The following is a 109962-nucleotide window of genomic DNA, read 5'->3' as shown; positions in this document are numbered from 1 at the left end:
GTAGTCCAGGACCTTCAGGTTGCGGTGGTTGATCGTGTGGTTGTTGATCTCCACGCCCTGGGCGTGCAGGTCGCGGAAGTAGCCGTAGTTCTCGCGGGCGAGGTAGTCGGACACGTAGGTGCTGAGCGGGATCCCCAGCTCCTCGGCCATCCGGGAGAACGCGGGGTCCTTCTCCGCGCCGTCGTCGACGGTCAGGAAGACCACCTTGTCGTCGGTCGGCACCCGGTAGACCACCGGCGGGCGGCCCTCCGCGAGCTTGACGCCCTGGACGGGGGTGAGCTGGACCCTGGTCGCCGGGCGCGGCGGCGCCTTCAACGGCGGGCTCTCCAGACCCCAGCGCTGCGCGGTCTCCAGCGCGGTCCGGACCGCCGCCTCCTGGCGCGCGACCGCCTCGCTGCTGGTCTCCTCCTCCTGGCGGGCCAGGCCGGGCAGAAACGGCGGCGCCGCAGGCGGGCGGGCCGCGCCGCGGCCGGCCACCTCGGGGGCTGCGGCGGCAGCGGCTTCGGCGGGTGCCGCAGCCTCGACGGCGGGTACCGCGTCTTTCGTCGCCGGGGCCGCCTTCGGCCCGGCGGGGCCCGCCGGACCGGCGCAGCCGGTGATGACGGCGGAGAGGCAGACGGTGGCCAGCAGGCCGGTCCGCGCACCGCTCCGGCTCTTCTGACTCCCCCTCAAACCCCCATTAATCTGACAATCTGATGGTCTGTGCATAGCTGCACTGCTCCCCCGCCGCGCACCCCTGCCAATCCCCTCATCACCCGTGCGGGGCAACGGCGCGCCGGAGGCCTTGCCGTTCCTTTGCCGTCCGCCCGCCCCGCCCGGGCCCGCGCCGCCCCCGAAAACCGATTGCGACGACGGCGACAGGGAGTGGATCATGCGCGCATGACGAGCACCGCGCCCCGCCGCCCCGACCTCTGGGCCGTCGCCACGGCCGACGTGACCACCCCCGAGGCCCTGGAACTGCTGCGCGAGTACTACTACGACGTGGCCAACCGCTACTACCGCCTGCACCTCGGGCGGGAAGGCACCCCGGAGCAGCTGGAGTCCGGTCTGGCCGACTCCCCCAGCGACGACCTCGTCGCCCCGGACGGCCTGTTCCTGCTCGGCCGGTACGACGGCGTCGCCCACGCGTGCGCCGGCCTGCGGCGACTCGACGCCACCACCGTCGAGCTGACCCGCGTCTACGTCCGCCCCGACCTGCGCGGCACCCGCGGTGGCGCCCGCCTGCTCGCCGCCGTCGACGAGGCGGCACGCTCCCTCGGCGCCGACCGGATCGTCCTCGACACCCGCCTCGACCTGGTCGAGGCCCGCGCGCTCTACGCCCGGCACGGCTACCAGGAGATCCCCGCCTACAGCAACGGCCCGTACGCCCAGATCTGGTACGGCAAGGAGCTCACCGTGCCGGAGCCGCAAGGGCGTTGAACAGCAGCGGCGACGACCCGGCGGGCCGGGACCTCGCCCGGTCCCCGCGTGGAGGCCCGCCGGCTACACCACGCCGGGGTCGGAGCAGCACCCCAGGCCGTCCGCCAGGGCGGCCTCCAGCTCGGCTGCCGAGGGCGGGTCGGCGCCCGGGCGGGAGACGGTCAGGGCGGCGGCCGTCACCGCGTGGGTGAGGCAGGTCGGGAGGTCGGCGCCGCTCGCGCGGGAGTGCAGGAAGGCCGCCATGAAGGAGTCCCCGGCGCCGACGGTGTCCGCGACCGGGACCGGGACGGCCGCCGCCTCGACCCGGGTGCCCCCGGCGGTGCGGGCGAAAGCGCCCTCGGCGCCGAGGGTCACCGCGACCACGGACGGGCCGAGGGCCAGCCAGCGCTCGGCGACCGTCTCGGGCCGCTCGCCCGGGTAGAGCCAGGCCACGTCCTCGTCGCTCGCCTTGACCAGGTCGCTCAGCGCCACACAGCGCTCGACGCGCCGGACGGCCTCGGCCCGCTCCCCCATCAGCGCGGGGCGCACGTTGGGGTCGTAGCTGATCGGTGTCCGCCCGCGCCACCGCTCCACCAGCGCCAGCACCGCCGCCGCGCCCGGCTCGGTGACCGCGCCGATCGAGCCGACGTGGATCGCGGCGGGCGCCTGCGCCAGGTCGGTCGGCGCCGCCCCGGCCGACGGCAGCGACCAGCCGATGTCGAAGGTGTAGCGGGCCCGCCCCTGCCCGTCCAGCCGCACCACGGCCGAGGGAGTCCGCGCGACTTCGGCGGCCCGCACCCGCACGCCCGCCGACTCCAGGTGTGCCCGGATCAGCCGGCCGTTGGCGTCCGGCCCGAGCTCGGTGAGCAGCGTGGCCGGGCGGCCCAGCCGCGCCAGACCGTACGCGACGTTCGCGGGGCTGCCGCCGGGGTGCACCCGGTCCGGGGCGCCGTCCGTACGGACGATGTCAGCGACGCACTCGCCGATCACCAGAACGTGCGAAGCGGGGCTGGTCACGGCGGCTCCTGGCATCCGGGGCGGGGCTCGTCTCGGCCGCCAGCCTACGGGGTGCGTGCACGGGGAGTGCGTCCGCGGGGAGTGCCAGGGCATGAAAGTACGGCCGCCGGACCTGGCCAGGTTTTCCGACGGCCGTGGCCTCGTCCGTCAGGGGACGAAGCACTCCCGACGTTAGACCGCGCCCGGGGGCCGCGCCATCACCGTGGGCCGTCCGGGGGATGGCGGTGTGTCGCCGGCCCCCGGATCCCGCGGATCGTGCCTGCCACGGGCCGGCGGTCCACTAGCATCCGTGCGCGGTCTACCTGTCCCGGCGGCTTCCGCGCCCGCTCCCACTCGTGAAGTGCGGTGATCATTCCTGTCCAGGCCCCGTGCCGGTCTCGCCCTGTCGCTCGTGCTCAGTGCGGTGCTGCTGTCCGCGAGCGTTCCGTCGGCCGGTGCCGTCGACGGGTTGGGCGATCCGGTCTTCCCTTCGCTCGGGAACACCGGGTACCGGGCGCTCGCCTACGACCTGGCCTTCGACTACCGGGCCGACACCCGCACCGTGGACGGCACCGCCGTGATCACCGCCCGGCCCGACCGCACACTCGCCCACCTGGAGTTGGACGCGCTCGGGCTGGCCGTGCGCGCCGTCCGGGTCGACGGGCGCCCGGCGGCCTTCGCGACGCACGACGAGAAGCTGACCGTCACCCCGGCCGAGCCGTTCCGTCCGGGCGCCACCACCGAGTTGACGGTCGAGTACACGGCCGATCCGCGGGCCGCGCAGCCGCACACGGGCTGGGTCCCGACGCCGGACGGCTTCGCGGTGGCCGGCCAGCCGGAGAGCGCGCACACCGTGTTCCCGTGCAACGACCATCCGAGCGACAAGGCCCGGTTCACCATCGCGGTGACCGCACCGGACGGCCTCCTGGGCGTCGCCAACGGCCGGCTGGCGCAGACCGAGCGGCACGGCGACGGCCGCACCACCCGCCGGTACGTCTCCCGCGAGCCTATGGCCACCGAGCTGGTCCAGGTCTCGGTCGGCGACTACACCGTCCGCGAGCGCACCGGCCCGCACGGCCTGCCGCTGCGCGACGTCGTCCCGACCGCCCGGGCCGCCGAGCTGGAGCCCGCGCTGGCCCTCACCGCCGACCAACTCGCCTGGGCGGAGCAGCACCTGGGGCCGTTCCCGTTCGAGACCTACGGCCTCCTGCCGGCCAACACCGACGACCCGGAGGCGTTCGCCTTCACCGGCCTGGAGACCCAGACCCTGACCCTCTACAAGCCTAACTTCCTGCGCCGACCGGAGTCGGAGATCGGCTCGCACATGATGCACGAGCTGGTGCACTCCTGGTTCGGCGACAGCGTCTCCCCGGCCAAGTGGTCCGACCTCTGGCTCAACGAGGGCCACGCCGACTTCTACGGTCTGCTGTACCGCTACGAGCGCGGCTGGCCCGACGCCTGGGACCACCTCACCCTGGTCGACCGGATGCGGGACGTCTACGGGCTCGGCGACCAGTGGCGCCACGACTCCGGGCCGGTCGCCCTCCCGAACGCCGCCGACCTCTTCGACAGCCAGCGCTACGCGGGCGGCGCGCTGGTGCTGTTCGCGCTGCGCGAGAAGGTCGGCGCGGACACCTTCGACCGGATCGAACACGCCTTCCTGCGTGAACACCGCTACGGGAACGCGACCACCGAGGACTACGTGCGCACCGCCTCCGAGGCGTCCGGGGAGGACCTGAGCGGGTTCCTCCACGACTGGCTGTACGGACTGCGCACGCCGCCGATGCCGGGGCATCCGGACTGGACGGTGCGGCCGGTGGGGGCGGCGGCACCGCAGGACGGGGCCCGGGCGGTGGGCGGGACGGGGGTGGCCCGGGGCTCCGGGACGCTCTGACGGCGCCGCTGGGGCTCCTGTTGCACGCCCCGGCGCGCCGGTGTGCGTCCGGTCGCCGCGTGCGCGCCCTGACCGGCAGGGGCTGGTGAGGCCATGGTGGTTCCCACGGCCCGCCCGCCGCCCGGCCTGAGTCCCGGTCGGCGCGCGGGCCGTCCAATGTCTCCGCGCGGGCCCTCGCCGCGCTCCCCGGCCGGATTGTCAGTGGCCGGTGCTAGCGTCCCCAGCACGATCGACGAACGGTCGGGGAACGAACGGGGGGCCTTCTCATGGGTGTTGAGCTGCGGGAGTTCGGGGTCGAGGTCTACGACCGCTGGACGGCGCTGTGGAACGGCGAGTTCGGGCTGGCCGAGAAGATCATGGAGCCCGACTTCACCCTGCGGTACACGCAGGCGGGCTCGGAGGTGTTCGACGAGGTGCGGACGCCGGCGGCGCTGGCCGAGGTGATCCGGCAGTGGCACGCCAAGCGGTCGGAGCTGCGGTTCCAGGCCGAGGGCGTCGCCGTGGTGGACTTGGAGTCGGTCGACGGGGTGGTGTCCGGCCTGGTGGCCCGGCCGTACCTGGCAAGCTTCTCGGACGGCGAGGGCGGCATCGTGGCGCGCAGCGGGACGGACGTCCTGCGACTCAGCGGCGGGCTGATAACCGAGGTGTGGTCGGTCTCCTCCGGTTCCGCCGGGCGGACGTTCTACCGGGTCTGACGCGCTGTCGGCACGGCGGCGACGGAGAGCACGGGGTGGTTCGTGCGGGCCGCCCCCGTAACCCTTCCGGCGCAGTGTCGTTGGACGGGCCATGAAGAAGCGCAGCATGCTCGCCGTCGCCTCGCTCGCCGTGGGTGTCGTGGCCTCTCTCACCGCGCCGAGTGCGCACGCCAGCGCCGTGGGCGGCCAGGAGGGACTGCCCGGGCCGCTGAGCAGCGCGCCCGACGTGGTGCCCGGCCACGTCGGCGACGCGGGCGGTGTCGTCGGGCACGCCACGGGCTTCGTGACCGGATCGGCGGACGGGCTGGTCGGGGTCACCCCCGCCTAGTCCGGGCCACGGTGTCGGGGCCGGGCCGCCGCGTCAGGGGCGACCCGGGCTCCCGTCTGCTCAGGACATCGGTGCCCCGAGGTCCTGGGTCCAGTAGGGCGTGCCGGCCTGGTTGGTGGCGACGCCGACGCCGATGTCCTTGAAGCCGCAGTCGAGCATGTTCGACTGGTGGATGCCGCCGTCCATCCAGCGGGCGAAGACCGCGGCCGGGGTGGTCGGGCCCCGGTCGATGTTCTCGCCCCACTGGGACCAGCGGTAGCCGGCGGCGGTGATCCGGGCGTCGGTGCGGACGCCGTCCGGGTTGACGTGGTCGAAGAAACCGCGGGTGGCCATGTCGTCCGTGTGCTTCTGCGCGGCGGAGTGCAGCCGGGGGTCGATCCGCAGCGGGGCGCAACCCACCTTGGCGCGTTCGGCGTTGACCAGGTCCACCAGCTGGCGTTCCGGGTTGGGCACCGGTGCGGCGGTGACCATACGGGTCGGTGTGGGCGTGGTTGTGGGTGTGGGGGTTTCCGTGGGCGTCTCCGTGGGCGTCGGCATCGACACAGGTGTCGGGACGACCGCCACGGGTGCGGCGGCGACGCTCGGGGTGTCCTGGGCGGCGGCCGGGGCGGTCGGCTCCGGCGCGGCCGCCAGCGGAGACTCGCTGTGCTGCGGCCAGACCAGAGCGAGGGTCGTCACGGCCACCGCGGCGGCCGCGCCGCTCACCAGGACGGCCTTGCGCGCGGCGGTGCCGGCCCAGCCGCCGTGTCCTCCGGCAGCGGCGTGCGCGCCGCCTCCCGTACCGGACCCGGCGCCCGAGCCCGCCCCCAGGCCGGCGCCCGAGCCCGCTCCGGTGGCGGCGGACTGGGCGGCGACGGCGGCCGCGGTGTGCTGGAAGTGGAGCAGGACGGGTGAACCGAGCGGGATCGGCACCAGGGCGAGACCGGCCAGCAGTCCCTCGGCGGGGAAGAGGTCGCGGCCGAGGCCGTCGCAGTCGGCGCAGCCGCGGATGTGACGGGCGATGCGCTTGCGCCAGACCGAGTTCGGGGTGCCGTCGAAGCCGGCGGTGAGCTCGGTCAGTTCGGGGCAGCGGGGGTAGGCGCTGAGGGCGCGGACGACCACGCGGCCTGCCTCGAGCTGCTTCTTCATCCGCTGGACGCGGACCGCGGTGTGCTGCGGGCTCAGGTCGAGGGCCTCGGCGAGCTCGCCGCGGGTCAGGTCGCCCGCGGCCTCCAGCCACCACAGGGCGAGCAGTTCGCGGTCGTCGGGGTCGAGCCAGCGGGTCGCTTCGGCGACCTCGCGGCGCTGGCCGGAGAGGCCGAGCCGCAGGATGGTGAGGTCGGTGAAGTCGGCCGTGGGGTCGGCGACCTCCCAGGTCTCGTCCAGTCCGCCGACGGCCTGCTGCTGACCGGCGGCGTAGCGGCGGCGCACCTGGTTCATGGTGATGGCGACCAGCCAGGAGCGGAACGAGTCCGGGTCGCGGAGCCCGTCCAGGCCGTCCAGCGCACGGATCATGGTTTCCTGCGCGACGTCGTCCACGTCGGCGTGGCCGCCGAGGGCGCGGCCGGCCACGTTGTAGACGAGCGGCAGCCAGGTGGCGACCAGCGCCTCCTGGGCCTGCCGGTCGCCGGCCTGCGCCGCGAGCACCAGGGTGCTCCCGGTCCTGTTCTGCACATCAGCGTTCATGGTCCGCACTCCGCATTGCCGTGTTTCCGTCCGCCGCTGCCTCCTCGGAGACCTGTGGGGAGTGATCAGATAACAACAATGTGCGCGGAATCGGAAAATCGGCCCGGATCGGCGGCCGTATCAGGCCGGGGCGGAGGCTGGATCGGCGACCGGATCGAGTCGGGAAGGGCGTGCCCGAACGGCTCGGGCCGAGGGCCGGTCAGGCCGGGGCGGCGAACACCTGGGTCCACCACGGGCCGCCGGAGCCGGTCCGCACACCCACGCCGAGCTGCTTGAACGCGCAGTTCAGGATGTTGGCGCGGTGGCCGGGGCTGTTCATCCAGGCGTCCATCACGGCGGCCGGGTCCTTCTGGCCCCGGGCGATGTTCTCGCCCCAGGTGCTCCAGCGGTAGCCGGTGGCCTCGATCCGGTGGTCGGCGTGGTAACCCTCGGGGCTCGCGTGGTCGAAGTAGTTGCGGTCGGCCATGTCGTCGCTGTGCGACTGGGCCGCGGTGGCCAGCCGGGGGTCGGAGGTGACCGGCCCACAGCCGGCCTTGGCGCGCTCGGCGTTGACCAGGTCCACGACCGCTTGGGCATCCGAGGGGGCCGCGCCGCCGCCGACCGGGGCTGCCGGCGCGGTGGCGGTCCGCTTGGCGGCGGTCGGCGCGGCGGTGGTCCGGGTCGCGCTCGCGGTCGCCTTGGCGGCGGAGGCGGAGGCGGTGGGGGTCGGGGTGGCGGTGGCCGAAGCCGTCGGGGTGGCCGGGGCGGTGGCGGGCGGCGTGTCCGGGGCGCTCGGGGTGGCCGCCGGGTCGGTCGCGGCCGGGCCGGCCGGCGGCACCGGGGCGGCCGGGTCCGCTCCCCCGGCGCCGGGGACCTGGATGCCCTCGTGCGTGCCGATCTCGGCGGCGATCAGCGCGTCGGCGGCCATCGCCTGGCCGACGGCGTCCCGATCGGTCTGCTTGCCGCCGTACGCGGCATACCCCGCACCGGCCAGCGCGGCGATCAGCCCGGTACCGGCCACGGCCGCGACCACAGCGGTGACCGGCACGAACCCGCCGCGCCGCCGGCGACGGCCCTGACCGGCCTGCCGTTCGGCGGCCCGCCGCGCGGCCCGGCCACCGGACCGGCCGTGGGCGCCGCCCGCGCCGCCGTCGCCACCGGTCGCCGGGCGAATGGTCGTCCTGTCGTCGCTGTTCACGTGGTCACGCTTTCTGTTCCGGGTCGGCCGGTCGGGTGCCGACACCTGGGAGACCTCCCGGCAGCGCGCCGATAACAGAAAGTCCGAACGAATGTCCGGCGGCCCGGTCGCGGCCTCAGCGCATCAGAGCTCGGCGCATCAGAGCTCGGCGAATCAGGCCTCAGCGGGGCGGGCCCCAGCGCAGCGGGGCTCAGCGCATCCTCAGCGCAGTGCGGCGTCCGGGGCCATGTCGTAGGTGAGGAACGGGGTCCGGGTGGCGACCTGGTCGTACTTGCTGCGGGCCCGGTAGTTGGTCTCGGCGGTGATCCAGCGGACGGTGTTCCAGCCGCGCTCGGCGGCGATCTCCCGCAACCGGGCCAGCAGCAGGTCCGCCGCCCCGCCGCCCCGCACGTCCGGAGCGACGAAGAGGTCGTCCAGGAAGCAGCCGACAGCCCCGTGCAGCGGCCGCGCGAACGGCCGGTAGTGGGCGAGCCCGACCGGCGTCCCGTCCCCGTCCCGCACCAGCAGCCCCTCCACCTCGTGGTCCTTGTCGGTGAGCCAGGACCACACCAGCTCGGCCTTCTCCTCCGGGCACGGCACGCGGTAGAACTCGCAGTACCCGCGGAAGAGCTCACGCCAGGCGGCGAACTCGCCGGGCTCGGGTGCGCCCACGCTCCAGCGGGCGGTGGGGGTGTCGCTCATCTCGGTCTCCTCGGGGTCACGGCGCGGTGCGGGCCCCCAGCATGACGCCCCGTCGCCCCGCCACCGATCTCCATCCCGGCCAAGATCGGCAACCTCACACTCCACTCCGTCACTTGGGAAACCGGACAGCGCCGATCCGGCCCCGGGGGGGTGCCGCCACCCGCCGGGGGCCGCGATGGCGGGTGCACCGAGGAGGGTGCTCAGTGAATGGTCAGTGCCTGGCCGACCTGCCGGAACCCCGCGCCGATGCGGTCGGCGAATCCGGGCGAGGCGGCGCTGACGCTGCCGTTCGCCTCCCCCGAGGAGAGGTTGTGCGTTCCCTGGAGGGTCAGGTTCTCCGTCGGCGCCCCGGCCAGGTCGACGAAGAAGAGGGACAGCGTCAGCATGGCGACGTGCAGCGTGTCGGTCCCACCGGTCACGACCCGCTTGCTGCTCGCGTAGTCCGCGACCCGGCTCCCCGCCCGGAGGACCTCACCCCCTTCGAACTGCCACTGCCCGGCGGCGTCGTCCACGGTCACCAGGCTGCGCTGGTCCAGTGTCAGGTCGAGGGCCGGTGCCGGCTGCGAGGTGCTGCCGTCAGACGTGCTGCCCTCAGAGGTGCTGCCGACGGCGGCGGGGTCCGCCACCCAGCCGGTCACCGTGCGGACGTACCGCTTCGGCGGGTCAGCGGCCAGGTCCCAGGCGAAGTCGTGCGGAGGGGTGGGCGGCTGGGTGTCCTCGAGCGCTCCCTGGCTGGCGTTGGGCACGCCGCTGCACAGGAGGATCCGGCGGCCACGGGGGGCCTGGATCCAGAGGCCGTCGTAGGCCACCACCTGGTCGGCGCCGAGCGAGTCCTGGGGCATGGTGAACCCGAGCGAGATCAGGCTCGGGAGGGACGCACGGGTGAACGCCCAGCGCCGCACGCCCTTTCCGACGTCCCGGAGGATGCCGAATTCGTGGGCGTCACCGGTGTCGCCCCTGGCCTGCCAGAACATCGGCCGGATGCCGTCGTACGCCATGACGACTTCGAGCTGCTCCTCGAAGCCGGGCTCGTTGATTCCCGGGGTCCCGTCCGATTTCAGGCCCGAATGGGCGCGGAAGGTGACGTGCGCGGTCTCCGGTGCCGACAGCAGCTGACCGTAGTTCAGGCCGTTCGTGGGGCTCGGGGCCGGGAAGCCGATCTTCGCGAGGGTCGCGGGATCTCCCGTGACGGTGACCGTCCCCGTCACGTGCCCCCGCCAGCCCTCGACGGTCAGGGAGTTGTCGAACCCGTACCCGGTGGCGACCCGGGGCAGCGCGAGGTCCGCGAACGCGGCGTTGATCCGCTCGGCCACCTGGCGGGGCGTGAACGCACCGGCGGCGAAGGCGACGGTCCGTGCGACCCCGTCGACCGTCACCACGATCTGCTCCCCGGCCGCGAAGTTCGCCGTCCCGCCGGGGAACGGGGCTCCCTCATGCCGGGCGGGGACGCCGTTGATCTGCCGGAAGGGGGCACCGGTGACGCCCAGCGCCTTCGCCACCTGCGCCGGGAGCCCGGCGACGTTGAACCCGCCGCCCACCACCGTGACGCCCGGTCCGAGCTGGGGCGGGAGGTGGGATTCGCACCGGCAGTTCAGCAGGACGGACTGGTTGGTGTCCATGTAGTAGGGCGGCTCGGAGAACCCGCCGTCGACGTAGCAGTCGACGTAGCCGTTGCCGGCCAGACTGGAGTCGTAGATGCCCGCTTCGCAGCTCAGCGTCACGATGTGTTCGAAGTGGCTCGCCTGCGCGTCCTGGCCGTGGGCGTACGTCGCCCAGAAGCAGTCCTCGGCGAAGATCCGGGAGACGTAGGAGTCGTTCGTGGCGAAGGCGGTGATGTGGTCCGGCTCCGCGGGGTGGTTCGTGCGCCCGTCGAGGTCGATGCCGCGTTCCCAGTTCAGCAGGTACAGGCTCTCGGCCCAGATCCGGTTCTCCGCGTGGATGCCGCGCCGCGCGAAGCGCTCCGAAGCCGGGCCGCTCGCGCGGGTACGGATCAGGGCCAGGCCCTCGAAGTGGGCGTTGGCCGAGGAGGGCGCCACCACGACGAATCCGTCCTGGTCGGGCGGGAACAGCAGGGTCGTGACGCTGCCCGGCACATTGACGCCGCCCTCGTCGACGGCGGTGCGCACCATCCCGCCGTCCCCCCGGAAGTGGACCGGGGTGGTGACCTCGATGGGAGCCTGGTCGATCCGGTACCGGCCGACCGGGATCTCGACGATTCCGCCGCGTTTGCCGAGTGCGTCGATCGCCTTCCGGAAGGCGGTCGTGGAGTCCGTCGTGCCGGTCGCGTCGGCTCCGTGGGCAAGGACGTTCTCACTCATGTCGATCCGACCAATCCGACCGCTCTTCGGGAAGTCGTCCTCTCTTCATCGTCACACCGGAGTACCGCACCTGCAGCTCTGCTGAGGCGCGGGCCCCCGGGGGCGCGGATGCTGGGGTGGAGGAGGTGGTGTGGTGGCGGGGTTGCGGCGGTTGGCGTCGGTGTCGCGGGCGGTGGCGGCGGAGCCGGGGCGGCGGGCGAAGACGGGGCTGTTGGCCGGGTGCCTGCGGGAGTTGGGGCCGGTGGAGGCGCCGGCGGCGGTGGCCTTGCTGTCCGGGGAGTCGCAGCGGCTGCGCACGGGGGTCGGGCCGGCGGCTCTCCGGGGGCTGCCGGAGCCGGCCGGGGAGGCCTCGCTCGGGGTGCGGGAGGTGGAGCGGGAGCTGGAGCGGATCGCCGGGGTGCACGGGGCCGGGGCGCAGGCGGAGCGGCGGCGGTTGTTGCACGGGCTGTTCGCGCGGGCGACCGAGGTGGAGCAGGGGTTCCTGCGGGCGGTGCTGGTCGGGGACCTGCGGCAGGGGGCGCTGGACGCGGTGGTCGGGGACGCCGTGGCGCAGGCGGCGGGGGTCCCGGCGGCGGCGGTGCGGCGGGCGCTGATGTTCCGGGGTTCGGCCCGCGCGGTGGCGGAGGCGGCGCTGACCGGCGGGGAAGCCGCGCTGGCGGCGTTCCGGCTGGAGGTGGGACGGGCGGTGCGGCCGATGCTGGCCGCCTCCGCGCCGGACGTGGCATCGGCGCTGGAGCGCACCGGTGCGGCCGCGCTGGAGTGGAAGCTGGACGGGATCCGGGTGCAGGTGCACCGGGACGGCGACGAGGTCGCGGTGTTCACCCGGAGCCTGGACGACATCACCGCGCGCGTCCCCGAGGTGGCGGAGGCCGCGCTCGCGCTGCCGCTGCGCTCGGCGGTGCTGGACGGCGAGGCGATCGCGCTCGGTCCGGACGGGCGGCCGCGTCCGTTCCAGGAGACCGCCGCGCGTACCGCAGCTCGGCGGGATCCGGAGCGGCTGCGCGCCGAGGTCCCGCTCAGCGTCTACTTCTTCGACCTGCTGCACCGGGACGGTGAGGACCTGGTGGACCGGCCGGGCCGGGAGCGCTGGGCGGCGCTGGCCGGAGCGGCGCCGCCGGACCTGCGGGTGGCGCGTACCGAGACCGGGGACCGCGACCGGGCGCTGGCCTTCTTCCGGGACACGTTGGCCCTCGGCCACGAGGGCGTGCTGGTCAAGGATCCGGCGGCCCCGTACGCGGCCGGGCGGCGCGGAATCGGCTGGATCAAGGTGAAGCCTCGACACACCCTCGATCTGGTCGTGCTGGCCGCCGAGTGGGGCAGCGGGCGGCGGCGCGGGTTCCTCAGCAACCTGCACCTGGGCGCCCGGGCGGCGGGCGAGCCGGGGCTCGGCCCGTGGGTGATGCTCGGCAAGACCTTCAAGGGCCTCACCGACGAGACGCTCGCCTGGCAGACCGAGGAACTGCTCGCCCGGGAGACCGAGCGGGACGCCTGGACGGTGCGGGTCCGTCCGGAGCTGGTGGTCGAGATCGCCTTCGACGGCCTGCAGCGCAGCCCCCGCTACCCGGCCGGCCTCGCCCTGCGGTTCGCCCGGGTGGTGCGCTACCGGCCGGACAAGGGCGCCGCCGAGGCCGACACCGTCGCGACCGTGCGGGAGATCGCCGCAGCCGAGGGCCTGTCGTCCTGAGCTCGCCGTCGGGGCGGCGGGACCCGCCGCCTGTCGGGGTCGCGTCCATTCAAACCTGCCGCACCGCGCCGGCCCTCCGGCGGAAGCCGAATCGGCCATTCTCGACGATCCCGCACCGCACCCTCCGTGGACGGAGCAGCGGCGGTTAGGTTGGCAATGACAACGAGAGGCGGCCGTCGGCAGCCGGCGGCGTACTGGCGAAAGGTGCCCGACCATGCAGGTGAACGTCGACCGGGACCGCTGCTGCAGCTCCGGGATGTGCGTCACGACCGTGCCCGCGGTGTTCGACCAGGACGACCAGGACAGCCTGGTGAGACTCCGTCAGACCACCTTCCGGCCCGATCAGTTCGCCGATCTGCGACTGGCCGCCCAGCTCTGCCCGGGCGGGGCGATCACCGTCACCGAGGACGAGCCCGCCGAGCTCGACGGCTGACAACTTCCTTGGCAACAACGGCTCCTGACGCAACGCCAGTCATCACCATCCCCCACCGGAGAACACCGCGACGCAAGGAGACCCCACCTTGACGAGCACACCACCCACCACCGCCGTCCCGATGCCGGCACCGCACTCCGCCGGCTGCCCGTTCGGCCCGCCGCCCGCGTACACCGAGGCCGCCGCCACCGCCGCCGTCACCCGCGCCGACCTGCCCGAGGGCGAGTCCTGCTGGCTGGCCACCGGCTACGCGGAAGTCCGCACCATCCTGTCCGACCGCCGGTTCAGCGCGGACGTGCGTCACCCGAACTTCCCGCTGCTGCTGCCCGGCCGCCGGGAGATCATCGCCGAGAACCCGAACTTCCTGCGGCTGGACGACCCCGAGCACGCCCGGCTGCGCCGGATGGTCACCGGGGACTTCCTGGTCAAGCGGGTCGAGGCGATGCGCCCCGCCGTCCAGCAGATCGTCGACGAGGCGCTGGACCGGATGACCCAGGGGCGCACCGAGGCCGACCTGGTCACCGGCTTCGCCCTGCCGGTCCCCTCGCTGGTGATCTGCCTGCTGCTCGGAGTCCCGTACGAGGACCGCGAGTTCTTCCAGAGCGTCAGCCGGACACTGCTCAGCAACACCAGCACGCTGGAAAAGCTCTCCGAGGCCCGGGACGAGCTGCTGGACTACCTGAGCGGGCTGGCGGCCCGCAAGCGGGAGCAGCCGGAGGACGACATCCTCAGCCGGCTCGCCGTCCGGGACGACCTGACCCCGCGCGACGTCGCCGGCACCGGCATCCTGCTGCTGATCGCCGGGCACGAGACCACCGCGAACATGATCTCGCTCTCCACCGCCCTGCTCCTGGACCGGCCCGACCACGTCGCCAGGCTGGCCGACCCGGCGGCGGTGCCCGGCGCGGTGGAGGAACTGCTGCGCCACCTCACCATCGTGCACACCGGTTGCCCCGGGTGGCCCTGGAGGACGTGGAGCTCGGCGGTGCGACGATCAAGGCCGGGGACGGCGTGATCGCGATGCTCTCCACTGCCAACCGGGACGAGACGGTGTTCGGCGGCGCCGACGGCACGCCCGCCGACGAGCTGGACCTGGACCGGGACGCCCGACGGCACCTGGCCTTCGGCTTCGGCGTGCACCAGTGCCTCGGCCAGCCGCTGGCCCGCGCCGAGCTGCAGATCGCCCTGGCCACCCTGTTCCGGCGGCTGCCCGGGCTGCGGCTGGCCATCCCCCGCGACGAGCTGGCCTTCCGTACCGACTCGTTCATCTACGGCATGCGGTCACTGCCCGTGACCTGGTGACCTCACGGTGACGCCGCCCGGTCGGGGCCCGGAGGCCGGAAACGTCGGGTCCGGGATCGGAAACGTCGGGCCGGGCCGGAAATGTCGGGATCCGGGCGCGGAATCACGGATCGCCGGTCACCCGGCTGGCCCCTGCGCCGGGGCGGAGGCAGGCTGGAAGGGCGAAAGAGACACCCGGCCCAGCCGCGCCTCCGGCCCGGCGCCCCCGGACCGGCCGAGGAGACGGAGCCCGCGATGACCGACATGAGCGAACGGTCCGAGGTGAGCACCGACCGCGACGAGGACGTCCGCGCCGCCGACCCCGAGGAGGGCATCACCTCGATGCAGAACCTGCACGCGCAGGACACCTCGCAGGCGGAAGGCGACGCCATGCTGGACGAATCCGGCCGGCTCGACTGACCGTCCGCCGTACCGACTCGACCGCCCGGTGGAACCGGGCGGTCGCCACGACCGCAGGTGTCGCTGCCCGGGCGGCGACCCACCGGCAGGGGAGGATAGGCGCATGACCGAACACGACCAAGGCAATCGGCAGGCCCGGCCGCCCGCGGACCCGCGCGCGTCGTGGGCGACCTGGACCACCCAATCGATCATCAGCGGCCCCGGCGGGGTCACCACCACCGAGGTCGGACCGATCTCCGGCGACCTCACCGTGCACACCACCTGGGTGGACGGCGAGGCGCGGCTGACCGTCCAGTACACCGGCGCGCTGGACTGGTACACGGTGTCCGGCAGTCCGGTGCCGGCGGCCGACGAGATCACCGCGCGGGCGATCCACCAGGCGATGGTGAACGGCGTCAAGGCGGGCCGGGGCGCGGGTGCCCCGCCGCCGCCGACCCCGTAGCGGAGCCCCGAGGTGCCGGGGCGCCGGAGCCCTACGGGGCCTCCTCGCCCTCCGGCACCGTCGTACCCCGCACCGCCGGCGCGGCCGCGGCCCAGTAGGCGCGGCCCGCCGACGGGCGGGCGCGCAGGTCCGCCCGCACCTCGTCGGCCAGCCGGCGGGTGTCGCTCCGGTTCATCGTCGCGCCGATGCCCGCGCCGACCAGCAGCGGGATCAGCGAGGGCAGGTGGCGCAGCGAACTGCGGGTGAGCCGGCGGCGCACCTGCTGGCGCACCTCCGCGCCGATCGCCAGCGCGGCGAAGCCGGCCGGCCGGACCAGCAGCGTCGCGTCGATCCCGCGGCGGTTGGCCCAGGCGCCGAGGTACGCCCCGGCCCGCTGGCCGGCACTGCCCTGCGCCGGGGCGCCGTAGACCTCGTGCAGTTCGGCGATCAGCTTGATCTCCACGGCCGCGACCGCGAGCGTCTCGGCCGCGATCTCCACCGGCATCGCGGGCGGCACCGGCATCATCGCCGCCGCGCCGACCCCCGCGCCGAGCGCGCCGGAGGCCCGGACGGCGCCGGTGACCAGCAGATCGGCCAACTGCTCGGGGAAGGCCGCGCCCGGGTGCTGCGCCCGCAGGGTGGCGAGGTCGCGCACCGGGATCCGGGGGGCGGCCCGCAGCAGCTGCTCGGTGAGCGCCTTGCCGCCGTACACCGCCCCCCGCGCCACTCCCTGAGCGGCCCGCCCACCGCTGCCGAGCAGCCGGGAGGCGTGCACCACCACGGCCCGGCCGCGGCTGCGCTGCTTCGCCGCGTACGCGGCCTCCGGACCTTTGCCGACGGGCTGCTCGGCCTCCTCGACCAGTTCGGCGAGCTGCTCGGCCAGGTCCGGCTCGGGGGTGGACCGGGAGCGGCCCGGTCTGCGGAAGACTGCCATGCGGATCCACTACCCCCACGGGTCGGGGGCTACGCGGTGACCGCCGCCGACTCGGTGACCTCCACCCCGCGCCAGAACGCCACCCGGCCGCGCACGTGCTCGGCCTCGGGCTTCGGGTCGGCGTAGAACCAGGCGGCGTCGGGGTTGGTCCGCCCCTCCACCTCCAGGGTGTAGTAGCCGGCGGTGCCCTTCCAGCCGCACACCGTGGTGGTCCCGGAGGGCCGCAGGTACTCGGTGCGGACCGACTCGGCCGGGAAGTAGTGGTTGCCCTCGACGAGGACGGTGTCCTCGCTCTCGGCGATGACGATGCCCTGCCAACTCGCTGTGGTCATGCGGTGATTGTGCCCGAGCGGCGATCGCCTCCGCCAGCGGTCCGGCGGGACCGGGCGGACCGCCGGCCGAGGCGGACGGCCAAGGCGGCTGTCAGGGCGGCGGTCAAGGCGGACCGGGTGGTCAGGGCAGCGGGTGCGCGTGGACCGGCAGGTGCGGGGACTGGTGGCCGCCGCTGGCGAGCATCCGGACCTCGCCGGAGTCGCTGATCTCGGCCCGCACGATGCCGCTCTCGTCCTCGTACACCGGATGGCCGCCCGGGCCGGTCGCGCTGGTGCGGGTGACCACGACGACGTCCTGCGGGGCCTGGGTACCGGGGGTGCCGGGGAAGGTGAGGGCGTAACGCTTGGCGGGGTTCATCACCGGTTCCTGCTCCTACTCCCTGTACGCGGATACTCCCTGTACGCGGATACTCCCTGCCCGAGGGCGCCGGAACTACCCGACGACCTCGGCGGCCGGGGCGTGCGAGCCACGGACCTCCAGCTCGCCGAGGAGCCGGGCGGTGGCCTCCGCGACCGCGTCCACGGCCCGGTCGAAGGCCTCCCGGTTGTGCGCCGCCGGGGCGCGGAAACCGGAGACCTTCCGGACGTACTGCAGTGCGGCGGCGCGGAAGTCGTCCTCGTCGGCGTCGGGCGTCACTGGCGGTCGCAGCGTCTTGATGTTGCGGCACATGCCCCCAGTCTCGCGCGCGCACGCCCTACTGGCGACCCCCATTCGTCATATACGCCTCACGAGGGCGTCATCCGACCGGATTAGGATGCCGGACGAACGAATTCATCCGCCGCGTGCTCCCCCGGTCCTCGGCATCACCCCGGAGTCACCCCCTTGCCTCTCGCGCTGCTCGCGCTGGCCGTCACCGCGTTCGCCATCGGCACCACCGAATTCGCCGCCATGGGGCTGCTCCCCCAGGTCGCCGACAGCCTCCACGTCTCCATCCCGCAGGCGGGCTGGCTGATCTCGGCGTACGCACTGGGGGTGGTGATCGGCGCACCACTGCTCACCGCGCTGGCCGCCGGACGGCCGCGCAAGGCGGTGCTGGTGGCACTGGCCGGGCTCTTCGCCACCGGCAACCTGCTGTGCGCGCTCGCACCGGACTTCTGGACCCTGGCCGCCGCACGGCTGGTCACCGGACTGCCGCACGGGGCCTTCTTCGGGGCGGGCGCGGTGGCCGCGGCCGAGCTGGTGGCGCCCGACCGGCGGGCCCGAGCGGTGGCCGTGATGTTCTCCGGGCTGACCGTCGCCAACATCGTGGGCGTGCCCGCCGCGACCCTCCTCGGGCAGCACCTGGGCTGGCGGGCGACCATGATCGTGGTCGTGCTGATCGCCGCAGCCGGGACGCTCGCCATCGCCAAGCTGGTGCCCGCGCTGCCCTCCCCCGGCCAGTCCGGGCTCCGGCACGAGCTGCGGGCCTTCCGCAGCGGGCAGCTGTGGCTGGCGCTGGCCACCGTCGTGTTCGGCTGCGGCGGCTTCTTCGCGTGCTACAGCTACATCGCGCCGCTGCTCACCGAGGTCTCCGGGTACGCCACCGGCTCGGTGACCCTGGTGCTGGCGCTGTTCGGCGTCGGGATGACGATCGGCAACGTGCTCGGCGGGTTCGCCGCCGACCGGGCCCTGCGGCCGACCGTCTGCGCGGCCTTCGTCCTGCTCTCCGCGACCCTGGCCCTGTTCGCGGTGACCGCGCACGCCCGGTGGTCGGCGGCCGTGACGGTGGTGCTGATCGGGCTGTTCGGCTTCGCGATCGTGCCGGCGGTGCAGACCCTGGTGCTGCAGAAGGCGCGCACCGCGCCGACGCTCGCCTCGGCGACCGTGCAGGGCGCCTTCAACCTGGCCAACGCGCAAGGCGCCTGGCTCGGCGGGCTGGCGCTGGACGCCGGGCTCGGCTGGACCTCGCCGACCCTGGTCGGCGCGGGCCTGGCCGCCTCGGGCGCGCTGGTCGCGGTACTCGCCTGGGCGGCCGACCGGCCTCGGCCGGCGCCCGTCGTCGCGGAACCGGCCGCCGCCGCCACCGCCCCTGCCGCTGGTGCCGGTGCCGGTGCTGCTACCGCGATGACCGGCGCCTGACGGACCTCTACAGGACCTCGATCTCCCGGTGGGCCCCGGCGAGCAGCCGGTAGCCCTCGCCGTTGGCCTTGATGCCCGTCCGCTCCTCCTCGCTCAGCTCCCGGCGGACCTTCGCCGGGACGCCCGCGACCAGCGAGCCCGGCGGGACGACCATGCCCTGCGGCACGACCGCGCCGGCCGCGACCAGCGAACCGGCCCCGATCCGGGCGCCGTTCAGCACGGTGGCGTTCATGCCCACCAGGACGTCGTCCTCGACCGTGCAGCCGTGCAGCACCGCGTTGTGGCCGACCGAGATCCGCTCGCCGACCACCAGCGGGAAGCCGGGGTCGGCGTGCAGCGTGCAGTTGTCCTGGATGTTGCTGCCCGCGCCGACACGGATCGACTCGGCGTCGCCGCGCAGCACCGCGCCGTACCAGACGCTCGCGCCGGCGGCGACGGTCACGTCCCCGACCACGACGGCGTTCGGCGCGACGAAGGCGCCCGGGTCGACGGCGGGCACCTTGCCCCCGACTGCGGCGATCAGCGGCTCTGCCATGTCTCGTCCTCCTGGTGGCGGTGGGCCGTGGTGTCGCCGGTCAGCCTAGGAGGTCGGTCACGGTGCCATGCGGGCGAGCCCGGGTGCGGGAACGGCCGTGCCGGGCCGGGGGCCGCACAGGGCGGTCGTGATCACCCTGTTCCAGGCGGCGTTGGCGGTGTCCTGGTCCGGGATGTCGTAGATGGTGGTGCTCCCGGCGAACTGGCGCTTCCCGTCCGCAGAGCCGAGCATCATCGTGACGTAGCTGGGGAAGCCGCCGGCGTGGCCCCAGAAGGTGCCACAGGGGGTGTCCAGCCTCTGCAGGCCGAGACCGTAGGACCGGCCCTCGCCGTGGGCGGTGGTCTGCTGCATGGCGGCGAGTTCGGCCGGGTGCAGCAGGCGGCCGCCGAGCAGGGCCGCGAGGAAGGTGGTCAGGTCGGCGGTGGTGGAGATGCCGGCGCCGGACGATCCCGCCATCGTCGGGTTGAGCAGGGTGACGTCGACCGGGCCGGTGTCCGCCTTGTGGTAGCCGTGGGCGTGGGGAGCGGGGATGACGGGCGAGTCGCCTGGCATCAGGGTGCCGGTGAGGCCGAGCGGGCGGATGATCCTGCGGGTCACCTCCTCGTTCCAGCTGCGGCCGGTGAGCTTCTCGATGATCATGCCGATCAGGACGTAGTTAGTGTTGGAGTACTGCCAGTCCGCGCCGGGCGGGAAGGCGGGCGGGTACCGGCCGGCGATGTCGACGAGGTCCCGGAGGGCGTAGTGCGTGAAGCGTCCGCCGTCGAGCCACTCCGGCCGCCGGTAGTCGAAGGCCGGGTCCTGGGTGTAGTCGGCGACGCCGCTGGTGTGGTTGAGCAGCTGCCGGACGGTGATCGCGGTGCTGTTCGGGACGATGCCCAGCAGGAGGCACTCCAGCCGGTCGTCGAGGTCCAGCCGGTGCTCGCCGACGAGTTGCAGCAGCGTGGTGGCGACGAAGGTCTTGGTGGCGCTGCCGATCCGGAAGGCGCCGCGGGGGTCGGCGGGTTCGCCGGTGGCGAGTTCGGCGACGCCGGTGGCGTTGCGCCAGACCAGCCGGCCGTCCTCGCGGACGGCGGCGAGGGCGGAGGTCGAGTAGCCGGTGTCGGTCATCCCGGCGAGGGCGGCGTCGGCGGCCGCCCAGTCGGCGTGTCGCCCGGGGGTGTCCACGGCGCCGGGGCGGGTGGCGGCGGTGTGCCGGCCGCCGCACCCGGCGGCGACCGGACCGGTGGCGGGCCGGGCGACGGCGGCCGGGGCGAGCGCGGCGAGCAGGCCCGCGCCGACGGCCGCGACGACGGCGGTGCGCAGGGCCGGACGGTGGCGGCCCGTCGTCGGAGCGGTCTGGGCGACTGTCGGGGCGGCGGTCATGCCGGCCTCCCTGGCCTGGGTCGTTGAGGTGGTCAACCGGGCTTCTGCCCAGGGCTCCTGACACCCTGCCAGGCATCCGGTCGGCCGTCGTCGCGCCGCAGGACGGAGTCCGACCCGGAACGAACCCGGAACGGACCCGGAGCCGTACCCCGAGACGGCTCGGGGTACGGCTCCGGGGTTGAGTCAGGTAGGGCCGGTCAGGCGGGGCCGCTCAGGTAGGGCCGCTCAGGTAGGGCCGCTCAGGCGACCGGGGCGTGCTTGCGCAGGACCTCGATGAAGGCCCGCAGCCAGGCCGGGTGGTCGGGCCAGGCGCGGGCCGAGACGACCAGGCCGTCCACCACGGCCTCGCCCTCGACGAACTCGGCGCCCGCGGCCTTGATGTCCGGGGCCAGCGCCGGGTAGGCCGAGGTGCGGCGGCCCTCCAGGACCCCGGCGGCGGCACTGATCAGCGGGCCGTGGCAGATCTGCGCGACGGGCTTGTCCCCGGTGAAGAAGTGCCGGGCGATCCGCTGCACGTCGGGGTCGTTGCGCAGGTATTCGGGGGCGCGGCCGCCCGGGATGACCAGAGCCACGTAGTCGGCCGGGTCGACGTCGGCGAGGGCGATGTCGGCGGGCCAGCTGTAGCCGGGCTTCTCGGTGTAGGTGTCGTAGCCCTCGACGAAGTCGTGCACCACGAACTGCAGGCGCTTCTTGGTCGGGGCCGCGATGTCGACCTGGTAGCCCTCCTCGCGCAGCCGCTGGTACGGGTAGAACACCTCCAGCGATTCGGCGGCGTCCCCGGTGACGAGCAGGATCTTCGATGTCATCGCCGACATCCCTTCACGTGATCGGTCGTCAGGTCTCGTGCGGGCTCCGATCGGTGGCGGCCGGCCGGGCCCGCTCCAACGTGCCGCACCCGTCACGTCGTTGGCAACAGGACGCACCGGGCGTACGACGGCGCATCCGGAGGTGCGCGCGCCGATTGCGGAGACTGCGCGCCGGGCGACCGCCCGGCTGCGGCGCCCGGCGATGCGCGGCCTAGAATCCTGCTGCCCACGACCGACCTTCGCCGGAGGAACCCATGCCGGACCGCACCACCTACCTCGTCCTCGCCGGCTACCAGAATTCGGGCCCCGAGCACTGGCAGACCCACTGGGAGGCCGCCGAGCCGGAGTCCTTCCGCCGGGTCGAGCAGGCGGACTGGGAACAGCCGGAGCGGGCGGACTGGGTGGCCCGGGTGGACGCGGCGGTGGCGGCGGCAGCCGCCGAGGGCCCGGTGGTGCTGGTCGCCCACAGCCTGGGCTGCGTCACCGCGGCCCGCTGGGTGGCCACCGCGCCCGCCGAGCGGACCGCGGCCGTCCGGGGCGCGCTGCTGGTCGCCCCGGCCGACGTCGACACCGCGGAGGTGCCGGAGCTGGTGGGCTTCCGGCCGGTGGCGCTGGAGCCGTTCCCGTTCCCGACCGTGGTGGTCTCCTCGACCGACGACCCGTGGGTCTCCCCCGAGCGGGCCCGTGCCTTCGCCGCGGCCTGGGGCGCCCGGTACGTCGAGCCGGGCGCGTACGGGCACCTCAACTCCGCCTCCGGACTGGGCGATTGGCCGGAGGGCCGCACACTGCTCGCCGAGCTGTGACACCGTGAACGGGGGGACGATGGACAAGCGGACGTCCCGGACCAGGCGCGTCCTGGTCCGGGTGCTGGCGGCCGGCGGGCTGGCCGCCGTACTGCTGTACACCGAGGGGCAGTGGGAGAGCCGCTCGGGCGGCCGGATGCTGGTCGCCGACCTGCTCAACCGGCCCGAACTGCTGCTCGGCGCGGCGCTGGCCACGCTGATCGCGGCCGCCTGGCTGGGCGACCTGCGCGGCGCCGCCCTGCGGACGGCCACCCGGGCGGTCACGGTGACCGCCGGCGTGGTGTTCCTGCTCGGCGTGCTGGCCGCGCACAAGGTGTCGGCGGCCGAGACCCGCAGCCGGGAGGCCGCCCCGGCGGGGGCGGAGCAGGCGCTGGTGGTGGTGCACCGCTCGTACGCCACCGGGCCGACGCCGGGCGAGCACTGGCAGGTGTTCCTGGAGTCCGGCGAGGGCTGGACGGCGCGGCGCTGGTCACTGGCCGACATCGGCGGGGGCCCGGACGACGCCCGGCTGGTGGAGGCGAGCTGGACCGGGCGGGAGCAGATCACCGTGGTGACGGACTCCTACCGGCGGGTGTTCAACCTCGACGAGGACAGCGGCGAGCCGGTCGAGGCCCGGTAGGCCCGAGGCATGCCAGAACGGCTCACCCGAGCCCCAGGGCGTGGGCGGCGAGCGCCAGCAGCGCGGCGTTGCCGGCCGCGCCCAGGGCGGTGGCGGAGAGGAAGCGGGCCGCGGTGCCGTCCGGGAACGGGTTGACGGTCATCGCGAGCAGGAAGCCCGGCATCGTCCAGACCACCGCCGTCCACTGCCGCACCGCCTTGGCGGCGCCGGGGCCGGTCGCGGCGCGCCGTTCGTGCGCGGCCGCGAGGCCGATCACCAGGGAGCCGGCCAGGTAGCCGATCGAGGGGCAGAAGACGGCGGGGACGCCGAGGATGCTGTGCGGCATGGCGCCATCGTCCGCCGACGCGGCGCGGCCCCGCATGAGTACGGGTACTCAGGCGGGGCCGGCCGGTGCGGACCGGGCTTCGGCTACTGGTCCTCGGGGTCCGGCGGGGTGGACGGCGCGGAGCGGCCGGTCGGGTTGGCGCCGCGCGGCTTGGCCTGGCCGCCGTTGTTCCCGTTGTTGCCGTTGTTCCCGTTGTTGCCGTTGTTCCCGTTGTTGCCGTTGTTCCCGTTGTTGCCGTTGTTCCCGTTGGCCCCCGGGCTGCCGGTGGCCGGGGCGCCGGTGCAGGTGACCGGGTTCGGCGAGCCGCTGGGGGTGCTGCAGCCGGTGTCGCGCTTGGGCGGGTCCGGGATGTAGACGGTGGTGAACCGCTGCTCCGGCATGTTCCGGACCGCGTCGCTCATCGCCTGCTGCCAGATCGGCCCCGGGCCGGTCGCGCCGAACACCTCGGCCTGGTACTTGCCGCCGATCCGGATGTTGCGCATCGGCACCTTGGTGCCCGGGCTGCCCAGCCAGACCGAGCCGGCCAGGTTGCCCGTGTAGCCGGTGAACCAGGCCGACTTCTTCTCGTCCGTGGTACCGGTCTTGCCGGCGATCTGGCGGCCGTCGTCCAGGCCCAGGTCCCGGGCGGTGCCGCCCTTCTCGGTGACCCCGAGCAGCACGCTGTTGACCACGTCGGCGGTGTCCTCCGACATCACCTGGGTGCACTGGGCCGACGGCACCGGCACGTCCTTGCCGTCGACCGTGGTGATCCGGTTGATCGCCATCGGCGCGCAGTGGCTGCCCCGGGCGGCGAAGGTCGCGTACACGTTGGCCATGGTCAGCGGGCTGACCTCCTGGGTGCCGAGGCCGAGCGCGGGCACCTCCTGCAGCGGCGAGCCGTCCGCCTTGCCCGCCACGCCCAGCTTGTTGGCCATCTGCTTGACCGCGCAGAGGCCGATCTCCTGCTCCATCTGCACGAAGTAGGTGTTGACCGAGAGCGCCATGGCCTGCTTGAGCTCGTACGGGCCCTGCTCGGAGGCGCTCTCGTTGGGGATCGTCCCCTCCTTCTTGCCCTTGCTGAGGTTCTTCCAGGTGCCGTCGCAGGTCTTCATCGTCGGCCAGTCCATCCGGTTCGGCGCGTCGTACCGCTGGGTCGACGACAGTCCGGCCTCCAGGGCGGCGGCGGCCACGATCGGCTTGAAGTTGGAGCCGGGCTGGAAGCCGATGCCACCGCCCATCGCCGCGTCCACGTTGTAGTTGACGACGGTCTCGTTCTTCTCCTTGGCCAGGCCGTACGGGCGGGTCTGCGCCATCGCCAGGATCTTGCCGGTGCCGGGCTCGACCATCGTCATCGCGGCCGAGACCGGGTCGGTGACGTACACCTTGGTGGAGACGGCGTTCTGGGCGGCGGCCTGCTTCTCCGGGTCCAGGGTGGTGTAGATGTTGAGGCCGCCGGTGTCCCACAGCTTCGTGCGCTCGGCCGCGCTCTTGCCGAACGCCGGGTCCTGCTTGACGACGTGGCGCACGTAGTCGCAGAAGAAGCCCATGCCGGCCTTGGCGGTGATGCAACCGTTCTGCGGGTCCTTGTAGGTGAGGCCCAGCGGGGCGGCCTTCGCCTCCTTGGCCTGGTCCGCGGTGATGTGCTTGTTCTCCACCATCTTGTCGATGACGGTGTCGCGGCGCTTCTGGGCGGCCACCGGGTGCAGCTTCGGGTCGTACTGGGTGGGGTTCTGCACGAGCCCGGCGAGCATCGCCGCCTCGGGGAGGCTCAGGTCCTTGGCGTCCTTGCTGAAGTAGCGCTGCGCGGCGGCCTGGATGCCGTACGCCTGGTGGCCGTAGAAGGTGATGTTCAGGTAGTTGGTGAGGATCTGTTCCTTGCTCAGGTCCTCCTCCAGCTTGATGGCGTACCGGAGTTCCTGGATCTTGCGGCCGAGCGTCTTGCGCTGCGCCTCGCGCACCGCCTCCGGATCGTCCCCGGCCTTCTCCACGTTGACGTTCTTCACGTACTGCTGGGTCAGCGTGGAGGCGCCCTGGACGGTGGCGCCGCTCTCGGCGTTCTTGGTGACGGCCCGCAGGACGCCCTTGAGGTCCACCGCGCCGTGCTCGTAGAACCGGGCGTCCTCGATGTCCACCTGGGCCTGGCGGATCAGCGGGGACATCTGGTCGGCGGTGAGGACGGTGCGGTCGCGTTCGTAGACCTTGGCGATCAGACCGCCGTTGGCGTCGAAGATCTGGGTGGCCTGGGTGAGCGGCGGCGTCTTGAAGTCGTCGGGGATGCTCTCGAAGCCCTCGGCGCCGCTCTTCGCCCCGAGCCCGACCGCGCCGGCCGCCGGGAGGATCAGGCCTGCCAGCAGCACCCCGCCGAGGACGCTGGCGCCGAGGAACTTGGCCGCGTGGCGCAGGATCCCGATCGGGGTCTCACGGCGCCTCGGGCGCGGCACCCAGGTGTCGCCCGGGTCCGGGGAAGATATGCGGCGGCTCTTCGGTGACATAGATCGAACATTAAGGCCGTGAACACCCCGCGTGGGCGGGGTGTCGGCGAGGGATTGTCACAAAATCGCGACAGATTCGACTCATTCACGAGAGTCGAACGGACGTGCACGCAGGGACAAGGGCCGTTCGTCCACGGCCTGTTGGCCCCGCGTGCCACCCGGCGGGCTCGGACCGCGCCCGGCTCCCGCTCAGCAATTCCCCGGCCCGCGCCCGGCTTTCCGGTACCCGGCCCGCACCGGTCCCACGCTCACTCCGGGCACGCCCACTCCGCCCGCGCTCACTCCGCCGGGCAGAAGACGTCCTCGGCCGGGCGGCGGCCCGTCACCAGGTAGTCCGTCACCACCGCGTCGCCGCAGGCGTTCCCGTGGGCCACGTACGTCTCGTGGCCGCCCGAGTCCACCGCCACCATCCGGGCCCGCTGCCCGAACGCGGCGCGCAGCTTGAGCGCGCCGGTGTACGGGCTGTAGGGGTCGCGCAGGTTCTGGGCCAGCAGGACGTTCGCCGGGCCGCGGTCGGTCACCTTCACCGGCGGCTCGGCGGGCGCGGACGGCCAGAAGGCGCAGGGCGTCACGTTCGCCGGCATGCCCGCGGTGAGCGGACGGGCGGCACGCTCGGCGGCGACGTCCTTCACGTACGCGGCCGGGTCGGTGGGCCAGTTGACGTCGTTGCACAGCGTGCCGACCGAGACGGCGATGGTGTTCTGCATGACCTGCTCCGGCGGCGTCATCGGGGCGGGCAACGGGCGGCGACCGAGACCGGCCAGCATCAGCCGGGCCAGGTGCGGGAAGGCGGCGTCCGCGGACAGGCTCTGCATCATGGTCTCGCGCAGCACGTTTCCGTTCAGCTCGGCCGGCTCGGCCCCGGGCCAGGGCAGCGGAGCGCGGTCCAGGCGGGCGGCGAGGTCGAGGAAGAGCGGGCGGACCTCCTCGGGGGTGTCCGCGACCCGGTCCGGATTGCCGGGCGACGCCGCCCACTTGGCGAAGTCCGGGAAGCGGTCCTCGGCACCCTGGCCGAAGGCGGCGAGCCAGCCGCGCTCCACCCGGGTCGGGTTCGGGTCGTCGTTGCTGTCCAGCACGATCCGGTCGGTCCGCTGCGGGAACATGGTGGCGTAGACGGCACCCGCGTAGGTGCCGTACGAGACGCCCCAGGCGGAGAGCTTGCGCTCGCCGAGGGCCCCGCGGATGGCGTCGATGTCGCGGGCCTCGTTCGCGCTGGAGATGCTGCGCAGTACCGGGCCGCCGTTGCTGGCGCAGGCCTCGGCGAGGCGGCGCGCGTAGCCGACGTTGCCGTCGATCGAGCCGTCGGCGGCGGGCCAGGAGCGCAGCTTGACCATCGTCAGGTCGGAGCGGTCCAGGTCGCAGCTGACCGGGGTGGAGCGGCCGACGCCGCGCGGGTCGAAACCGACCAGGTCGAAGCGGTCCAGGACGGACTGCGGGAGGCGCTTGGCCGCGCTGCTCGGAACGTCCAGGCCGGAGCCGCCCGGTCCGCCGGGGATGGTCAGCAGGACACCGTGGCGCTGGCCCGGCCGGGCAGCGGGGATGCGGGAGATCGCGAGGGTGATCTGCTCGCCGTACGGGTCGCGGTAGTCCAGCGGGACGGTGACGGTGGCGCACCGCTGGCGCGGGTCCGCGTCGCCCTGGCAGGTGGTCCAGGTGAGGCGGTCCTTCCCGGCGTTCGGGGCGTCGGCGGAGGCGGGCAGGGCGGTCAGCGCGGTGACGGCGAGTGCGGCGGCCGCGGTCGCGGCGGCGGTGACGGTGATCGTGTTCTTCGGCATGCCCAAGAGTCTGCTGCGGCACCGCACTTGGCCCCATCCGGGCAGCGGGCCGGTCGGGGGTAGGGGAAACCCCCGTCCACCGGGTGGAGGCCGCAACCGGGTGCGGCCTCCGACGCCGGGGACCGGCGGATGGTGAGGGTGCCTCAGAGAGGATTCCGGCGGGCCGGCAGCGGGATGCGTCAGAGGGTGTGTCAGAGACCGAGCAGGGCCGGGTCGGCGGCGAGGGCGCGCAGCGGTTCGCGCGGGTCGGCGACCAGCCTGCGCCCGGCCAGGTCGAGGATGCCGCCGACGCCGGTGATCTCGGCGGCCAGCACGCCGTCCTCGCGGATCAGGCGCTGCACCACCTGGAAGGTCTTGCCGTCCCGCCAGGTAAACGAGCAGCTCACGTCCACCGAGTCGCCCGCGCGCAGCTCCCGCAGGTACTTGACCGTGGTCTCCAGGACGACCGGGCCGACGCCCTTGGCGACCAGGTCGGCCTGGCGGATCCCGGCCGCCTGGAGGTACTCCCAGCGGGCGTGCTCGGCGTACTGGAGGTAGACGGCCTGGTTGAGGTGGCCCTGGGTGTCGGTCTCGTACCCGCGGACGGTGATGCGGGTGGTGAAGTCCTGATCGGTCATGCCCGCACGCTACTCCTGGCAGCAGGGGTGCCACCTCGTGTCTTCCGTCACCCCGGACACGTCAATCGGGACCCGTCAATCCGGACCCGTCAGTCCGGCAGGGTCGCCGCCAGCGGTGCCAGGGCGTCCGGCCGTTGGTCGACGGGCAGGTGCTCGACCGGGTGGAAGCCGCAGCCGAGGGCGGTCGCGCCGCCGTCGCACGTCCGGTCGTCACCGACCATCAGCACGTCGGCCGGGGCCAGGCCGAGCCGGGCGCAGGCGGTCTCGAAGATCATCGGGTCGGGCTTCTGGGCGCCGATCTCGTAGGACAGGACGTACGTGTCGACCAGCTCGTCCAGCCCGTGGGCGCGGAAGACCGGGCGCAGGTCCCAGCCGATGTTGCTCACCACGGCGACCGGGACGCCCCGGCGGCGCAGCTCGCGCAGCACGGGGGCGGCGTCCGGGTAGGGGCGCCAGCTCGCGGGCGCCATGTGGGTCTCGTACAGGGCGTCCGCGTCGAGGCCGGCGGGCGGTTCGGCCGCGCGGGTCAGCGCGGTGTACGCGGCGCGGTGCAGCTCGGGGGTCAAGTCGCGGGTGTCCCATGCCTCCTGGACCTCCGGCGGGATCCGGCGCGGCGGCACACCCCCGGGTAGCGCCCCGAACTCCTCCAGCCGGTCCACCAGTTCGGCCTGCTCACGGGCGGGCAGGTCGAGGCCGGTGGCGGCGGTGAAGGCCGCCAGCCACTCGGCGGTGGAGACGACCCGGAAGAGGGTGCCGGAGAAGTCGAACATCACGCCTTTGGTCATGGCGTCGAGCCTAGCTGCGTGTTCGACGCGGCGAGGGGTCGTGAGGACTCAGCGCAGGGTGAGGATGCGCGGGCCGTCCTCGGTGATGGCGACGGTGTGCTCGATGTGGGCGGCGCGCGTGCCGTCGGTGGTGCGCAGGGTCCAGCCGTCCGGGTCGGTGTCGTAGTCGTCCCGGCCGCCGGCGATCAGCATCGGCTCGATGGCCAGCACCAGGCCCGGCCGCAACGGGTAACCCCGGCCCGGGCGGCCGACGTTGGACACATGCGGGTCCTCGTGCATGCGGCGGCCGATGCCGTGCCCGCCGAAGCCCTCCGGCGTGCCGAACCGTCCGCCTCGGATGACGCGGCCGATGGCGTGGGAGATGTCGCCGGTCCGGTTGCCGACCACGGCGGCGGCGATGCCGGCGTCCAGGGCGCGCCGGGTGGCGTCGATCAGCGCGGTGTCCTCGGGGCGGGCGGTGCCGACGGTGAAGCTGACGGCGGAGTCGCCGGCCCAACCGTCCAGCACCGCACCGCAGTCGATGCTCACCAGGTCGCCGTCGCACAGCCGGTAGCCGTTCGGGATGCCGTGCACGACGGCGTCGTTGACGGAGGCGCAGATGACGGCGGGGAACGGGACGGGCGCGAAGGACGGACGGTAGCCGAGGAACGGCGAACTCGCCCCGGCCGCGTTCAGTACGCCCCGTGCGACCTCGTCCAGCTCCAGCAGGCTGACGCCGACTGCCGCCGTCTCCCGCACGGCGGCCAGCGCGTCCGCCACCACCCGCCCGGCCTCGCGCATCGCCTCGAGGGCGGCGTCCGACTTGATTTCGACCATGGTGAACCACTCCCCTGGATCCAATTCTTATACCGGTATTTGTATCACGGTCGATGGTGGACGAGCATCCACCCGGCACGTGCCGCGAGGAAGCCGGCGGCGGGGCGGGGCGGCGGCCGCAGACGGCCTGCCAGGGAATATGTGGCGATCGGGTGGCTCGCGATCCGCTAGTGTTCGGCCGCGCAATCCGATGATCTGACCATGAGGAACCCACGTGACGACCCCGCCGACCGCCCCCGTCGACGAGACCCCCCAGCCTGCCGAGCCGCTCCCCCAGCAGCCCGAGGGCGCCGAACTCCCCGCCCCGGCCGAGCTCCCCGCCCCCGCCGAGCCCTCGCGGCTCCGCCGGATCACCCGCCGCGTGGGAGGCCCGCTCCTCCTGGTCGCGCTGATCACGGGCGGCCTGATCGTCGCCAACTTCGCCAGCAAGTCCGAGCCGGAAGCCGCCCAGGCCGGGGACTGCGTGCACGACATCGGCCACGGTTCCAAGCCGAAGATGGAGCTCGTGACCTGCACCAAGCCCACCGCCGACTACAAGGTCACCAAGGTCGTCCACGACGGTGGCGCCCAGGCCGCGTGCGACTCCGAGGCGGATGACGTCTTCGGCTCCTACTCCGAGGAGCGCAACACCACCGTCGTCATCCTCTGCCTGGCCCTGAACCGCGACCGGCCGGGCGGCCCGGCCGACCTCCCCAACTGGCCCGCCGACTCCACCGCGCCGAAGCCCTAGGGTCCGTCTTCGAGCCCCCGTCGTCCGGCCACGGGCCGGAGTCCGAGCCACAGGCCCTAGACTCTGGGGCATGGTGAGGACTCCGCTGACCCCGTGGGAGCACGCGCGTGGGGAGCGCTTCGGGGCGCTGCTGCGCGAAGCGCGTGGTGAGCGCAGCATGGTCGAGGTGGCGGCGGTGGCCGGTGTCTCGGCGGAAACGCTGCGCAAGATCGAGACGGGGCGGGCGCCGACCCCGTCGTTCTTCACCATCGCGGCGCTGGCCTTCGCGCTCGACCTGTCGCTCGACGAGCTCGCCTCCGCCTGCGCGGTGCCGGCGGACGGCGAGCACGGCGAGGCGCTCTCGGCATGACGGACGACGGCCCGCCCGGCGCGTGGTGCGCGGGGCGGGCCGTCGTCCTGGCCGTGGCCTTGGTGCTGGTTCAGCCGACCGAGCTGTTGTAGCTCTCGATCGCCGGCTGCAGCTCCTTGGCCGCGTCGGCCAGCGCCTGCTGGGCCGACTTGCTGCCCGAGATGGCCTGCTCGATCGCGGTCTCCACGCCCTTGCGGGCCTGCGGCATCACGCCGAGCAGGCAGCCGGCGGTGGCCGGGGTGGGCTTGGTGGTCTTCAGCTGGTCGATCGCGGTCTGGAACTGCGGGTACTTGGCCACCCACTCCTTGTCCTTGGGGTCGTCCAGGGACTTCGTGTTGACCGGGAAGTAGCCGGTGCCGGTGTGCCAGACGGCCTGCTGCTCGGGGGCCGTCACGAACTTCTCGAACTCCCAGGCGGCGCGCTTCTCGGCGTCCGAGTGGCCGGGGCCGCTGATCCACAGCGAGGCGCCGCCGATCGCCGGGCCGCCCTGGTCGGCGGCGGTGACCTTCGGGAAGGCCGCGGTGCCGACGCCGAACTTCGCCGCCTCGGTGTAGCCGCGCAGCACGCCGGTGGACTCCAGGTGCATCGCGACGGTGCCGGCCTTGAAGGCGGCCTGGGCGTCGTCGGTGGTGCGGCCGGTGTTGGCCGCGTAGCCGCCCTTGACCAGGTCGGCCCACCACTGGACGATCCGGGCGCCCTGCGCGGAGTCGAACACGACCTTGCCGGCCTTGTTGCTGCGGCCGTTGTCGTTGTCGCAGTACATGGAGCCGGACTCGGCCAGCAGCTGCTCGACGAACCAGCCGTAGATGGCGGCGCCGAAACCGTAGCGGACGGTCTTGCCGTCGGCGTCCTTCTTGGTCAGCTTCTTCGCCAGCTCGCCCAGCTCGTTGAGGTCCTTGGGCGGCTGGGCCGGGTCGAGGCCGGCCTCCTTGAAGGCGTCGGTGTTCAGGTAGAGCAGCGGCATCGAGGAGTTGAACGGCATCGACTGGAGCTTGCCGCCGACCGAGTAGTAGTTGCGGATGTTGGCGTCCAGGTCGTCCAGCGCGTAGCCGTCCTTGTCGGCGAAGGCCTGGGCGGGGACGGTCTGCTTGGAGTCGATCATGAACCGGGTGCCGATGTCGTAGACCTGCACCAGGGCGGGCGTGCCCTTCTGCTGCACCGAGGCCTTGTACTTGGTGACCAGCTCGTCGTACTTGCCCTGGAACTGCGCCTTGACCTCGATCTTGCCCTGGTGCGCGGCGTTGAACTGGTCGACCAGCCCGGTGAGCACCTCGGCGTTCTTGCCGGTCATCGAGTGCCAGAACTCGACGCTGGTGACGCCGGAGGCCTGGTCGAGGGCCTGGGCGCCGGGCGCGGCGGCGTCGTTGGAGCCGCCGGAGCCGGAGCCACCGGAGGAACTGCAGGCGGTCAGGGACAGGCCGGCCACCAGCAGGGCCGCGAGCGCGCGTGCACTCTTCTTCACGAGGGTTCTCTCTCTGGTAGGAGGGGGCGCACGTCGACAGGACGGACGCGGGCAGGACGGACGCGGGCGGGACGGACGTGGGCGGGACGGACGTGGGCGGGACGGAGGGTCAGCGCACCGCGCCCGCGGTGAGGCCGCGGACGATGAAGCGCTGGCCGAAGACCACCAGGGCGAGGGTGGGCAGCAGGGAGAGCACGACGCCGGCCAGGATCAGCCCGGGGTCGGCCATCTCGGAGTCGCGCAGCGAGGTGAGGCCGATCTGCAGGGTCTGCATGTTCGCCGTGCGGGTGATGATCAGCGGCCAGAAGTACTGGTTCCAGGCGGAGAGGAAGACGTAGATCGACAGCGCCGCGAGCGCGGGCTTGTTGAGCGGGACGACGATCCGCCACAGGAACCGCCAGTGGCCGGCGCCGTCGATCCGGGCGGCGTCGCGCAGTTCGCCGGGCAGCTGGCGGAAGGCCTGGCGCAGCATGAAGGTGCCGAAGCCGGAGGCCAGGAAGGGTAGCACCAGGCCGAAGTAGGTGTTGCCGAGACCCCAGCCGGACAGCGTCAGGTAGTTGGGGATGATGATGGCCTCCCACGGGACCATCAGCGTCGCCAGGAACACCCCGAACACCGCGGCCCGGGCCTTCAGCGGCAGGAAGACGAAGGCGTACGCGGCCAGGATCGAGGTGAACAGCTGGGCGAGGGTGATGGCGGTGGCCACGATCGCCGAGTTGGCGTACTGGCGGGCCAGCGGGATCGCGTCCACGGCGCCGGAGAAGTTCCGTCCGGTGACCGAGTGCGGTACCAGCGCGGGCGGGTACGAGGAGAGTTCGGACGGGCCCATGAAGGCGCCGGCGATCGCGTAGTACACCGGGAAGGCCACGGTGACGACGGCGACGGCAAGCAGTAGGTAGACCGCGGCGCGGCCGAGCAGGTCGCGCGGGGAGCGCCCGGCGAGGGGGCGGGTGCGCGGGCGGGGCGCCTTCGACGCCTCGGGCGCCTCGGCTCCGGTGGCGATGGTGGTCATGCGTAGTGCACCTTCCGCTCCAGGACGCCGAACTGGACGGCCGTGCAGGCGAGGACGACCACGAGCAGCACCACGGCCTGGGCGCTCGCGGTGCCGAAGTCGCTGGAGCCGTAGGCGAAGGCCTTCTCGTAGACGGAGTAGACGAGGGTCCGGGTGGAGCCGTCCGGCCCGCCCTTGGTGAGGATGTGGATCTGGCCGAAGCTCTGCAGCGCGTGGACGGTGGAGACCACGGTCAGGAAGAACAGGTTCGGGCCGAGCATCGGGATGGTGATCGAGCGGGCCAGCCGCAGGCCCGACGCGCCGTCGATGCGGGCCGCCTCCACGATCTCGCCCGGGATCGAGCCGATGCCGGCGGACAGCACCAGCACGTTGTAGCCGAGGTTCATCCAGACCGTGGTGACGGCCACCGACACCAGCGCGTACCGGGAGTCGGTCAGCCAGCCGATCGGGCCGAGGCCGACGTGCGAGAGCAGGCCGTTGAGCACCCCGCTGGCCGGGTTGAAGAACACCGCGAAGACCACCGACGCGCTGGCCACCGAGAAGGCGAAGGGCAGCGCGAAGGCGGAGCGCAGCAGTCGCACGCCCCGGATCCGGTTCTCCAGGAGCAGCACCAGCGCCAGCGCGCCGAGCACCCCGGGCACCACGGTGAGCACGGTGAACAGCCCCGTGGTGACGAGGGTGCGGCGGAAGTCCGCCGAGGTCAGCAGGTCGGTGTAGTGCTTCGTCCCGACGAAGCGGGAGGGCGCGCCGAAGAGGTCGTTGGCGTGCCCGCTCAGGTAGATCGTCCGTCCCAGCGGGTAGCCGATGAAGAGGACGAAGACCACCAGGGAGGGCAGCAGGAAGGCCCAGGCGAGCCCGTGTTCTCCCCAGCGGCTTCGGCGGCCCACCCGGGGCGCGGTGTGCGGTGCGGTCGGCATGCGGTGCGCGTCCGCCTTTCGTGATGTCGGTTCCGGCCGAAACCGTGTCTTGCCCACACGACGCGGCGGGAACCTCGTGGTGATCAACGGGTGTCACCCGGATTACGCGTTCGCGTCAGATTCGGCCGGTCGTGCCCGGACGGGCTCCCGGACGGCGGTTGAGCGGTTCACCGCGTTGTCGGAGGGGTGTCGTACGGTGCGCGGGTGGACGAAACGGAATTCGACATACGGGCCGCAATGGCCGAAAGTTTGCGCTGCCGCGCGGGCTCCTGGGCACTCGTCAGGGGCTTCGCCGCGTACTGGGGCGAGCCACTCGGGCCGGACGACGGCTTCTCGGACGCCGAACTCGACGCCGCCGAACAGCGGCTGGGCCTGCGGCTGCCGACGGCGCTGCGCGAGGCGTACCGGCTGTTCGGCCGGCGGGCGGACCTGACCAGCAACCAGGACGTGCTGCTGACGCCGGACGAACTGTTCGTACTCGATGGGGCGCTGGTCTACCGGGCGGAGAACCAGGGCTGCGCGCACTGGGGCGTGCTGCTGACCGACCTCGAGCGGGAGGGCGTCGAGCGGGAGGGCGTCGGCCACGAGCGGGAGGGCGTCGAGCAGGAGGGCGTCGGCCACGAGCGGGAGGGCGTCGAGCAGGAGGGCGTCGGCCACGAGCGGGAGGGCGCCGAGCAGGAGGGCGTCGGCCACGAGCAGGAGGGCGCCGACCGCGACAGCCTCGACCACAAGGACCCGCCGACGGTGATCCGGCCGGACCTCGCCGACAAGTCGGCGGAGCGGTGGGAGCCCTGGGAGGAGCGCTTCTCGACGGCGGCCGCGGTGATGGCGATGACGGAGAAGCTACTGGAGGACCACGAGCTGACCGACGTCATCGAGTCGGAGGACGAACTTCCCGCCGGTTTCCGCGAGTTGCCCGCACTCGGCCGGAACTGCCGCTGGTACCAGGGGCCGGACGTGCTGGTCGGGGTGGTCGAGGACGCCTGGATGACGGCCCGGGCACGCACCCCGCAGGCGCTGGAGGCGCTGTACGAGGCGGTGCCCGGGGACTGGCTGGGCGAGTAGGCCCGGCGGCGGTCAGGCGGTGGCGCCGCCGTCCAGCACCAGGTCGGCGCCGACGGTGTAGCCCGCCTCGGGCGAGGCGAGGTAGAGCACGGCGGCGGCGATCTCCTCGACCGCGCCGGCCCGGCCGAGCGGGACCTGGGCCTTCATCCGCTCACCCTTGTCGGCGGCGCTCTCGCCGGGGCGGGAGGACATGGGGGTGTCCACCGGGCCGGGGCTCACCAGGTTGATCCGCACGCCCTCGGCGATGTGGTCGAGGGCGGCGGCGCGGGTCAGTGCGGTGACGGCGGCCTTGCTGGCGGCGTAGGCGCCGATGCCGGCGATCCGCCGGTGGGCACCGACATTGGAGGAGACGTTGACGATCGCGCCGCCGCCGTGGGCCCGCAGGTGGCCGATCTGGTGCTGCATCGCGAGCAGGGTGCCGGTGACGTTGATGTCGATCACCCGCTGCCACTCGGCCTCGTCGATGTCGGCGACCGGGCCGAGGGCGCCGAGCACCCCGGCGTTGTTGACGGCGACGTCCAGCCCGCCGAACCGCTCGACCGTCTCGCGGACCAGCCGAGCGGCGTCCTCACTGTTCGTCACGTCGCCGGTCAGCGCGACCGCCTTGCCGCCGGCTTGCTCGATCAGCTCGACGGTCTCGGCGAGCGGGCCCGCGGAGCGGCCGGCGACCGCGACCCGGGCGCCCTCCTGGGCGAAGGCGAGCGCGATGGCCCGTCCGATGCCGCTGCCGCCACCGGTGACGAGGACGGACTTGTCGGCGAAACGCGTGGTCATGAGGTGAACTCCTTGATCCGAGTGGTGCGTTCTGACGCGGTGCTGGTTCGTTCCGGTGCGGTGGTGCTTGGCTCCGGTGCGGTGGTGCTTGGCTCCGGCGCGGTGGTGCTTGGCTCCGGCGCGGTGGTGCTTGGTTCCGGTCCGGTGGTGATGCGATCCGGTGCGGTGGTGCTTGGTTCCGGCGCGCTGGTGGTTCGGGACAGGGCGGCGACCGCGACGGCGGTGAGTGCCAGCCCGGCGGCGGCCGCCGCGAAGGCCGTGGCGTATCCGCCGACGACGCTCGCGCGGGTGGCGGCGAGCGCCATCAGGGCGGCCAACCCGGCGGTGGGGCCGAGCTCCATGGCCGTGTTGTACACGCCCGCGGCCAGGCCGGTCCGCTCGGGGGCCACCCCGCCGGTGGCGAGGACGGCCGCTCCGGCGAAGGCCGCGGCGGCTCCGGCGGGCAGCAGGAGCAGTCCGGGCAGCAGCCCGAGGGTGTACCCGCTGCCGGGAGCGAGGCCCGCGAGCAGGGCGAGTCCGGCACCCGCCACGGCGAGCCCGCCGGCAGTGACCGGCGCCGGGCCGTACCGGACGGTCAGCGGGCCGGCCAGGCGGCCGGACAGCAGCAGGGCGGCCGCGTACGGCAGGAAGGCCGCGGAGGTGGCGGCGGCGCTCCAGCCGCGCTGCTGCTGGAGGTAGAGCGAGAGCAGGACGAAGGTCAGCGTGGTGCCGGCGGCGGTCACCATGACGGCGGCGAGCGCGACGGCGCGGCGCCGGTCGGCCAGGAAACCGGGCGGCAGCAGCGGGTCGGCGGTGCGGCGTTCGGCGGCGGCGAAGGCGAGCAGCAGGGCGAGTCCGGCGAGCAGTGGCCCGTACACCTCGGGGTCGGCCCAGCCGTCGGTGGACGCGACCAGGGCGTAGCTCGCCGCGCAGACACCGGCGGTGGCGAGGGCCGCGCCGCGCAGGTCCAGGGCCGGGCGGCGCCCGGCGGGGGTGGCGGCGGGCAGCGTGCCGGAGCGGGCGAGTCCGGTGAGGGCGACCAGGACGGGCACCGCGAACAGCCAGCGCCAGGAGACCGCGGCGGCGACCGCGCCGGACAGCACACTGCCGACGGTGGCGCCGAGCACCGACAGGCCGCCCCAGGTGGCCATCGCCCGTCGGTAGGCGGCGGGTTCGGGGTGGAGCACGCGGACCACCGCGACCGCCGCCGGGGCGGTGAGGGCCGCGCCGGCGCCCTGGACGAGGCGGCTCGCGAGCAGGACGGGGTAGCCGGGCGCGAGGGCGCAGGCGATCGAGGCGGCGCCGAGCAGGAGCAGGCCCGCTCGGAGGATCCGGCGCCCGCCGTGACGGTCGGCCAGCCGACCGCCGAGGAGGAGCAGGGAGCTGAAGGTGAGCCCGTAGGAGGCGCTGAGCAGCAGCACTCCGGACGGGCCGAGCCCGAACTCCCGGGCCACCAGTGGCAGCGGAACGGTGAGGATCGTGATCGTGAAGATCAGCACCGCCTGTACGACGCCCAGCAGTGCGAATCCGAACCGACCCGCCGTAGCGGCACTCATGAGAACCTCCCCTTCTCTATAAAGACCGTTCGGTCCAGATTATGAACAGCAGAGGACGCGACCGGTCAGGCCTCGGCCGCCGGTCGTCAGTCGCCGGCCGTCACCTCGGGTCCAGCAGCGTGAGCGCCTGCTCGGCGGCGTCCCCCACCCGGGCCGCGCCGTCGGCGGTCTTGCCCATCACCCGCATGCCCTGCATCAGCACCATCAGCATCCGGGCGAGCGCCCGGGGCTCCCGCCCAGCGGGCAGTTCGCCCTGCGCCTCGGCCCGCACCAGGGCGGCGGTCAGCACCGTCTCCAGGTGGGCGAGGCTGGCTCCCACCCGGCGGGCCGCCGAGGGGTCGTGCGGGGCGAGTTCGACGGCGGTGTTGATGACGAAGCAGCCGCGCTCCCGCCGGCCCCCGGCCGACTCCGCCGCGTACCGCCGCACCAGCGCCCGGACGGCCGGCAGCACCGGACCGGGCTGGGACAGCTCCGCCAGCAGCACCGGGTCGGTCTGCTCGGCGTACCGCTCCAGCGCCCGCAGGTAGAGCTCGTGCTTACTGCCGAAGGTGGCGTAGATGCTGGCCCGGGCGATGCCGAGGCGCTCGACCAGGTCGGCCATCGAGGTGGCCTCGTAGCCGCGCTGCCAGAACAGCTCGAGGGCCGCCTGCAGTACCGCGTCCGGGTCGAATTCCTTCGTTCTGGCCATGTCGCACACCCTAGCCAGTTCAAGAATGATCGGTCAAGAAAAGCCGAGCTCCGACCCGCGCCGAACATCTGACAGGGCATTGCCAAGTGGACTAGACCAAGGCTAGCCTTACCGCCCCATCCCTCCTCCCCACAGGAGGCGTTCCGGCATGTCCGCACACTTCCCCACCACCCCCCGCCAGGCCGCCGAGGCCGCCAGACCCGTGGTGCTGACGGCCTTTCGGATCGTCGTCGGCCTGCTCTTCGCCTGCCACGGCGCCGCCTCGCTCTTCGGCGTCCTGGGCGGCGCCAAGGGCGGCGGCACCCTCCCGCTCGGCCAGTGGCCCGGCTGGTGGGCTGCCCTGATCCAACTCGTCGGCGGCGCCCTGGTCCTGCTCGGCGCCGGCACCCGGTCGGCCGCCCTGCTCTGCTCCGGCTCCATGGCCTACGCCTACTTCACCGTCCACCAGGAACACGCGCTGCTGCCGCTGCAGAACGGGGGCGAGGCCTCGGTCATGTTCTGCTGGGCGTTCCTCACCATCGCCGTGCTCGGCTCCGGCCCGTACGCCCTGGACCGCGCCCTGACCCGCCGCTCCGCCGCCGGCGCACCGGCCGAACCGGCCCCGGCCGAAGCCCCGAGCACCACGACCTGAGCCCAGCCCCGACGGTGCGGAAGTCACCCGCACGGGAGGACGACCGCCCCTGGTCCCGAGCCGCACAACCCCCCGGCGGCCGCGGCTGCTTTCGGCCGGCCGCGGCCCCGGCCGGCCGAGACGGCGCACCGATCAGGCGGGCCCGCTTGCTCCCCCCGTGTCGGCGAGTGCGGCCACGGCGCGGTCAATGGCCTTCTCCACCCCTATCCGCCCCTTACCCGCGTCGCCGAGCCGCCGCGTCATCAGGCGGACCAGCCCGTGGTGGAACAGGGCCGGGCCGCAGGCCGTCCAACGGCCCCGGACCTCGGGACTGAGCATGAACGCCAGCACGTCGTCGGGCTCGGCCGGGACGAAGCGGAACTCGCTGTGCTCCCACTTGTCGTCGATGCCCCTGCTCCACCGGTCGCGCAGCTGCTCCTCGCTGAGATCCGGCAGCACGGCCAGGAAGAACGCGGCCCACTGGTGCAGCTCGGTGTCCATCGCGAAGGAGAGCAGCTCCAGCTCGCAGCGGTCGTCCTCGTGGACGGCCAGCTCCTCACGCAGGGCACGGCGGGCGGCACCGAAGAGGTCGGGCACCCCGTCCTTGAGGTCGTGCCGCCCGGACAGCCCCTCGTTGGCCGAGGAGTTCCAGTTCCCGGCGTTCATGCCGACGGTCGCGCTGCGCCGGGAGAACAGCATCTTCTGGTCGCGGCCCGTCACGACGGCCACATTGGCGCCGAAGCTGGCGGAGAGGAAGCCGTTGACGAGGATGGGGTCCTGGCCGTCCAGGTAGTGCTCCCGCAGCGTCCTTCCCGCGCCTTCGCCGTCCTCCAGGGCCCGATCCAGCTGCTGGGCGGCGAGGAAGGTGAAGTAGTCGGCCGACGAGAACCTGATCTCCACGATCGGGTCCTCGCGGTCGTCGCTGCGGGTGACGGCCACCGTCTCCACCGCGAACAGCGGATGGTTCCAGCGCCGGTCACGGCCCGCCACCGCACGGGTGCGCTGCTCGTCCTCGATCTCCTGGCGCCAGCGCCGCACCTCCTCCGGCACGAACACGGGATCGTCGGCCTCGTAGTAGATCCTGAGGTTCCGCTCGCTGATGGGCCGGGTGCCGTCCCCTTCGTAGACGTAACAGGTGGTGCGCAGTGGCCCGATACGGAAGTGCTCCCGGTCGCGCAAGGGTTCCCCCATCCGTCAATCCGCTTCTGATACATGACAGTTGCACACCGGTGTGACGAGCGGCAACATGATCTGCCACGGACGGGGGAGGTCGAGTGGGGATGGGCGGGGACCACGGCGAGGCCGTTGTGGTGTGCCTGGACACCTACGATCACCACCCGCACTTCGACCTGCCCGGCGCCCGCAAGCACGCCGAGGAGTTCCGCTCACTGGCGCGTCGGCTGGGCTTCACGACCGACGCCCCGCCCGTCACGGGCACGAGGCACGAGGTCCTTCAGGGGCTGCGCCGCTTCGCGGCCTCGCCCGCCAGGCGGAAGATCCTCTACTGGATCGGTCACGGGATCAAGAAGGGCCGGAGCAGGGCGGTCGTCCTGCCCTGCCGGGACCTCGATCCGGACCAGTACGACGGCAGCCTGACCACCGAGGACATGGCCGAACTGCTCAGACAGGCGAGCGGCGACATCCTGGTGGTCCTCGACACCTGCCACGCCTCGGACGCCGCCCGCGAGGTGCACGCGGGCTTCTTCGACCGAGAGGACGACCACCTCGGCCCGCGGCCGGCCGCCAAGGGCTCACCCGACTTCCGCGGGGTGGGCGTCCTCGGCACGGTGCACGGCGACCAGCGGGCGCAGCTCGGCGCCTGGCTGAACGCGTTCCGCCGCGTCTGCGACGATCCCCGCTTCGAGTTCCGCGAGCGGCTGCTGTGGACGCCGTACGCCCAGGCACTGCACGCGTCCGAGGTGGTCGAGGCAGTCAGCAGTGTGCTCGCCGACGAGTTGGTGTACCCGCAGTTCCACGGCGGCAGCAGGCTCGTCGGCCTGATCGTCAACCCGTACTACGACGCGCTCGCCCGGCCGTTGTCCACGGCTGCCCGGTCGCGTCGGCAGGAGCTGCTCGACGCCCACGTGCAGACGATGCTGCGCAGCCGCTTCACCGGGCTGCTCGTGGAGGACGACGCCGGCTTCTTCACCGGACGGCGGAACTACCTCGGCCGCCTCGTCGACTGGATCGGTTCATCCGGCCGCAACGGCGCGCTGATCGTCACCGGGGGCCCGGGCAGCGGCAAGTCGGCTCTACTCGCCCAGCTGGCCCTGATGACCATCGCGAACACCCCGCAGTTCAGAGGGCTTTCGCCGATCCGCCGACGGGCGATGCTCAGCGCCATCGACGCCGGCATCCAGTGCCGCGGCCGCAGCGCCCTCGAATGCGCGCGTGAGCTGGCCGAGGGCCTGCAACTCGAGGAACCCGGGGACGGCTGGCCGGATCTGCGGGCGCTGATGGACGCCCTGCTGACGAAGTGCCGTGACGCCGCGTCGACGACCTTCCTGGTCGACGGGCTCGACGAGACCGACCCGGCCCACCTGGACTCGCTCATCGTCGAGGTCCTGATCCCGCTCTCCCACGAGCCGACCGTCCGCGTCCTGATCGGCACGCGACCCCTGCCCGAAGGGGGTGCCGCCGCGCTCCTGGACGGCGCACTCAGGTTCGACCTCGACCGCGCGCCGGACCGGGACGACGACATCCTCGGCTATGTGCGCGCCCGCCTCGGCGGCCCGGAAGGGCCGTACCGCGACGCCGAGGGGACACTCGACGCGGTGTGCCGCGCCCTGGGGCACCGGAGCGCGGGCACCTTCCTGGTGGCGAAGCTGCACTGCTCCGCCCTGCTGCGGCTGAACCGGGCGGTGGGACCGGAGGACGAGGAGTTCCGGCAGGTGCTGGCCTCGGGACTGGACGAGGCCCTGGACCACGAGATCCGGGCGCTGGACACGGCCGCACCGGGCGCAACCTGCGCCGCCGGCTGGGCTCTTGGACTCCTGATCCCGCTGGCGCTCTCCTTCGGAGCCGGTCTGCCGGAGGACGACAGGATCTGGCTCCTGGCGGCCCGGGCACTGGCCGAGGCGCGAGGAGAGAGCCATCACTACGAGGCCCACGACATCGTCGCGATGCGCAAGTTCGGCGGCGCGCACATCGTGGCGCACGGTGAGGCCGGCCAGCCGGTCTTCCGGCTGAACCACGAGGCGCTCGTCAGCCACGTGCTGCGCGCCGCCGGCCTCCCGGACGCCGAGACGCACGCCACGATGGCCGCGGTGCTCCACCAGGTCCACCACGAGCTGTACCGAGGCCGCGGCGCCACCAACTCCTACATCGCGCGGTACGCGGCCGCGCACGCCGCCCGGGCCGGTCGGCTGGCCGGTCTCCTCCAGGACGCCGAACTGCTCGTCCGGCTCGATCCCGAGCGGCTCGTGGCCCAACTCGACCAGCCCGGCGCGGCCGCCTCGGCGGAGGTGGACCTGTACCGGCCGATCGCCGAGGACCTGGCGCGCAGGTCGCCGGACGAACGCGCCGCCCTGCTGCAGGCGGAGGCCCTGCGTCAGCAGCCGGAACTCATGCCCTGGGCGCGTTCCGCCGCACACCTGCACTGGACGGACGAGTGGACCACCGCTGAGCGGTCCGCCCCCGAACGCAGCCTGGGCCTGCCGTTCGGAGACGTCCTCGTCGTGTCGGCAAGCCCGGACGGAGGACTCTACGCCGCCGCCGAACGCCTGTGGCACTGGAGCACCCTCGGTGGTCGGCCCGACCTCGTACGGGGCCACGTACCCGCCGCACTCGGCGCGGCGACCCCTCGGCTGACGGCACTGGCCGCTCCCTCCCACGAATGCGGGATCGCAGCGGTGGCGGCAGCCGCCGAACGCGTCCTGGTCTGGCCGCGGCGCGGGCCGGGACTCGTCCACATGCTCGGCTGGGCGGCGCCCATCAGCGCCGTCGCCGTGGGGATCGCGGCCGGCCGGGAGATCGTCGCGGCCGCTTTCGGCACCCATGTGGCCGTCTGGGACTGGCGGGAAGGCCGGCTTCGGCATCTCGGGTTCTGGCGGAGCCGGGTGGGCGAGGTGTACGCCACGGCCGTCACCACCGTCGGGGGCTCGCCCTGCCTGTTGGTCGGCGGCGAGCGGGGGGTGGTCGCCCTGGATCCGTGGGTCGGCGTGGGGCGCGGCGCGTTCGGCTCCGACGCCGGCCGGGTGGAATGCCTCGCCGTCACCACGGCGGGCGACCGTCCCTGGGTGGCCGCGGTCACCACGTCGAGCCCGCAGGTTCGCGTGTGGCGGCTCGACGAGGAGGGCCGGCAGCTGCGGGCGGAGTCCGTCTTCAGCGCCCGTCTCCGGCACCCCTCGGGAGCGACCGCCGCCCTGACCGACTCCACGAACCCGCTGCTCTTCGCGGTGGACGGCGGGCGGATCCGCCAGTGGGACGTGGCAGCCCGCCGTGAGCTCGCCCCGCTGACCGGACTCCGGTCGCGGCCGACCTCCGTCACGGTACTGCGCGGCCGGGTGGCCGTGGCCGACGGGAGCCGGGTACGGGTGTGGGAGCACGGGCCCGCCGCGGACGCGGGCTCCCCGAGCGGCCGCACGGGGCTGCCCGCACCGGGCCTGGAGCACGCCGGGGCCCTGGTGTGCACCGCTCCCGGCGAGGGTGCCGTGGTCGTCGCCGCCCGGGGAGCCGTGCGGGTGTGGGACCTGCGGGGGCGGGTCGTCCACGACGAGTCGGAGCTCGCCGCCTACAAGGCCGTGGATCTGCGCGCTGACACCTCGGGTGCGTTGTGGCTGGCGGCAGCCGGGCGGAGCACGGCGCACGGGCCCACCGTCGTGGTCCGCCGGCTCGGGGCCGGCGCGGCGACCGCCCTGCCCGTCGCGCCCGGTGAGGACGGCACGGTGAGGGCCGTGACTCTGGCCGCCCGCCGGGCCGTCCGGGTGTTCGCCGCCGACAACCGCCATGTCCGGCGCTGGGACGTACGGTCCGCCACGGCCCTGCCGCCCCTGCACGTGCCCAACGACATGGTGCGCAGCCTCTCCTTCGTCGAGTCGCCGCTGGGCCGCTCCTTCCTGATCGCCGGTGCGGGCGACACCGTGTGGTTGTGGGACGGGGAGGAGCCCGGCACCCCGGTGCCGCTGAGGCCGTCGGACCGTGCACCCGTCCGCGCCCTGTCCGGCACGCACGACGACAACGGGCGCAGGCATGTCGCCGTGGCGACGGACAAGGGTGTCTTCGTCGCACAGCCGGCGGCACTGGAGGCGGCGCGCGGCGCCGTGGAACTGCGCCCGTTGAGCACGACGGTGACGGCGGTGCGTTCCCTGGTCTGCCGGAGCCTGCCGGGCAACCGCGTGGTGGTCCTGGCCGCCGACGCCTCGCACGTGCTGCACCTGTGGGACGTGCACGCGGATCGGCCCGCGCCGGGCGTACCCGATCGCGGCTTCGCCGTCTACCAGGTGATGGCACAGGCCGCGCCGGGGGGATCCGAGCTCGTCGTGGCGTCCGTGGGCCTGGAACGCATGGACGTCCTGACGGTGTCCCCGCCCGGCGGCGCCGTTCCGGCCTGAACGTCGGCACCGACAGCGAACCGGCGAAGTGAAGGAGGATCAGCAGGTGGCACACGATCTTGTGGTGTTCGTCCCCGGGGTGATGGGAAGCGTTCTGCGCGACGGAGACGGTCGCGACGTGTGGAACCTGTCGTTCGGCGTCGGCGGCAGACTGGCCCTGGGCGCCGAACGGTTCTTCGAACGTCTGACACTGCCTCCCGGACTGGGCGACGAGGCGCCCGACGGGCCGTACGCCTTGACGCCCGCCGGCCTGTTGCGGGAACCGCGCATCTACCCGGGGCTGCTGCCCCACGTGGCGTACCGGGAGCTGGCCCGGCACCTGGGGGAGCTGGCCGAGGGGCGGGTCGCCGTGTTCCCCTACGACTGGCGGCTGTCCAACCGGCACTCCGCGGCCCTGCTGAAGGAGTTCACCGGCCGCGAACTCGCGCGGTGGCGCGAGGAACGACGGGCGGCGGGCGACGAGGAGGAACCCCGCGTGGTCTTCGTCTGCCATTCCATGGGGGGCCTGGTCACCCGCTACTACCTCGAGGTACTGGGCGGGCGGGAGACCGCCCGGTCACTGGTGACCATCGGAACGCCGTACTCGGGTGCGGTGAAAGCCGTACGGATCCTCACCGGGACCCTGTCCGGCAGGAAGCTCCTCGGGATCGGGACCAGGCTGCGCGAAGCCCTCGTGACAGCTGCCCGCACCATGCCGTCCGTCCACCAACTCCTGCCCACCTACCAGTGCGTGACGGACCACGCCTCGGGGACGCGGCTGAACGCGGTGCCCCTTCCCGACCTCGACAGCGCCATGGTCGACGACGCCTTCGCCTTCCGCCGCGAGCTGGACGAGGCGGTGCGCCGGAACGCCGCGGCCGACCTGATGGCGGGCCGCCCCGCCGCGTACCGGGTGTTCGCCTCGGGTGGCAAGGGGGAGCCGACCGACGTCGCGCTCGGCGTGAGCGGGGGGACCGTCACCTACGCGGACCGCTTCGGGGACCAGGACCGCTGGCAGGGGGACGGCACCGTGCCGTGCCTGTCGGCCACGCCACCCGAGTGGGAGGACGCCGCCCGGGTCGACTGGTTCCGTCTCGGGCACACGGCCCTGCCCAATGACGCCATGCTCCACCGCCAGCTGTACGACCGATACGAAGCGCTGGACCACCGCCCGTACCAGACACTCGGCACCGGGTTCGGCATCGACGTCCCGGAGGCTGTGGCCGCCGGCACCCCGCTGCCGGTGACCGCGGTGTCCGAGGACCCCGGCCTCCTCCTGGAGGCCCGCCTCGTCTCGGCGGCCGGCGGGGAGACCGTCGAGCGGCGGCGGCTGCGCCCCGACGGCGACGGCGGCTACAGTGCCACCTTCTCGCCCCCGCCGGGAGTGTGGACGGTGGAGGCGAAGGCCGCGCAGGCCACCGGCATCCCCGTGCAGCGGGAAGCAGTGCTGGTCCTGGACTGAGGCCGCTCCCGCGTGGTGCCCGGCGCCGGCCGGAGCCGGTCGCCGAACGGGGCAGGCGCTAACCCTCGGCGAGGTGGCGTTCCACGGAGGCGACCTTGGCGGTGAGGCCGTCGGTGACCCCGACCCGGTCGTCGATCTTGATGACCGTGCTCACCCGGTTGCTGTGGGCCTTCACCGCCTCGATCGCCTCCCGGATCACCGGCATCACCTCGTCCCACTCGCCCTCGATGCTGGTGAACATCGCGTCCGTCCGGTTCGGGAGCCCGCTCGCGCGGACCACCCGGACGGCGGCGGCGACCGCCTCCCCCACGTCCTCGCCGATCCCCAGCGGGGTCACCGAAAAGGCTGCGATCACGGCTCTGCGCTCCTTGTGTCGACGGCACTGGTCGCCGGTTCGGACCCTCCCGAACCGGCGACCAGGCTAGCCGGACAGCCCGTCAGGCCACCGAAGGCAGCGGCGGTTCGACGGCCAGCGGTGCGGTGGAGCGGGCCCGGTGCTGGGCGGCCCAGGAGGTGAGGGCGACCGTGCAGGCGTGGTCCAGGTGGCGCAGCCCGGACCAGTCCAGCTCGACCGGCCGGTCGTCCGGCAGCCGTTCCAGGGTGTCCAGCAGCCGGGGCAGCCGCAGGAAGGTGGCGTTGCCGCTCAGCCGGACCCGGTGCAGCGCCTGGCCGCTCGGCAGCACCAGTTCCTCCACCGCGATCTGCAGGTGGGAGGTCTGCCAGGCGGACTTGACCACCGCCAGGCCGATGCCGATCAGCACCCCCTCGAACAGGTCGGTGGCGATGATCGAGACCGCCGTCACCACGAGCACCAGCGCCTCGCCCCGGTGGCCGCGCCAGAGCGCGACGATCCGGCGCAGCGGCACGAGCTTGGCGCCGGCGTGGACGAGCACGGCGGCGAGCGCGGTGAGCGGGACGAGCCCGAGCGCACCGGGCAGCAGCGCGGTGAACAGCAGCAGCCAGCAGCCGTGCAGGAAACGGGAGGCCTTGGTCTTGGCGCCGGCCTGGACATTGGTGGCGCTGCGGACGATCACCGCGGTCATCGGCAGCGCGCCGAGCAGGCCGCAGACGGTGTTGCCGACGCCCTGGGCGGTGAGTTCGCGGTCGTAGTCGGTGCGCGGGCCGTGGTGCATCCGGTCGACGGCGGCGGCGCTGAACAGCGTCTCGGCGGAGGCGATCAGGGTGAAGGCGACGACCGTGCCGATGCCGGCGGTGCCGGCCAGCGCGCCCAGGGAGTCACGGTCGGGCAGCCGGACGACGTCGAGCAGGCCGGCCACCCGGATCCGGGCGACCGGCAGGTCGGCGGCGGCGGTGACGGCGGCGGCGAGGCCGACGGCGGCCAGCGGCGCGGGGACGGCGCGGGCGACCCGCTCCGGCAGGTACCTCCAGCCGAACAGCACCAGCAGGGTGCCGAGGCCGAGGGCGACCGCGCTCGGTTCGGCCGCGGCGGTGATGACGTCCTTCAGCAGGCCGGGCAGTCCGGCGATCTTCTCCGGTCCGGTGGCGGGGGCGCGGCGGTCGGCGAGCGCGTAGAGCTGGCCGAACACCAGGGTCAGTCCGATGCCGGCCAGCATGCCGTGCACCACCGAGGCGGACATCGCCCGGAACCAGCGGCCGAGCCGCAGGGCGCCCATCGCCAGCTGGAGCAGGCCGGTGCCGAGCACCAGCAGGCCGAGGGCGCCGGTGCCGTACTGCCGGACGGCGTCGGCGACCAGGACGGTCAGCCCGGCGGCGGGCCCGCTGACCTGGAGGCTGCTGCCGGGCAGGGCGCCGACCACCAGGCCGCCGACGATGCCGGTGACCAGGCCGAGCTCGGCCGGGACGCCGGAGGCGACGGCCACTCCGACGCAGAGCGGGAGGGCGACCAGGAACACCACCAGCGAGGCGGGCAGGTCCCGGCGCCAGGGCACGGCGCGCAGCGCGGCGATCGAGAGCCGGGTCCGGCCCGGCGGGGCGTTCTTCCGGGGGCGGCCCGGCGGGCTCTCGCTCCGGTGCGGCGGTCGGTTCACCCGGTCACCGCCGGGGGTCGGGCAGGGGTACAGCAGCGCATGGGGACGTTCCTTCCGCGCGCCCGCCGCTGCGGGCACGCCGGTTGCCGTGCGGGAGAAAGGTGCCGTGCGGGAGAAAGGTGCCGTGCGGGAGCAGGTCTCAGCAGAAGAAGGCCGCAGCGGGAGGTCGCAGCGGGAGACGAGGGAAGGCGGGAGAGGAAGGAAGGGCGGAGGACCGCGGTGCGGCCGGGGGGTGCGTCCCTCGCTCGGGTGCGGCGGACCGGGCGCGCTGGTCCTGGACGGGGCCGCCGGCGGACTTCCCCCGCTCCCCGGCGCTCCCGAACCCCCCTGCCGCGGCCTCAGTTGGACGTCACGGGCCCGGCGTGCCACCGACGGTACCCAGGGGGTCGGGGCGGACCCACCTCGGTCACCGCCCCTTCACGTGTGCTGCACACCGGGCACGCTTTCCCGCGCGGAACGATCGCTTCCCTCCGTACGCCCGCACGATCGTCGCCCGTTCGTACGGAATCTTCCTGGTCGACCCGCCAATTCCCCTCGGGCGCGGACTGACACATTCTGTTGAAGCCCCCCTTGACGCCCCGACGAGGCCCGCCCTACCTTGTTTCCACATACAGAAACCGCTCTTCCGTATGGTGGAATTCAGGAGATGAGCCCTCCGAGCCACTGCGGGCCGACGCAGGAGAAACCCGATGCCTCGTATGACAGCCGCCCGCGCGGCCGTGGAGATCCTCAAGCTCGAAGGCGTTGAGGTCGCGTTCGGCGTGCCCGGTGCCGCCATCAACCCGTTCTACGCCGCCCTCCAGGCCTCCGGCGGGATCCGGCACACGCTCGCCCGGCACGTCGAGGGCGCCTCCCACATGGCCGAGGGCTACACCCGCGCCAAGGCCGGCAACATCGGAGTCTGCATCGGCACCTCCGGCCCGGCCGGCACCGACATGATCACCGGCCTGTACTCGGCGATCGCCGACTCCATCCCGATCCTGTGCATCACCGGCCAGGCGCCCGTCGCCCGGCTGCACAAGGAGGACTTCCAGGCCGTCGACATCGCCTCGATCGCCAAGCCGGTCACCAAGGCCGCGACCACCGTGCTGGAGGCCGCGCAGGTCCCCGGCATGTTCCAGCAGGCCTTCCACCTGATGCGCTCCGGGCGCCCCGGCCCGGTCCTGATCGACCTGCCGATCGACGTCCAGCTGACCGAGATCGACTTCGACCCCGAGGCCTACCAACCGCTCCCGGTCTACAAGCCGACCGCCAACCGCATCCAGATCGAGAAGGCCATCGCGCTGCTCCAGGAGTCGGAGCGCCCGCTGATCGTGGCCGGCGGCGGCGTCATCAACGCCGACGCCTCCGCGCTGCTGCTGGAGTTCGCCGAACTCACCGGCGTCCCGGTGATCCCGACCCTGATGGGCTGGGGCATCGTCCCGGACGACCACGAGCTGAACGCCGGCATGGTCGGCCTGCAGACCTCGCACCGCTACGGCAACGAGAACTTCCTCGCCTCCGACTTCGTCCTCGGCATCGGCAACCGCTGGGCCAACCGCCACACCGGCGGCCTGGACGTCTACACCGCGGGCCGCAAGTTCGTCCACGTCGACGTCGAGCCCACCCAGATCGGCAAGATCTTCGCCCCGGACCTCGGCATCGCCTCCGACGCCAAGGCCGCGCTGGAGCTCTTCGTCCAGGTCGCCGAGGAGCTCAAGGCCGCCGGGCAGCTCAAGGACCGCGGCGCGTGGGCCGCCTCCACCCAGGAGCGCAAGGCCACGCTGCAGCGCCGCACCCACTTCGACAACGTGCCGCTCAAGCCGCAGCGCGTCTACGAGGAGATGAACCGGGCCTTCGGGCCGGAGACCCGCTACGTCACCACCATCGGCCTCTCCCAGATCGCCGGCGCGCAGATGCTGCACGTCTACAAGCCGCGGCACTGGATCAACTGCGGCCAGGCCGGCCCGCTCGGCTGGACCATCCCGGCCGCGCTGGGCGTCGCCACCGCCGACCCCGAGGGCCAGGTCGTCGCGCTCTCCGGCGACTACGACTTCCAGTTCATGATCGAGGAGCTGGCGGTCGGCGCCCAGCACCGGATCCCGTACGTCCACGTGCTGGTCAACAACTCCTACCTGGGCCTGATCCGCCAGGCGCAGCGCAACTTCGACATCGACTTCCAGGTCAAGCTGGAGTTCGAGAACATCAACGCGCCGGAGCTGGGCGTCTACGGCGTGGACCACGTCAAGGTCGCCGAGGGCCTGGGCTGCAAGGCGATCCGGGTCACCGAGCCGGAGGGCCTGCTGCCCGCGTTCGAGGAGGCCAAGAAGCTGGCCGCCGAGTTCCGCGTCCCGGTCGTGGTCGAGGCGATCCTGGAGCGGGTCACCAACATCTCGATGAGCGGCAGCGACATCGACAAGGTCAACGAGTTCGAGGAGCTCGCCACCCTCCCGGAGCACGCGCCGACGGCCGTCAAGCCGCTCGCGCTCTGACGTAGCGCTCCGACCCGTCGCGAGGGGGCGTACGAGCCGCTCCGTACGCCCCCTCGCGCCCGGAACACCGGCGGCGCCGGCACGGTTGACCCGTCCGGGGCCGCTACCGTGTGCCCGGGCGCGAATCCGCTGCCGACCTGCCGAAAGGACCACCACCGTGAGCCTGTACGACATCCCGCTGCGCACCCTCGCCGGCGAGCCCACCTCGCTGGCCGACCACAAGGGCAAGGCCCTGCTGATCGTCAACGTGGCGTCCAAGTGCGGCCTGACCCCGCAGTACGCCGGGCTGGAGCGCCTCCAGGAGCGCTACGCCGCGCGCGGCTTCACCGTGCTGGGCTTCCCCTGCAACCAGTTCGCCGGGCAGGAGCCGGGCAGCGCCGAGGAGATCCAGACCTTCTGCTCCACCACGTACGGCGTGAGCTTCCCGCTGTTCGAGAAGATCGACGTCAACGGCGAGGACCGGCACCCGCTGTACCAGCAGCTCACCCAGGTCGCCGACGCCGAGGGCCAGGCCGGGGACGTCTCCTGGAACTTCGAGAAGTTCCTGATCTCCCCGGACGGCACCGTGGCCGCCCGGATCCGGCCGCGGGTCGAGCCGGAGGCGGCGGAGCTCATCGCCGCCCTCGAGGCCGTCCTCCCCGCCTGACCACCCACCCGCCGAAGGCCCGGGGCAACCGCCCCGGGCCTTCGGCGTCCCCGCACACCTGCCCGTGGACGGTGCTGGACCCTGGCAGGTCCGGCGTGCGGGGCGGTCGTCACAGCATGCGGTAGCAGAGCTCCTGCAGGCGGATCGTGGCCTTTGCGAACTCGTCGAGCGTGGCGGTGGGAAGCTCCATGGTGGCGAATTCCTGGATCTCTTTCCGCACACTCGCCGGCACGTCCAGGCGCTCCGCGAGCGCGTAGAGGCCTGCCCGCATGGACCCGGTCTCCGATGTGGGGTCGTCGGGCCATCGCGCCCGCCCGATCAGGAAGACCCTTGCGATCAGGTCGGCCAGGACGAACCAATCGAACTCGTCACCGACCGAGCGCTCCCGCAGCCCGTCGGTGACGTCGTCGACCGCCGCCGCGAAGGCGAACACCGCTGCCACGAACACCTCCCCGGCAGGAGCCACGGCCACGTCGTCGGCACGGGCCCGGATGGCGTCGATCCGGTCCTGGGGGATGCCGATCCGCTCCAGCGCCGCCAGGAACTCGGACAACGCTCCCGATGGATGGGACTGGGCGACCGGCGGGATCATGTCGAACTTGATCCCGGCACTGCTGCCGATCTTGAAGTAGAGGTGTCGCCTGCCCCGGTCGGCCGGCGCGGGCGGCAGCAGGCCGCCACCCATCAGGTTGATCTGCAGGCCGCCGTCCCCGATCTGCACCCCGGACGCTTCGCTGGCGTCGATCGGAGACGGTCTGCCGTCGTTGCTGTCCATCGGATGCGGCCCTCAGTTGAAGTGGTTGGTCTGGGTGGAGTGGTTGCCGACCTGCACGCCCTGGGCGTGGCTCAGGTCGATCCGGCGATCGTCTGCCGGTCCGACCAGCGCCAACAGGGCCTGGGCCGCCGCCAGCAGTTCCCGGTCGCGGTCGGCACCGGACGCAGTCAGCTGCTCGTGCAGCCGCGCCTCCCAGACCTCCTGCTCCACCTGCTCAGCGTCCAGCACCTCCTCGCCGTGTGCGGACAACCGACGGCGCACCGCCCCGCGGAGCCCGTCGTACGCCTCCCGAACGGCACTGTTCGCCGTGTCGGTCAGCCCGGCCGACGCCCCGGCGGCCAGCGCCGCCATCACCAGTTCCACCCCGGTCATCAGACCCCCTAGTCGAAGTACAGGCCGAGTGTGCCACGGCACTCCTACTCCAGAAGAGAGTTGACGATAATTCAGATAACTCGAATGGCATCGTCGCGGAGCAGGCCAAGGGTGGCTCCGTGCCGACGGAGCCGTCGGGGAGCGGGAGGGCGGAGATGACGGTGATCCGGCTTTCGGGCGACACCGCTCCTGGCCCGTGGACGGTGCCGGCCCCTGGCAGGGGCGGCGGCCGGGCCCTGGCGGATGATGGGGGCGAGGGTGGCGCGGCGGATGTGAGGGCGGTAGCGGTGACGACAGGGGAATCCATGAAATCGGGAGCGGAATTCCGGTCGGCGGACGGGGGTGCGGAGGCCGCGATGGCCGGCGCCCGGCCCGAGGTCGCGAGTGTCGGGGAGGCACCGCGCCGGGGCGCGCGGCGGCGGGGGACGGCCGGGCGGCTGGGCGTCCTCGTGCTCGTGCTCGTGGTGCTGTGCCTTCCGCCGTGGTGGACGCTGTTCGCCGCCGGCGCAGGCTGGCCGCTCCCGGTGTTCGTCGGCGGCACGGTCGTCCTCGCCGCCTGGATGGTCGCCTTCCCCTTCCTGATGATCGCGGGCCACGGGGCGCGGCAGTCCGACCGGGCCGCGCGGGTCGCCGACACCAGCCTCGGGGTGGTCTGGGTGCTGTTCACCTGGTCGGCCCTGGGCGGTCTGGCGGACCTCGTGCTGGGCGGTCTCGACGTCGGCGGCGCCGACCGGGCCAGAGCCGTGGCCGTGGCCGTGGCGGTGGTCTCCGCGGGGCTGCTGGGCTGGGGGCACTACGAGGCGATGCGCGTGCCCCGGGTGAAGCGGCTGGACGTCCACCTCCCGCGGCTCGGCGCCGGTCTGGACGGGACGCGGGTCGTGGTGCTGGCCGACACCCACTACGGGCCGATCGACCGGTCGGACTGGTCGGCACGGGTCACCGAGGTGGTCAACGGGCTCGACGCGGACGTCGTGGTCCACGCCGGCGACATTGCCGACGGCACGCCCGCCCGGCGCCGGCAGCAGTCCGCGCCGCTGGGGGCGGTCCGGTCGCGGCTGGCCAGGGTCTACGTCACGGGGAACCACGAGTACGGCAGCGAGGCCCAGGGCTGGCTGGATCGCATGGCGGACCTGGGCTGGGAGCCGCTGCACAACCGTCACGTCGTGGTGGAACGGGGCGGGGACACCCTCGTGCTCGCCGGGGTCGACGACGTGACCGCGGCGTCCTCCGGCCTGGCCGGGCACCGCGCGAACCTGCTCGGCGCGCTGGCGGGGGCCGACCCGGACCGGCCGGTCCTGCTCGTCGCCCACCAGCCCAAGTACGTCCCGCAGGCGGCGGCCGCCGGGATCGACCTGCAGGTCTCCGGGCACACCCACGGCGGCCAGATCTGGCCGTTCAACCTCCTCGTCCGGATCGACCAGCCGGTGGTGCACGGCCTGAGCCGGCACGGGGAGCGGACCCAGCTGTACACCAGCCGCGGCACCGGCTTCTGGGGGCCGCCCTTCCGGGTCTTCGCCCCGAGCGAGATCACCCTGCTCACCCTGCGCTCGGGCGGCCCGTCGACCACCGGATGACGTACCGGGCCCCGCGCCCCGGGCCCCAGGTCATGGCAGCAACAGCGTGGTGCCCGGGGGGAGTTCGCCGCTGCCGGCGGCGGTGTGCAGGTGGGCGAGGAGGGTGGCGCGCAGTGCGGTGGCGGCGCGGGTGGGGGGCACCTCGTAGCCGTGGGCGACGGCGATGGTGCGGCCCAGGCCCGGCCCGGCGAACGGGGTGACCGCCAGGCCGGAGCGGGCCGCGACCATGCCGGGGACGACGGCGGGCCCGAGCCCGGCGCGGACGAAGCCGAGCACCGCGTCCATCTCGCCGCCCTCCACCGCGAACTCCGGTTCGAAGCCGGCCGCCCGGCAGGCCGCCAGGGTCGTCTCCCGCAGGTCGTAGCCCTCCCGGAACATCACCAGCGGCCACCCCCGCAGCTCGGTCACCCGGACCTTGCGGCGGGGGCGCGGCTCGGCGGAGACCAGCACCAGCTCCTCGTGCAGCAGCTCGGTGACGGCCAGGGCGGGCGTCTGCTCCCCGCTGGTCGGGGTGATGATCAGCGCGAGGTCCAGCTCCCCCGCCGCCAGCGAGCGGACCAGGTCGCGCGAGCCGCCCTCGCGGACCACCAGCGCCACGCCCGGGTGGCGGTCCCGGAACACCCGCAGCACGTCCGGCACCAGACTGGTGCACAGGCTCGGCGGCGCGCCCAGCCGGACCCGGCCGCGGCGCAGCTGCACCGTCTCCTGGACGGCCAGCCGGGCGCTCTCGGTGTCCGCGAGGATGCGCCGGGCCAGTGGCAGCAGGGCGTCCCCGGCGTCGGTCAGTGCGATGTTGCCCCGGGTGCGGTGGAACAGCTCGGCACCCAACTCCCGTTCCAGCGCCCGGATCTGTTGCGAGAGGGACGGCTGTGCCACATGCGCGGCATCGGCCGCCCGGGTGAAGTGGCGGGTCTCGGCGACGGCCAGGAAGTAGCGGAGTTGTTGGAGCTGCACCCGGCCAGGATAGGCCGCGTCGATAGTCGGTGCCTATCGTCATGAGCCGCATCATGTCTTGGACGTACCCTCGCGGCCGTCCCTACCGTGGCAGCCATGACAACCGCGACTCGGACGGCCCGGCATCCGTCCACCCTGGCGACGCTCTGGCGGTCGACCGTCGGCAAGAAGGCGGTCATGGCCGTCACCGGACTGGTCATGCTGCTGTACCTGGTCGCGCACATGCTGGGCAACCTCAAGGTGTTCTTCGGCCCGGACGACATCAACGGCTACGCGGCCTGGCTGCGCACCATCGGCCGGCCGTTCCTGGGCCACGCGTGGTTCCTGTGGATCGCCCGGCTCGCCCTGCTGGCCTCCGTCGTGCTGCACGGCGTCTCCGCGTACCAGCTCAGCCGGCGCGACCTCGCCGCCCGGCCGAGCAAGTACGCGCACAAGCGCCGCCGGGCGAGCTACGCGACCCGGACCATGCGCTGGGGCGGGGTGATCCTGGCACTGTTCATCGTCTGGCACATCCTCGACCTGACCACGCTGACCGTGAACCCGGCCGCCGAGGAGGGCCACCCGTACCAGAACATCGTGGCCTCGTTCGGCACCTGGTACTCCTGCCTGATCTACGTCGTCGCGATGCTGGCCCTCGGCCTGCACATCCGGCACGGCTTCTGGAGCGCCGCGCAGACCCTCGGCGCCAACAACACCCGCCGGGACCGGGCCCTCAAGCTGACCGCCAACGGCCTGGCGCTCGTGCTGACCGCCGGCTTCCTGTCCGTCCCCGTGGCCGTGATGACCGGAGTGGTGAAGTGAACAGCCCTGAAGTGAGCAGCGGCGGAGTGAGCAGTGCTGACGTGAGCAGTGCTGACGTCAGCTACCTGGACTACACGCTCGGCGAGCCGGTCGCCGACACCAAGGCCCCCGCCGGGCCGATCGAACAGCGCTGGGACCAGCGGCGGTTCGACGCCAAGCTGGTCAACCCGGCGAACCGGCGCAAGCACACCGTGATCGTGGTCGGCACCGGCCTGGCCGGCGGCGCGGCCGGCGCGACCCTGGCCGAACAGGGCTACCACGTCGTCCAGTTCTGCTTCCAGGACTCCCCCCGGCGCGCCCACTCGATCGCCGCCCAGGGCGGCATCAACGCGGCCAAGAACTACCGCAACGACGGCGACTCGGTCCGCCGGCTGTTCTACGACACCGTCAAGGGCGGCGACTTCCGCGCCCGCGAGTCCAATGTGCACCGGCTCGCCCAGGTGTCGGTGGAGATCATCGACCAGTGCGTGGCCCAGGGCGTGCCCTTCGCCCGCGAGTACGGCGGCCTGCTGGACACCCGCTCCTTCGGCGGCGTCCAGGTCTCCCGCACCTTCTACGCCCGCGGCCAGACCGGCCAGCAGCTGCTGCTCGGCGCCTACCAGGCGCTCTCCCGGCAGATCGCCGCCGGGAACGTGGAGCTCCACCCGCGCACCGAGATGCTGGACCTGCTGGTCGTCGACGGCCGGGCCCGCGGCATCGTCGCCCGCGACCTGGTCACCGGCGAGATCCGCTCCCACACCGCGGACGCCGTCGTCCTCGCCAGCGGCGGCTACGGCAACGTCTTCTACCTCTCGACCAACGCCAAGAACTCCAACGCCACCGCGATCTGGCGGGCGCACCGGCGCGGCGCCTACTTCGCCAATCCGTGCTTCACCCAGATCCACCCCACCTGCATTCCGCGCTCCGGCGACCACCAGTCCAAGCTGACCCTGATGAGCGAGTCGCTGCGCAACGACGGCCGGATCTGGGTGCCCAAGGCCCAGGGCGACACCCGGCCGCCGGCCGAGATCCCGGAGGAGGAGCGGGACTACTACCTGGAGCGGATCTACCCGTCCTTCGGCAACCTGGTGCCGCGCGACATCGCCTCCCGGGCCGCCAAGAACGTCTGCGACGAGGGCCGCGGCGTCGGCCCCGGCGGCCAGGGCGTCTACCTGGACTTCGCCGACGCGATCCGCCGGATGGGCCGGGACGCCGTCGAGGCCAGGTACGGCAACCTCTTCGAGATGTACGAGCGGATCACCGCCGAGGACCCGTACCGGGTGCCGATGCGGATCTACCCGGCGATCCACTACACGATGGGCGGCCTCTGGGTCGACTACGACCTGCAGACCACCGTCCCGGGCCTGTTCGCGATCGGCGAGGCCAACTTCTCCGACCACGGCGCCAACCGGCTCGGCGCCAGCGCCCTGATGCAGGGCCTCGCCGACGGCTACTTCGTGCTGCCGCCCACCCTCAACGACTACCTGGCCCGCCACCCGCTGCCCGCCGTACCCGCCGACCACCCGGTGCTCACCGAGACCGAGGCCGAGGTCGAGGACCGCCTCCACCTGATCCTCGCCGTCGACGGCGACCGCACCCCGGACTCCTTCCACCGCGAACTCGGCGAACTGCTCTGGGACGAGTGCGGCATGGCCCGCGACGCGGCCGGGCTGAAGCGGGCGCTGGAGCGGATCCCGCGGCTGCGCGAGGAGTTCTGGCGCCGGATCAAGGTGCCCGGCACCGGGCAGGAGCTCAACCAGTCGCTGGAGAAGGCCAACCGGCTCGTCGACTACTTCGAGCTGGCCGAGCTGATGTGCCTGGACGCCCTGCACCGCGCCGAGTCCTGCGGCGGCCACTTCCGCACCGAGAGCCAGACCCCCGACGGCGAGGCCGCCCGGCGCGACGAGGAGTTCACCTACGCCGCCGCCTGGGAGTTCACCGGCACCGGCGCGGCGCCCGTCCTCCACCGCGAGGCCCTCGAGTTCGACCACGTCCACCCCACCCAGCGGAGCTACGCATGAACCTCACCCTGCGCATCTGGCGCCAGGCGGGCCCGGACGCACCCGGGTCGATGACCACCTACCGGGTCAGCGGGATCAGCCCGGACATGTCCTTCCTGGAGATGCTCGACACCCTCAACGAGGAGCTGATCACCCGCGGCGACCAGCCGGTCGCCTTCGACCACGACTGCCGCGAGGGCATCTGCGGCGCCTGCGGCATGGTCATCAACGGCCAGGCGCACGGCCCCGAGCGGACCACCACCTGCCAGCTGCACATGCGGCACTTCCAGGACGGCGACACCATCGACGTCGAGCCCTGGCGGGCGGCGGCCTTCCCGGTCGTCAAGGACCTGGTCGTGGACCGCTCGGCCTTCGACCGGATCATCGGCTCCGGCGGCTACATCACCGCCCCCACCGGCAGCGCGCCCGAGGCGCACGCCACGCCCGTCCCCAAGGACGCCGCCGACACCGCCTTCGAGCACGCCGAGTGCATCGGCTGCGGCGCCTGCGTGGCGGCCTGCCCGAACGGCTCGGCGATGCTCTTCACCTCCGCCAAGGTCGTCCACCTCAACGTCCTCCCGCAGGGCGCGCCGGAACGGGCGTCCCGGGTGCGGAACATGGTCGCGGCCATGGACGCCGAGGGCTTCGGCGGCTGCACCAACACCGGCGAGTGCGCCACCGCCTGCCCCAAGGGCATCCCGCTGCCCAGCATCGCGGCGATGAACCGGGAGTTCCTGCGGGCCGCCCGCGGCTGACACGCCCCCGGCACTCCCCCACATGCGGTCGGGCCCACCGACCGTCGGCCCCTCGCGCTGGTGCTCGCGCGAGGGGCCGGCCCCGTCCCGGCAGGGCGTGCGGCGCCAGTTCGCGCTCCCCGTACGGGTGGTGGATCGTCCCGAGCGGTGCTCCCGGGCGGAAAATCGCGCTACGGTGGTGCTCCGCCAGGGAGGGACGGCATATGCCCGAGGTTCAGTCCTGTTCCGGCTGCGGCGGGTCCGGGGGGACCCAGAAGACCGAGGCAACGGTCGAACTGGACGAGGAAGGAAGCATGGTGCCCAGGGTCCACGAGTTCTGGTCGCCCTGTGGTCGGTGCCACGGATCCGGGACGGTGATCGTCGGATGAGGTTGGTCTTCGAGTGCGTCGAGTGCGGTGGGCACTACCTGCCGCCCGAGAGCATGGTGTACCCGGACGGGCCGGCCTCGCCCGTCTGGTGCGCCCACTGCCAGCACGCCCAGCACGAGGCCGGTGTCCGGGAGGACCCGCTGCTCGCCCGCGTCGCCCTGGCCGCCGCCCGGGCCGCGCTCGCCCGGCGGGCCGCCGAGGCCGCCGACCCGGGCACGCGCCACGACGTCCGCCCGTCCCGGCCCCCGCTGTCCCGCCGGGCCCGCTCGGGACCGGGCGGGGTGCGCAGCAAGCTCCAGTAACGGACCGGCCTCCGGGGCTCGGAGACAGCCTGCGGGAAGGAGTTCGCCTGGCCTGCGGCGACCGGGCCGGGAAGGCGTATGGCCGTCGGCGCGTCAGCGGCCGGGGTCCGCGCCCGTCCGAGCGGCTGCCTCCTGGGCGGTCCGGTTGAAGGCGTGGATGCGAGCGGTCGTGTCGATCGTGTTCGAGTCGAGCCAGGTGGGTACCCACTCCAGGGGTGGCGCATCGCTGAGGGGAACGTAGACGATGTCGGAACGGGCGTAGTAGAGGGCTGCCTGGGCGCCCACCACGAAGGCGCCGTGGCCGGCGCCGATCAGGGCCAGGGCCTCCTGGAACGTCTCGAAGTCCGGGCCGGTCTCGACGGGTTGGCCGCCCGGGGTCCGCAGGGGCGTGCGCGCCGTGCGCCAGTAGTCGGGGACGCTCTTGGCCACCTGGAGGAGCCTGACGTGTACGAGGTCCTCCATCGAGACGGTGGCACGGCGGGCCAGCGGGTGGCCGGAGGGGACGGCCAGCATCCGGGATTCGGAGAACAGGACCGGACCGTTGGTCATCCCGGGCTCCTGGTGGGGCAGGGAGACGATGAGCAGGTCCACGTCCCCGTCGCGCAGCCGGGGGAACCCGTCGACGATCTGTAGCTCTCTGGGTACTGCCCGGGCGCCGGGGTGGCGCTGGGCGTACAGTTCCGCGGCCTGGACCATGAGTTGTCCCGCGGCGGCACCGACGAAACCGACCCTCAGCACGCTCTGAATGCCTTGCGCGGCGTTGATCGCCTTCACCACCCCGGCCGTGATCTGCTGGTAGGCCGGAAGGAGATCGTCGTGGAGTTGCTGTCCGGCCGGGGTGAGGCGGACATAGCGGCTGGTGCGTTCGAACAGCGGCGTGCCGATCTGACGCTCCAGCTTCTTGATGCTCTGGCTGATCCGGCCGGTGGTCAGATGCAGGCGTTCGGCGGTGCGCCCGAAGTGCAGTTCCTGAGCCAGCGCCAGGAAAGCTTCCAGTTCCACCCGTTCCAGCACCGCTTCTCCTCGGTTGTTGAACCAGCCTAAACAAACGTTCCAGTATGACGCCTTGTCGGCGGCTCCGTCACCTTGCAGGGTTGGTACGAATCACGTTTCAAGGGAGCCGCATGAACACCGAGAAGCTGCACGCCGAGATCCGCGCCCTGACCGACCGCGCCGAGATCGCCGACCTCTTCGACCGCTACCTCCGGTCGCTCGACGACCGACACTTCGACGAGGCATGGGCCGAGTCCTTCTTCACCGAGCAGGCCAGCACCGAGACCCCGGCCGGGTACGTCCGGGGGCGGGACGCCATCCTGGGCAACGTCCGTGCCGCCCTCGATCTCTTCGACCGCACCGTGCACTTCGGTTCCAACTACGTCATCGAGGTGGCCGACGACCGGGCCACCCTGCGCGGAAACCAGCTCAGCACCCACGTACTCGCCGCCGGCCAGAGCCTCTTCCTGTCCGGCGGACGCACCGTCAACGAGCTGGTCCGTACGGCCGACGGCTGGCGGCTCACGCGAGCCGACCTGCACATCACCTGGACCCAGGGCAACCCGCCGGTCCTGCCGCCCGAGCTCATCCAGGGCCGTTCCTGACCGCCTTGACGTCAAGTCAACTTCATGTTTGAGGCTCTACGCATGCCAAACGAAACCGCCTCCCGCAGTCTCCCCGTCCCCGTCGCTCCGCACCCCGCCGCCGACGCCGACGCCCTCCCGCTGTCCGGTGCCGTGCTCGACGGGATCGCCGGGCGGCTCGCCGCCGCCACGGTGGTCGGCATCGGAGAGTCCACCCGCTTCTCCCGCGAGACCTTCGGGGTGCGGGACCAGCTGTTCCGCCGGCTGGTCCGGCACCACGGCTTCCGCGCGCTGGCCGTCCAGGACAACGTGGGTGCCGCCGCCGCCCTCGACGGGTACGTGCTCGGTGGGGAGGGCACGGCCGCGGCCGCGCTGGCCGGCGCCTGGAAGCCGTGGCGCACCGCCGAGATGGTCACCGCCCTGGAGTGGATCCGGGCGTTCAACCGGGACCACGCGGACGATCCGGTCCGGATCTTCGGCGTCAAGCCGGTCCAGGCTGCGCCCGCCGACTACGACGCCGTCCTGGCACATGTGCGCGCGTCGGCGCCGGAGAGGCTCGCCCGGGTGGCGGCCCACCTGGACCCCATCCGCACCGCCCACGAGACCGAGGAGCACGTGCAGCGCGCGCGGGGAGTCCACCCGGGCCGGCCGTTCACCGAACACGCCCGCGACGCACTCGCGTTGGTCGAACCCCTCCCCGGTGCCGACGACGCGGTCGCGAGGATGCGGCTGATCGTGTCCTTCCACGAGCACAGCGTGGCCGGGCGTGGCAGCTACGCGGGCGAGGCCGAGGCGTGGTCCGAGGTCGTCGCCGACTCCCTGGGCCGGACCGGTCTGCGCACCGTCTACTGGGACGGCATCGCGCACACGTCGGCGACCGGGACGGTGCTCGGTCTGGCACCCGACCGTGGTCCGCAGGCCACCGTCGGCAGCCTGCTGCGCAAGCGCTACGGCGCGCAGTACGTCTCCGTGGCGATCGGCTTCCATCACGGCGACCTCGGCGTGGCCGTCGTCCCGGACCCGGCCGCGGACCTGGTCGACGCGAAGCTCGGCGAGACGGACCTGCCCGCCCGCTGGTTGGATCTGCGTCACGAGGACGTACGCCGCCAGTGGGACGGACCGGCGAAAGCCCGGGTCATCAGCGGCGTCTACACCCCGGACAACGACGCCGCCGAATACCTGGCCGTCGCCTCGCTGGCCGAAGCCTTCGACGTCATCATCCACATCCGCCGGGTCTCCCCGGTACGGCGCCTGCCCTGACCACCCCCGGGTTCGATGAACCCGGCCTCGGCGACGTCCTGTTCCGGATCGCGCCGGCGGGCTCGCCCGCCGGCGCGATCGTCCCGACCGTTCCGGTCGACGGACGGATGATCGGTCGCGGGCGCGGCCACGCGGCGGTTCACGCCCACCACCGGCACTGAACGCGACGCGCGGTGCAGCGCGGGTCGGAGTCGTATCAGTAGGTCTTGAGCTCGATGGCGTTGGCCGCCCGCTGGATCGGTTCCAGGACCTTGGCCATCATGCGGTCCTTGCCCGGCAGGTGCTGGAGGAGCGAGAGCATGGCCATCGAGAACCGGACCTGACCCCGGGTCCGCATGACCATGTGCTTGATGTTGGCCGGGCCGAGCTTCTGGTTGGCCTCGGCGAAGCCGCGCATCTGGTGTTCGTACGAGGTGAAGCCCCCGATGTCGCCCTTGGCGTCGGCCAGTTCACCCGCCAGGACGTAGGCCCCCACCAGGGCAAGGCTCGTCCCCTGCCCGGAGGCAGGGGAGGCGCAGTAGGCCGCGTCCCCGACCAGTGCCACCCGGCCGTTGGACCAGCTGTCCATACGGACCTGGGTGAGCGAGTCGAAGTAGAAGTCGGGCGTCGTGGGCAGTGCGTCGAGGAATCGGGGGACCTCCCAGCCCTCGTCGGCGTACGCCTCGCGAAGGAGCTCCTTCTGGCCGTCGGTGTCGCGGCGGTCGTATGTCAGGGTGTCCGCGGCCCAGAGGAACATCGCCTTGGCGCCGGCGTCCCGGGCGGTGGTGTACGTCAGTGCCGTGCGCCCGGGACCGACATAGGTGAGCTCCCAGCGGTCCAGGTCGAGATGGTTGGGCACACTGAAGATGGCGACCCCGTACCCCATGTCCTGGAGGAACTGCTCCTCCGGGCCGAAGGCGAGGGCTCGGGTGGCGGAGTGCAGGCCGTCCGCGCCGACGACGAGGTCGAAGGTGCGGGTCTCTCCACTCTCGAAGGTCACCTCGACACCCTCGGTGCCGTCCACCAGGCGGGCGATGGAGTCGTCGAAGCGGTACTCGACGTCGTCCTTGGTCAGGTCGTGCAGGATGCGGGTGAGGTCCCCGCGCATGATCTCGGCATCGCCGCTCACCCGGCCGCCGTGGCTGTCGGCGTCCATGCTCTTGACCCGCTTGCCCTTGGCATTGACGATCGAGGCCCCCAGCACGTCGGTCCTGTTGCGCCGGACCTCCTCCAGGATCCCCATCCTCTCGACCACGTCCAGGGCGGCCCCACGAATGTCGATCTTGTACCCGCCGGGGCGGATCCCGGGCGCACGCTCGACCACGGTCGGGGTGAAGCCGTGATCGCGAAGCCAGTAGGCGAGCGTGGTCCCGGCGACACCGGCTCCCGAAATCAGGACGTTCTGGCTCTCCATCGCGTTGCCCCCGTTGATCTTGAGATGTGGCGGGCTTCACTGTAGAGAAGATCACGCGGCCCGTACAGGAATCCGCCACTCCCGGTCGAAGCCGCCATCGGCCGGACGACGCCGCAGGCCCTTCCGGTCCTGCCGTGATGGAGGCCTTCCGGGTCCGCGGTGTCCGTGTGGTCAGCTCTTTCGTGTGGTCCAGAGCGCCGTGGCGGTGAGGGCGGTGAGAGCCGCCCCGGTCGCCAGGACACCGCTGATGGCCGTCTGGTTGGCGACGGCCCCGCCGAACAGCGCGCCGAGCGCGATGGCCAGGTTGAACACGGAGGTGTTCAGGGCGGTGGCCGCCTCGGTCGAGTCGGGCGCCGCCTTGAGGATCCACGTCTGGACACTGACCGGAACTCCGCCGAAGACCAGGCCCCAGCCGATCAGCAGGACCACGCCGCCGCCGGGGGTGCGGCCGGCGAGGGGGAAGGCCGCCAGGATCAGGGTCAGCAGGGCGCCGATGGTGATGACGGTCGCCCGGACGTTGCGCCCCGCGGCCGCGCCGGCCAGGAAGTTGCCGACGATACCGGCGGCGCCGAAGCCGAGCAGGAGGGGTGCGACCATCGCCTCGTCGATGCCGGACACCTGCTGCAGGATCGGGCTGACGAAGGTGAAGGCGGCGAAGTGGCCGCTCACCAGAACGAACGTGGCGATGACACCCGCGCGCACGACGGGGTTGCGGAACTGCTCCGGCAACGTGCGCAGCCGAACGGCCTGCTCGGCGGGCATCGGGGGCAACAGCAGGAACAGGGCGCCCAGGACGAGCATGCCGAGCCCTCCCACGGCCACGAACGCCACCCGCCAGTCGGCGAGCCCGCCGATCAGTGTCCCGGCGGGCACCCCGAGGACGTTGGCGGCCGTCGCTCCGCCGAACACCACGGAGACGGCCCGGTGGACGGACCGCTCCGGCACCAGGCGTACCGCGATGCCCGTGGCCAGCGCCCAGAAGCCGCCGATGCTGACGCCGACGAGGAAACGCGAGGCCAGCAGGACAGCGAAGTCGGGGGCCAGCGCCGACAGTCCGTTGGCCGCCACCATGAGGCCGATCAGCCAGAGCAGGACGATCCGCCGGTCCAGACGCCCGATCGCCACCGGGAGCAGCGGTGCGGTGGCGGAGGCGACCAGGCCGGGGACCGTCACCATCAGACCCGCCGTCCCCGGGGAGACATCGAGTGCCCCGCCGATGAAGGGGAGCAGTCCCACGGGTAGCGACTCGACGGTCACCAGCACGAACGTGCCGACCGCGACGGACACGACGGCGAGCCACCGCCTGAGCGGGACGGGCTCGGCGGTGACGGGCGGTGCGGATGCGGCGATTGTCATGGTTGTACTCCCCCTGGACAGGACTCAGTCTGCGGGCAGGGTCTCGGGATCGATGACCCTGGTGTTCTGGGCGGCGGCGCTGCGCCAGCGGCCGTCGTCCTCGGCCGGCACGTACGGCGGGGCGCCCGGGACGGCCTCGGAGCGCAGGTTGCCACCGGCTCGGCAGCCGAAGGGAACGACCGGACGAGCGGGACCTGCGTGCATGACCACCCTGCTGTCCAGGAGCAACATCAACAAGGCAGGATGGCGGAACGCTTGTTTAGGCAGGCTCAACGGGCGCGTCGGATCGGCCTTCCCGCGAAGGGAAGACGGACCTGGCCCTGGTCAGCCTGGGGCCCGGGGCGTGGTTCGGGCGGGAAGGCCGATCGGTCCGATGAACCCGGCGTCGACCTGGACGCGTTTCCCTACGCAACCAGGCTGGTCAGGAGCGGTCCGCCCGACTCAGAACAGCGCCTCCTGGGTGTCCGGCTCCGGCGGGCGGACCCGCTCCCGCAGGGCCAGGCCCTCGGACGGGCGGCCGGAGACGGGCGTGAGCGTCCAGCCGGTGAGGCGGCGGGTGTCCAGCAGCAGCGGGCCGGAGCCGTCCGCCTGGTCGAGGAACAGGTGTTTGCCGATCGGCGGCCGGAGCCGGCCCGTGACCACCGCGCCGTCGGCCAGTCCGGCGATCTCCCGGTAGGCCTCCGGGGCGCCGCCGGCCAGGCCGTAGCGCTCCACGTGGTCCACCACCGGAGGGTCGGCGAGCAGCTCCACGGCGTGGCCGTCCAGCAGCCGGTGCGCCTGGGCGCGGGCCTCGGTGAGCACCGTACGGCGGTGCGCGGCGTCGCCGTGCGACCACCAGTGGTCGGCCTTCAGCCGGGACTTGTACCGCTCGCGGGCCAGGCCCGAGGCGGCGACGGTGAGTTCGGCGCGGCGCACCGCGGGCAGGCCGCCGCGGGCGGTGAACGCGTAGGCCAGCGCGCCCTGTTCGAGCAGCCGGCTGTCGCCGCGCTGCTCGGCGGTCAGGCCGACCTTCAGCAGGCCCTCGCCGAACCAGGCGAGGTAGAGCAGGTAGGTGCGGCCGTCGTCGAGGATCTGGTCCCGCGCCAGGGCGAGGCCGCGGTCCACGCTCTGGCAGGCCGGGCACTGCGTCGCGCCGCCGTCCGGATCGATCACCGAGTGGTGCGGGCAGGGCGTGCGCTCCGTCGCCCCGACCAGCCAGGCCCCGGTGCAGCGCCGCGGGCCGCCGAGCAGCCAGCCGACCTCCGCACCCGGCGCCACCGCACGCTCGTGCACCTGGGCGCCGCGCACGGCGCCGAGCACGGCGCGGCCGTCCTTCCAGCTCAGGCCGGTGGAGACCCAGCCACCGGGGCGCTCCGGGTGCTGCGGTGCGGGGATCGTCACGGGCGTCCCTCCCTGTTGGTGCTCGACCAGGTGAGGCTACCTGCCGCCACCGACAACGGTGATTTCGCTCCCCGCACACGGGGATGTGAATCCCTGGCCGCCGGCCCGAGGCGTTGCTAGCGTCGGGGCGTGATCGAATCCCCCACTCCGGACGACCTCGCCCTCGCCCTCCGGCTCGCCGTCGACGCCCTGCGCGGCGCGCCGGCCGACGCCGACTGGTCGCGCCCGGCCGGCACGCTCGGCTGGAGCTGCTGGGAGACCGTCGAGCACCTCGCCGACGACCTCCTCGCGTACGCCGCGCAGCTCGGCCCGGCACGGCCGCCGCGCGACCGGTACGTCCCCTTCGTGGCGACCCGCCGCACGCCGGGCGGCCCGCACAACTTCGTCCGCGCCGAACCGGACAGCGGGGTGGACGGGCTGCTCGAAGTCCTGGCGGCCAGTGGCGGGTTGATGGTCGCCGTCGCCCGCGTCGCCCCGCCGCAGGCCCGCGCCCACCACCCGTGGGGGCTCGCCGATCCGACCGGCTTCGTGGCCATGAGCCTGGTCGAGACCCTGGTCCACCTCCACGACGTCGCCCAGGGCCTCGGACTCCCCTGGACCCCGCCCGCCGACCTCTGCGAACGCACCCTCGCCCGGCTCTTCCCCGACGTCTCGATCACCGACGCCCCCTGGCCCGCCCTCCTCTGGGCCACCGGCCGCACCTCCTTCCCGGGCCGCCCGCAGCGCACCGAGTGGCGCTGGTACGCCGCCCCGGCGGAGTGAGGCGGCCCGGCGCACCGGCAGGACCGCCGGGCTCACGCCCGACGGCGGCGGGGCGGCGGCCCGGGGGCCGATGAGGCGTCAGGGCCCGGCGCGCACGGGGCCGGGCGTCGGCGGGGAGCCTCGCAGGTCGCGGGGGCTTGGCCGGGTGGGGTGTCCACGTTCTATTGTGGCGGGCGCGGTCGGCGCCGTGGCCGGGAGGCGACGTCACGCGGCCGGGCCCGAGGGTCGGTGCGAGGCGAATGGGGTGGACGGTGTCGGGGCGGCGGAGCAGCGGTGTGCTGGCGATCTGGGCGGAGGCGCAGCGGCAGCAGCAGCGCCGGGAGGAGGCCCGGTGGCGCGCCGAGGCGGCGGAGGAGCGTCGGCGGGAGCGGGAGCAGCGCGAGGCGCAGCGGGCGGCCGCCCGGGACGAGCGGGAGGCGCAGCGCGCGTACCAGCAGTCGCGGGAGGCGGAGGTCGCCCGGCGGACGGTCGAACTGGACGCCCGGGTCGAGGAGTTGAAGGGGTTGCTGGCTTCCGGGCTGGCCGCGCCGGCGTTCGGTCCGCAGGCGCTGCTGGCGCCGAGCGCGGTGCCGCCGTTCGATCCGGGGCCGCTGGGTGAGCCGGTGGAGCTGCCGGACCAGGCGTCCGCCGCCTATTTCGTGCCGCCGCCGGATCCGGTGCAGGCGCGCAATCCGGGGGTGCGGCGCCAGTACGAGCAGTACCTCGCCCAGGCCCGGGCCCGGTTCGAGCAGGACTGGTACGCGGCGCAGGCGCGGGAGGCGGACCGGCAGCGCCGGCTGAGGGCGTTCCACGGGGAGTACCTGGCCTGGGCGGAGCAGTTCCGCCGCCAGGAGGAGGAGCGGGGCGCGCGGACCGAGGAGTTGCTGCGGCGGCTGCGGGCGGGTGAGCCGGAGGCGGTGCAGGAGTACTTCACGGCGGGCCTGTACGCCTCGGCGGCCTGGCCGGAGGGCTTCCCGCACCGGCTGGTGGCGGCCTTCGACGGGGCGGGCCGGCAGCTGGTGGTGAACTGGGAGCTGCCGGGCTCGGACGTGGTGCCGGCGGCCGCCCGGGTGCGGTACGTGAAGTCGGACGACCGCGAGGCCGAGGTGGCCCGCCCGGCGACGGAGCGCAAGGCGCTGTACCGGCAGGTCCTGGCGCAGTCGGCGCTGCGGGTGGTGGCGGAGGTGTTCCGGGCGGACCGGGACGGGCTGCTGGACTCGGTGGTGCTGAACGGTTTCGTCCTCGGCATCGACCCGGCGACCGGCCGGGAGGCCGAGCGTTTCGTGTCGACGCTGACCGCGACCCGGGCCGGGTTCGCCGGGCTGGCGCTGGACCGGGTGGACGCGGTGGAGTGCTTCCAGGCTCTGGGCGGCCGGCTGTCGGCGCGCCCGGAGCGGCTGGACGAGGTGCGGCCGGACCGGCGGCCGGAGACCGTCGGCGGGATCCTGGCCGGGCACGGCGGCGAGGACGAGCCGGACCTGTTCGCGATGGATCCGCTGGACTTCGAGGACCTGATCGCCGAGCTGTTCCGGCTGCGCGGTTTCCGGGTGATGACCACGGCCCGCAGCGGCGACGTCGGGGTGGACGTGGTCGCCGAGGACCTGGACCCGGTGACCGGCGGCAAGATCGTGATCCAGGCGAAGCGCTACAAGAAGACCGTCCCGCCGACGGCCGTGCGCGACCTGGAGTCCACGGTCCGCCACCACGGCGCGATCAAGGGCATCCTGGTCACCACGGCGGGCTTCGGCCGCGGCTCGTACAGCTACATCGAGGGCAAGCCGCTGACCCTGGTGAGCGGCCCGGAGCTGGTCGAGCTGCTGGCCGAGCAGGGCCTGCGCGGCCGGCTCGGCGGGGGCACCTCGGCCGCCGCGGGCGCTGCGGGCGTCAAGCCGGCGGAGGCCGAGCCGGCCGGGCGGGAGAGCGCGCTCACGGTGAGCTGGCAGAGCCGGACGGCCGCCGGGGACGCGGTGGAGCTGGACGTCACCGTCTTCCTGTGTGCCGGCGGCCGGGTGCTGAGCGACGAGCACTTCGTGTTCTTCAACAGTCCGCAGGATCCGGACGGCGCCGTCCGTCTGCACCCCACCCGTTCGGTGCCGGGCGAGCCGACCCGGGCGGCCCGGCTGACCCTGGACCTGCACCGGCTGCCGGCCGCGGTCGACGAGGTGGTGGTCGCCGTCTCCACCGAGGAGGAGGAGCCCCCGGCCCTGCCGCTCGGGTACGTGCACGGGCTGGCCGTCGCCGCCGCGTACGGGCCGGGCGCCGCCGGTCCGGCCGACTGGGCGGGCACCACCGGTGGGGTGCCGGACAGCGCGATGCTGCTGGGCGCCTTCCGACGGGCGGGCGGCGGCTGGGAGTTCAACCCGTCGGGCCGGTCGGTGACGAACGGTCTGGCCGGGTTGGCGACGGCCTTCGGCGTGGCGGTCGAATAGGGGAAGGTGGCACCCCTCAGGGATCACGTCATACCTGAGGAGGAGAGTTCCCCCGCCACCCCGCCGGGTCGGCGGGGGCCGACCGTCCCGTCGGCATACACATCGCAGAAGAACACCTTGGGAGGATGGATACGAGTCAGATTTTCCGCTTTTCCGTCCCCAGGAGTGAGTCCACGTGACGTTCCCCGCAACCGCCGTCCGTACCGGCCTGGCGGCCGCCCGCGCCACCGGCCTGAACAAGGTCTACGGGGAGGGGGAGACCCGCGTCGTCGCCCTCGACGACGTCAGCGTGACCTTCCCCCAGGGCGAGTTCACCGCCATCATGGGCCCCTCCGGCTCCGGCAAGTCCACCCTCATGCACTGCATGGCAGGCCTCGACACCGTCAGCTCCGGCTCCTCCACCATCGGCGACACCGAACTCGTGGGCCTCAAGGACAAGCAGCTCACCCAGCTGCGCCGCGACCACATCGGCTTCATCTTCCAGGCCTTCAACCTCCTCCCGACGCTGACCGCCCTGGAGAACATCACCCTCCCCATGGACATCGCCGGCCGCAAGGTCGACAAGCCCTGGCTCGACCGCGTCGTCGACACCGTCGGCCTCTCCGGCCGCCTCAGCCACCGCCCCTCCCAGCTCTCCGGCGGCCAGCAGCAACGCGTCGCCTGCGCCCGCGCCCTCGCCGGCAAGCCCGACATCATCTTCGCCGACGAACCCACCGGCAACCTCGACTCCCGCTCCGGCGCCGAGATCCTCACCTTCCTGCGCAACTCCGTCCGCGAACTCGGCCAGACCGTCGTCATGGTCACCCACGACCCCGTCGCCGCCTCCTACGCCGACCGCGTCGTCTTCCTCGCCGACGGCCGCATCGTCGACGAACTCCACACCCCCACCGCCGACACCGTCCTGGACCGCATGCGCCGCTTCGACGCCAAGGGCCGCACCAGCTAGGGGCCACACCAGCTGACACCGCGACAACCCGAAGCCCCGAAGCCACCCGTCCCAACGAGCATCCCAGGACTGACAACCCCTCATGTTCCGCACCGCATTGCGCAATGTGCTGGCCCACAAGGGCCGACTGCTGATGACGACACTCGCCGTCATGCTCGGCACCGCCTTCGTGGCCGGCACGCTCGTCTTCACCGACACGCTCGGCAGCGCGCTCAGGTCCCAGAACTCCAAGAGCTACACCGACATCGCCGTCACGGTCAGCGACCGGGAGGCGGTCGGCCGCGGCTACGACCACGGCGGCAAGGCCGGCACCGGCCCCACCCTCACCGAGGACACCCGCAAGGCCGTCGCCGCGCTGCCCGGCGTGGCCGAGGCCCGCGGCGTGATCAGCGGCTTCGCCGGCATCGCCGACAAGAAGGGCGCGCTGATCGGCAACGGCTTCTCCACCACCGGCACCAACTACGTGCCGGGCGCCGACGGCACCGACCCGCGCTACCCGCTGGTCGAGGGACGCGGCCCGAAGAACGCCACCGAGATCGCGCTCGACGCCAAGACCGCCGAGAAGGGCTCCTACAAGGTCGGCGACACGGTGCGGGTGGCCGTCAACGGCCCGGTGATGGAACTCAAGCTCACCGGCACCCTGCGCACCAACGACCCGCGCGTGACGGCCGGCGGCTCGCTGGCCGCCTTCGACAGCGCCACCGCCCAGCAGCTCTACCTGACCCCGGGCCGCTTCGGCGAGCTGGACGTCAAGGCCAAGCCGGGCACCGACGACTCCGCGCTGCTCACCGCCGTCAAGCAGGCCGTCCCGCACGGCGACACCATCGAGGCCAGGACCGGCCGCGAACTGGCCGACGAGCAGGACCGGATGATCCAACAGGGCACCAAGGGCATGAGCACCGCCCTGCTGGTCTTCGCGGGCATCGCGCTCTTCGTCGGCATCTTCATCATCGCCAACACCTTCACCATGCTGGTCGCCCAGCGCACCAAGGAACTGGCCCTGCTCCGCGCCATCGGCGCCAGCCGCAAGCAGATCACCCGCTCCGTCAAGATCGAGGCGGGCCTGGTCGGCCTGACCTCCTCGGTGGCCGGTCTGGCCGTCGGCATCGGGATCGCCGCCGGACTCCGGGCGCTGCTGAACGGCCCGCTGGAGGCCAACCTGCCGGACGGTCCGCTGGTGATCGCCCCGGGCACGGTCATCGCCGCGATCGCGGTCGGTGTCCTGGTCACCCTGCTCGCCGCGTGGCTGCCGGCCCGCCGCGCCTCCCGGATCGCGCCGGTGGCGGCGATGAGCTCGGCCGAGCAGCCCGCCACCCAGAAGAGCCTGGTGGTCCGCAACACCATCGGCCTGGTCCTCGCCCTGGCCGGCGCGGCCGGCCTGGCGGCGGGTGCGGCGAGCAAGGAGGTCAAGCTGGTCGGCGCCGGCGCGGGCGCGCTGCTGATCGGCGTGTTCGTGCTGACCCCGCTGCTGTCCCGGCCGCTGATCGCACTGTTCGCCCCGCTGCTGCGCGGGCTGTACGGCACCCCGGGCCGGCTGGCCAAGGAGAACGCGATCCGCAACCCGCGCCGCACCGCCGCCACCGCCTCGGCGCTGACCATCGGCGTCACCCTGATCACCGCGCTGACCGTGGTCGGCGCCTCGGTGAACAAGGCCGTCGACAGGGCGACCGCGAGCGACCTCAAGGCCGACTTCACGGTCACCATGCAGAACTACTCGATGCTCTCCCCCGAGGTCGCCACCCAGATCGCCAAGGTGCCCGGCGTCAGCGCGATGAGCGTGGACCGCACCGTCCCGGTGACGATCGGCGCGACCGGAGCGGCCGGTACCGCCGTCCCCGGGACCGCGGACGGCGCCGACACCGAGTGGCTGACGAGCGTGGACGCTGCCGGCATCGACCAGCTGGCGACCGTCAAGGTCAAGGAGGGCGACGCGGACGCCCTCAAGCAGGGCAAGCTGCTGGTGAGCGCCGGTTCCTCCGGGAACAGCCGCTACAAGGTCGGCGACACCCTCGCCGTCACCTACCCGGACGGCACCAAGGCCTCGCTGACCGTCGGCGCCGTGCAGGAGCCCAACAGCGCCCTGGCCGGGATCGTCGCCCCCGACGCCGTGGTCGGGCCGCACGCCGCGCCCGGCACCGGTCCGAACAAGGTTCTGGTCAAGGGCACCGACGGCCCGACCGAGAAGCTGAAGCAGGCGCTGCGCGACGCCACCGGCGGCAACCCGCTGATCGCCGTCAAGGGCGAGAAGGACATCAAGGCGGAGAACCGCCAGATCGTCACCGACATCCTGAACATGATGTACGGGCTGCTCGGGATGTCCGTGGTCATCGCGGTGCTCGGTGTGGTCAACACCATGGCGATGTCCGTGTTCGAGCGCCGCCGGGAGATCGGCATGCTGCGGGCGATCGGCCTGGACCGGCTCGGCATCCGCCGGATGGTCCGGCTGGAGTCGCTGCTGATCGCCCTGTTCGGCGGACTGGTCGGCGTCGCCCTCGGCATCGTGGTCGCCTGGGCGGGCCTGCGCACCCTCGCGGACACCTTCAAGGGCCTGACCACCGAGGTCCCGCCGGTGCAGATCCTCTGCTTCCTGCTGGCGGCCGCCGTGGTCGGCCTGCTGGCCGCGCTCTGGCCGGCCCACAAGGCCGCGAAGCTGGACATCCTGGACGCCATCAAGAGCGAATAGCCCGGGCGGCGCACCGACAGGAGCCCCCCGGGGCGGTCCGAACGGACCGCCCCGGGGGGCTCCTTCGCGTCGTCACGTCATCACGTCATCACCTGGTCGCCTCATCGCGTCATCGCGTCGTCACGTGATCGCGTCACGGCCCGGCGAACACCACGCCCTGGTTGGAGGGTTGCAGCGAGCCGGTGGTGAGCCCGGCCGCGGAGACCAGCAGTTGGACGACCGGCTTGCCGTCCAGGCCGATCACCTCGGTGGTCAGCGGCTTGGTCTCGTCCGGCGGGGTGAGCTGCAGACCGGCGACCACGTGGCAGCTCGGGTCGGCCTTGTCGCAGGAGTTCCACTTGAGGCCCGCGAAGGCGCTCGTCTTCGGCTTCAGGGTGGCCGCGGTCGGCGGTCCGGGGTGCGCCTCCCGCTTGACCGCGATCGTGTCCGCGCTGTTGTCGGGCCGCAGTCCGCCGTATCCCGGGTAGCCGAACAGGGTGCAGCTCCGGCTGCCCTTGTTGGTGAGGATCAGCATCGCCGAACCGGCGTCCTGGAGCTGGACGGTGGCTTCGAGTTCGTCGGCCTTGCACCGCGCGCCGGCCGACTGGGTCACCATCGGCCCGGTCGGTGTCGCCCCGGGGACGGTCACCTTGCCGGCGCTCGTCGGCGCGGCGGGCGTCGTCGCGGTGACGGTCACCGTCGGCGCCGGCTGCGCCCCCGTCCCGGCGTCGTCGTTGCACGCGGTCAGCAGCACGGCGGCGGCGAGCGCCGTCACACCGGCGGCCGCGAGCCTGGCAGGCCTACGAACGGTCATGTTCCCCCCACGGGTACGCGATCGGCACTTCCACCCCCAGCACGCCGCCCACGACCGAACCGGTTCCGGCTGTGACGGACTCATGACGAAACCGCCCCGCCCGGCGGGTGCCGGGCGGGGCGGTGAGGTGTGGTGGGGTGGGGCGCGACCTGCCTGGTCAGGCGGCCGGCTTGGCGGCGGCGGGCTTGGCGGGCTTGCTCTTGCTGCCGCTGCTGCCGCCGAGGACGTTGAAGAAGACGGCCAGCGTCGGGATCAGGTAGAGGAGCCAGACGACCAGCTGCAGCACCGTCGGGTCGGGCTGGAAGTTGAACACGCCCTTCAGCAGGGTGCCGTACCAGCTGTCCTTGGGGATGGTGCTGGAGATGTCGAAGGCCGTGCTGTGCAGGCCGGGCAGCCAGCCGGCCTCCTGCAGGTCGTGCACGCCGTACGCGAGGACGCCGGCCGCGACCACGACCAGCATCGCGCCGGTCCAGGTGAAGAACCTGGCCAGGTTGATCTTCAGCGCGCCGCGGTAGAACAGCCAGCCGAGCACCACCGAGGTGAGCAGGCCGAGCGCGGCGCCGATCAGCGGGTTCCAGCCGTCGCCGGTGGCCTGCACGGCCGACCAGATGAACAGCGCGGTCTCCAGGCCCTCACGGCCGACGGCCAGGAAGGAGGTGACGACCAGGGCCGTGGTGCCCATCGCGATCGCCGCGTCCAGCTTGCCGTGCAGCTCGGTCTTCAGGTGCCGCGCGGTGCGCCGCATCCAGAACACCATCCAGGTCACCAGGCCGACCGAGATGATCGACAGCGAGCCGCCGAGCGCCTCCTGGGCCTCGAAGGTGAGCTGCGAGGAGCCGAACTGCAGCACCGCGCCGAAGGCCATCGAGAGCACCACGGCGGCGGAGACGCCGAGCCAGACCGGGGGCAGCTTGTCCCGGCGGTCGGTCTTGACCAGGTAGGCGATCAGGATGCAGACGACGAGGCTGGCTTCGAGGCCTTCGCGCAGGCCGATCAGGTAGTTGCCGAACACGCGGGCTCCTGGGGTGTCGAGGTGGTACTGGGGAACGCGGTCGGGGTGTCAGCCGAACAGGGCCTGGCCCCACCACTCCCCCGGCTTGCGCACGCCCGCCGGGCAGGCGAAGTGGGCGGAGCCGACGTGCTGGATGTACTCGTTGAGCTTGTCGCTCGCCGCCAGGCGGGTCTGCAGCGGCACGAAGGCCTTGCGAGTGTCGCGCTGGTAGGCGAGGAAGAACAGACCGGCGTCCAGGCGCCCGAGGCCGTCGGTGCCGTCGGTGAAGGAGAAGCCGCGGCGCAGGATCATCAGGCCGTTGTTGGCGTCCGGGTGGGCGAGCGCGACGTGGGAGTCGGCGGGCATCGCCTTGAGGTCGGGTGCGTCGTGCTCCTTGGCCTTGCCGTACGGGGCGCCCTCACCCTTGGTGCGGCCGAAGACGTCCTCCTGCTCCTTGAGCGAGGTGCGGTCCCAGGTCTCGATGTGCATCCGGATCCGCCGGGCGACCAGGTAGGAGCCGCCGGTCATCCACTCGGGGCCGTCGCCGGGGGCGGCCCAGACGTGGTCGGCGAGCTTCGCGGTGTCGGTGCCCGCGATGTTGTGGGTGCCGTCCTTGAAGCCCATCAGGTTGCGCGGGGTCTGCGCGTCCGGGGTGGTGGAGGAGGTCTTGCCGAAGCCGAGCTGGGACCAGCGGATGTTGACGGTGCCCATGCCGATGCGGGCCAGGTTGCGGATCGCGTGCACGGCGACCTGCGGGTCGTCGGCGCAGGCCTGGACGCAGATGTCGCCGCCGCTGCGGGTGGGGTCGAGCTTGTCGCCCTTGAAGTTCGGCAGGTCGATCAGGCCCTCGGGGCGCTTGGCCTGCAGGCCGAAGCGGTCCACACCGTCCTTCTCGAACAGGCTCGGGCCGAAGCCGATGGTGAGGGTGAGCCGGGAGGCGGGCAGGCCGAGGGCCTCGCCGGTGTCGTCCGGGGGCGCCTCGGGCAGGCCGGTGGCGGCGCCGGTGCCGACCTCGCGGCCGCCGGTCATGGCGGCGGCGGCCTTGGTCCACTCCTTGAGCAGCTTGACCAGGGACTCCCGGGTGGCCTTCTCGGAGATGTCGAAGGCGGCGAAGTGCAGCCGGTCCTGGACCGGGGTGGCGATGCCGGACTGGTGCTCGCCGTAGAACGGCACCTCGGCGCCGGCCGGGGCGGCGGCCACCGGGGCGGGGTCGTCCTGACGGGTGGCCGCGGCGACCGAGCCGACGGCGGCGGCACCGAGCGCGACGCCCGCGCCGGCCCAGCCGATGACGGCGCGCCGGCTGACCGCGCCCTTGGTCGCGGTGGCGTCGGTGGTGGCGTCGGTGGTGGCCGGCGTCCCGTTCTGCTGCTCGTTCTCGGCGTCCATCGGCGGGCGGGCCCTTCTCGGTACTGATCTGCTCGGCGTGCTGTGCGGTGCTGAACTGCTGTGGGGTGCTGAACTGCTGTGCGTTGAACTGCTGTGCGTTGAACTGCTGTGCGCGGACTCACGGATGCCGCGGCGGCCGGTCGGGCCGCCACGGCGTCGGTGAGGTGGGTGCTTCCGGTGGCGGGTCGCCGGTTACTTGACGACCACGGCGGCGGCCAGCTTCGACAGCGGCTCGCCCAGCGAGTTGACCGCGTCGGAGAAGGTCTTGCGCTCGGCCTCGGTGACCTTGTCGTAGGAGGTGAAGGTGCCGTCGGCCTGCTTGTACTTGGCGAGCAGGGCGTTGATGGCGGCGAACTCGGAGTCCAGGGTCTTGGCCAGCTCCGGGTCCTTCTCGGAGGCGACCGGCTTCAGCAGCTCGTAGGCCTTCTGCGCGCCCTCGACGTTGGCCTGGAAGTCGGCCAGGTCGGTGTGGCTGTAGCGGTCCTCCTCGCCGGTGATCTTGTTGGTGGCGACCTCGTCCAGCAGTTCCTTGGCGCCGTTGGCCATGCTGGTCGCGGTGATCTCGGCCGCGGGGATCTTCTTCTGCCAGTCCTTGAGGTCGTTGACGAGCTGGTCGGCCAGCTTCTTCTCGTCGTCGCCGATCTTGGCGTCGGCCCAGAGCGACTTCTCCAGCTTGTGCCAGCCGGTCCACTGCTGGCCGGCCTCGACCTTGTCCTCGCGGGTGTCGGTCTTGGGGTCGACGTCGCCGAAGCTCTCGGCGACCGGCTCGGTGCGCTCCCAGCCGGTGCGCGAGGCCGCGTACAGCGACTTGGCCTTCTCCGGGTCGCCGGCCTTGATGGCGGCGGCGAAGGCCTCGACGGCCGGGATGGTGGCGTCGGCCTGCTCCTGGGCGTACGTGCGGTAGGCGTCGACGGCGGCGGCCAGGCGCGGGTCGGCGGGCGCGGCGCTGCCGCTGTCACCGGTCACGGTGATCTTCTGGCGGATGCCGTCGCCGACCATTCCGGGCTTGCAGGCGACCTCGTACGAGCCGGCCTTGATCTCGGCGTTGATGCTGGCCTTGGTGCCCGGGCCGATGTTCTCGCGCTCGGTGATGATCTTGTCGCCGTCGCCGTAGACGTAGACCTCGGTGGTCTTGGAACCCTTGTTGCTGATGTCCAGGACGACGTGGCCGGCCGGGAAGGTGGTCTTGGAGACCTCGCAGGCGCTGTCGCTCGCGTTCACCTTGACCGCGTCGGAGGAGCCCGCCTTGTCGTCGCTCTTGGACGAACAGCCGGCCAGGGTTGCGGTCGCCACGGCGAGGGAGAGCAACGCTGCTGCGGTGGAACGGCGACGGGCGGACATGCGGGCTCCAACGGAAAAGGGCATGGGAGTGCCAAGGCAGTGCGGTGGTCGGCGGGGCGGGCCCCGTCGTTAGCTAAGGCATACCTTACGTAAGGATGTCCGAACGTCTACACCCACCCCCCTGAACCGTTACCTTCCCGGTGTGCGGCGCGCGGCGGCCCGGGCGGTCCAGCGGCCCTCGTGGCGGCTGATCCGGATCGGGTGGCCGAAGGTCGTGCTGATCAGCTCGGTCGTCATCACCTCGTCCACCGGCCCGGCGGCCACGCACTCGCCCCCGCGCAGCAGCAGGGCGTGGGTGGTGCTCTCCGGCAGCTCCTCCAGGTGGTGGGTGACCAGCACGCTGGCCAGGTCCGGGTGCTGGTGGCGCAGCAGGTCCAGGCTGTCGAGCAGCAGTTCGCGGGCGGTGAGGTCCAGCCCGGTGGCGGGTTCGTCGAGTAGCAGCAGGCGGGGGCTGGGCATCAGGGCGCGGGCGATCAGGGCCCGGCCGCGCTCGCCCTGGGAGAGGGTGGTCCACGGGGCCTCGGCCATCGCGCGCATGCCGAGCGTCTCGATCAGCCGCTCGGCCCGCTCGAGCACATCCGGAGCCGGCTTGCGGTGCGGCTCGGGCTCGATGGTGTTGGTGTGCCCGGTCAGGACCACCTCGCGGACGGTCAGCGGCGAGCGCAGCGGGTGGCGCGGGTTGACGTGCCCGAGGTGGGCGCGCAGCTCGCGGATGTCGACCCGGCCGAGCCGGCGGCCGAGCACGTCGACCTCGCCGCGGGTGGGGTGGGAGACCGCGCCGAGCAGGGCGAGCAGGGTGGACTTGCCCGCCCCGTTGGGGCCGAGCAGCGCCCAGTGCTCGCCGGGGCGGATCTCCAGGCTGATCCCGCGCAGCAGGTGGCGGCCGTCGCGCACGACGTCCACGTCCCGGGTGCGCAGCAGCGGGCCGTCGAACGAAGGGGTGGGGGAACTCACGGTGGGGGGACTCCGATCGCGGCGCCGGGCAGGGTGCGGGCGGGGCGCCGCACCGGACGGTCCGGCGCCGTCCGTCCGCGTGCAGAGTACAACTGTCGGCCGGGGCGGGGTCGGTCCGTCCGACGGGTGGACGTGCCAGAACTCTGTTGCCCGAAGGGAGTTGGGAGGAGGATCGTGCCTTCGAGGGGACGTCTCGAAGGCACGCGGGGACCAGGGACGCGGGGACGCGGGACGCGGGGACGAGGGGGACGCGGGATGGGCGTGGATACCGGGCGGGCCGACACCCTGCACGGGCTGGTCGAGGAGCAGGCCCGCCGGGCGCCGGCCGCGGTGGCCGTGCGCTGCGGCGAGCGCGAACTGACGTACGGGCAGCTCGACGAGCGGGCGGACCGGCTGGCCGCCCTGCTGGCCGAGCGCGGACTGGCTCCGGGCGGCCGGGCGGCGGTCGCGCTGGGCCGGGGCACCGAGGTGTACGTGGCGCTGCTGGCCGTGCTGAAGGCCGGCGCCGCGTACGTGCCGCTGGAGCCGAGCGCGCCCGACGCACTGCTGCGGCACGTCCTCACCGACGCCGCGCCGGACCTGGTGGTGACGGAGGAGGCGCACCGGGTCCGGCTGGCGGACGCGGGCGGCGCGCAACTGGTCTGCGTGGACTCGGCGGCGCGCCCGAAGGCGCCGTTCGCGCCGCCCCTGGTCGCGCCGGAGGACCTCGCCTGCGTCTTCTACACCTCCGGCTCCACCGGCCTGCCCCTGGGGACGCCGGTCGAGCACCGCAACCTGCTGGCCGCCCACGAGGGTTGGCGCACGGTGTACGGGCTGACCGCCGAGGACCGGATCCTGCAGACGGCGAGCCTGGAGTTCGACGTCTTCACCGCCGACTGGGTCCGCGCGCTCTGCACCGGCGCCACCCTGGTCGTCGCCCCGTACAACCTCACCCTGGACCGCACCGCCGACCTCGTCCTGCTGCCCGAGCTGGTGGCCGCCGAGCGGATCACCGTACTGGAGCTGAACGTCCGCACCGCGCGCCGGCTGGCCGCCCTGCTGACGCAGCGCGGCGGCGCCCGGACCGGCGGCACCGGGACCGGCGGCACCCCGGCCGAGGGCGCGCTGCCCGGGGTTCGGCTGCTCACCGTGGGCGCCGAGAAGTGGTACCTGGACGAGCAGTTGGGCCTGCAGCGCCTGCTCGGCCAGGGGACCAGGGTGCTGAACGTCTACGGGCTGGCCGAGGCCACCGTGGACAGCACGTACTTCGACGCGCAGGGCACGGCCGCCGCCGACGGCGCCGAGCGGGTCTCGCTGGTCGGCCGCCCCTTCCCCGGCACCCGGGTGTACGTGCTGGGCCCGGACGGCACCCCGGTGCCGCAGGGGCGGCTCGGCGAGATCGCCGTCGCCGGCAGCGGCCTGACCCGCGGCTACCTCAACCGCCCTGTGGACACCGTCCGCCGCTTCGTGCGGGCGGACTTCGACCCGGACGGGCGGGTGCTGCTGACCGGCGACCTCGGGGTGCTGCGGGCGGACGGCGTGCTGGAGTTCACCGCCCGGGCCGCGACCGTGGTCGGGCCGCTCGGCGCGCAGCGGGCGACCACGGTGCTGGAGCGGGTCCGGGCGGCGGCCCGGGCCGAGGCGGCGCTGCGCGGGCACCCGGCGGTCCGGGAGGCGACCGTCGTCGAGGTGGAGCCCGCGCCGGGGCAGCGGCTGCTGGTCGGCTACGCGGTGACCGCGCCGGGAGTGGACGGCGGGGACGGCTGGTCGCTCTCGCAGTACCTGCGCAGGGAACTCGACGGCCGGTCGGCGCCCGCCGCCGTCGTCCCGCTGTCCGAGCTGCCGCGCACCCGGGCGGGCAAGTTGGACCGCGCCGCCCTGCCGCTGCCGGCCGTGCCGGCGTACACCGCCGCCCGCTCGGGCCCGGCCGGGTCCCGCTGGACCGGGTCCCACACGGCGGGGGCCCACCCGGCCGGGTCGCGGAAGGCCGGGTCCCGCCCGACCGGCTCCCGGAAGGGCGGTGGCAAGGCCGGGGGCGGGGGCGGCTCGGGGAGCGACTCGGGCTGCTCCGCCGTGGCGCTGACGGTGTTCGGGGCGCTCTTCGCCTGGGTCACCACCAACATCTTCTACCCGGGCTCCACGGACCTCTCGGCGGTGCCCTCCGACTACCACCTCGGGTTCGAGCTGCTCTACCTGTGCGAGAACCTGTCCTTCGGCGCCGGGATGGCCTTCCTGTTCCTCGGCCTCCCGGCGGTGGTGCGACAGGGCCGCTCGGTGCGGCTGTCCGTGCTCACCCACCTGTCGGTGTTCTGGCTGCTCGCCTCCTGGTGGCCGCAGGACAACCTCTACCGGCTCACCGCCGCCACGGACTGGCCGCGCGAGACCACGATGATCTTCGTCTTCAACGTCCCGCTGATGCTGGCGGCGGCCGTCGTGGTGACCTTCCTACTGACCAAACCACGTACTGCCACCAAGAGCTGACGAAGCATCAGAGAAGTGCCTCGAACATCCCGGCCAGCCCGTCGTTCGCGGCGGCGACCAGTGCCTCGGCCGCGTCCAGCGCCTCGGCGTCCCGCCCGGCGAGGGCGAGGCCGACGACGGGCTCCGGCTCGTGGCAGGCCGTCGGGATCAGCGGTAGCAGCGTCACGCCGAGCCGGGCGCAGCGGGGCCGCAGCCGCTCCAGGTGGTCGTGCAGCGCCGCCGGGGCCAGCCGGGCGCCGAGCGGCATCCCGTCGAGGGTGCGGACCAGGTGGCCCGGGCCGCGCACCCCGTCGAGGCGGGCGCGCAGCACGAAGGCGGCGGCCGGGCCGGTGAGCCGCAGGTTGATCTCGGTGGGGGCGAGCCGGCGCTGCCGGTCGGTGACGAAGTCGACGTCGTACCAGCCTCGGTAGCCCTCGGCGGCCAGCCGCTCCCCCACCGCCAGGGCGAACCGGCGGGCCGTCCCGGCGGCGTCGCGCGGCACCGTGCCGGGGCCGACGGTCACGCCCTGATACTGGGTGCCGGCCACGTCCATGACGCCCGTGCCGACCGGGTGGACGGTGCCGTCCGGGCCGACCAGCGCGTCGTAGGTGAGGTCGCGCAGCCGGGCGGCCGGGCCCGGATCCACGTACTCCTCCAGCAGCAACTCGCCCTCGGGCGGCAGGATCTCGGCCCGGACCAGCCGCCGCAGCAGCGCCCCGCCGCCGCCCGCGGCGAACAGGTCGGCGGGCTCGACCACGACGGTGCCGTAGCCGCCGACGCCGTACGGGCTCTTCAGGACGGTGGTCAGACCCCGGACGGCGCGGACGGTCAGCCGCCGGGCGGCCCGGCGCCGGCCCGCCGAGCGCTCCTGGTCCGGCAGGCGGATCCCGGGGTGCCCGGGGGCGAGGGCGGCGAACAGGTCGTGCGCGGCGGCCTTGGACTCGTAGCGTCGGACGGCGGCCAGCTCGGGCCCTTCGCCCTGCGCGGCGGTCCGGCCCCAACGCACCACCGGGCGGCCGGAGTCGGCGATCCGCGCGGCCAGGGCGGGGCGGGCGGCGAGCGCCTCGGCGACCGTGCGGTCCGGCGCGACGCCACTGTGCACCTCGACCGGGCCCCAGGCCAACTCCCGGGCCAGCCAGTCGGTCCACTCCGGGGCGACCTCGGCGGGCAGTACCAGCAGCGCCGGTTCGGGGCTGTAGCAGACGGCCAGGCAGGCGTAGTGGTGCGCCTGCCGCAGCCGGCGCAGGCGCTGCGCCGCGTCCATGCCGGGGGCGAAGAACTGCGCGTTGAAGTCCGCGACGTCGCCCACGTGGACCGCCGCCCGCCCACCGGTCCAGGCCCCCACCCATCCGTCCATGGACGCAGAGCCTAGGGCTTTCACGGGCCGCGCCACAGGTAGTCGATCGTCACGACCGCACCATGGAGGACTTGTTAATTCCTGATCACTTTTGACTGTCCAAGGACACAACTTGGCAAAGTTATGACCTTTCCCCTAGCTGGACCTGACTGATCGCCGTCAATCTCTGACCCAGCTCCTTTCCCTGCAGCTAACCCCCACTGGAGTCAGAGTGACCCCCACGTCCTCCTTCCGCCGTGCCCGCGTGGCCGGAGCCGTCGCGATCGTCGCCGCCCTCGCCGGCGCGACCATCCCCGCCGCCACGGCCTCCGCCGCGCCCAACCCGCGCGAGGCCGCGATATCCCAGGCCCGCGTCAACGTGGCCCACAACGCCTCGGTGTTCGGCTTCGGCGCCGACCAGGACCTCGTGCTCAAGGACGTCGTGCTCGACGCCGACGGCACCTCGCACGTCCGCTTCGACCGCACCTACCAGGGCCTGCCCGTGGTCGGCGGCGACCTGGTCGTCCACCAGGACGCCAAGGGCAAGCTCAAGGACACCTCCCGCGCGGCCGCCCACGACGCCGCCGTGAAGTCGACCGTCCCCAAGGTGCCCGCCCAGTCCGGCGCCGCCGACGCGCTCTCCGCCGCCCCCGGCGTCCAGGACGCCGTCAGCACCCCCGAGCTGGTCGTCTGGGCCGCCGACGGCACGCCCCGCCTCGCCTGGCGCACCACCGTCGAGGGCACCGGCGAGCACGGCCAGCCGGCCGGCCGGGTCGTCGTCACCGACGCCACCACCGGCGAGCAGATCGAGGCCTACGACGCCGAGCACCAGGCCTCCGGCACCGGCAACTCCGAGTACACCGGCACGGTCACCATCGACACCACCCCGGTCAGCGGGGGCTACACCCTGACCGACCCGGTCCGCGGCACCGTCACCAAGGACGCCCACAACCTCGCCGCGAGCTCGATCAAGGCCTCCTCGGGCACCGCGTTCACCAGCGCCACCAACATCTGGGGCGACGGGAAGAAGTTCTCCACCGACCGCTCCACCGCGGCCGTCGACGCCCACGCCAACACCGCCTGGACGTACGACTACTACAAGAACACCTTCGGCCGGAACGGCATCAAGAACGACGGCAAGGGCGCCACCGTCTTCGTCCACGTCGGCACCAACTGGGACAACGCCCAGTGGTCCGACACCTGCTTCTGCATGATGACCGGCGACGGCGACGGCAGCCACGACCCCGAGCAGGTCGACCTCGACACCATGGGCCACGAGATGACCCACGGCGTCACCAGCGCCACCGCCAACCTGCGCTACAGCGGCGAGTCCGGCGGCCTCAACGAGTCCACCAGCGACATCTTCGGCACGATGGTGGAGTGGTACGCCAACAACAAGGTCGACACCCCCGACTACCTGTTCAGCGACCAGTCCACCCCGCCGTGGCTGCGCCGCTTCGACAAGCCCTCGCTGGACGGCCGCTCGGCCGACTGCTGGAGCAGCTCGGTCGGCAAGCTCGACGTGCACAACTCCTCGGGCGTCGGCAACCACTGGTTCTACCTGGCCAGCGAGGGCAGCGGCAGCAAGACCATCAACGGCTACACCTACAACAGCCCCACCTGCAACGGCTCCACGGTGACCGGCATCGGCAACCAGAAGGTCGCCAAGATCTGGTACCGCGCACTGACCGTCTACATGACCTCCACCACCAACTACAAGGGCGCCCGCGCCGCCTCGCTCAGCGCGGCCAAGGACCTCTACGGCGCGACCAGCACCGAGTACAAGGCCGTCGCGGCGGCGTGGAGCGGCGTCAACGTCAACTAGCTTGTCAGGCCTAGTGGTTGAACCCCACGTGGCAGTGGTCGTGGTGGGTGTCGTCGGTGAAGAACCGATTGCCGGCACCCGGGATCGCCACCGGGCCGCCCACGTTGTACGAACCGGCGGCGGCCGCGTCCCGCATGAAGGACTCGATCAGCTGCCGGGGCGTGGCCGGGTCCACCACGGCCATGCCGTCGATCCGCCAGACGTCGAAGGCCCGGCCCAGCGGATGGTCGCTGGGCCGGGTCGTCCCGAAGACGTCCGACGGATGGCCGGTCCGCACCACGCTCACCGACAGCGTGTACGGGCCGGCCATCCGCAGCATCACCTCCATCACGCTGTCGTGGACGGTGCCGCTGCGCAGGTCCGCCGCCGCCTCCGGCGGCAGCTCGATCCTCGGCTCGGCCAGCACCCGGGCCATCGCCGACGGCAATGCGTCGGCCGCCGGGCCCGCCACCCCCGGATGCAGCTCGGTCACCGTCCAGCGCGGCGCGGCCCGGCTCAGCCGCACGTCCACCGTCGTGCCGCCCCCGACCACCGAACCGTCCGGGCCCCGGGTCCACTGACGGCACACCACCAGCACACTCGCCGAATCGGCGAGGATCCCGCCGTACTGGGCGACGATCACCTCCAGGCTCGCCTCCGACGCCGCCGGCGCCAGCGGCCCCGCCTGGTCGGCCAGCGCGGGCGGCAAACCCAGCGCCGCCACCCTGGCCCGGGCCGCCTCCACCCCCTGCCCGCCGGGCGGCCAGGCACCGAGCGCCGCCACCAGCTCGACGGCCCGGCGCTTCACGTCCGGCTGGATCTCGGACGGGCCGGGCTGCCAGAGCGGCGGCTGGGGCAGCTGCGTGGGCGTCGGGGTGGGCGTGGGTGTCACGGTCGGTGTTCCCGGCGTCATCGTGCTCGAACTCGGCCCCGCCGACTGCGGCTTGCCCCCGCTCGTACACCCCGCCACACCCAGCACCGCCGCCGCCGCGCCCGCCCGCAGCACTCCGCGCCGGCCCGTGCCCCGGCCGGCGTCTCCGCCCGTCATACGGTCAGTCATGCCGTCAGTATGCGACCCGGGGCGCCGCGACCGGCGGAGGCGTCAGCCCAGCCGGCCCCGGCCCCGGCCTCGGCCTCGGCCTCGGGAACGGCTGTCACACGGCGGCGGGCTGCGGGAGTCGGGTCCTCGCGCCGACAGCGAGGACCAGGCCGAGCAGACAGCCCGCCACCAGGCCGGCGCCGTGGTTGTTCCGCATCGCGCACAGGAACAGTCCCGCCGCGGGGATGAGCAGCACCGGCCAGTTGGCCTTGAGCCCGGGGCCCCGGAGGTCCCCGCGCAGCAGGCAGGTGACGGCGAGGGCCCCCAGCAGGCCGCAGACGGCCACCGAGTCGCCGCCGCCGCGCGGCGACCAGCCGGACAGGCTCACCACGTGGGCGAGGACGCCGCTGACGAGGAAGACCGCCGCCGTCCGCCACCAGCCGAGCACCGACTCGGCGACGGCGCCGATCACGAGCAGGGCCGGCAGGTTGATCGCGATCTGCATCAGGCCGGAGGACTGCACCAGCAGCGCGGTGCCGGCCCGCCACCACTGCCCGTCGGACAGCGCATCCGGCTGCCGCATCAGATCGTCGATCACGGACGGCACCGCGTACTGGACCACGGCCATCACCGCCATGACGGCGAACAGCGCGGCGGTGACCCAGGGACGACGTGCGAGGGCGGCGCGGACGACGGCGAGCACGTCGCCCGGGCCGCCGGCCTGCGCCGTGGTCGCGTCGGTGGGCGCACCCGTGGATGCGCCCGTGGATGCGCCCGTCAAGCCCGCTGGGGATCCCGCCAGCACCAACGTCCGCAGCCCCGCGCCGATCACCACGGCAGCGCTCGCGTACAACCCGATCTCGTGCGGCGTCATCGCCGAACCCCCGTTGTCGAACAAGACCCGGGCGGTTCTGCCCGGTCACCCGGCCATCATCTCGACCGGGCCGGGTCCGGCGCCAGCTCGGACGATCATGGATCGGGCATGACAGCTGTCACAGCCGGAACCGGCAGCCGTCCGCGACCTGACCTACGGACGCGCCGGGGGCCGCAGGGCGTAGCCGTCCGCGGTCCGCTCGATCCAGGACGGCTCGCCGAGCTTCGCCCTCAGGACGGCCATCGGGTACCTCAGCTCCTGGGGGTGGAACGGTGCGTTGTAGACCTCCCACATGATCACGCGCGACTCGTGCACGCCCTCGCCCAGCGCGATCAGGCCGCGCAGCAGCTTGGTGTCGGCACGGGTGAGCTGCGCCGCGCGGCCGTCCACGGTGGCGATCCGGGTGTCCAGGTCGAGGACGAGGCGGCCGTCGAAGGCGGTCAGCGAGCCCTGCGGTTGCGGCGCCGGGTTCTGCCGGTCGCGGAGCAGGTCCGACAGGCTCCCGCCGTCGGCCGGGGCGCTGCTCTCCGGGCGGGCGCTGCTGTCCGGGCGGGCACTGCCCTCCGCGTTCTCGCCGTCCACGCCCGGCAGCCTAACCGGCGGCGCCCGAGGCCGACCAGGCCGCGTTCCAACCGGCCAGTTCGGCCGGGCGGTTGGTGATGATGCCGTCCACCCCGGCGTCCGCGAGGGCCTTCCAGCGGGCGGGCCGGTCGACGGTCCAGACGTTGACGGCGACCCCGGCGGCGTGCAGGTCCGTGACCACGCCGGGGCGGGCGGAGAGCGCGTCGTCCGAGGGGTTGTAGGCGGCCAGGCGGAGGTCGTGCGCGGTGGCGACCGGGTCGGCGTCCAGGGTGGCGCGGAGCAGGCCGAGCGGCAGTTCGGGGGCCAGCTCGCGGGTGTAGCGGAGGGCGTCCACCTCGAAGCTCTGGACGAGGACGCGGTCGGTCATGCCGTGGTCGCGCACCTCCTGCACGATCCGGGCGACTTCGTCGCGGGTGTGCGGCCCCTTGATCTCCAGCAGCAGCCGGCCGCCCCGGGTGTGCAGGTCCTCCAGCTGGGCGGCGAGGGTCGGCAGGCGGGTGCCCGCGTACGCCGGGGCGAACCAGGAGCCGGCGTCCAGCGTGTCGAGCTGGGCGGCGGTCAGGTCGCGGACGCGGCCGGTGCCGTCGGTGGTGCGGTCCACGGTGTCGTCGTGCAGCACGTACGGGACGCCGTCCTTGCTGGGCTGGACGTCGTCCTCGATCCACTCGGCGCCGGCCCGGCGGGCGACCTCGTCGGACACCAGGGTGTTCTCGGGCGCGGCGGAGGAGGCGCCGCGGTGGGCGTACACGGTCGGCGGCGCACCGGCCGGGCGCAGCCGGGCGTCGGACGCCGGGGCGGCCGACCGCGGTGCGGACTGCGGGGCAGGTGCCCCGGTGAGCGCGACGGCGCCGCAGGCGGCCCCGAGCAGCGTGGTGACGAGGACGGTCCGACGGCGGTGGCGGTGCCGGGGGTGCCGAATGGGTGTCATGCTCCCGCACGCTACGGGCGTCCGGCGGATCCGGCCCGGCGACACCGGAATCCGGGGTGACATTACGGTAGGCGGAGGAACGGATGATCACCCCTGCGCCAGTGGCGCGAGCAGCGCCTCCGCCGAGGCCGTCCGCGCGTACAGCACCGACCGTCCGGCCCGGTGGGCGCTGACCAGGCGGGCGTCCCGCAGGGCCGTCAGGTACTGGGACACGGCCGACGGCGACAGCCCGGTGCGCCGGGCGAGTTCGGTCGTGGACGCCGGGGCCGCCAGCTCCGTCAGCAGCCGGGTGCGGGAGCGGCCGAGGACGGCGGCCAGCGCCTCGGTGCCGGCCGCCGGGGCGGACGCCCACAGGGCGCCGATCCCGCGCGCCGGGTAGGCGAGTTGCAGCGGGTCCGGCGGGGCGAGCCGGGTGTAGAGCGCCGGGCCGGTGAACGCGGACGGGACCAGCAGCAGCCCGGCCCCGGCCGTCCGGCCCGACAGTGGGCGGGAGCGGTGGCGCAGCCGCAGGGTGTCCTCCGTCCAGCGGAGTTCGGTGTGCAGGTCGTTCAGGACCCGGGCCGCGCCGTGCTCGGCGGCCTGCCGGGCCCGATGCAGCACGTCGGCGTCCAGGACGGCCCGGATCCGCGCCCAGTACGGGGCGAGCGCGAGCTCCCAGTACGCCTCGACCGCCTCGGTGAGCCGGCCCAGCCCGCCCGCCGGGTCGCCGTACAGGGCGCGCAGCCGGGGGCCGAGCCGGCCCCGGCCGTCCCGCAGCCGGTCGAGGTCGCGGCGCAGCCGCTCGGCCGGGGTGGCCCGGATCGCGGCCAGTTCCTCCGCCAGGGTGGGGGCGGGCCCGGCGGGGGCCGGGTTGATGAAGTCCGGCACGTACCCGGCGGGCGGGACGAGTTCGGCGAGCAGCGCGTACGCCGGGCCGAGCGCCGCCAGCCGGGGGCGCACCTGCTCCACCCAGGGCCGGTGGACCGGGTGGGCGAGCCCCGAGCGCAGCAGCCGCAGGCTCGGGCCGACCTCCCACATCGGGGAGACCGCGAAGCGCATCCGTGCCAGGTCGCCCGCCGTGAACAGCAGCTCGGCCGCCAAGCGCCCACCCCCGTGGATTCAGACATGTTCGAATCTTTGGCGGTCAGGCTAGTGCATTGGCGATCATGACAGGCATGACCTCGGAGACCACCGTGAACACCACCGTGAACACCGCCCTGAACACCCCCGTGTCCGCCGCCGCCTCCGGCACCTGGACCCTCGGCGACCGCGCCGTCCACCGCATCGGCTTCGGCACGATGCGCCTGCCGCAGACCGGCCCCGCACTGGTGCCGCACGCCGTGCCGCGCGACCGCGAGCAGGCCCTGCGGGTGCTGCGCCGCGCGGTCGAACTCGGCGTCAACCACATCGACACCGCCGCCTTCTACTTCTCCTCGCTGCGCTCCGCCAACGAGCTGATCAACCGGGCGCTCGCGCCGTACGGCGACGACCTGGTGATCGCCAGCAAGGTCGGCCCGGCCCGCGGCCTCGACGGCCAGTGGGCGGAGCACGCCCGCACCCCCGAGCGGCTGCGCGCCCAGGTCGAACAGAACCTGCGCGAACTCGGCCGCGACCACCTCGACCTGGTCAACCTGCGGATCCTCGGCACCGACTCCGTCGCCGAACGCTTCGGCGCGCTGGCCGAGTTGCGCCAGGCCGGGCTGATCCGCCACCTCGGCCTGTCCAACGTCCACCCGCACCAGCTCGCCGAGGCGCAGACCATCGCGCCCGTGTCCTGCGTGCAGAACCCGTACGGCATCGGCGCCTCGCCCGCGCAGGACGAACTGCTGCGGCTCTGCGGCGAGCAGGGCATCGCCTTCGTCCCCTTCTACGCCATCGCCGGCGCGGGCCGGGAGGGCGGCGCGGGGCCGGCCGAGCCCGCCCAGGTACGGGCGGTGGCCGAGGCGCGCGGGGTGAGCACGGCGCAGGTGCGCCTGGCCTGGACGCTGCACCGCGGCCCGCACGTCCTGGCCATCCCGGGCACCGGCGACGAGGCGCACCTGGAGGACAACATCGCCGCCGGGGCGCTGCGACTGTCGGCGGAGGATCTCGCCCTGCTGGACGAGGCCCACACGGACGCCCACACCGGCTGAGCCGGAACCGGGCGGGGCCCGGTTCGCGTCGCTCCGGGACGACCCGACGTTGATCCCTGTCGACTTGACGCTCAGCCCTGTCGACCGAACGTCGATCCCTGTTGAGGAGTCCCGGAGCATGACCGACGCCACCGCCACCCGCTACCTCTACCTGGCCCGTCACGGCGAGGCCACGCCCGACGAGAGCGGGCTCACCGATGCCGGGCGCCGGCAGGCCGTCATGCTGGGCCGGCGGCTGGCGGGCCGGCCGATCTCGGCGGTGCACCACGGCCCGCTGCCCCGGGCCGCGCAGACCGCGCGGCTGGTCGCGGAGCAGCTGGACGGCGTGACGCCGGTGGTGTGCGAGGAGGCCGGCGACTTCGTCCCGTACGTTCCGGAGCGGGCGGAACTGCCCGAGGACAGCGCCGATTTCCTGCTGGAGTTCCTCTCGCACGCCACCCCTGAGGAGTGCGAGCGCGGTGCGGCGCTGGCGCCACGGGCGGTCGAGCGGTTCACCGGGCCGGCGGCGGGCGGCGAGGAGCGGCACGAGCTGGTCGTCACCCACGCCTTCCTGGTCGGCTGGCTGGTCCGGCACGCCCTGGACGCCCCGGCCTGGCGCTGGCTCGGCCTCAACGCCGCCAACGCGGCGCTGACCGTACTGCGGTTCACCCCCGGCCGCCCGTCCGCCGTCCTGCTGCTGAACGACCAGGGCCACCTGCCCGAGGAGCTGCGCTGGACCGGCTTCCCGCCCGCACTGCGCTGCTGACAGCGCCCCTGAGGTCTCGTCAACCCGCCGTCGACAGAATATGCAGACCGGTCTACTATCGCCGCATGGGAGTCAAGGGCGAGGAGACCCGGGCCCGGCTGATCGCCGGCACCAGGGACCTGATCGAGGCACAGGGCTACTTCGGCACCGGCCTCAACCGGATCGTGGCCGCCACCGGCGCGCCGCGCGGCTCCCTCTACTTCCACTTCCCCGGCGGCAAGGACCAGTTGGTGGCGGCCGCGCTCACCGAGGCCGGCCAGGAGGTCGAGGCGCTGCTCACCGCACTCGCCGCCGAGGGCGCCGACACCGCCGCCCTCGCCGAACGGCTCGTCGAGGCCTTCGCCGAACGCCTCGCACAGTCCGACTACACCAGCGGCTGCCCGATCGCGACCGTCGCCCTGGAGACGGCGGGCACCAACGAGCCGCTGCGGACCGTCTGCGCCGAGGTGTACGCGCGGTGGCAGCAGGTCCTGACCGGCCGACTGGAGGCCGAAGGCTACGGCCCGACCGAGGCCGAGACCGCCGCCGGCCAGACGCTCGCCCTCCTGGAGGGAGCGGTCCTGCTCGCCTCCGTCCGGCGCAGCCGCGAACCGCTGGACCACGCCCGGCGCGCCGTCCGGCAGCTGCTCGGCAACCGCGACACGTAGGCGAGGGCGCGCCGCCGTTCGTGCGGCGCCTCCGCACGCCGTCGCATCCTCGCGCGTCCTCGCACGCCCAAAAAATATGCAGACCGGTCTACTGAATACCTGAACCCTGGAGCGCCCCCTGACGTCCGTCCCGCCGCCCCGCACGCTCGTCCTCGGCGCCACCGGCTTCCTCGGCCGCTGGCTGGTCCTCGAACTCCTCGCCCGCGGCGAACCCGTGGCCGCCACCGTCCGCGACACCGGCCGCGCCGCCGACCTCCGCCGCTGGCTGCGCGCACACCGGGCCGACGACTCGGCGCACACCACCGTCACCGCCGACCTCACCCGCCCCGGGCTCGGCCTCTCCCCCGAGGACGACGCCCGGCTCGCCGACATCCGCGACGTCCACAACCTCGCCGCCCGCTACGACTTCGGCCTCACCCGCGCCCAGGCCGAACCCGCCAACGTCCACGGCGCCCTGCACGCGCTGCGGTGGTCCGCCACCCGTCCCCGGCTGCGCCGTCTGGTCCACCTCTCCGGCTACCGCGTCGGCCGCGACCCCGACCCCCGGTACCCGCTCCCGGAGCGCGCCACCGCCGCGCTCTACACCCGCCTCGGCGCGTACGAGGCCTCCAAGCAGCTCGGCGACGCCGCCGTCCGCGTCACCGCGCCCCACCTCGGCGTACCGCTCACCACCGTCAACCCGAGCAGCGTCATCGGCCACTCCCGGACCGGCGAAGCCGGCCAGTACCTCGGCCTGGCCCAGCTGGTCCGCCAACTCCACCGCGGCCGCCTCCCCCTGCTGCCCGGCACCCGACGCACCTTCCTGCCCGTCGTCACCGTGGACCACCTGGCGCGCTTCCTGGTCGCCGTCCCCGACCACGACCGCGTCCCCGTCCAGGCCCACACCGTCCTCGACGCCACAACCCCTTTCCTCCCCGACCTGATCACCCTGCTCGCCACCCACCTCGGCGTCCGCCCACCCCGCGCCCTGATCCCCGTCCCCCTCGTCCGCCGCCTCCCCCGCACCCTCACCGGCGCCGACCCGGAAACCCTCACCTTCCTCTCCGAGGACCGGTACGACACCACCTCCGCCGACCGCCTCACCACCGCAGCGGGCCTCGCCCACCCACCCCTCGCCCCCGCCCTGACCACCTGGGCGACCCGCCTCGTCGAGGAGGACTTCGGCGCACGGTAAAGCGGCACGGGAAGTCGGACAGGCCGACTTCCCGCGCAGGCCGCCACCGCAGGTCCCGGCCGGTCGTAGGTCCGTCAGTCGAAACGGGGACCGTACGCCTGACGGACGATCGGTCGGATCTCGCCCTCGGCCAGGTCCAGGGGGCCGAATCCCCGCATCTTCACCTCGCGGCCCGTCACCATCCTGGTGAGGTACCCGTGCGAGAGGGGGGCAGGCTCAGGGGGGCCGTCCTCGGCCACGATCCGACCGAGCCAGTCGACCACGGCATCGACCTTCTCCGGCGGTACACCGAGGGCTGCCGCACAGCGCCGCAGGTCCGGCAGGGCGACCTGGTCCGCCCCTTCGGCCCGCTTCGGGTCCGAAGCCGGGGTCTCCGTGTGGACCGTGTTGTTCGCGATCTGCGTCTGGACGGCGAGTTGCTCGGCCGCTTCCCCGTACCCCGCCGTACCGGCCAGGTCGTCGTTCACTGCGCCTCCCGGACGATCACGGCGCCTTCCGGACAAGCACCGCGTCTCCGGCGGCGGCCGCGCCGGCGAAGAAGTCGCGCAGTTCGCGCAGGTCGTGGACGACCCTGGCGGCCACGGATTCGGACCAGGGGGTCGGGTAGCCGAGGTGCGCGGCCGTGCGGGCGAGCACGGTGCCCTGTTGGCGGACGAGTTCGCCGAGGGCGAGTCCGGCGGCGGCCAGCCGGTCGTACCGGACGTCGCGGTCCTGGGGTGCGAGGTCGCCGAGTTCTTCCGGGGAACAGGTGTCCACGGCCTGGCCGGGCAGGCGGCGCCAGAAGTGATCCACACTCACCCGCTCAGCCTAACGAAGTCCCGACGACCGGGTGGGGACGGTTCAGGCCTCGCCGGGGTGCCAGGCGGGCCATTCCCAGGGACGGTCGGCCCAGTGGACGCGTTGGGGGTCGCGCGCGTCGAGGTCCGGGAAGAGCTGGTGGATGCGCGGTTCGAACTCCTCCGGCGCGAGCGGTTCCCAGCCGTGGCCCTCGAAGTGGACGAGCCGGTAGCGGCTGTCGGTCCGGAACTCGGCCACCTCGACCAGGGGTGCGGTCGTGCTGTTGGTCTCCATGACCCCAAGCATGTGGCGCGGTGGCAATCAACGCCCGTTCAGACCCCTCTTCCGGGTCATGTCCCGGCGTCGGCGCGCTCGTTGAGCACGGGAAGGTACGACGGGGGCCGACGGGGGGCCGCTGGAAGGACGAACACATGACTGGGCAGCCCACCGGAGGGCAGTGGCAGTGGCCGCAGAACGCGTGGCAGCCCCCTCCCGTCCCCACGCTTCCCCCGCCGCCGGTGCCCGCTCCCGCCCCGCCGAGGCGCCGCTCGCGCAAGGCGTGGGCGGCCGCGGCGGTCGGGACGGGTGCGGTGCTGGCCTCGGTCCTGGTGATGTGCGGGCCGGGATCGGGCGACGACGTGCGGATGGTGGCGTTGCCGTCGGCCTCGCCCTCCGCCACGGCCCCGGGCTCGCACCTGCCCCCGGTGTCCCCGCCGCCTGCCACGCCCGCGCCTTCTCCGCTGCCGGCCCCGGTCCCGGGGGGCGGTGCGACGGGCATGATGGGCACAACGGGCACGGCGACGGCGGCGACGGCGACGGCGACGGCGGCCGATCCGGGGGCGGCGGACGCCCAGCACGGGTCGGCGAGCCCGCACCCGAAGACCGGCCGCAGCCCGCACGCCACCGCCCCGGCCCGGGGTACGTCGGGCGCGCCCGCCCCGACGGTTCCGGGGTCGGGCGCGTCGGTGCCGGGCGTCGGACCGGGCACCATCTGTGACCAGGCCGAACGCGTCGGCCGCTGGCCGGCCGGCTCGGAGCAGGCCCGCCTCTGCCGAGGGGTCTACGGCTGAGCGGCCGGAACACCGGGAACCGCTGCCGCACCAGGCACCCCCGATACACCTGAAACCCCCAGCAGCCCCTTGTCCAGCCGCGGCGCCAGTACCCGCGCCAGCGTGTCGGTGATGTGCCCGGTGTCCCGGTACAGCACCACGCCCTCCAGGACCGCCGGGCAGGAGGTCCCGGAGCCGGGGCAGAGCAGTGGGCCGAGGTCGAGGGTCCGGACGCCGTACCGGGCGGCGAGCCCGCCGTCGAGCAGCGGGTCGGGTTCGAAGGCGGTGTCGCGCGGGAACGAGCAGGCGTCCGAGCGCCCGTCGGAGGCGGCGAGGCAGGTCGGGATGTCCTTGCCGGGCATCGGGGTGTCGCCGAGGTAGGCGAGCGGGGCGCCGAGCGCGGTGAGGCGGTCGAGGGTACGGGTCCAGCCTTCGGTGCGTTCCTCCTGGTTGCCGTAGCGGTTGAGGCCGGCCATCAGGACGAGGCGCGGCTTGGGTCCGGAGGTGAGCCGGGTGAGGGTGTTCTCGCGCCAGCGGTCGCATTCGTCGAAGGTGCGACCGAGCACGTTGTTGCGCACGGTGAGGGTGGCCAGTGGGCAGCCGGGTTTGACGAGGACTTCCAGCGCCCAGTGCCGCTGATCGGCCAGGGCGAGGGCGGCGGAGATCCACTGGCCGGCGTGTGAGTCGCCGAGCAGCACGATCCGGTCGGGGCTGTTGTCGGCGCCGAAGAGGCAGCGCGGGCTGGTGTCGGCGTTGAGCGGGATCTCGCAGCCCTTGCCGGGTGGGAAGTCCTCCCGGGCGCGGGCCAGCGAGGGGGTCAGGGTGAGGACCCGGGTGCCGGGGGCGAGCAGGCCGGGCCCGTCGGCGGCTCCGGCGGGGGCGGCGGTGGGCCCGGTGGTGGCGGCTCCGAGGGCGCGGACGGTGCCGCCGCCGAGGGTGAGCGCGGCGATCAGGGGGATGACGAGGGCGCTCGCGCCGACCGCGAGTCCGCGTCGGGGTGCCGGGCTGCTGCCGTAGCGCAGTGGCTGTTCGACCAGGCGCAGGGTGAGCCAGGCGGGGAGCGCACTGGCGGCGGTGAGCGCGGCCAGGGTGGTCCAGGGCAGCGCGCCGTACCGGGCCTGGGCGATGGTCAGCACCGGCCAGTGCCAGAGGTACCAGGCGTAGGAGAGGCGTCCGGCGGCGCGCAGCGGGCGGGTGGCGAGCAGCCGTCCGGCGTCGACGGCGCGGGGCGAGCCGTGTCCGGCGAGCAGGACGGCGGCGGTACCGAGGACGGGCAGGAGTGCGGCGGAGCCGGGGAACGGCGTACTGCGGTCGTACAGGAGGACCGGCGCGACGACGGCCGCCAGGCCGGCCCAGCCGAGCAGTCGGAGCGACCACCGCACCGGGCGCCGCGCGGTGCGGGAGGCGAGCGCCCCGCCGGCGAGGGCCGCGCAGGCGCCCGCCGCGAACTCCCAGAGCCGGCTGCCGGTGGAGAAGTAGGCGAGCGGCGCCGAGGTCTGTGTCCAGCGCAGGCACAGCACCAGCGAGGTGCCGCCGACGGCGACGGTGGCGAGGGTGATGGCGACGGTGCGGCGCCGCCCGTGCAGGTAGCGGGCGAGGCCGAGCAGCAGGACGCCCCAGAGCAGGTAGAACTGGTTCTCCACACCGAGGGACCAGAAGTGCTGCAGCGGGCTGGGGTCGCGTTCGGCGGCCAGGTAGTCGGTCTGCCGGCCGACGAAGCGCCAGTTGGCGAACTGGCCGGCGGCGGCGATCAGGTCGCGGGCGAGGTCGGTGCCGCGCAGCGGGTCGAGCAGGGCGCCGCCGGCGGCGGCGGTGGCGACCAGGACGGTGGCGGCGGCGGGCAGGATGCGCCGGGCGCGGCGGGCGGCGAAGTCCCACAGGCCGAGCGGGCGGCTGGTCAGCAGGCCGGTGATGAGGAAGCCGGAGATGACGAAGAAGATGTCGACGCCGACGTAGCCGCCGGTCAGGCCGGGGACGGCGGCGTGGAAGCCGAGGACGGAGAGCACGGCGATGCCGCGCAGCCCCTCGATGTCAGGGCGGAAGGCGGTGCGCCGGCGGGATTGCCCGCTCTCGGCGACGGTGGCGCCCTTCGGGACGGCGACCTCCCGGTCCACCCGGACGAGGTCGGGCAGCAGGTCGGAGGAGCCGACGGCGGATGATGACGAGGCGGACGGTGGGACGGCCGTGGACACGGCGGCGCTCCTTGCAGGGGCTGGCAGCGGTGGTCGGGGCCGCCGGGCCGTTGGGGCGGCCGGGCGGAGTCCGCGCCGGTGGGGCGACGCGCAAGGAAACTCAGGGGGTGGAGCAGGGAATTGACGGAGTCTCAGAAGATCAGAAGATCAGCGGATCGGCCCAGCCCGACGCCAGCAGCCCACAGAGCAGCAGCACGGCGGTGACGGCGACGGCCTCGGCGCGTCCGAACCCGAGCTCGGAGCGGCTGCGTGCGGGGGCGACGACCTCGCCGACGGTGACACCCTTGCCACCGTTCGCTCCGCCCGCCACCTTCGCACCGTTCAGGAGCGGCCACAGGGACCGGATCAGCGGGATCATGGTGTACGCGGTGAGCGCGAGCAGGGCGGTGAGCGCCCAGTACGGCCGCCAGCCGTGCAGCAGCGCGGCCCGGACCAGTCCGGCGGCGCCGGCAAGGACGACGAACCCGAGCCAGCCGACCCCGATCCGGGCGACCGCGCGGGCGAGTGAACTGCCGCCCGACACGGCGCCGGTGGGCACCCAGTCGGCGGAGCGGCGGCGCAGCGCGTGGGCGATGGCGACCACGTGGCAGAGCCCGCCGAGGAGTTGGACCCGGGTGACCTCGAAGCGCCAGCGGGTGCGGGACATCGCGGGCAGCAGCACGAGGGCGACCCAGATCGGCGGCAGGAAGGGGAGCACCTGCCAGGGTTCGATCTCCTCGGGCCGGAAGAACAGCATGATCAGGGCGGGCAACGGCACAGCGAAGACGTTCACCGCGCTGGTGAGGTAGCCGAGGATGCCGTTCCAGAAGCAGAGCCGGGCGGAGCGGGAGAGCGGTCCGCGGCGGAAGTCCGGGTCGCGGACGAGGGCCAGGGAGCCGAGGCACCAGCGGTACTGCTGGCTGATGAAGGCGGGCAGGCCGGTGGGCGACATGCCCTTGGCGACCAGCGCGGGCACGTAGCGGGTGGCCCAGCCGGCGCGGGCGAGGGCGAGGCCGGTGTAGAGGTCCTCGCTGTGGTCGATCTCGGCGAAGCCGCCGATCCGCTGCAGGGCGGCGCGGCGGTAGAGGGCGTTGGTGCCGCAGCAGACGGTGCCGTCCTGCGCGTCCCGGGAGGGCTGGATCCAGCGGTAGAAGATCTCCTGGGTGGCTCCCGCGGCGCGTTCGAGCCAGGACATGTTCGCGTCCGTGTCGAAGCACTGCGGGCTCTGCACGATGCCGACCCCGGGGTTGTCGAGGTAGGGCACCAGGTGGTGCAGGAAGTCGGGGCGGGGGCAGAAGTCGGCGTCCAGGACGGCGATGATCTCGCCGGTGCCCTCGGCCAGGCCGTGGTTGAGGTTGCCGGCCTTCTTGAAGCGGCCGCGGTCGGGGCGGGCGCGGTACTGGAAGCCGTAGGACTCGGCGAGTTCGCGCACCTCGGGGCGGTCCGCGTCGTCGAGGACCAGGACGGTCAGCTCGCCGGGCCACCGGACGGCGGCGGTGTGCCGGTAGGCGTTGTCGAGGACGGCCGACGGTTCGCCGGCGGTGGGCAGCAGCAGGTCCACGCTCGGGTGGCGGGCGGGCTGCCAGGCGCGCAGCAGCAGGTCGTGCGAGTCGCGGGTGAAGCGGCGGGCTCGCTGGCCGTCGGTGAGCGAGAGCAGCCAGGTGACCGCGTTGAGCACGGTGAGCAGCAGGAACGGCCAGAGCAGCGGCTTGCTGAGGGCGAACAGGCCGAGCGTGGCGGTGGCTCCCGCGTAGGAGAGGGTGGCGCAGAGCAGCACCCAGCGGCGCTGCGGGCCGAAGTACCAGTAGAGCTCCTCGTCGTCGGGCGGGTCGGGCAGGCGCGGGTCGGGGTCCGCGGGTGTCCGGCGCGGACCGGCGTCGGGTGCGGGCATGGCGGTGCCATGGAGTACGGGCATGCGGAAATGGCCCCCCTGGGCATCGGACGGAACGTGGCCGTTCGACCTCAGCCTCTCACATTGGCCTAGACCAATCATGAACGAGGTATGACATCTCCGCATCGCCCCTGCTCAGTGACTTGACGCCGCATCACCTGCGGAATCCGGTCGACGCGCCTGAACCGAACCCCGAGGACGGCCCGTTGACCAGGCCGCGAGCGCGGCCCCGCGTCAGGCAGTCTTCAGCTCCTTGACCAGGTGCTCGAACCGCAGGTCCGGCCGCAGCGGGATGCCGAAGCGCTCGTCGCCGTACGGGAACGGGCTGAACTCCCCGGTCCGGCGGAAGCCGCGCCGCTCGTACCAGGCGATCAGCTCGGCGCGCTGCTCGATCACCGTCATCTCCATCGCGCCGACGCCCCACTCCTCGCCGGCCAGCCGCTCGGCCTCGGCCAGCACGGCCCGGCCGACCCCGCCGCCCTGCAGGCCTGGGCGCACCGAGAACATCCCGAAGTACGCCCGGTCGCCGCGCCGCTCCAGCTGGCAGCAGGCGAGCAGCTCGCCGTCACGCTCGGCCAGCAGCACCAGCCCCTCGGGGTGGCCGACGGCCTCGGCGACGGCCTCGGGGTTGGTCCGCCGCCCGGCCAGCAGATCGGCCTCGGTGGTCCACCCGGCCCGGCTGGAGTCGCCCCGGTAGGCGGATTCGACCAGCTCCACGAGGGCCGGGACGTCGGCGGGCGTGGCGGCCCTGAAAGCGGGCTCCCCGACGGGCCGGGCGGTGTCGGTGGCGGTCTCGGTCATGGCTGGTCCTTCCTCCGTACTGGGGTGCCGCCCGTGCCGGCCGGCCCGCGGGCATCGTGTCACAGCGTGCGGGCCGTCCCCGGGCCCGGGATCGGCAGAACCGGCAACGTGCGTTGCCGGTGGTGGCGATCCGGCACCTGTGACGCCGGTTCAGAAATGTGTTCCAAGATGCCTGGCGGCACTGGCGGGGACATGGCTACTCTGCGGTACGGCCGCGCCAACACCCGGCCGCACCGGGCCATTTGGGCCATCCCGCACCGGATCAGAGGAGTGCTCATGCCTCGCTCTTCCCGCTCCGCCCGCACCACTGGCACCGCCCACACTGCCCGCACCACCGGCACCACCGGCACCACCCCCCGCCGCCGGCTGCCCGCGGTGGCCGCGCTCGCCGCCGCCACCGCCCTGGTCGCGGGCGTGGCCGCCCCGGCGTACGCGGCCGAGCCCGCCCCGGTCGCCCCCGTCGTCGAGGGCCACCCCGCCTTCCACCCGGACCGCGACTTCGCCGGCTCCACCGTCGCCGCCCACGAGGGCCGCGGCGCCACCGCGCCGCTCGCCTCCCTCGCCGTCACGCAGACCCCCGGGCTGGACGTCGCCAGCTACCAGGGCAACGTCAACTGGTCCTCGGTCGCCGCCAACGGCGCCAAGTTCGCCTACGTCAAGGCCACCGAGGGCACCGGCTACACCAACCCGTATTTCGCCCAGCAGTACAACGGCTCCTACAACGCCGGCCTGATCCGCGGCGCCTACCACTTCGCGCTGCCGAACTCCTCCTCCGGCGCCACCCAGGCCGCCTACTTCGTGAACCACGGCGGCGGCTGGTCCGCCGACGGCAGGACCCTGCCGCCCGCCCTGGACATCGAGTACAACCCCTACGGCGCCACCTGCTACGGCCTCGGCCAGAGCGCCATGGTCAGCTGGATCCGCGACTTCAGCAACACCGTGCACTCCCGCACCGGCCGCTACCCCACCATCTACACCACCACCAACTGGTGGACCCAGTGCACCGGCAACTACGGCGGCTTCGGCGCCACCAACCCGCTCTGGATAGCCCGCTACGCCTCCACCGTCGGCACCCTGCCGAACGGCTGGGGCTACCAGACCTTCTGGCAGTTCGCGGACTCCGGCACCTTCCCCGGTGACCAGAACTACTTCAACGGCGCGGCCGACCGCCTCCGGGCCCTCGCCCTGGGCTGAGGCACCCGTGCCGGTGCGGGGCGCCGCAGCGCGCCCCGCACCGGCCGGAGTCGAGCCGAAGAGCCACCGGGCCCAAGCGGCCACCGAGGAGGTCGCCGGACCGAGGAGGTCACAGGGCCTTGAGGCCGTCCAGGAGCTGCCGGCCGCCGGGGCTGCCGAGGCCGGTGCACGGGTCCCAGCCGGGCCCGGAGGCGTACGCGCCGTTGCTGCCCCGGGTGACGTCCCGCAGGACCTTCGTCGCGAACTTCCCGTACAGCAGCGGGTTGAGGAAGCCGACCTGCGCGGAACCGGGCAGGGCCTGGTTGACCCGGGCGAGCAGGGCGGACCACATCGGGGCGGCGGCGCTGGTGCCGCCGGTCTGGTGGAAGTTCACACCGTCCACGCTCGGGACGACCACACCGGTCTCCGGGTCGGCGAGGGCGGCCACGTCCGGGACCCCGCGTCCCCGCCGGTGCAGCGGGTTGACCGAGGGCGGCACGTTGACGTGGTCCTGGTACGGCGGCACCGGGAAGATCGCGCTGACGCCGCCGCCGGTACGCCGGCCCGGACCGTCGTCCCAGACGGTCTCGCCGACGACCTGCCCCTGGCGCACCACCAGCCGGGTGCCGCCGACGGCGAGGACGTGCGGGTCGGAGGAGGGGTAGTCGGCGTGGGCGCGCTCGTCGTCGGCCTGGTCGCGGGAGCCGTCGTCGCCCGAGGCGCAGCAGATGCTGATGTTCCTCTCCGCCGCGCTCGCGAAGGCCCGGTCGATCCGGTCGACCGCGCCGGCGGTGAACAGGCTTGCGGCGACCAGCTCGGGGTTGCCGTAGCTGCAGGAGATCACCGTGGGCCGGTTGTCGGTGTCGTTGACGATCCGGGTGATCACGTCGACCCAGCCGCGCTCGGTGAACTTGGTGAAGTACACGACGATCTTCGCCTTGGGGGCGAGAGCGCCCACCACCGCGAGGTCGAGCATGATCTCGCCGGTGGTGTCCGGAGTGTCGAAGTCGGCGTCCTGGCCCGGATCGTTGCCGGGGCTTCCGACGTTCGGGATCACCACGTCGGTGATGTCCGGCATCGGCTGGTGCAGGACGTCGACGAAGTAGTTCCGCAGGGCGTCGAGCGAGTAGCCCCCGGAGGGGACGCCCGGCGCGGTGTCCCCGTTGAAGGCGAGTACGGCGATGCACTGCCCGGTCCCGTCGGTGCCCTCGGGGTAGGCGTACGGGGCCTGCAGAGCCGGCGGGAGGAAGGCGCCCGGCCGGACCACCGGGGCGGCGTGGGCCACCGGGGTCGCCTCGGCGGTCCGGCGGATCAGCAGGCGGGAGCCGATCGGCCGGTCGTCCAGGCCGAACACTCCGGTGACGATGCCCTGCAGCTGGGCGGGCACGTAGACCTGGCCCTCCCGGCCGCGGTAGACCCGGGGCTTGCCCTGGGCGTCCTGGAAGCGGTAGCGGGCGAGGGTGACCCGGAAGGCGTCGGCGATGTCCTCGGTGGTGCCGGTCAGGTCGACGCTGCGGGCCAGCGGGTCCTCGTCGGAGAGGGCGAGGCGGTGCTCGGCGGCGAACGCCTCGAGCGTCTTGCGGTCGGTGTCGCTCCACCGGTGGGTGGCGGCGTACTCGTCGTCGGTGGGCACCGTGCGACGGGTCGGCGGTTGGAGCGCCAGCTCGTACACGTCCGGGCGCGGGGGCGCGCCGGGGTCGCGTCGCAGGTAGACGGTGACGGTGAGGGGGGTTCGTGGGTCGGCCGGTCCGATGACCCGCGCTCCGCCGAGCGGAACGCGGGAGCTGTCCGGCAGCGCCACGTAGTGGGTGCTCGACATGATCGCTCCAGCGGTCGGGGTCAGCGCCGGGAGCTCGCGACGGTGGGTCGTGCGCTTTCGACTGTCCGTATACGGCACACGTTTATGTCGTACACGTACAGCGTCCCGCCGGTCCCGCGCGGCGTCAACCCGCGTGGCGTCGAGCGCACCGCCCCCGGCCGGGACCGGGGGCGGTGCGGGCGATCGGCGGATGGGCGCTGCCGCTCAGCCGTCGATGCGGTGCTGGCTCCAGAAGGAGGTCAGGTCCACGGTGGTGGCGGCCTGCGCCGCGGCCTTGAACTCCGCGGTGGTGGACACGCCGTACCAGTGCGACTGCGCGTAGTTGCGCAGCAGCGTGGTCATCGCGGTGTCGCCGATCGTCCGGCGCAGGTCGTGCAGGGCGCACTTGCCGTAGTCGTAGACGACCGTGGCATAGCGGGAGGAGTTGGCGTCCCAGTAGGCCATCGAGTTGGTGATCTTCTCCGCCGACGAGGCCCAGGAGACGCTGTTCCAGCAGCCGTTGCCGGTCTTTCCGAGGGCGAGGTCGGTGGCGTAGTCGGTGAAGGCCTCGTCCAGCCAGGGCCCGTTGTACTCGTCGTCGCCGACGATGCCGTACCACCACTGGTGGCCGATCTCGTGGGTGAGCGCCGTGGTGCTGACCAGGTCGAGGACGAAGCCCGGGTACTCCATGCCGCCGAACCAGAAGCTGTTGTCGATCACCGCGTCCAGTTCGCCGTACGGGTAGGCGCCGAAGCGCTGGGCGTGGGCGTCGACGGCCGAGGTCGCGGTGGAGAGCATCGACTTGGCGTCCGCGCTGCTGATCCCCGCCACCGAGTAGACGTTGACCTTGATCCCGGCCGCCGAGGTGCCGGAGATCCTGGTGAACGGCCCGGCGCCCCAGGCGAAGTCGCGCACCTTGCTCGCGGTCGCCTTGGTGACGGTCCGGCCGGCCGCGCCGGGGGTGTCCACCGAGGTGCCGGTCGCGGGCACCAGCAGGCTCGTCGGGTGGTCCAGGGTGACGGTGAAGTCGGAGGCCACCGAGTAGAAGGACTCACCGTTGTTGGTGTACGGGTCGAGGTGCCAGCCGGCCGCGTCCCGGATCGCCAGCACGGGCAGGGCGTTGCCGAGGAAGTTGTACGCGCCGTCGTGGCCGAAGCGGTCCGCGCCGCTCGGCACGGTGATGCCGAGGTCGAAGCCGACGGTGCCGCTCTGGCCCTGCGCGAGCGGCGCCGGCAGGGTGATCTTGAGCGCCGTGCAGTTCACCGTGAGCGGGGAGGGCGTGCCGCCGGTCACGTTGGTCACCGTGATCGGGGTGCTGGGGCAGCTGCCGTGGGCGTTGTCCCAGAGCCGCAGGTACACCTCGGTCAGCGGGGTGGGCGAGGCGTTGGTGAAGCTCACGCTCTCGTGCCCGGTCCAACTGCCGCCGGAGGCGTCACTGGTGAGGCTGACGGTGTAGCCGGGCGCGGCCGGGGTGCGGGTCGGGTCGCCGGGCTGGGGTGGGGTGGTACCGCCGGAGGCGTCCAGGGTGACGTCGTCCAGCACGAAGCTGGTCTGCAGGCTGGAGTCCTCGACCCCGGTGAAGGAGAGCGTCCCGGTCTGGCCCGCGAGGGTGGAGACGTCGACGGTCTTGTGCACGTACCCGCTCTGGGCGTCCAGGTTGGAGTAGGTGGCCAGGGTGGTGGAGCCCAGCTTGACGGTCAGTTTGTCGTAGGCGGTGCTGGTGGTCGTCTCGGCGGTGTCGATGTGCAGCCAGAACCCGAGCGTCGCGGTGCCGCACCCGGCGGGGAGGGTGACGGACTGCGAGAGCGTGTCGGTGTGGGTGGAGCCGTAGCCGTCGAGCCAGGCGTAGGAGCCGCCGGAGTGCGCGCTCTGGCCGCTGTCGGCGGTGATCGCGCCGCTCGGTGCCGTCCAGGGCGAACTGCCGGACTCGAAACCGCCGTTGGCCACCACCTGGGCGGGTGTGCAGTCGGCGGCGCTCGCCACATTGGGGGTGGCGAGCGCCGTGAGGCCGGCCGCCGCGAACAGGGCGGCGCCGGTCAGGGCATGCAGGAGTCTTCTCATCGGAACCTCTCATGGGGGAGCGGGCCGGGAGGAGCAGCGTGACAGCAAACGCGTGCCGTTGAAAGGCTCATGACACCAGGTGAGACGGGAACGGGCCCCGACCAGGCCCGGAGCGAGACCGGTGCCGAACCCCGAGCGGGACCCCGAGCGGGACCGCCGCGGGCTCGGCACCAGCCCAGCACCGGCTCAGCACGGACTCAGCACCGGCTCAGCACCGACTCAGCACCGGCTCAGCGCGGGTCGACCAGCTCCGGGGCGAAGACCGTGCCGAGCGGCTCCGGACCGATGTACTGCTGGCAGTTGCAGGGCCGCGCCTCGTACTGCAGCGGGCGGCGATCCGCGTCCCAGGCGGTCGGGGCCTCGACGACCTCGTGGCAGCGGCCCTGCTTGTCGTGCTTGGCCAGGTGGTGGGTGCAGCCGCAGACCGGCTCCGGCGGCCGGTTCCCCGCCTCGAGGGCCGCGTGCTGCCGCTCGGTGGCGGCGAGCAGCTCCATCTTGCGCTCGTGCCGCACCTTCAGTGCCTTCCGGGCGTCCTTGACGATCCATCCGCTGCCGTACAGGACGGCGGGCAGCACCCACCACAAGTTGAAGACCTGGTCCATTGACTCTCCCCCCGATCGGGCCGGTTCCGGCCGCTGATCATACTGCTGACCAGGGCTTACCGCCCCCGCCGGAAGGGCCGCCTCAGCGGATGACCGGCAGCACCGGCTGCACGCTGCGCCCGGTCGCCGCCTCGATGAAGGCCACCGGGTCGGCGACCTCCGCCAGCAGGGCACGGGTCGCGCGCAGGGCCGCGTCGGCGGGCGGCGGGCCGCCGACGGCCGCGATCAGGTCGAGCAGGTGAACGGTCGCCTCCATCAACGCCACCTCGCCGAGCGCGCCGACCGTCACGCTGCCGAGCAGCGGGTGCGCCACCGTCGCGCTCGGCGGCAGGTCGTCGAGCGCGGCCAGGGCGGCCGGGCCCTCGACCCCGAACCGGGCGAGCAGCAGCGCGGGTTCGGTCCGCCCGGCGGCCTGCTTCGCCGCGTCCGCGATCTGCCCGGCGGCGGTGTGCGCGAGGCCACCGGGCCGGTTGTAGGCGCGCAGGATCCCGGCGCCGGTGGTGATCTCGGCCGGCCCGTCGAGGACGGCCGTGCGCAGCCCGGTGAACATCTCCGGCACCGGCGCCGTGTGTGTGTACAGCTCCCGGACGGTCCACTCGGGCAGCCGGGTCGGCCGGTCCCAGTCCTCGGCGCTCAGGGCCGCGCCGCGCTCCGCCCAGGAGGCCCAGGCCTCCGCCAACATCGCGCGCACCGGGTCGTTCTGACTGATCATCGGTTCTCCTCGGGGCAGTGGCTGCGAAACAGGGGCTGGGGACGGCCCCACGCTACCCGGCACCCCCGAAAACCACTTGCCGCCCCCGGGCCCCGGCCACCACGATCGGCGCATGACCGACTCCGCCGCCCGCCCGCTGTCCGTGACCGCCGCCGCCCGCCCGGCCGTGGTCCGACAGCAGCCCGGCCGCCCCCGGAGGCCCGACGCCGCACGCGCGTGAGGGCCGCGCTGGTCGCGGGCCTGCTCGCCGGGTACGGCGTCGCCGTCCCGGTGGGGGCTGTCGGGGCCTACCTGGTCGCGCTCACCGCACGGACCTCGCTGCGCACCGGCGCCTGCGCCGCCCTCGGCGTGGCCGCCGCGGACGGGCTGTACGCGCTCCTCGCGGCGGCCGGGGGCGGCGGTCTCGCACCGCTGCTGGAACCGGTCGCCCGGCCGCTGCGGATCGGCTCCGCCCTGGTCCTGCTGGCCCTGGCCGCCCGGACGACCCACACCGCGCTCCGTCACCGTACCGGGGCAGCCGCGACGCCCGAGCCGGCGCCGCCCGCCCCCGCCCGGGCCTTCCTCACCCTGCTCGGGATCACCCTGCTGAACCCGCTGACCGTGCTCTACTTCGCCGCCCTGGTCCTCGGCGGCGGGGGCCGGGACGACGCGACCTCCGGCACCCTCGCCCGGGCGGTGTTCGTGGCCGCCGCGTTCGCCGCCTCGGCGAGCTGGCAGCTGCTGCTCGCCTCGGGCGGCGCACTGCTGGGCCGTGCGCTGACCGGTCCGCGCGGCCGACTACTCACCGCACTCGGCTCCTCCGCCCTGGTGGCCTGGCTCGCGGTCCGGCTGCTGGTCGGCTGACCAGCGGAATCGCCGGAGCGGCGGAGCGGCGGAGCAGCACCCGTTACGCCCGATTCATACCTTGTATCCTGGTTCTGTATCCGCTGAGTGACATCCGCTGCAGAGGGATCCGCTGAGCGACATCCGCTGATTGACATCCGCCGCGGAGAGATCCGCCGCAGAGCCCCCGCCGGTCCGCCCGACCGGCTCGGGCACGGCCGACGACGTTGGCACCGACCCCGAGGAGCGCGGACATGGTTGAGCGGAACGACACCGAGAAGCGGGGGCGGCTGAGCCGCCCGCTGGTGCTCGACGCCGCCGTGGCCCTGGTCGACCGCGAGGGCCTGGCCGCGCTGACCATGCGCCGGCTGGCCACCGAACTGGGCGTCGAGTCGATGGCCCTGTACCGCTACACGCCGGGCAAGGAGGCCCTGCTCGACGGCCTGATCGAGGCCTACTTCACCGAGGTCAACGCCCGGCTGCGGACCAGCGCCGCGAGCGGCCCGCGCGAGCCCGAGCGGCACCGGCCCGAGCGGCGTCGGCCCGAGCAGCGCCTGGCCGTGTGGCGGCTGGAACTGCGCCGGATCGCCCGGTCCTTCGCCGCCGCGGCGCACGCCCACCCCGAGATCCTGCCGCTGGTCGCGACCCGCCCGCTGGCCGTCCCGATGGCGCGGCGGCCCGCGCCGGTGCTCGAACTCACCGAGCACATCCTCGCCGTGCTCGGGCGGGCCGGCTTCGACGACGCGACCGCGCTGACCGTCTACCGCGCCTTCGTGGCCTGGAACCTCGGCTGCCTGCTGGTGGACAAGCGCCAGGTGGTCGACAACCCGGAGGAGCCGGACCCTGCCCTGCGGCTCGGCCTGCACCGGCTGCCCGCCGCCGAGTACCCGCGGCTGCGCGCCCTGGTGCCCCGCTTCGCCGACTTCGACGACGAGGGCGAGATGCTCAGCGGCCTGGACAGCCTGCTGGACGGGATGCCGCAGCCACCCCTTGACGCGTTCTACGGCGGCGACGCATCCTGAGGATACGAGGTACACGTCGGACATATCCGCTCATATCGGCGCCGTCGGGCGGGCCGCCAGAGACCGCTCCGGCCACGCTTCGACGGCGCCCGGAAGAAGTCCCCCATGTCCGCCGTTCCGAACGAACCACTCCACGATGACATCCTGCGCCTGCGCGTCACCGCCAGGGACCCGGAGACCCTGCGCGCGCTGCTCCGCGACACCCGACCCGACACCGGTGGACGCCCGCACGTCGAGGCGGACGGCCGCGTCGGCATCGACGTCTACGCCACGGCCGACCAGGTCCCGGCCCTCGAACGCGAGGGCATCACGGTCACCCGGACCGGCAACGCCAGCGAGGCCGGGCGCGCCGCCCAGGCCGAGGTCGGCAGCGGCGACCGGTTCGCCCCCGCCGACGCCGTCCCGCGCGGCCTGGCCGCCAAGCTCGCCGGCTGACCCGGGAGGCCCGCCATGCCGTACCTGAACGTCACCGAGGTCGAATCCGCCGTGACCAGCCTGGCCACCGCCTACCCCGGGCTCACCCAGCTCATCACCCTGCCCGACCAAACCTACGAGAACCGCACCGCCCACGCCCTGAAGATCGGCGGCCCCGCCCCCTTCCCCAAGCCGTGCCTGATGATGATCGGCGGTGTCCACGCCCGCGAATGGGGCAGCTGCGAGATCCTCATCCACCTCGCCGCCGACCTGCTGGAGGCCCAGCGGGACGGCACCGGCCTCGGCTACGGCGACACCGCCTTCACCGCCGACCAGGTGCAGGCCCTGCTCCGGCGCCTCGACCTGGTGCTCTTCCCGCTGGTCAACCCCGACGGCCGGCACTACAGCCAGACCGTCAAGTCGATGTGGCGCAAGAACCGCAACCCGGCCAACGCCGGCATCAACCCGCGCCCGGCCTGCATCGGCGTCGACATCAACCGCAACTACGACTTCCTCTTCGACTTCGCCACCGCCTTCGACCCGAACGCCAACCCCCAGGTGTCGGCCGACCCCTGCGACCCGATGGTCTACGCCGGCCCGACCGCGTTCTCCGAGCCGGAGACCCGCAACGTCCGCTGGCTGCTCGAGCAGTTCCCGCGGACCAGGTGGTTCGTCGACGTGCACAGCTACTCGCAGGACATGCTCTACAACTGGGGCGACGACGACAACCAGTCGATCGACCCCGACATGAACTTCCGCAACTCCCAGTACGACCACAAGCGCGGACTGCCCGACGACGACGCGTACGCGGAGTACATCCCCAAGACCGACCTCGACAGCGCCGTGCTGCTCGCCGACGCGTTCTGCCATGGCGTCCAGGGCGTGCGCGGCCTGACGTACAAGGCGATCACCGGCTTCCACCTGTACCCGACCAGCGGCACCAGTGACGACTACGTCTACTCCCGCCACTTCGTCGAACCCGACCGGGGCAAGGTGCTCGGCTTCACCGTCGAGTGGGGCACCGAGTTCCACCCGCCGTGGGCGGAGATGGAAAAGATCGTCCTCGACGTGGACGCCGGGCTGCTGCAGTTCTGCCTGGCCGCGACCTGAACGACCCCGAGCCGGACGACCCCCAACGACCCCAAGCCACAGTGCCCGACAGCAGGGCGCCCGCCACGACCGACCGTGGCGGGCGCCTTGGGTGTGCGTGCTCAGGCGGCCCGGTGGAAGAAGAACGGGTCGATGGACGGCGGGACGCGGGACACGCCGTCGAGGTTGAGCAGTTGGTGGGTGGTGAAGTTGGCGTTGCGCAGGTACGTCACGCCGACCGGGAAGTTGGCGAGGTCCGGCGTGTTGTTGCCGGCGAAGATTCCGTAGAAGTCCTTTCCGACCGTGACCATCCGGATGTAGTCACCGAGGTACGGCAGCTGAGCGCCCGCTGACGGGACGTCGCCGGGAGCCTGGTGCAGCACGTGGCTGTCCACGGTCTTGAAGCCGTCGTCGGTCAACTCCAGCACCGTCGACCACTGGTTGTGGGCCAGTTCCTGGTGGACCAGCCCGACCAGGCCGTCGGAGTTCACCGCCAACGACGGGTTCTTGCCGTTGATGATGTCCTTGCGCGGCGCGGTCCAGGTCTGTCCCCGGTCCGCCGAGTGGCGGACGTGCAGGACGTAGTCGGTGGGGGCGTTTCCGCCGACGTTGTCGCAGAAGGCGACCCACACGCTGTTGGAGTCCGTGGGATCGACCGCGATGGACAGGTCCGCGCCGGTGCGCTCCTGGCCCAGCGTCCGCAGTTGCGAGTTGAACCGGACCTTCCGGCTGGTGACCACCCGCTGGCCCATCTCGCCGTCGACCGAGTCCAGCAGGTCCTCGAACGGGTTCGGTCCGATGCCACCCTTGTCGTCGCGGGTCACCACGACGTCGAAGGTGAAGATGTCCCCCGGGCTGGTGCCGGTCACGCTCTGGAACGCGATGTACACCGTGCCGTCCGGGTGCGTGGCGATCCGGACCGGCGGCCCGTCGAAGAGCGTACCGGGGCGCCGGTCGAGCCGGACCGGCGCGAACCCGGCCGGGCGCGGCCCGGTACCCGCGTCGCTGGACACGTCCACCGTGGCGGACCCGGCCGGCTGGGAGGCGTCGTTGTTGCCGACGTACACCCGGTCGGTGCTGTGGTTGTTCACCGCGACGGTGGTGGCGACCACCCAGGGCTGGTCCTCGTCGGTCCGGTCGACGAGCACGGACATCGGGGTGGCCGCGGTGATTCTCGGCGCGCGCAGGATCTGCATGTCGCCGGTCACGCCGTTGAGGATGCCCGTGTAGAGCTTGCCGCCCTGGGAGCCGAAGCCGACGCTGATGTCCCCGGTGCCGAGGTCCCCGTTGCCCGGGACGACGCTGTTCAGCACCCAGGTGTTCCCACCGTCGGCCGAGACGTAGACCGGGGCGAGCGGACCGCCCATCGGGTCGGGGGTGAAGGCGGTCGCGACCATCTCGTTCGGGTTCTCCGGGTTGACCGCGAGGCTGGGTTCACTGTCCAGGAGCCGGTCGCCGCTCAGCGCCTTGGGGGTGATGTTGACGACCTTGATGGTGGGCATGTCGGCTCACCTTCCTTCCCGCAGTACGGCGAGCTTCTGCGCCGGCTGGCGGTCGTCGCGGTCGAGCAGCCGGAACGGCGCCTCCGCGGCCAGTTCGCTGCCCTTCTCCGTCGCGTGCAGGAGCCACAGGGCCTCCTGCCCGGCTTCCGGCTTGGGCACATCGCGCCAGCGGACGTCCACACTGCTCGGGTAGAGGACGGTGGTCCGCCCGGGGGAGAGCTCGCCGCGATGGACGATCGAGACGTCGAGGGCGGCACGCCACCAGTGCGGCGCATGCTCGGAGTAGGCCTCCTTTCCGAGGTCCTCCAGCCCGACCACCCTGGCGACCACCACGGCGTCGGCCACGGCGGCGTGCGCGACGATGTCCTCGTTCCGGATCCTGCGCTGCACCGACGAGA

The 109962-nt window shown here is 73.3% G+C and carries 104 protein-coding genes (2 of these 104 only partly in view); 45 read left to right on the top strand and 59 right to left on the bottom strand.

The window, feature by feature from the left end:
* On the bottom strand, nucleotides 1–672 hold the 5' portion of the coding sequence (locus tag ACZ52J_RS15965) for a polysaccharide deacetylase family protein (protein ID WP_465619182.1). The gene continues 345 nt to the left of window position 1, outside the view; only the first 672 of its 1017 coding nucleotides appear in the window; its start codon is at nucleotides 670–672; its stop codon lies beyond the left edge, outside the window.
* 207 nt (nucleotides 673–879) lie between these two features.
* Here ACZ52J_RS15965 and ACZ52J_RS15960 point away from each other — a divergent pair, with 207 nt between their 5' ends.
* Complete coding sequence (locus ACZ52J_RS15960) at nucleotides 880–1419, top strand: GNAT family N-acetyltransferase (protein WP_465619181.1); 540 nt, start codon at nucleotides 880–882, stop codon at nucleotides 1417–1419.
* Between the two features lie 63 nt (nucleotides 1420–1482).
* On the opposite strand, the gene ACZ52J_RS15955 is transcribed toward ACZ52J_RS15960, so the two are convergent.
* On the bottom strand, nucleotides 1483–2415 hold the full coding sequence (locus ACZ52J_RS15955; RefSeq protein ID WP_465619180.1) for a carbohydrate kinase family protein: 933 nt from the start codon (nucleotides 2413–2415) through the stop codon (nucleotides 1483–1485).
* Between the two features lie 391 nt (nucleotides 2416–2806).
* Between ACZ52J_RS15955 and ACZ52J_RS15950 the strand changes: the two genes are divergently transcribed.
* The 3 genes from ACZ52J_RS15950 to ACZ52J_RS15940 all read left to right on the top strand — a co-directional run bounded on the left by ACZ52J_RS15950 (nucleotide 2807) and on the right by ACZ52J_RS15940 (nucleotide 5311).
* Nucleotides 2807–4288 (top strand): M1 family metallopeptidase, encoded by a 1482-nt coding sequence (locus ACZ52J_RS15950; RefSeq protein ID WP_465619179.1) that lies wholly within the window; start codon nucleotides 2807–2809, stop codon nucleotides 4286–4288.
* A gap of 266 nt (nucleotides 4289–4554) precedes the next feature.
* Nucleotides 4555–4983, top strand: a complete 429-nt coding sequence (locus ACZ52J_RS15945; RefSeq protein ID WP_465619177.1) for a nuclear transport factor 2 family protein — start codon at nucleotides 4555–4557, stop codon at nucleotides 4981–4983.
* A 91-nt stretch (nucleotides 4984–5074) separates the two neighbouring features.
* Complete coding sequence (locus ACZ52J_RS15940; protein WP_360491389.1) at nucleotides 5075–5311, top strand: hypothetical protein; 237 nt, start codon at nucleotides 5075–5077, stop codon at nucleotides 5309–5311.
* Nucleotides 5312–5371: 60 nt separating this feature from the next.
* Here the strand turns inward: ACZ52J_RS15940 and ACZ52J_RS15935 are convergent, their stop codons facing one another.
* The 4 genes from ACZ52J_RS15935 to ACZ52J_RS15920 form a co-directional block, all read right to left on the bottom strand.
* Complete coding sequence (locus ACZ52J_RS15935) at nucleotides 5372–6976, bottom strand: sigma-70 family RNA polymerase sigma factor (RefSeq protein WP_465619175.1); 1605 nt, start codon at nucleotides 6974–6976, stop codon at nucleotides 5372–5374.
* A 199-nt stretch (nucleotides 6977–7175) separates the two neighbouring features.
* Entirely contained in the window at nucleotides 7176–8153 is a 978-nt protein-coding gene (locus ACZ52J_RS15930; protein ID WP_465619172.1) for a CAP domain-containing protein, read from the bottom strand.
* Nucleotides 8154–8354: 201 nt separating this feature from the next.
* Nucleotides 8355–8834, bottom strand: a complete 480-nt coding sequence (locus tag ACZ52J_RS15925; protein WP_465619170.1) for a GNAT family N-acetyltransferase — start codon at nucleotides 8832–8834, stop codon at nucleotides 8355–8357.
* Nucleotides 8835–9034: 200 nt separating this feature from the next.
* The gene (locus ACZ52J_RS15920; RefSeq protein WP_465619168.1) at nucleotides 9035–11152 is read right to left on the bottom strand and encodes a hypothetical protein; all 2118 of its coding nucleotides are present in this window, start codon (nucleotides 11150–11152) and stop codon (nucleotides 9035–9037) included.
* Nucleotides 11153–11285: 133 nt separating this feature from the next.
* On the opposite strand from ACZ52J_RS15920, the gene ACZ52J_RS15915 reads away from it, so the two are divergent.
* From ACZ52J_RS15915 to ACZ52J_RS15890, 6 genes are all read left to right on the top strand, one after another.
* The gene (locus ACZ52J_RS15915; protein WP_465619166.1) at nucleotides 11286–12836 is read left to right on the top strand and encodes an ATP-dependent DNA ligase; all 1551 of its coding nucleotides are present in this window, start codon (nucleotides 11286–11288) and stop codon (nucleotides 12834–12836) included.
* Nucleotides 12837–13050: 214 nt separating this feature from the next.
* Nucleotides 13051–13269, top strand: a complete 219-nt coding sequence (locus ACZ52J_RS15910) for a ferredoxin (RefSeq protein ID WP_465619164.1) — start codon at nucleotides 13051–13053, stop codon at nucleotides 13267–13269.
* 88 nt (nucleotides 13270–13357) lie between these two features.
* Nucleotides 13358–14284, top strand: a complete 927-nt coding sequence (locus ACZ52J_RS15905; protein WP_465619162.1) for a cytochrome P450 — start codon at nucleotides 13358–13360, stop codon at nucleotides 14282–14284.
* Nucleotides 14242–14571 (top strand): cytochrome P450, encoded by a 330-nt coding sequence (locus ACZ52J_RS15900; protein ID WP_465619160.1) that lies wholly within the window; start codon nucleotides 14242–14244, stop codon nucleotides 14569–14571. Before ACZ52J_RS15905 ends, ACZ52J_RS15900 begins: the two co-directional genes overlap by 43 nt.
* Nucleotides 14572–14805: 234 nt before the next feature.
* Nucleotides 14806–14970 carry a hypothetical protein gene (locus ACZ52J_RS15895; RefSeq protein ID WP_360491410.1) on the top strand — a complete coding sequence of 55 codons (165 nt, stop codon included), beginning with the start codon at nucleotides 14806–14808 and terminating at the stop codon, nucleotides 14968–14970.
* Nucleotides 14971–15073: 103 nt separating this feature from the next.
* Entirely contained in the window at nucleotides 15074–15412 is a 339-nt protein-coding gene (locus tag ACZ52J_RS15890) for a hypothetical protein (RefSeq protein WP_465619158.1), read from the top strand.
* Between the two features lie 31 nt (nucleotides 15413–15443).
* Here the strand turns inward: ACZ52J_RS15890 and ACZ52J_RS15885 are convergent, their stop codons facing one another.
* The 4 genes from ACZ52J_RS15885 to ACZ52J_RS15870 form a co-directional block, all read right to left on the bottom strand.
* Nucleotides 15444–16325 (bottom strand): hypothetical protein, encoded by an 882-nt coding sequence (locus ACZ52J_RS15885; RefSeq protein ID WP_465619156.1) that lies wholly within the window; start codon nucleotides 16323–16325, stop codon nucleotides 15444–15446.
* 29 nt (nucleotides 16326–16354) lie between these two features.
* Nucleotides 16355–16657, bottom strand: coding sequence for a DUF427 domain-containing protein (locus ACZ52J_RS15880; RefSeq protein ID WP_360491419.1), 303 nt, complete (start codon nucleotides 16655–16657; stop codon nucleotides 16355–16357).
* 121 nt (nucleotides 16658–16778) lie between these two features.
* Nucleotides 16779–17015 (bottom strand): DUF6296 family protein, encoded by a 237-nt coding sequence (locus ACZ52J_RS15875; protein WP_360491422.1) that lies wholly within the window; start codon nucleotides 17013–17015, stop codon nucleotides 16779–16781.
* Between the two features lie 75 nt (nucleotides 17016–17090).
* Complete coding sequence (locus ACZ52J_RS15870; RefSeq protein WP_465619153.1) at nucleotides 17091–17327, bottom strand: DUF2277 domain-containing protein; 237 nt, start codon at nucleotides 17325–17327, stop codon at nucleotides 17091–17093.
* Nucleotides 17328–17480: 153 nt separating this feature from the next.
* Here ACZ52J_RS15870 and ACZ52J_RS15865 point away from each other — a divergent pair, with 153 nt between their 5' ends.
* Nucleotides 17481–18716 carry an MFS transporter gene (locus ACZ52J_RS15865; protein ID WP_465619151.1) on the top strand — a complete coding sequence of 412 codons (1236 nt, stop codon included), beginning with the start codon at nucleotides 17481–17483 and terminating at the stop codon, nucleotides 18714–18716.
* Nucleotides 18717–18723: 7 nt separating this feature from the next.
* Here the strand turns inward: ACZ52J_RS15865 and ACZ52J_RS15860 are convergent, their stop codons facing one another.
* From ACZ52J_RS15860 to ACZ52J_RS15850, 3 genes are all read right to left on the bottom strand, one after another.
* The gene (locus tag ACZ52J_RS15860) at nucleotides 18724–19251 is read right to left on the bottom strand and encodes a gamma carbonic anhydrase family protein (RefSeq protein WP_360491431.1); all 528 of its coding nucleotides are present in this window, start codon (nucleotides 19249–19251) and stop codon (nucleotides 18724–18726) included.
* A gap of 57 nt (nucleotides 19252–19308) precedes the next feature.
* A complete protein-coding gene (locus ACZ52J_RS15855; RefSeq protein ID WP_465619148.1) occupies nucleotides 19309–20613 on the bottom strand; it encodes a serine hydrolase domain-containing protein in 1305 nt (434 codons plus the stop codon).
* 239 nt (nucleotides 20614–20852) lie between these two features.
* On the bottom strand, nucleotides 20853–21419 hold the full coding sequence (locus ACZ52J_RS15850; protein ID WP_465619146.1) for a DJ-1/PfpI family protein: 567 nt from the start codon (nucleotides 21417–21419) through the stop codon (nucleotides 20853–20855).
* A 254-nt stretch (nucleotides 21420–21673) separates the two neighbouring features.
* Here ACZ52J_RS15850 and ACZ52J_RS15845 point away from each other — a divergent pair, with 254 nt between their 5' ends.
* Together ACZ52J_RS15845 and ACZ52J_RS15840 are read left to right on the top strand one after the other, a co-directional pair.
* Entirely contained in the window at nucleotides 21674–22222 is a 549-nt protein-coding gene (locus ACZ52J_RS15845; RefSeq protein ID WP_465619144.1) for an RBBP9/YdeN family alpha/beta hydrolase, read from the top strand.
* Between the two features lie 19 nt (nucleotides 22223–22241).
* Complete coding sequence (locus tag ACZ52J_RS15840; protein ID WP_465619142.1) at nucleotides 22242–22841, top strand: hypothetical protein; 600 nt, start codon at nucleotides 22242–22244, stop codon at nucleotides 22839–22841.
* A gap of 22 nt (nucleotides 22842–22863) precedes the next feature.
* On the opposite strand, the gene ACZ52J_RS15835 is transcribed toward ACZ52J_RS15840, so the two are convergent.
* From ACZ52J_RS15835 to map, 6 genes are all read right to left on the bottom strand, one after another.
* The gene (locus ACZ52J_RS15835) at nucleotides 22864–23166 is read right to left on the bottom strand and encodes a hypothetical protein (RefSeq protein ID WP_465619140.1); all 303 of its coding nucleotides are present in this window, start codon (nucleotides 23164–23166) and stop codon (nucleotides 22864–22866) included.
* 83 nt (nucleotides 23167–23249) lie between these two features.
* Nucleotides 23250–25637, bottom strand: a complete 2388-nt coding sequence (locus ACZ52J_RS15830) for a transglycosylase domain-containing protein (protein WP_465619138.1) — start codon at nucleotides 25635–25637, stop codon at nucleotides 23250–23252.
* Nucleotides 25638–25915: 278 nt separating this feature from the next.
* On the bottom strand, nucleotides 25916–27412 hold the full coding sequence (locus ACZ52J_RS15825) for an alpha/beta hydrolase (protein WP_465619136.1): 1497 nt from the start codon (nucleotides 27410–27412) through the stop codon (nucleotides 25916–25918).
* A gap of 191 nt (nucleotides 27413–27603) precedes the next feature.
* Complete coding sequence (locus tag ACZ52J_RS15820) at nucleotides 27604–28029, bottom strand: acyl-CoA thioesterase (RefSeq protein ID WP_360491455.1); 426 nt, start codon at nucleotides 28027–28029, stop codon at nucleotides 27604–27606.
* A gap of 89 nt (nucleotides 28030–28118) precedes the next feature.
* A complete protein-coding gene (locus ACZ52J_RS15815) occupies nucleotides 28119–28814 on the bottom strand; it encodes an HAD-IA family hydrolase (RefSeq protein ID WP_465619133.1) in 696 nt (231 codons plus the stop codon).
* 48 nt (nucleotides 28815–28862) lie between these two features.
* Nucleotides 28863–29630, bottom strand: a complete 768-nt coding sequence (gene map, locus ACZ52J_RS15810) for a type I methionyl aminopeptidase (RefSeq protein WP_465619131.1) — start codon at nucleotides 29628–29630, stop codon at nucleotides 28863–28865.
* A gap of 214 nt (nucleotides 29631–29844) precedes the next feature.
* Between map and ACZ52J_RS15805 the strand changes: the two genes are divergently transcribed.
* Together ACZ52J_RS15805 and ACZ52J_RS15800 are read left to right on the top strand one after the other, a co-directional pair.
* Nucleotides 29845–30360: an LppU/SCO3897 family protein gene (locus tag ACZ52J_RS15805; RefSeq protein ID WP_465619129.1), complete on the top strand. Its 516-nt coding sequence runs from the start codon at nucleotides 29845–29847 to the stop codon at nucleotides 30358–30360.
* Between the two features lie 70 nt (nucleotides 30361–30430).
* On the top strand, nucleotides 30431–30709 hold the full coding sequence (locus ACZ52J_RS15800) for a helix-turn-helix domain-containing protein (protein WP_360491467.1): 279 nt from the start codon (nucleotides 30431–30433) through the stop codon (nucleotides 30707–30709).
* Nucleotides 30710–30779: 70 nt separating this feature from the next.
* Here the strand turns inward: ACZ52J_RS15800 and ACZ52J_RS15795 are convergent, their stop codons facing one another.
* From ACZ52J_RS15795 to ACZ52J_RS15785, 3 genes are all read right to left on the bottom strand, one after another.
* Nucleotides 30780–32171: an ABC transporter substrate-binding protein gene (locus tag ACZ52J_RS15795; RefSeq protein WP_465619126.1), complete on the bottom strand. Its 1392-nt coding sequence runs from the start codon at nucleotides 32169–32171 to the stop codon at nucleotides 30780–30782.
* Between the two features lie 109 nt (nucleotides 32172–32280).
* On the bottom strand, nucleotides 32281–33183 hold the full coding sequence (locus ACZ52J_RS15790; RefSeq protein ID WP_465619124.1) for a carbohydrate ABC transporter permease: 903 nt from the start codon (nucleotides 33181–33183) through the stop codon (nucleotides 32281–32283).
* On the bottom strand, nucleotides 33180–34100 hold the full coding sequence (locus tag ACZ52J_RS15785; RefSeq protein WP_465619122.1) for a carbohydrate ABC transporter permease: 921 nt from the start codon (nucleotides 34098–34100) through the stop codon (nucleotides 33180–33182). Before ACZ52J_RS15785 ends, ACZ52J_RS15790 begins: the two co-directional genes overlap by 4 nt.
* Nucleotides 34101–34337: 237 nt before the next feature.
* On the opposite strand from ACZ52J_RS15785, the gene ACZ52J_RS15780 reads away from it, so the two are divergent.
* The gene (locus tag ACZ52J_RS15780) at nucleotides 34338–35165 is read left to right on the top strand and encodes a hypothetical protein (RefSeq protein WP_465619120.1); all 828 of its coding nucleotides are present in this window, start codon (nucleotides 34338–34340) and stop codon (nucleotides 35163–35165) included.
* Nucleotides 35166–35177: 12 nt separating this feature from the next.
* On the opposite strand, the gene ACZ52J_RS15775 is transcribed toward ACZ52J_RS15780, so the two are convergent.
* The 3 genes from ACZ52J_RS15775 to ACZ52J_RS15765 form a co-directional block, all read right to left on the bottom strand.
* Nucleotides 35178–35939 (bottom strand): SDR family NAD(P)-dependent oxidoreductase, encoded by a 762-nt coding sequence (locus ACZ52J_RS15775; protein WP_465619118.1) that lies wholly within the window; start codon nucleotides 35937–35939, stop codon nucleotides 35178–35180.
* Nucleotides 35936–37474 (bottom strand): MFS transporter, encoded by a 1539-nt coding sequence (locus ACZ52J_RS15770; RefSeq protein ID WP_465619116.1) that lies wholly within the window; start codon nucleotides 37472–37474, stop codon nucleotides 35936–35938. Before ACZ52J_RS15770 ends, ACZ52J_RS15775 begins: the two co-directional genes overlap by 4 nt.
* 100 nt (nucleotides 37475–37574) lie before the next feature.
* On the bottom strand, nucleotides 37575–38162 hold the full coding sequence (locus tag ACZ52J_RS15765; RefSeq protein WP_465619114.1) for a TetR/AcrR family transcriptional regulator: 588 nt from the start codon (nucleotides 38160–38162) through the stop codon (nucleotides 37575–37577).
* Between the two features lie 148 nt (nucleotides 38163–38310).
* On the opposite strand from ACZ52J_RS15765, the gene ACZ52J_RS15760 reads away from it, so the two are divergent.
* Nucleotides 38311–38793 carry a DoxX family protein gene (locus tag ACZ52J_RS15760; RefSeq protein WP_465619112.1) on the top strand — a complete coding sequence of 161 codons (483 nt, stop codon included), beginning with the start codon at nucleotides 38311–38313 and terminating at the stop codon, nucleotides 38791–38793.
* Between the two features lie 132 nt (nucleotides 38794–38925).
* Here the strand turns inward: ACZ52J_RS15760 and ACZ52J_RS15755 are convergent, their stop codons facing one another.
* A complete protein-coding gene (locus ACZ52J_RS15755; protein WP_465619110.1) occupies nucleotides 38926–39963 on the bottom strand; it encodes a translation initiation factor 2 in 1038 nt (345 codons plus the stop codon).
* A gap of 89 nt (nucleotides 39964–40052) precedes the next feature.
* On the opposite strand from ACZ52J_RS15755, the gene ACZ52J_RS15750 reads away from it, so the two are divergent.
* Nucleotides 40053–44324 (top strand): hypothetical protein, encoded by a 4272-nt coding sequence (locus ACZ52J_RS15750; RefSeq protein WP_465619108.1) that lies wholly within the window; start codon nucleotides 40053–40055, stop codon nucleotides 44322–44324.
* Between the two features lie 46 nt (nucleotides 44325–44370).
* Nucleotides 44371–45765 (top strand): lipase family alpha/beta hydrolase, encoded by a 1395-nt coding sequence (locus ACZ52J_RS15745; RefSeq protein ID WP_465619106.1) that lies wholly within the window; start codon nucleotides 44371–44373, stop codon nucleotides 45763–45765.
* A gap of 58 nt (nucleotides 45766–45823) precedes the next feature.
* Here ACZ52J_RS15745 and ACZ52J_RS15740 read toward each other — a convergent pair whose 3' ends face one another.
* Nucleotides 45824–46120 carry an MTH1187 family thiamine-binding protein gene (locus ACZ52J_RS15740; protein ID WP_465619104.1) on the bottom strand — a complete coding sequence of 99 codons (297 nt, stop codon included), beginning with the start codon at nucleotides 46118–46120 and terminating at the stop codon, nucleotides 45824–45826.
* Nucleotides 46121–46202: 82 nt separating this feature from the next.
* Nucleotides 46203–47693 carry a SulP family inorganic anion transporter gene (locus ACZ52J_RS15735; protein ID WP_465619244.1) on the bottom strand — a complete coding sequence of 497 codons (1491 nt, stop codon included), beginning with the start codon at nucleotides 47691–47693 and terminating at the stop codon, nucleotides 46203–46205.
* A gap of 779 nt (nucleotides 47694–48472) precedes the next feature.
* On the opposite strand from ACZ52J_RS15735, the gene gcl reads away from it, so the two are divergent.
* Both gcl and ACZ52J_RS15725 read left to right on the top strand, forming a co-directional pair.
* On the top strand, nucleotides 48473–50245 hold the full coding sequence (gcl, locus tag ACZ52J_RS15730; RefSeq protein ID WP_465619242.1) for a glyoxylate carboligase: 1773 nt from the start codon (nucleotides 48473–48475) through the stop codon (nucleotides 50243–50245).
* Nucleotides 50246–50402: 157 nt separating this feature from the next.
* Entirely contained in the window at nucleotides 50403–50891 is a 489-nt protein-coding gene (locus ACZ52J_RS15725) for a glutathione peroxidase (protein WP_360491506.1), read from the top strand.
* A 109-nt stretch (nucleotides 50892–51000) separates the two neighbouring features.
* On the opposite strand, the gene ACZ52J_RS15720 is transcribed toward ACZ52J_RS15725, so the two are convergent.
* Nucleotides 51001–51666 carry a hypothetical protein gene (locus tag ACZ52J_RS15720; protein ID WP_465619102.1) on the bottom strand — a complete coding sequence of 222 codons (666 nt, stop codon included), beginning with the start codon at nucleotides 51664–51666 and terminating at the stop codon, nucleotides 51001–51003.
* 12 nt (nucleotides 51667–51678) lie between these two features.
* On the bottom strand, nucleotides 51679–52038 hold the full coding sequence (locus ACZ52J_RS15715) for a hypothetical protein (protein WP_465619100.1): 360 nt from the start codon (nucleotides 52036–52038) through the stop codon (nucleotides 51679–51681).
* 356 nt (nucleotides 52039–52394) lie between these two features.
* Between ACZ52J_RS15715 and ACZ52J_RS15710 the strand changes: the two genes are divergently transcribed.
* Complete coding sequence (locus ACZ52J_RS15710) at nucleotides 52395–53612, top strand: metallophosphoesterase (RefSeq protein ID WP_465619240.1); 1218 nt, start codon at nucleotides 52395–52397, stop codon at nucleotides 53610–53612.
* Nucleotides 53613–53642: 30 nt separating this feature from the next.
* On the opposite strand, the gene ACZ52J_RS15705 is transcribed toward ACZ52J_RS15710, so the two are convergent.
* Nucleotides 53643–54566 carry a LysR family transcriptional regulator gene (locus ACZ52J_RS15705; protein ID WP_465619099.1) on the bottom strand — a complete coding sequence of 308 codons (924 nt, stop codon included), beginning with the start codon at nucleotides 54564–54566 and terminating at the stop codon, nucleotides 53643–53645.
* Nucleotides 54567–54662: 96 nt separating this feature from the next.
* On the opposite strand from ACZ52J_RS15705, the gene ACZ52J_RS15700 reads away from it, so the two are divergent.
* From ACZ52J_RS15700 to ACZ52J_RS15685, 4 genes are all read left to right on the top strand, one after another.
* Nucleotides 54663–55367 (top strand): succinate dehydrogenase cytochrome b subunit, encoded by a 705-nt coding sequence (locus tag ACZ52J_RS15700; protein WP_360491520.1) that lies wholly within the window; start codon nucleotides 54663–54665, stop codon nucleotides 55365–55367.
* A 41-nt stretch (nucleotides 55368–55408) separates the two neighbouring features.
* On the top strand, nucleotides 55409–57367 hold the full coding sequence (locus ACZ52J_RS15695) for a fumarate reductase/succinate dehydrogenase flavoprotein subunit (protein WP_465619096.1): 1959 nt from the start codon (nucleotides 55409–55411) through the stop codon (nucleotides 57365–57367).
* Entirely contained in the window at nucleotides 57364–58101 is a 738-nt protein-coding gene (locus ACZ52J_RS15690) for a succinate dehydrogenase/fumarate reductase iron-sulfur subunit (RefSeq protein WP_360491526.1), read from the top strand. Before ACZ52J_RS15695 ends, ACZ52J_RS15690 begins: the two co-directional genes overlap by 4 nt.
* A 364-nt stretch (nucleotides 58102–58465) precedes the next feature.
* Nucleotides 58466–58771, top strand: coding sequence for a hypothetical protein (locus ACZ52J_RS15685; RefSeq protein WP_465619094.1), 306 nt, complete (start codon nucleotides 58466–58468; stop codon nucleotides 58769–58771).
* A 93-nt stretch (nucleotides 58772–58864) separates the two neighbouring features.
* Here ACZ52J_RS15685 and ACZ52J_RS15680 read toward each other — a convergent pair whose 3' ends face one another.
* A complete protein-coding gene (locus tag ACZ52J_RS15680) occupies nucleotides 58865–59785 on the bottom strand; it encodes a LysR family transcriptional regulator (protein WP_465619092.1) in 921 nt (306 codons plus the stop codon).
* A 110-nt stretch (nucleotides 59786–59895) separates the two neighbouring features.
* Between ACZ52J_RS15680 and ACZ52J_RS15675 the strand changes: the two genes are divergently transcribed.
* Nucleotides 59896–60369 carry a nuclear transport factor 2 family protein gene (locus tag ACZ52J_RS15675; RefSeq protein ID WP_465619090.1) on the top strand — a complete coding sequence of 158 codons (474 nt, stop codon included), beginning with the start codon at nucleotides 59896–59898 and terminating at the stop codon, nucleotides 60367–60369.
* 42 nt (nucleotides 60370–60411) lie between these two features.
* Complete coding sequence (locus tag ACZ52J_RS15670; protein ID WP_465619088.1) at nucleotides 60412–61608, top strand: erythromycin esterase family protein; 1197 nt, start codon at nucleotides 60412–60414, stop codon at nucleotides 61606–61608.
* 196 nt (nucleotides 61609–61804) lie between these two features.
* Here ACZ52J_RS15670 and ACZ52J_RS15665 read toward each other — a convergent pair whose 3' ends face one another.
* The 4 genes from ACZ52J_RS15665 to ACZ52J_RS15650 form a co-directional block, all read right to left on the bottom strand.
* Nucleotides 61805–63001, bottom strand: coding sequence for an FAD-dependent monooxygenase (locus ACZ52J_RS15665; RefSeq protein ID WP_465619086.1), 1197 nt, complete (start codon nucleotides 62999–63001; stop codon nucleotides 61805–61807).
* A 171-nt stretch (nucleotides 63002–63172) separates the two neighbouring features.
* The gene (locus ACZ52J_RS15660) at nucleotides 63173–64357 is read right to left on the bottom strand and encodes an MFS transporter (RefSeq protein WP_465619084.1); all 1185 of its coding nucleotides are present in this window, start codon (nucleotides 64355–64357) and stop codon (nucleotides 63173–63175) included.
* A gap of 24 nt (nucleotides 64358–64381) precedes the next feature.
* Complete coding sequence (locus ACZ52J_RS15655) at nucleotides 64382–64561, bottom strand: hypothetical protein (protein WP_465619082.1); 180 nt, start codon at nucleotides 64559–64561, stop codon at nucleotides 64382–64384.
* A 237-nt stretch (nucleotides 64562–64798) separates the two neighbouring features.
* Nucleotides 64799–65737, bottom strand: a complete 939-nt coding sequence (locus tag ACZ52J_RS15650; RefSeq protein ID WP_465619080.1) for a DUF2797 domain-containing protein — start codon at nucleotides 65735–65737, stop codon at nucleotides 64799–64801.
* A 132-nt stretch (nucleotides 65738–65869) separates the two neighbouring features.
* On the opposite strand from ACZ52J_RS15650, the gene ACZ52J_RS15645 reads away from it, so the two are divergent.
* The 4 genes from ACZ52J_RS15645 (at nucleotide 65870) to ACZ52J_RS15630 (ending at nucleotide 72536) form a co-directional block, all read left to right on the top strand.
* The gene (locus ACZ52J_RS15645; protein WP_465619238.1) at nucleotides 65870–66499 is read left to right on the top strand and encodes a maleylpyruvate isomerase N-terminal domain-containing protein; all 630 of its coding nucleotides are present in this window, start codon (nucleotides 65870–65872) and stop codon (nucleotides 66497–66499) included.
* Nucleotides 66500–66774: 275 nt separating this feature from the next.
* The gene (locus tag ACZ52J_RS15640; RefSeq protein ID WP_465619078.1) at nucleotides 66775–68907 is read left to right on the top strand and encodes a restriction endonuclease; all 2133 of its coding nucleotides are present in this window, start codon (nucleotides 66775–66777) and stop codon (nucleotides 68905–68907) included.
* A gap of 175 nt (nucleotides 68908–69082) precedes the next feature.
* Nucleotides 69083–69853, top strand: a complete 771-nt coding sequence (locus tag ACZ52J_RS15635; protein ID WP_465619076.1) for an ABC transporter ATP-binding protein — start codon at nucleotides 69083–69085, stop codon at nucleotides 69851–69853.
* Between the two features lie 82 nt (nucleotides 69854–69935).
* On the top strand, nucleotides 69936–72536 hold the full coding sequence (locus ACZ52J_RS15630) for an ABC transporter permease (protein WP_465619074.1): 2601 nt from the start codon (nucleotides 69936–69938) through the stop codon (nucleotides 72534–72536).
* Between the two features lie 133 nt (nucleotides 72537–72669).
* On the opposite strand, the gene ACZ52J_RS15625 is transcribed toward ACZ52J_RS15630, so the two are convergent.
* The 5 genes from ACZ52J_RS15625 to ACZ52J_RS15605 all read right to left on the bottom strand — a co-directional run bounded on the left by ACZ52J_RS15625 (nucleotide 72670) and on the right by ACZ52J_RS15605 (nucleotide 78001).
* Nucleotides 72670–73329 carry a DUF4232 domain-containing protein gene (locus tag ACZ52J_RS15625; RefSeq protein ID WP_465619072.1) on the bottom strand — a complete coding sequence of 220 codons (660 nt, stop codon included), beginning with the start codon at nucleotides 73327–73329 and terminating at the stop codon, nucleotides 72670–72672.
* A gap of 157 nt (nucleotides 73330–73486) precedes the next feature.
* Nucleotides 73487–74341 (bottom strand): iron uptake transporter permease EfeU, encoded by an 855-nt coding sequence (gene efeU / locus ACZ52J_RS15620; RefSeq protein WP_465619070.1) that lies wholly within the window; start codon nucleotides 74339–74341, stop codon nucleotides 73487–73489.
* A 48-nt stretch (nucleotides 74342–74389) separates the two neighbouring features.
* A complete protein-coding gene (gene efeB, locus ACZ52J_RS15615) occupies nucleotides 74390–75706 on the bottom strand; it encodes an iron uptake transporter deferrochelatase/peroxidase subunit (protein ID WP_465619068.1) in 1317 nt (438 codons plus the stop codon).
* A 192-nt stretch (nucleotides 75707–75898) separates the two neighbouring features.
* On the bottom strand, nucleotides 75899–77047 hold the full coding sequence (gene efeO / locus ACZ52J_RS15610; RefSeq protein WP_465619066.1) for an iron uptake system protein EfeO: 1149 nt from the start codon (nucleotides 77045–77047) through the stop codon (nucleotides 75899–75901).
* 129 nt (nucleotides 77048–77176) lie between these two features.
* The gene (locus tag ACZ52J_RS15605; protein ID WP_465619064.1) at nucleotides 77177–78001 is read right to left on the bottom strand and encodes an ABC transporter ATP-binding protein; all 825 of its coding nucleotides are present in this window, start codon (nucleotides 77999–78001) and stop codon (nucleotides 77177–77179) included.
* A gap of 255 nt (nucleotides 78002–78256) precedes the next feature.
* Here ACZ52J_RS15605 and ACZ52J_RS15600 point away from each other — a divergent pair, with 255 nt between their 5' ends.
* Nucleotides 78257–80461 (top strand): AMP-binding protein, encoded by a 2205-nt coding sequence (locus ACZ52J_RS15600; RefSeq protein WP_465619062.1) that lies wholly within the window; start codon nucleotides 78257–78259, stop codon nucleotides 80459–80461.
* Between the two features lie 7 nt (nucleotides 80462–80468).
* On the opposite strand, the gene ACZ52J_RS15595 is transcribed toward ACZ52J_RS15600, so the two are convergent.
* Complete coding sequence (locus ACZ52J_RS15595) at nucleotides 80469–81797, bottom strand: hypothetical protein (RefSeq protein WP_465619060.1); 1329 nt, start codon at nucleotides 81795–81797, stop codon at nucleotides 80469–80471.
* A 211-nt stretch (nucleotides 81798–82008) separates the two neighbouring features.
* On the opposite strand from ACZ52J_RS15595, the gene ACZ52J_RS15590 reads away from it, so the two are divergent.
* Nucleotides 82009–83601: a M4 family metallopeptidase gene (locus ACZ52J_RS15590; protein WP_465619058.1), complete on the top strand. Its 1593-nt coding sequence runs from the start codon at nucleotides 82009–82011 to the stop codon at nucleotides 83599–83601.
* Nucleotides 83602–83611: 10 nt separating this feature from the next.
* Here ACZ52J_RS15590 and ACZ52J_RS15585 read toward each other — a convergent pair whose 3' ends face one another.
* On the bottom strand, nucleotides 83612–84640 hold the full coding sequence (locus tag ACZ52J_RS15585; protein ID WP_465619056.1) for a hypothetical protein: 1029 nt from the start codon (nucleotides 84638–84640) through the stop codon (nucleotides 83612–83614).
* A 94-nt stretch (nucleotides 84641–84734) separates the two neighbouring features.
* Nucleotides 84735–85400: a rhomboid family intramembrane serine protease gene (locus ACZ52J_RS15580; RefSeq protein ID WP_465619054.1), complete on the bottom strand. Its 666-nt coding sequence runs from the start codon at nucleotides 85398–85400 to the stop codon at nucleotides 84735–84737.
* Here ACZ52J_RS15580 and ACZ52J_RS15575 point away from each other — a divergent pair.
* Nucleotides 85384–85605, top strand: coding sequence for a hypothetical protein (locus tag ACZ52J_RS15575; protein ID WP_465619052.1), 222 nt, complete (start codon nucleotides 85384–85386; stop codon nucleotides 85603–85605). The genes ACZ52J_RS15580 and ACZ52J_RS15575 overlap by 17 nt on opposite strands.
* A gap of 41 nt (nucleotides 85606–85646) precedes the next feature.
* Here the strand turns inward: ACZ52J_RS15575 and ACZ52J_RS15570 are convergent, their stop codons facing one another.
* The 3 genes from ACZ52J_RS15570 to ACZ52J_RS15560 all read right to left on the bottom strand — a co-directional run bounded on the left by ACZ52J_RS15570 (nucleotide 85647) and on the right by ACZ52J_RS15560 (nucleotide 88083).
* On the bottom strand, nucleotides 85647–86075 hold the full coding sequence (locus ACZ52J_RS15570; protein WP_465619050.1) for a hypothetical protein: 429 nt from the start codon (nucleotides 86073–86075) through the stop codon (nucleotides 85647–85649).
* Between the two features lie 10 nt (nucleotides 86076–86085).
* Nucleotides 86086–87003, bottom strand: a complete 918-nt coding sequence (locus tag ACZ52J_RS15565; protein ID WP_465619048.1) for a glycerophosphodiester phosphodiesterase — start codon at nucleotides 87001–87003, stop codon at nucleotides 86086–86088.
* Nucleotides 87004–87090: 87 nt separating this feature from the next.
* The gene (locus ACZ52J_RS15560; protein WP_465619046.1) at nucleotides 87091–88083 is read right to left on the bottom strand and encodes an ArsR/SmtB family transcription factor; all 993 of its coding nucleotides are present in this window, start codon (nucleotides 88081–88083) and stop codon (nucleotides 87091–87093) included.
* A 74-nt stretch (nucleotides 88084–88157) separates the two neighbouring features.
* Between ACZ52J_RS15560 and ACZ52J_RS15555 the strand changes: the two genes are divergently transcribed.
* The 4 genes from ACZ52J_RS15555 (at nucleotide 88158) to ACZ52J_RS15540 (ending at nucleotide 91680) form a co-directional block, all read left to right on the top strand.
* Nucleotides 88158–89114, top strand: coding sequence for an aldo/keto reductase (locus tag ACZ52J_RS15555; RefSeq protein WP_465619044.1), 957 nt, complete (start codon nucleotides 88158–88160; stop codon nucleotides 89112–89114).
* Nucleotides 89115–89232: 118 nt separating this feature from the next.
* Entirely contained in the window at nucleotides 89233–89859 is a 627-nt protein-coding gene (locus ACZ52J_RS15550) for a histidine phosphatase family protein (RefSeq protein ID WP_465619042.1), read from the top strand.
* 65 nt (nucleotides 89860–89924) lie between these two features.
* Entirely contained in the window at nucleotides 89925–90506 is a 582-nt protein-coding gene (locus ACZ52J_RS15545; RefSeq protein WP_465619040.1) for a TetR/AcrR family transcriptional regulator, read from the top strand.
* A 106-nt stretch (nucleotides 90507–90612) separates the two neighbouring features.
* A complete protein-coding gene (locus ACZ52J_RS15540) occupies nucleotides 90613–91680 on the top strand; it encodes an SDR family oxidoreductase (protein WP_465619236.1) in 1068 nt (355 codons plus the stop codon).
* 74 nt (nucleotides 91681–91754) lie between these two features.
* Here ACZ52J_RS15540 and ACZ52J_RS15535 read toward each other — a convergent pair whose 3' ends face one another.
* Genes ACZ52J_RS15535 through ACZ52J_RS15525 form a run of 3 tightly spaced genes read right to left on the bottom strand, consistent with a single transcriptional unit; the run spans nucleotide 91755 to nucleotide 92751 of the window.
* Nucleotides 91755–92147: a hypothetical protein gene (locus ACZ52J_RS15535; protein ID WP_465619038.1), complete on the bottom strand. Its 393-nt coding sequence runs from the start codon at nucleotides 92145–92147 to the stop codon at nucleotides 91755–91757.
* 16 nt (nucleotides 92148–92163) lie between these two features.
* The gene (locus tag ACZ52J_RS15530; protein WP_465619036.1) at nucleotides 92164–92478 is read right to left on the bottom strand and encodes a hypothetical protein; all 315 of its coding nucleotides are present in this window, start codon (nucleotides 92476–92478) and stop codon (nucleotides 92164–92166) included.
* Nucleotides 92479–92520: 42 nt separating this feature from the next.
* Complete coding sequence (locus tag ACZ52J_RS15525; RefSeq protein WP_360507057.1) at nucleotides 92521–92751, bottom strand: hypothetical protein; 231 nt, start codon at nucleotides 92749–92751, stop codon at nucleotides 92521–92523.
* A 137-nt stretch (nucleotides 92752–92888) separates the two neighbouring features.
* Between ACZ52J_RS15525 and ACZ52J_RS15520 the strand changes: the two genes are divergently transcribed.
* Nucleotides 92889–93527, top strand: a complete 639-nt coding sequence (locus ACZ52J_RS15520; RefSeq protein ID WP_465619034.1) for a hypothetical protein — start codon at nucleotides 92889–92891, stop codon at nucleotides 93525–93527.
* On the opposite strand, the gene ACZ52J_RS15515 is transcribed toward ACZ52J_RS15520, so the two are convergent.
* From ACZ52J_RS15515 to ACZ52J_RS15505, 3 genes are all read right to left on the bottom strand, one after another.
* Nucleotides 93518–95698: an acyltransferase family protein gene (locus tag ACZ52J_RS15515; RefSeq protein ID WP_465619032.1), complete on the bottom strand. Its 2181-nt coding sequence runs from the start codon at nucleotides 95696–95698 to the stop codon at nucleotides 93518–93520. The two genes, ACZ52J_RS15520 and ACZ52J_RS15515, sit on opposite strands and share 10 nt — an antisense overlap.
* A 139-nt stretch (nucleotides 95699–95837) precedes the next feature.
* The gene (locus ACZ52J_RS15510; protein ID WP_465619030.1) at nucleotides 95838–97592 is read right to left on the bottom strand and encodes a glycosyltransferase family 2 protein; all 1755 of its coding nucleotides are present in this window, start codon (nucleotides 97590–97592) and stop codon (nucleotides 95838–95840) included.
* A 210-nt stretch (nucleotides 97593–97802) separates the two neighbouring features.
* Entirely contained in the window at nucleotides 97803–98369 is a 567-nt protein-coding gene (locus ACZ52J_RS15505) for a GNAT family N-acetyltransferase (RefSeq protein ID WP_360507045.1), read from the bottom strand.
* Between the two features lie 276 nt (nucleotides 98370–98645).
* On the opposite strand from ACZ52J_RS15505, the gene ACZ52J_RS15500 reads away from it, so the two are divergent.
* Nucleotides 98646–99563, top strand: a complete 918-nt coding sequence (locus ACZ52J_RS15500) for a lysozyme (RefSeq protein ID WP_465619027.1) — start codon at nucleotides 98646–98648, stop codon at nucleotides 99561–99563.
* 109 nt (nucleotides 99564–99672) lie between these two features.
* Here ACZ52J_RS15500 and ACZ52J_RS15495 read toward each other — a convergent pair whose 3' ends face one another.
* The 4 genes from ACZ52J_RS15495 to ACZ52J_RS15480 all read right to left on the bottom strand — a co-directional run bounded on the left by ACZ52J_RS15495 (nucleotide 99673) and on the right by ACZ52J_RS15480 (nucleotide 104715).
* Nucleotides 99673–101361 carry a S53 family peptidase gene (locus ACZ52J_RS15495; protein ID WP_465619025.1) on the bottom strand — a complete coding sequence of 563 codons (1689 nt, stop codon included), beginning with the start codon at nucleotides 101359–101361 and terminating at the stop codon, nucleotides 99673–99675.
* Nucleotides 101362–101565: 204 nt separating this feature from the next.
* A complete protein-coding gene (locus ACZ52J_RS15490; protein ID WP_465619023.1) occupies nucleotides 101566–103401 on the bottom strand; it encodes a M1 family metallopeptidase in 1836 nt (611 codons plus the stop codon).
* A gap of 230 nt (nucleotides 103402–103631) precedes the next feature.
* Entirely contained in the window at nucleotides 103632–104003 is a 372-nt protein-coding gene (locus ACZ52J_RS15485) for a hypothetical protein (protein WP_465619021.1), read from the bottom strand.
* An 82-nt stretch (nucleotides 104004–104085) separates the two neighbouring features.
* Nucleotides 104086–104715, bottom strand: coding sequence for a maleylpyruvate isomerase N-terminal domain-containing protein (locus tag ACZ52J_RS15480; RefSeq protein ID WP_360507030.1), 630 nt, complete (start codon nucleotides 104713–104715; stop codon nucleotides 104086–104088).
* A 216-nt stretch (nucleotides 104716–104931) separates the two neighbouring features.
* Here ACZ52J_RS15480 and ACZ52J_RS15475 point away from each other — a divergent pair, with 216 nt between their 5' ends.
* From ACZ52J_RS15475 to ACZ52J_RS15460, 4 genes are all read left to right on the top strand, one after another.
* The gene (locus ACZ52J_RS15475; protein WP_465619019.1) at nucleotides 104932–105558 is read left to right on the top strand and encodes a LysE family transporter; all 627 of its coding nucleotides are present in this window, start codon (nucleotides 104932–104934) and stop codon (nucleotides 105556–105558) included.
* Nucleotides 105559–105791: 233 nt separating this feature from the next.
* Entirely contained in the window at nucleotides 105792–106559 is a 768-nt protein-coding gene (locus ACZ52J_RS15470; RefSeq protein WP_465619017.1) for a TetR/AcrR family transcriptional regulator, read from the top strand.
* Nucleotides 106560–106664: 105 nt separating this feature from the next.
* Nucleotides 106665–106994 carry a hypothetical protein gene (locus tag ACZ52J_RS15465; protein WP_360507021.1) on the top strand — a complete coding sequence of 110 codons (330 nt, stop codon included), beginning with the start codon at nucleotides 106665–106667 and terminating at the stop codon, nucleotides 106992–106994.
* A 15-nt stretch (nucleotides 106995–107009) separates the two neighbouring features.
* Nucleotides 107010–108083 (top strand): M14 family metallopeptidase, encoded by a 1074-nt coding sequence (locus ACZ52J_RS15460; RefSeq protein ID WP_465619015.1) that lies wholly within the window; start codon nucleotides 107010–107012, stop codon nucleotides 108081–108083.
* Nucleotides 108084–108184: 101 nt separating this feature from the next.
* On the opposite strand, the gene ACZ52J_RS15455 is transcribed toward ACZ52J_RS15460, so the two are convergent.
* Both ACZ52J_RS15455 and ACZ52J_RS15450 read right to left on the bottom strand, forming a co-directional pair.
* Nucleotides 108185–109564 (bottom strand): hypothetical protein, encoded by a 1380-nt coding sequence (locus ACZ52J_RS15455; RefSeq protein ID WP_465619013.1) that lies wholly within the window; start codon nucleotides 109562–109564, stop codon nucleotides 108185–108187.
* A gap of 6 nt (nucleotides 109565–109570) precedes the next feature.
* Nucleotides 109571–109962: the 3' portion of a hypothetical protein gene (locus ACZ52J_RS15450; RefSeq protein WP_465619011.1), read on the bottom strand. 388 nt of this gene lie beyond the right edge of the window; 392 of the gene's 780 nt are visible here — the last part of the coding sequence; its start codon lies off the right edge, out of view; its stop codon occupies nucleotides 109571–109573.

This window comes from Kitasatospora sp. NPDC034035, from assembly GCF_055575755.1.
Note: the sequence above shows the minus strand (reverse complement) of the source record. Positions and strands in the feature narration are given on the sequence as shown.

What these genes read in the sequence shown, in the direction of transcription:
- ACZ52J_RS15825 (WP_465619136.1), bottom strand. Translation starts at nt 27,412, where the DNA reads ATGCCGAAGAACACGATCACCGTCACCGCCGCCGCGACCGCGGCCGCC.
- ACZ52J_RS15625 (WP_465619072.1), bottom strand. Translation starts at nt 73,329, where the DNA reads ATGACCGTTCGTAGGCCTGCCAGGCTCGCGGCCGCCGGTGTGACGGCG.
- ACZ52J_RS15490 (WP_465619023.1), bottom strand. Translation starts at nt 103,401, where the DNA reads ATGAGAAGACTCCTGCATGCCCTGACCGGCGCCGCCCTGTTCGCGGCG.
- ACZ52J_RS15460 (WP_465619015.1), top strand. Translation starts at nt 107,010, where the DNA reads ATGCCGTACCTGAACGTCACCGAGGTCGAATCCGCCGTGACCAGCCTG.
- ACZ52J_RS15940 (WP_360491389.1), top strand. Translation starts at nt 5,075, where the DNA reads ATGAAGAAGCGCAGCATGCTCGCCGTCGCCTCGCTCGCCGTGGGTGTC.
- ACZ52J_RS15720 (WP_465619102.1), bottom strand. Translation starts at nt 51,666, where the DNA reads ATGGACAGCAACGACGGCAGACCGTCTCCGATCGACGCCAGCGAAGCG.
- ACZ52J_RS15525 (WP_360507057.1), bottom strand. Translation starts at nt 92,751, where the DNA reads ATGGAGACCAACAGCACGACCGCACCCCTGGTCGAGGTGGCCGAGTTC.
- ACZ52J_RS15755 (WP_465619110.1), bottom strand. Translation starts at nt 39,963, where the DNA reads ATGGGGGAACCCTTGCGCGACCGGGAGCACTTCCGTATCGGGCCACTG.
- ACZ52J_RS15495 (WP_465619025.1), bottom strand. Translation starts at nt 101,361, where the DNA reads ATGTCGAGCACCCACTACGTGGCGCTGCCGGACAGCTCCCGCGTTCCG.
- ACZ52J_RS15630 (WP_465619074.1), top strand. Translation starts at nt 69,936, where the DNA reads ATGTTCCGCACCGCATTGCGCAATGTGCTGGCCCACAAGGGCCGACTG.
- ACZ52J_RS15690 (WP_360491526.1), top strand. Translation starts at nt 57,364, where the DNA reads ATGAACCTCACCCTGCGCATCTGGCGCCAGGCGGGCCCGGACGCACCC.
- ACZ52J_RS15655 (WP_465619082.1), bottom strand. Translation starts at nt 64,561, where the DNA reads ATGCACGCAGGTCCCGCTCGTCCGGTCGTTCCCTTCGGCTGCCGAGCC.
- ACZ52J_RS15750 (WP_465619108.1), top strand. Translation starts at nt 40,053, where the DNA reads ATGGGCGGGGACCACGGCGAGGCCGTTGTGGTGTGCCTGGACACCTAC.
- ACZ52J_RS15765 (WP_465619114.1), bottom strand. Translation starts at nt 38,162, where the DNA reads ATGGCCAGAACGAAGGAATTCGACCCGGACGCGGTACTGCAGGCGGCC.
- ACZ52J_RS15505 (WP_360507045.1), bottom strand. Translation starts at nt 98,369, where the DNA reads ATGACCGAGACCGCCACCGACACCGCCCGGCCCGTCGGGGAGCCCGCT.
- ACZ52J_RS15520 (WP_465619034.1), top strand. Translation starts at nt 92,889, where the DNA reads ATGACTGGGCAGCCCACCGGAGGGCAGTGGCAGTGGCCGCAGAACGCG.
- ACZ52J_RS15600 (WP_465619062.1), top strand. Translation starts at nt 78,257, where the DNA reads ATGGGCGTGGATACCGGGCGGGCCGACACCCTGCACGGGCTGGTCGAG.
- ACZ52J_RS15910 (WP_465619164.1), top strand. Translation starts at nt 13,051, where the DNA reads ATGCAGGTGAACGTCGACCGGGACCGCTGCTGCAGCTCCGGGATGTGC.
- ACZ52J_RS15555 (WP_465619044.1), top strand. Translation starts at nt 88,158, where the DNA reads ATGACCTCGGAGACCACCGTGAACACCACCGTGAACACCGCCCTGAAC.
- ACZ52J_RS15960 (WP_465619181.1), top strand. Translation starts at nt 880, where the DNA reads ATGACGAGCACCGCGCCCCGCCGCCCCGACCTCTGGGCCGTCGCCACG.
- ACZ52J_RS15455 (WP_465619013.1), bottom strand. Translation starts at nt 109,564, where the DNA reads ATGCCCACCATCAAGGTCGTCAACATCACCCCCAAGGCGCTGAGCGGC.
- gcl (WP_465619242.1), top strand. Translation starts at nt 48,473, where the DNA reads ATGACAGCCGCCCGCGCGGCCGTGGAGATCCTCAAGCTCGAAGGCGTT.
- ACZ52J_RS15700 (WP_360491520.1), top strand. Translation starts at nt 54,663, where the DNA reads ATGACAACCGCGACTCGGACGGCCCGGCATCCGTCCACCCTGGCGACG.
- ACZ52J_RS15895 (WP_360491410.1), top strand. Translation starts at nt 14,806, where the DNA reads ATGACCGACATGAGCGAACGGTCCGAGGTGAGCACCGACCGCGACGAG.
- ACZ52J_RS15595 (WP_465619060.1), bottom strand. Translation starts at nt 81,797, where the DNA reads ATGGACGGATGGGTGGGGGCCTGGACCGGTGGGCGGGCGGCGGTCCAC.
- ACZ52J_RS15925 (WP_465619170.1), bottom strand. Translation starts at nt 8,834, where the DNA reads ATGAGCGACACCCCCACCGCCCGCTGGAGCGTGGGCGCACCCGAGCCC.
- ACZ52J_RS15790 (WP_465619124.1), bottom strand. Translation starts at nt 33,183, where the DNA reads ATGACCACCATCGCCACCGGAGCCGAGGCGCCCGAGGCGTCGAAGGCG.
- ACZ52J_RS15585 (WP_465619056.1), bottom strand. Translation starts at nt 84,640, where the DNA reads ATGACTGACCGTATGACGGGCGGAGACGCCGGCCGGGGCACGGGCCGG.
- ACZ52J_RS15770 (WP_465619116.1), bottom strand. Translation starts at nt 37,474, where the DNA reads ATGAGTGCCGCTACGGCGGGTCGGTTCGGATTCGCACTGCTGGGCGTC.
- ACZ52J_RS15870 (WP_465619153.1), bottom strand. Translation starts at nt 17,327, where the DNA reads ATGTGCCGCAACATCAAGACGCTGCGACCGCCAGTGACGCCCGACGCC.
- ACZ52J_RS15875 (WP_360491422.1), bottom strand. Translation starts at nt 17,015, where the DNA reads ATGAACCCCGCCAAGCGTTACGCCCTCACCTTCCCCGGCACCCCCGGT.
- ACZ52J_RS15830 (WP_465619138.1), bottom strand. Translation starts at nt 25,637, where the DNA reads ATGTCACCGAAGAGCCGCCGCATATCTTCCCCGGACCCGGGCGACACC.
- efeB (WP_465619068.1), bottom strand. Translation starts at nt 75,706, where the DNA reads ATGGACGCCGAGAACGAGCAGCAGAACGGGACGCCGGCCACCACCGAC.
- ACZ52J_RS15485 (WP_465619021.1), bottom strand. Translation starts at nt 104,003, where the DNA reads ATGGACCAGGTCTTCAACTTGTGGTGGGTGCTGCCCGCCGTCCTGTAC.
- ACZ52J_RS15815 (WP_465619133.1), bottom strand. Translation starts at nt 28,814, where the DNA reads ATGACCAAAGGCGTGATGTTCGACTTCTCCGGCACCCTCTTCCGGGTC.
- efeO (WP_465619066.1), bottom strand. Translation starts at nt 77,047, where the DNA reads ATGTCCGCCCGTCGCCGTTCCACCGCAGCAGCGTTGCTCTCCCTCGCC.
- ACZ52J_RS15500 (WP_465619027.1), top strand. Translation starts at nt 98,646, where the DNA reads ATGCCTCGCTCTTCCCGCTCCGCCCGCACCACTGGCACCGCCCACACT.
- ACZ52J_RS15480 (WP_360507030.1), bottom strand. Translation starts at nt 104,715, where the DNA reads ATGATCAGTCAGAACGACCCGGTGCGCGCGATGTTGGCGGAGGCCTGG.
- ACZ52J_RS15800 (WP_360491467.1), top strand. Translation starts at nt 30,431, where the DNA reads ATGGTGAGGACTCCGCTGACCCCGTGGGAGCACGCGCGTGGGGAGCGC.
- ACZ52J_RS15565 (WP_465619048.1), bottom strand. Translation starts at nt 87,003, where the DNA reads ATGACACCCATTCGGCACCCCCGGCACCGCCACCGCCGTCGGACCGTC.
- ACZ52J_RS15470 (WP_465619017.1), top strand. Translation starts at nt 105,792, where the DNA reads ATGGTTGAGCGGAACGACACCGAGAAGCGGGGGCGGCTGAGCCGCCCG.
- ACZ52J_RS15775 (WP_465619118.1), bottom strand. Translation starts at nt 35,939, where the DNA reads ATGACCACGCGTTTCGCCGACAAGTCCGTCCTCGTCACCGGTGGCGGC.
- ACZ52J_RS15845 (WP_465619144.1), top strand. Translation starts at nt 21,674, where the DNA reads ATGCCGGACCGCACCACCTACCTCGTCCTCGCCGGCTACCAGAATTCG.
- ACZ52J_RS15880 (WP_360491419.1), bottom strand. Translation starts at nt 16,657, where the DNA reads ATGACCACAGCGAGTTGGCAGGGCATCGTCATCGCCGAGAGCGAGGAC.
- map (WP_465619131.1), bottom strand. Translation starts at nt 29,630, where the DNA reads ATGGTCGAAATCAAGTCGGACGCCGCCCTCGAGGCGATGCGCGAGGCC.
- ACZ52J_RS15675 (WP_465619090.1), top strand. Translation starts at nt 59,896, where the DNA reads ATGAACACCGAGAAGCTGCACGCCGAGATCCGCGCCCTGACCGACCGC.
- ACZ52J_RS15935 (WP_465619175.1), bottom strand. Translation starts at nt 6,976, where the DNA reads ATGAACGCTGATGTGCAGAACAGGACCGGGAGCACCCTGGTGCTCGCG.
- ACZ52J_RS15710 (WP_465619240.1), top strand. Translation starts at nt 52,395, where the DNA reads ATGGCCGGCGCCCGGCCCGAGGTCGCGAGTGTCGGGGAGGCACCGCGC.
- ACZ52J_RS15780 (WP_465619120.1), top strand. Translation starts at nt 34,338, where the DNA reads ATGGCCGAAAGTTTGCGCTGCCGCGCGGGCTCCTGGGCACTCGTCAGG.
- ACZ52J_RS15760 (WP_465619112.1), top strand. Translation starts at nt 38,311, where the DNA reads ATGTCCGCACACTTCCCCACCACCCCCCGCCAGGCCGCCGAGGCCGCC.
- ACZ52J_RS15660 (WP_465619084.1), bottom strand. Translation starts at nt 64,357, where the DNA reads ATGACAATCGCCGCATCCGCACCGCCCGTCACCGCCGAGCCCGTCCCG.
- ACZ52J_RS15465 (WP_360507021.1), top strand. Translation starts at nt 106,665, where the DNA reads ATGTCCGCCGTTCCGAACGAACCACTCCACGATGACATCCTGCGCCTG.
- ACZ52J_RS15885 (WP_465619156.1), bottom strand. Translation starts at nt 16,325, where the DNA reads ATGGCAGTCTTCCGCAGACCGGGCCGCTCCCGGTCCACCCCCGAGCCG.
- ACZ52J_RS15820 (WP_360491455.1), bottom strand. Translation starts at nt 28,029, where the DNA reads ATGACCGATCAGGACTTCACCACCCGCATCACCGTCCGCGGGTACGAG.
- ACZ52J_RS15545 (WP_465619040.1), top strand. Translation starts at nt 89,925, where the DNA reads ATGGGAGTCAAGGGCGAGGAGACCCGGGCCCGGCTGATCGCCGGCACC.
- ACZ52J_RS15890 (WP_465619158.1), top strand. Translation starts at nt 15,074, where the DNA reads ATGACCGAACACGACCAAGGCAATCGGCAGGCCCGGCCGCCCGCGGAC.
- ACZ52J_RS15860 (WP_360491431.1), bottom strand. Translation starts at nt 19,251, where the DNA reads ATGGCAGAGCCGCTGATCGCCGCAGTCGGGGGCAAGGTGCCCGCCGTC.
- ACZ52J_RS15685 (WP_465619094.1), top strand. Translation starts at nt 58,466, where the DNA reads ATGAGGTTGGTCTTCGAGTGCGTCGAGTGCGGTGGGCACTACCTGCCG.
- ACZ52J_RS15840 (WP_465619142.1), top strand. Translation starts at nt 22,242, where the DNA reads ATGGACAAGCGGACGTCCCGGACCAGGCGCGTCCTGGTCCGGGTGCTG.
- ACZ52J_RS15670 (WP_465619088.1), top strand. Translation starts at nt 60,412, where the DNA reads ATGCCAAACGAAACCGCCTCCCGCAGTCTCCCCGTCCCCGTCGCTCCG.
- ACZ52J_RS15785 (WP_465619122.1), bottom strand. Translation starts at nt 34,100, where the DNA reads ATGCCGACCGCACCGCACACCGCGCCCCGGGTGGGCCGCCGAAGCCGC.
- ACZ52J_RS15715 (WP_465619100.1), bottom strand. Translation starts at nt 52,038, where the DNA reads ATGACCGGGGTGGAACTGGTGATGGCGGCGCTGGCCGCCGGGGCGTCG.
- ACZ52J_RS15510 (WP_465619030.1), bottom strand. Translation starts at nt 97,592, where the DNA reads ATGCCCGTACTCCATGGCACCGCCATGCCCGCACCCGACGCCGGTCCG.
- ACZ52J_RS15945 (WP_465619177.1), top strand. Translation starts at nt 4,555, where the DNA reads ATGGGTGTTGAGCTGCGGGAGTTCGGGGTCGAGGTCTACGACCGCTGG.
- ACZ52J_RS15835 (WP_465619140.1), bottom strand. Translation starts at nt 23,166, where the DNA reads ATGCCGCACAGCATCCTCGGCGTCCCCGCCGTCTTCTGCCCCTCGATC.
- ACZ52J_RS15550 (WP_465619042.1), top strand. Translation starts at nt 89,233, where the DNA reads ATGACCGACGCCACCGCCACCCGCTACCTCTACCTGGCCCGTCACGGC.
- ACZ52J_RS15855 (WP_465619148.1), bottom strand. Translation starts at nt 20,613, where the DNA reads ATGACCGCCGCCCCGACAGTCGCCCAGACCGCTCCGACGACGGGCCGC.
- ACZ52J_RS15665 (WP_465619086.1), bottom strand. Translation starts at nt 63,001, where the DNA reads ATGGAGAGCCAGAACGTCCTGATTTCGGGAGCCGGTGTCGCCGGGACC.
- ACZ52J_RS15920 (WP_465619168.1), bottom strand. Translation starts at nt 11,152, where the DNA reads ATGAGTGAGAACGTCCTTGCCCACGGAGCCGACGCGACCGGCACGACG.
- ACZ52J_RS15850 (WP_465619146.1), bottom strand. Translation starts at nt 21,419, where the DNA reads ATGACATCGAAGATCCTGCTCGTCACCGGGGACGCCGCCGAATCGCTG.